The 115,343-nt window shown below is 52.6% G+C and carries 98 protein-coding genes and 1 riboswitch (2 of these 99 cut by a window edge); of the genes, 14 read left to right on the top strand and 84 right to left on the bottom strand.

Annotation, left to right across the window (positions count from 1 at the left end; translation table 11 throughout):
* The 62 genes from Q5741_RS21665 to Q5741_RS08710 all read right to left on the bottom strand — a co-directional run.
* A protein-coding gene (locus Q5741_RS21665; protein ID WP_407074339.1) for a helicase-related protein crosses the window boundary here: on the bottom strand, positions 1-905 show its 5' end (the start). It extends 964 nt beyond the left edge of the window; 905 of the gene's 1,869 nt are visible here — the first part of the coding sequence; its start codon is at positions 903-905; its stop codon lies beyond the left edge, outside the window.
* A 388-nt stretch (positions 906-1,293) separates the two neighbouring features.
* A complete protein-coding gene (locus Q5741_RS09010) occupies positions 1,294-1,692 on the bottom strand; it encodes a hypothetical protein (protein ID WP_305023734.1) in 399 nt (132 codons plus the stop codon).
* A 175-nt stretch (positions 1,693-1,867) separates the two neighbouring features.
* The gene (locus tag Q5741_RS09005) at positions 1,868-2,590 is read right to left on the bottom strand and encodes a response regulator (RefSeq protein ID WP_305023733.1); all 723 of its coding nucleotides are present in this window, start codon (positions 2,588-2,590) and stop codon (positions 1,868-1,870) included.
* Positions 2,591-2,594: 4 nt separating this feature from the next.
* The gene (locus Q5741_RS09000; protein WP_305023732.1) at positions 2,595-3,752 is read right to left on the bottom strand and encodes a sensor histidine kinase; all 1,158 of its coding nucleotides are present in this window, start codon (positions 3,750-3,752) and stop codon (positions 2,595-2,597) included.
* Positions 3,753-3,799: 47 nt separating this feature from the next.
* A complete protein-coding gene (locus Q5741_RS08995; RefSeq protein ID WP_305023731.1) occupies positions 3,800-6,511 on the bottom strand; it encodes a stalk domain-containing protein in 2,712 nt (903 codons plus the stop codon).
* 192 nt (positions 6,512-6,703) lie between these two features.
* Complete coding sequence (locus Q5741_RS08990) at positions 6,704-11,197, bottom strand: Ig-like domain-containing protein (protein WP_305023730.1); 4,494 nt, start codon at positions 11,195-11,197, stop codon at positions 6,704-6,706.
* 267 nt (positions 11,198-11,464) lie between these two features.
* Positions 11,465-12,670, bottom strand: a complete 1,206-nt coding sequence (gene metK, locus Q5741_RS08985; RefSeq protein WP_305023729.1) for a methionine adenosyltransferase — start codon at positions 12,668-12,670, stop codon at positions 11,465-11,467.
* A gap of 165 nt (positions 12,671-12,835) precedes the next feature.
* Entirely contained in the window at positions 12,836-13,102 is a 267-nt protein-coding gene (locus tag Q5741_RS08980) for an alpha/beta-type small acid-soluble spore protein (RefSeq protein ID WP_305023728.1), read from the bottom strand.
* A gap of 93 nt (positions 13,103-13,195) precedes the next feature.
* Positions 13,196-13,669, bottom strand: a complete 474-nt coding sequence (locus Q5741_RS08975) for a hypothetical protein (RefSeq protein WP_305023727.1) — start codon at positions 13,667-13,669, stop codon at positions 13,196-13,198.
* A 102-nt stretch (positions 13,670-13,771) separates the two neighbouring features.
* Positions 13,772-17,029, bottom strand: a complete 3,258-nt coding sequence (locus tag Q5741_RS08970) for an S-layer homology domain-containing protein (RefSeq protein ID WP_305023726.1) — start codon at positions 17,027-17,029, stop codon at positions 13,772-13,774.
* A gap of 502 nt (positions 17,030-17,531) precedes the next feature.
* A complete protein-coding gene (locus tag Q5741_RS08965; RefSeq protein ID WP_305023725.1) occupies positions 17,532-17,873 on the bottom strand; it encodes a hypothetical protein in 342 nt (113 codons plus the stop codon).
* Between the two features lie 144 nt (positions 17,874-18,017).
* Positions 18,018-21,689 (bottom strand): S-layer homology domain-containing protein, encoded by a 3,672-nt coding sequence (locus tag Q5741_RS08960; protein WP_305023724.1) that lies wholly within the window; start codon positions 21,687-21,689, stop codon positions 18,018-18,020.
* Between the two features lie 227 nt (positions 21,690-21,916).
* Entirely contained in the window at positions 21,917-23,044 is a 1,128-nt protein-coding gene (locus tag Q5741_RS08955; protein ID WP_305023723.1) for a glycosyltransferase family 4 protein, read from the bottom strand.
* Positions 23,045-23,234: 190 nt separating this feature from the next.
* Complete coding sequence (locus tag Q5741_RS08950; RefSeq protein ID WP_305023722.1) at positions 23,235-23,993, bottom strand: WecB/TagA/CpsF family glycosyltransferase; 759 nt, start codon at positions 23,991-23,993, stop codon at positions 23,235-23,237.
* A gap of 7 nt (positions 23,994-24,000) precedes the next feature.
* Positions 24,001-25,137 carry a polysaccharide pyruvyl transferase CsaB gene (csaB, locus tag Q5741_RS08945; protein WP_305023832.1) on the bottom strand — a complete coding sequence of 379 codons (1,137 nt, stop codon included), beginning with the start codon at positions 25,135-25,137 and terminating at the stop codon, positions 24,001-24,003.
* Positions 25,113-27,128, bottom strand: coding sequence for a DUF5693 family protein (locus Q5741_RS08940; protein ID WP_305023721.1), 2,016 nt, complete (start codon positions 27,126-27,128; stop codon positions 25,113-25,115). The genes csaB and Q5741_RS08940 overlap by 25 nt, the downstream gene beginning before the upstream one ends.
* A gap of 120 nt (positions 27,129-27,248) precedes the next feature.
* Positions 27,249-28,967, bottom strand: a complete 1,719-nt coding sequence (locus tag Q5741_RS08935) for a phospho-sugar mutase (RefSeq protein ID WP_305023720.1) — start codon at positions 28,965-28,967, stop codon at positions 27,249-27,251.
* A gap of 121 nt (positions 28,968-29,088) precedes the next feature.
* Positions 29,089-29,544, bottom strand: coding sequence for a 3-hydroxyacyl-ACP dehydratase FabZ (fabZ, locus tag Q5741_RS08930; RefSeq protein ID WP_305023719.1), 456 nt, complete (start codon positions 29,542-29,544; stop codon positions 29,089-29,091).
* Positions 29,545-29,878: 334 nt separating this feature from the next.
* On the bottom strand, positions 29,879-30,079 hold the full coding sequence (locus tag Q5741_RS08925; protein ID WP_305023718.1) for a DNA-directed RNA polymerase subunit beta: 201 nt from the start codon (positions 30,077-30,079) through the stop codon (positions 29,879-29,881).
* Positions 30,080-30,092: 13 nt separating this feature from the next.
* Positions 30,093-30,914, bottom strand: coding sequence for a flagellar basal-body rod protein FlgF (gene flgF / locus Q5741_RS08920; RefSeq protein ID WP_305023717.1), 822 nt, complete (start codon positions 30,912-30,914; stop codon positions 30,093-30,095).
* A 13-nt stretch (positions 30,915-30,927) separates the two neighbouring features.
* A complete protein-coding gene (locus tag Q5741_RS08915; protein ID WP_305023716.1) occupies positions 30,928-31,812 on the bottom strand; it encodes a flagellar hook-basal body protein in 885 nt (294 codons plus the stop codon).
* Between the two features lie 78 nt (positions 31,813-31,890).
* A complete protein-coding gene (gene mreB / locus Q5741_RS08910) occupies positions 31,891-32,889 on the bottom strand; it encodes a rod shape-determining protein (protein ID WP_305023715.1) in 999 nt (332 codons plus the stop codon).
* Positions 32,890-33,084: 195 nt separating this feature from the next.
* Complete coding sequence (gene spoIIID / locus Q5741_RS08905; RefSeq protein ID WP_305023714.1) at positions 33,085-33,372, bottom strand: sporulation transcriptional regulator SpoIIID; 288 nt, start codon at positions 33,370-33,372, stop codon at positions 33,085-33,087.
* Between the two features lie 215 nt (positions 33,373-33,587).
* Positions 33,588-34,334, bottom strand: a complete 747-nt coding sequence (locus Q5741_RS08900; RefSeq protein ID WP_305023713.1) for a M23 family metallopeptidase — start codon at positions 34,332-34,334, stop codon at positions 33,588-33,590.
* 122 nt (positions 34,335-34,456) lie between these two features.
* The gene (spoIID, locus tag Q5741_RS08895; protein ID WP_305023712.1) at positions 34,457-35,731 is read right to left on the bottom strand and encodes a stage II sporulation protein D; all 1,275 of its coding nucleotides are present in this window, start codon (positions 35,729-35,731) and stop codon (positions 34,457-34,459) included.
* Positions 35,732-35,981: 250 nt separating this feature from the next.
* Positions 35,982-37,328, bottom strand: coding sequence for a UDP-N-acetylglucosamine 1-carboxyvinyltransferase (murA, locus tag Q5741_RS08890; protein WP_305023711.1), 1,347 nt, complete (start codon positions 37,326-37,328; stop codon positions 35,982-35,984).
* Positions 37,329-37,657: 329 nt separating this feature from the next.
* Complete coding sequence (locus tag Q5741_RS08885) at positions 37,658-37,912, bottom strand: DUF1146 family protein (protein ID WP_305023710.1); 255 nt, start codon at positions 37,910-37,912, stop codon at positions 37,658-37,660.
* 585 nt (positions 37,913-38,497) lie between these two features.
* Positions 38,498-38,905 carry a F0F1 ATP synthase subunit epsilon gene (locus tag Q5741_RS08880; RefSeq protein WP_305023709.1) on the bottom strand — a complete coding sequence of 136 codons (408 nt, stop codon included), beginning with the start codon at positions 38,903-38,905 and terminating at the stop codon, positions 38,498-38,500.
* Positions 38,906-38,974: 69 nt separating this feature from the next.
* Positions 38,975-40,375 carry a F0F1 ATP synthase subunit beta gene (gene atpD, locus Q5741_RS08875; protein WP_305023708.1) on the bottom strand — a complete coding sequence of 467 codons (1,401 nt, stop codon included), beginning with the start codon at positions 40,373-40,375 and terminating at the stop codon, positions 38,975-38,977.
* Positions 40,376-40,471: 96 nt separating this feature from the next.
* A complete protein-coding gene (atpG, locus tag Q5741_RS08870; protein WP_305023707.1) occupies positions 40,472-41,338 on the bottom strand; it encodes an ATP synthase F1 subunit gamma in 867 nt (288 codons plus the stop codon).
* A gap of 207 nt (positions 41,339-41,545) precedes the next feature.
* Positions 41,546-43,063 (bottom strand): F0F1 ATP synthase subunit alpha, encoded by a 1,518-nt coding sequence (gene atpA / locus Q5741_RS08865; protein ID WP_305023706.1) that lies wholly within the window; start codon positions 43,061-43,063, stop codon positions 41,546-41,548.
* Between the two features lie 18 nt (positions 43,064-43,081).
* Positions 43,082-43,627 carry a F0F1 ATP synthase subunit delta gene (locus tag Q5741_RS08860; RefSeq protein WP_305023705.1) on the bottom strand — a complete coding sequence of 182 codons (546 nt, stop codon included), beginning with the start codon at positions 43,625-43,627 and terminating at the stop codon, positions 43,082-43,084.
* On the bottom strand, positions 43,624-44,112 hold the full coding sequence (gene atpF, locus Q5741_RS08855) for a F0F1 ATP synthase subunit B (protein ID WP_305023704.1): 489 nt from the start codon (positions 44,110-44,112) through the stop codon (positions 43,624-43,626). Before atpF ends, Q5741_RS08860 begins: the two co-directional genes overlap by 4 nt.
* Positions 44,113-44,224: 112 nt before the next feature.
* A complete protein-coding gene (gene atpE / locus Q5741_RS08850; RefSeq protein ID WP_305023703.1) occupies positions 44,225-44,449 on the bottom strand; it encodes a F0F1 ATP synthase subunit C in 225 nt (74 codons plus the stop codon).
* Positions 44,450-44,532: 83 nt separating this feature from the next.
* Positions 44,533-45,351: a F0F1 ATP synthase subunit A gene (atpB, locus tag Q5741_RS08845; protein ID WP_305023702.1), complete on the bottom strand. Its 819-nt coding sequence runs from the start codon at positions 45,349-45,351 to the stop codon at positions 44,533-44,535.
* Between the two features lie 34 nt (positions 45,352-45,385).
* Complete coding sequence (locus tag Q5741_RS08840; protein WP_305023701.1) at positions 45,386-45,766, bottom strand: ATP synthase subunit I; 381 nt, start codon at positions 45,764-45,766, stop codon at positions 45,386-45,388.
* On the bottom strand, positions 45,759-46,013 hold the full coding sequence (locus Q5741_RS08835) for an AtpZ/AtpI family protein (protein WP_305023700.1): 255 nt from the start codon (positions 46,011-46,013) through the stop codon (positions 45,759-45,761). The genes Q5741_RS08840 and Q5741_RS08835 overlap by 8 nt, the downstream gene beginning before the upstream one ends.
* A 170-nt stretch (positions 46,014-46,183) precedes the next feature.
* Entirely contained in the window at positions 46,184-47,356 is a 1,173-nt protein-coding gene (gene wecB, locus Q5741_RS08830) for a non-hydrolyzing UDP-N-acetylglucosamine 2-epimerase (RefSeq protein WP_305023699.1), read from the bottom strand.
* Positions 47,357-47,473: 117 nt separating this feature from the next.
* Positions 47,474-48,103 carry a uracil phosphoribosyltransferase gene (gene upp / locus Q5741_RS08825; protein ID WP_305023698.1) on the bottom strand — a complete coding sequence of 210 codons (630 nt, stop codon included), beginning with the start codon at positions 48,101-48,103 and terminating at the stop codon, positions 47,474-47,476.
* Between the two features lie 340 nt (positions 48,104-48,443).
* Positions 48,444-49,709 carry an ABC transporter substrate-binding protein gene (locus Q5741_RS08820; RefSeq protein ID WP_305023697.1) on the bottom strand — a complete coding sequence of 422 codons (1,266 nt, stop codon included), beginning with the start codon at positions 49,707-49,709 and terminating at the stop codon, positions 48,444-48,446.
* 16 nt (positions 49,710-49,725) lie between these two features.
* Entirely contained in the window at positions 49,726-50,562 is an 837-nt protein-coding gene (locus tag Q5741_RS08815; RefSeq protein ID WP_305023696.1) for a carbohydrate ABC transporter permease, read from the bottom strand.
* Positions 50,562-51,443 carry a carbohydrate ABC transporter permease gene (locus Q5741_RS08810; protein WP_305023695.1) on the bottom strand — a complete coding sequence of 294 codons (882 nt, stop codon included), beginning with the start codon at positions 51,441-51,443 and terminating at the stop codon, positions 50,562-50,564. Before Q5741_RS08810 ends, Q5741_RS08815 begins: the two co-directional genes overlap by 1 nt.
* A 246-nt stretch (positions 51,444-51,689) precedes the next feature.
* On the bottom strand, positions 51,690-52,937 hold the full coding sequence (locus Q5741_RS08805) for a serine hydroxymethyltransferase (RefSeq protein ID WP_305023694.1): 1,248 nt from the start codon (positions 52,935-52,937) through the stop codon (positions 51,690-51,692).
* Positions 52,938-53,118: 181 nt separating this feature from the next.
* A complete protein-coding gene (locus Q5741_RS08800; RefSeq protein WP_305023693.1) occupies positions 53,119-53,712 on the bottom strand; it encodes a TIGR01440 family protein in 594 nt (197 codons plus the stop codon).
* Positions 53,713-53,815: 103 nt separating this feature from the next.
* A riboswitch (ZMP/ZTP riboswitch) is annotated at positions 53,816-53,897 on the bottom strand.
* A 59-nt stretch (positions 53,898-53,956) separates the two neighbouring features.
* A complete protein-coding gene (locus tag Q5741_RS08795; protein ID WP_305023692.1) occupies positions 53,957-54,538 on the bottom strand; it encodes a low molecular weight protein arginine phosphatase in 582 nt (193 codons plus the stop codon).
* A gap of 94 nt (positions 54,539-54,632) precedes the next feature.
* On the bottom strand, positions 54,633-55,190 hold the full coding sequence (locus Q5741_RS08790; protein ID WP_305023691.1) for a manganese efflux pump MntP: 558 nt from the start codon (positions 55,188-55,190) through the stop codon (positions 54,633-54,635).
* A gap of 177 nt (positions 55,191-55,367) precedes the next feature.
* Positions 55,368-56,549, bottom strand: coding sequence for an L-threonylcarbamoyladenylate synthase (locus tag Q5741_RS08785; protein WP_407074335.1), 1,182 nt, complete (start codon positions 56,547-56,549; stop codon positions 55,368-55,370).
* Positions 56,550-56,681: 132 nt separating this feature from the next.
* Positions 56,682-57,329: a stage II sporulation protein R gene (gene spoIIR, locus Q5741_RS08780; RefSeq protein ID WP_305023690.1), complete on the bottom strand. Its 648-nt coding sequence runs from the start codon at positions 57,327-57,329 to the stop codon at positions 56,682-56,684.
* Positions 57,330-57,529: 200 nt separating this feature from the next.
* The gene (locus Q5741_RS08775) at positions 57,530-58,744 is read right to left on the bottom strand and encodes an FtsW/RodA/SpoVE family cell cycle protein (RefSeq protein ID WP_305023689.1); all 1,215 of its coding nucleotides are present in this window, start codon (positions 58,742-58,744) and stop codon (positions 57,530-57,532) included.
* A 105-nt stretch (positions 58,745-58,849) separates the two neighbouring features.
* The gene (gene prmC, locus Q5741_RS08770; protein ID WP_305023830.1) at positions 58,850-59,716 is read right to left on the bottom strand and encodes a peptide chain release factor N(5)-glutamine methyltransferase; all 867 of its coding nucleotides are present in this window, start codon (positions 59,714-59,716) and stop codon (positions 58,850-58,852) included.
* A 23-nt stretch (positions 59,717-59,739) separates the two neighbouring features.
* Entirely contained in the window at positions 59,740-60,807 is a 1,068-nt protein-coding gene (prfA, locus tag Q5741_RS08765) for a peptide chain release factor 1 (protein ID WP_305023688.1), read from the bottom strand.
* Positions 60,808-61,087: 280 nt separating this feature from the next.
* Positions 61,088-62,188 (bottom strand): redox-regulated ATPase YchF, encoded by a 1,101-nt coding sequence (ychF, locus tag Q5741_RS08760; protein ID WP_305023687.1) that lies wholly within the window; start codon positions 62,186-62,188, stop codon positions 61,088-61,090.
* 190 nt (positions 62,189-62,378) lie between these two features.
* The gene (locus Q5741_RS08755) at positions 62,379-62,858 is read right to left on the bottom strand and encodes a GNAT family N-acetyltransferase (protein WP_305023686.1); all 480 of its coding nucleotides are present in this window, start codon (positions 62,856-62,858) and stop codon (positions 62,379-62,381) included.
* A gap of 60 nt (positions 62,859-62,918) precedes the next feature.
* Positions 62,919-64,007, bottom strand: a complete 1,089-nt coding sequence (gene fni, locus Q5741_RS08750) for a type 2 isopentenyl-diphosphate Delta-isomerase (protein ID WP_305023685.1) — start codon at positions 64,005-64,007, stop codon at positions 62,919-62,921.
* A 197-nt stretch (positions 64,008-64,204) separates the two neighbouring features.
* Positions 64,205-65,683 carry a phytoene desaturase family protein gene (locus tag Q5741_RS08745; protein ID WP_305023684.1) on the bottom strand — a complete coding sequence of 493 codons (1,479 nt, stop codon included), beginning with the start codon at positions 65,681-65,683 and terminating at the stop codon, positions 64,205-64,207.
* The gene (locus Q5741_RS08740) at positions 65,680-66,876 is read right to left on the bottom strand and encodes a glycosyltransferase (RefSeq protein ID WP_305023683.1); all 1,197 of its coding nucleotides are present in this window, start codon (positions 66,874-66,876) and stop codon (positions 65,680-65,682) included. Before Q5741_RS08740 ends, Q5741_RS08745 begins: the two co-directional genes overlap by 4 nt.
* Entirely contained in the window at positions 66,867-67,613 is a 747-nt protein-coding gene (locus Q5741_RS08735; protein WP_305023682.1) for a lysophospholipid acyltransferase family protein, read from the bottom strand. The genes Q5741_RS08740 and Q5741_RS08735 overlap by 10 nt, the downstream gene beginning before the upstream one ends.
* Positions 67,582-68,343 (bottom strand): carotenoid biosynthesis protein, encoded by a 762-nt coding sequence (locus Q5741_RS08730; protein WP_305023681.1) that lies wholly within the window; start codon positions 68,341-68,343, stop codon positions 67,582-67,584. Before Q5741_RS08730 ends, Q5741_RS08735 begins: the two co-directional genes overlap by 32 nt.
* The gene (locus Q5741_RS08725) at positions 68,343-69,215 is read right to left on the bottom strand and encodes a phytoene/squalene synthase family protein (RefSeq protein WP_305023680.1); all 873 of its coding nucleotides are present in this window, start codon (positions 69,213-69,215) and stop codon (positions 68,343-68,345) included. Before Q5741_RS08725 ends, Q5741_RS08730 begins: the two co-directional genes overlap by 1 nt.
* Positions 69,212-70,663, bottom strand: coding sequence for a phytoene desaturase family protein (locus tag Q5741_RS08720; RefSeq protein WP_305023829.1), 1,452 nt, complete (start codon positions 70,661-70,663; stop codon positions 69,212-69,214). The genes Q5741_RS08725 and Q5741_RS08720 overlap by 4 nt, the downstream gene beginning before the upstream one ends.
* Complete coding sequence (locus Q5741_RS08715; protein WP_305023679.1) at positions 70,660-72,210, bottom strand: phytoene desaturase family protein; 1,551 nt, start codon at positions 72,208-72,210, stop codon at positions 70,660-70,662. The genes Q5741_RS08720 and Q5741_RS08715 overlap by 4 nt, the downstream gene beginning before the upstream one ends.
* 291 nt (positions 72,211-72,501) lie before the next feature.
* A complete protein-coding gene (locus tag Q5741_RS08710) occupies positions 72,502-73,407 on the bottom strand; it encodes a MerR family transcriptional regulator (protein ID WP_305023678.1) in 906 nt (301 codons plus the stop codon).
* Positions 73,408-73,690: 283 nt separating this feature from the next.
* Between Q5741_RS08710 and Q5741_RS08705 the strand changes: the two genes are divergently transcribed.
* Positions 73,691-75,118, top strand: coding sequence for a phospholipase D family protein (locus Q5741_RS08705; protein WP_305023828.1), 1,428 nt, complete (start codon positions 73,691-73,693; stop codon positions 75,116-75,118).
* Between the two features lie 77 nt (positions 75,119-75,195).
* Here Q5741_RS08705 and cls read toward each other — a convergent pair whose 3' ends face one another.
* Complete coding sequence (gene cls, locus Q5741_RS08700) at positions 75,196-76,707, bottom strand: cardiolipin synthase (RefSeq protein WP_305023677.1); 1,512 nt, start codon at positions 76,705-76,707, stop codon at positions 75,196-75,198.
* Between the two features lie 235 nt (positions 76,708-76,942).
* On the opposite strand from cls, the gene Q5741_RS08695 reads away from it, so the two are divergent.
* From Q5741_RS08695 to Q5741_RS08665, 7 genes are all read left to right on the top strand, one after another.
* Positions 76,943-77,530: a TetR/AcrR family transcriptional regulator gene (locus Q5741_RS08695; protein WP_305023827.1), complete on the top strand. Its 588-nt coding sequence runs from the start codon at positions 76,943-76,945 to the stop codon at positions 77,528-77,530.
* On the top strand, positions 77,523-77,879 hold the full coding sequence (locus Q5741_RS08690) for a DMT family transporter (protein WP_305023676.1): 357 nt from the start codon (positions 77,523-77,525) through the stop codon (positions 77,877-77,879). The genes Q5741_RS08695 and Q5741_RS08690 overlap by 8 nt, the downstream gene beginning before the upstream one ends.
* Positions 77,879-78,193, top strand: coding sequence for a DMT family transporter (locus Q5741_RS08685; protein WP_305023675.1), 315 nt, complete (start codon positions 77,879-77,881; stop codon positions 78,191-78,193). Before Q5741_RS08690 ends, Q5741_RS08685 begins: the two co-directional genes overlap by 1 nt.
* Before the next feature lie 205 nt (positions 78,194-78,398).
* Positions 78,399-79,304, top strand: coding sequence for a TetR/AcrR family transcriptional regulator (locus Q5741_RS08680; protein WP_305023674.1), 906 nt, complete (start codon positions 78,399-78,401; stop codon positions 79,302-79,304).
* Between the two features lie 55 nt (positions 79,305-79,359).
* A complete protein-coding gene (locus Q5741_RS08675; RefSeq protein WP_305023673.1) occupies positions 79,360-82,527 on the top strand; it encodes an efflux RND transporter permease subunit in 3,168 nt (1,055 codons plus the stop codon).
* Between the two features lie 429 nt (positions 82,528-82,956).
* Positions 82,957-83,958 carry a GTP 3',8-cyclase MoaA gene (moaA, locus tag Q5741_RS08670; protein WP_305023672.1) on the top strand — a complete coding sequence of 334 codons (1,002 nt, stop codon included), beginning with the start codon at positions 82,957-82,959 and terminating at the stop codon, positions 83,956-83,958.
* Positions 83,959-83,999: 41 nt separating this feature from the next.
* The gene (locus Q5741_RS08665; protein WP_305023671.1) at positions 84,000-84,836 is read left to right on the top strand and encodes a methyl-accepting chemotaxis protein; all 837 of its coding nucleotides are present in this window, start codon (positions 84,000-84,002) and stop codon (positions 84,834-84,836) included.
* 85 nt (positions 84,837-84,921) lie between these two features.
* Here the strand turns inward: Q5741_RS08665 and mobA are convergent, their stop codons facing one another.
* Positions 84,922-85,539: a molybdenum cofactor guanylyltransferase gene (mobA, locus tag Q5741_RS08660; protein ID WP_305023670.1), complete on the bottom strand. Its 618-nt coding sequence runs from the start codon at positions 85,537-85,539 to the stop codon at positions 84,922-84,924.
* A gap of 192 nt (positions 85,540-85,731) precedes the next feature.
* Here mobA and Q5741_RS08655 point away from each other — a divergent pair, with 192 nt between their 5' ends.
* Positions 85,732-86,949, top strand: coding sequence for an MFS transporter (locus tag Q5741_RS08655; RefSeq protein ID WP_305023669.1), 1,218 nt, complete (start codon positions 85,732-85,734; stop codon positions 86,947-86,949).
* A gap of 26 nt (positions 86,950-86,975) precedes the next feature.
* On the opposite strand, the gene Q5741_RS08650 is transcribed toward Q5741_RS08655, so the two are convergent.
* Both Q5741_RS08650 and Q5741_RS08645 read right to left on the bottom strand, forming a co-directional pair.
* A complete protein-coding gene (locus tag Q5741_RS08650) occupies positions 86,976-88,256 on the bottom strand; it encodes an ArsB/NhaD family transporter (protein ID WP_305023668.1) in 1,281 nt (426 codons plus the stop codon).
* A gap of 108 nt (positions 88,257-88,364) precedes the next feature.
* Positions 88,365-90,050, bottom strand: coding sequence for a glutamine--tRNA ligase/YqeY domain fusion protein (locus tag Q5741_RS08645; protein ID WP_305023667.1), 1,686 nt, complete (start codon positions 90,048-90,050; stop codon positions 88,365-88,367).
* 351 nt (positions 90,051-90,401) lie between these two features.
* Between Q5741_RS08645 and Q5741_RS08640 the strand changes: the two genes are divergently transcribed.
* The 4 genes from Q5741_RS08640 (at position 90,402) to Q5741_RS08625 (ending at position 93,234) form a co-directional block, all read left to right on the top strand.
* On the top strand, positions 90,402-91,088 hold the full coding sequence (locus Q5741_RS08640) for a hypothetical protein (protein WP_305023666.1): 687 nt from the start codon (positions 90,402-90,404) through the stop codon (positions 91,086-91,088).
* 113 nt (positions 91,089-91,201) lie between these two features.
* Complete coding sequence (locus Q5741_RS08635) at positions 91,202-91,750, top strand: GNAT family N-acetyltransferase (protein ID WP_305023665.1); 549 nt, start codon at positions 91,202-91,204, stop codon at positions 91,748-91,750.
* A gap of 220 nt (positions 91,751-91,970) precedes the next feature.
* The gene (locus Q5741_RS08630) at positions 91,971-92,588 is read left to right on the top strand and encodes a sigma-70 family RNA polymerase sigma factor (protein WP_305023664.1); all 618 of its coding nucleotides are present in this window, start codon (positions 91,971-91,973) and stop codon (positions 92,586-92,588) included.
* Complete coding sequence (locus Q5741_RS08625) at positions 92,533-93,234, top strand: DUF3600 domain-containing protein (protein ID WP_305023663.1); 702 nt, start codon at positions 92,533-92,535, stop codon at positions 93,232-93,234. The genes Q5741_RS08630 and Q5741_RS08625 overlap by 56 nt, the downstream gene beginning before the upstream one ends.
* A gap of 75 nt (positions 93,235-93,309) precedes the next feature.
* On the opposite strand, the gene Q5741_RS08620 is transcribed toward Q5741_RS08625, so the two are convergent.
* From Q5741_RS08620 to Q5741_RS08535, 18 genes are all read right to left on the bottom strand, one after another.
* Positions 93,310-94,095 (bottom strand): SDR family oxidoreductase, encoded by a 786-nt coding sequence (locus tag Q5741_RS08620; protein WP_305023826.1) that lies wholly within the window; start codon positions 94,093-94,095, stop codon positions 93,310-93,312.
* A gap of 77 nt (positions 94,096-94,172) precedes the next feature.
* Positions 94,173-94,652, bottom strand: coding sequence for a GNAT family N-acetyltransferase (locus Q5741_RS08615; protein WP_305023825.1), 480 nt, complete (start codon positions 94,650-94,652; stop codon positions 94,173-94,175).
* 222 nt (positions 94,653-94,874) lie between these two features.
* Positions 94,875-96,101 carry an MFS transporter gene (locus Q5741_RS08610; protein ID WP_305023662.1) on the bottom strand — a complete coding sequence of 409 codons (1,227 nt, stop codon included), beginning with the start codon at positions 96,099-96,101 and terminating at the stop codon, positions 94,875-94,877.
* A 170-nt stretch (positions 96,102-96,271) separates the two neighbouring features.
* Positions 96,272-98,353, bottom strand: coding sequence for a molybdopterin-containing oxidoreductase family protein (locus Q5741_RS08605; RefSeq protein ID WP_305023824.1), 2,082 nt, complete (start codon positions 98,351-98,353; stop codon positions 96,272-96,274).
* Positions 98,354-98,705: 352 nt separating this feature from the next.
* The gene (locus Q5741_RS08600) at positions 98,706-99,473 is read right to left on the bottom strand and encodes a 3-oxoacyl-ACP reductase (protein ID WP_305023661.1); all 768 of its coding nucleotides are present in this window, start codon (positions 99,471-99,473) and stop codon (positions 98,706-98,708) included.
* Positions 99,474-99,504: 31 nt separating this feature from the next.
* Positions 99,505-100,992 carry an acyl-CoA reductase gene (locus Q5741_RS08595; protein WP_305023660.1) on the bottom strand — a complete coding sequence of 496 codons (1,488 nt, stop codon included), beginning with the start codon at positions 100,990-100,992 and terminating at the stop codon, positions 99,505-99,507.
* 2 nt (positions 100,993-100,994) lie between these two features.
* Positions 100,995-102,101: a LuxE/PaaK family acyltransferase gene (locus Q5741_RS08590; protein ID WP_305023659.1), complete on the bottom strand. Its 1,107-nt coding sequence runs from the start codon at positions 102,099-102,101 to the stop codon at positions 100,995-100,997.
* A 1-nt stretch (position 102,102) separates the two neighbouring features.
* Positions 102,103-103,488: a uracil-xanthine permease family protein gene (locus Q5741_RS08585; protein WP_305023658.1), complete on the bottom strand. Its 1,386-nt coding sequence runs from the start codon at positions 103,486-103,488 to the stop codon at positions 102,103-102,105.
* A complete protein-coding gene (thiE, locus tag Q5741_RS08580) occupies positions 103,478-104,116 on the bottom strand; it encodes a thiamine phosphate synthase (protein ID WP_305023823.1) in 639 nt (212 codons plus the stop codon). Before thiE ends, Q5741_RS08585 begins: the two co-directional genes overlap by 11 nt.
* A 25-nt stretch (positions 104,117-104,141) precedes the next feature.
* The gene (gene thiD, locus Q5741_RS08575) at positions 104,142-104,978 is read right to left on the bottom strand and encodes a bifunctional hydroxymethylpyrimidine kinase/phosphomethylpyrimidine kinase (RefSeq protein WP_305023657.1); all 837 of its coding nucleotides are present in this window, start codon (positions 104,976-104,978) and stop codon (positions 104,142-104,144) included.
* Entirely contained in the window at positions 104,975-105,751 is a 777-nt protein-coding gene (gene thiM / locus Q5741_RS08570) for a hydroxyethylthiazole kinase (RefSeq protein ID WP_407074338.1), read from the bottom strand. The genes thiD and thiM overlap by 4 nt, the downstream gene beginning before the upstream one ends.
* Positions 105,752-106,152: 401 nt before the next feature.
* A complete protein-coding gene (locus tag Q5741_RS08565; RefSeq protein ID WP_305023656.1) occupies positions 106,153-106,983 on the bottom strand; it encodes a formate/nitrite transporter family protein in 831 nt (276 codons plus the stop codon).
* A 182-nt stretch (positions 106,984-107,165) separates the two neighbouring features.
* Positions 107,166-108,530, bottom strand: a complete 1,365-nt coding sequence (locus Q5741_RS08560) for an FAD-dependent oxidoreductase (protein WP_305023655.1) — start codon at positions 108,528-108,530, stop codon at positions 107,166-107,168.
* A gap of 308 nt (positions 108,531-108,838) precedes the next feature.
* Positions 108,839-109,315, bottom strand: a complete 477-nt coding sequence (locus tag Q5741_RS08555) for a glutathione peroxidase (RefSeq protein WP_305023654.1) — start codon at positions 109,313-109,315, stop codon at positions 108,839-108,841.
* Between the two features lie 318 nt (positions 109,316-109,633).
* A complete protein-coding gene (locus tag Q5741_RS08550; protein ID WP_305023653.1) occupies positions 109,634-110,500 on the bottom strand; it encodes an ABC transporter ATP-binding protein in 867 nt (288 codons plus the stop codon).
* A 70-nt stretch (positions 110,501-110,570) separates the two neighbouring features.
* A complete protein-coding gene (locus Q5741_RS08545) occupies positions 110,571-111,617 on the bottom strand; it encodes a FecCD family ABC transporter permease (RefSeq protein ID WP_305023652.1) in 1,047 nt (348 codons plus the stop codon).
* A 2-nt stretch (positions 111,618-111,619) separates the two neighbouring features.
* The gene (locus Q5741_RS08540; protein ID WP_305023651.1) at positions 111,620-112,669 is read right to left on the bottom strand and encodes a FecCD family ABC transporter permease; all 1,050 of its coding nucleotides are present in this window, start codon (positions 112,667-112,669) and stop codon (positions 111,620-111,622) included.
* A 306-nt stretch (positions 112,670-112,975) separates the two neighbouring features.
* Positions 112,976-113,992, bottom strand: coding sequence for an LLM class flavin-dependent oxidoreductase (locus Q5741_RS08535; protein ID WP_305023650.1), 1,017 nt, complete (start codon positions 113,990-113,992; stop codon positions 112,976-112,978).
* 284 nt (positions 113,993-114,276) lie between these two features.
* Here Q5741_RS08535 and Q5741_RS08530 point away from each other — a divergent pair, with 284 nt between their 5' ends.
* Positions 114,277-115,343 carry the 5' portion of an MFS transporter gene (locus tag Q5741_RS08530; protein ID WP_305023649.1) on the top strand. 169 nt of this gene lie beyond the right edge of the window, so only the first 1,067 of its 1,236 coding nucleotides appear in the window; it begins with the start codon at positions 114,277-114,279; its stop codon lies beyond the right edge, outside the window.

The raw sequence follows: 115,343 nt of genomic DNA, 5'->3' as shown, positions 1-115,343 counted from the left end.
ACCGCCCAGAGCAGAAAGCGCGGCGGTGAGGGCGCCAAACGGTGAGACGAAGCCCGGCGCGCGCGCTGCACCAGCGCCTGCACCACCCCCGCCGCGCGAGCAGAGCGCGGCGGCTCGGCACGGCCTGCCCCAGGCGGCCGTGCCACAAAAGCCAGCGCAGCGGCCGCCGCCGCTCGCTGCGCGGGGCTGAGCCCCCACCGGTCCAGGACCTCGGTGGGGGGCGTCCCGGCCGTGCCGTTGTGCACGGCCGGCCCCGGCGCTGCGCTGCTCAGCAGCAGCGCACAAGCGCGGCTGCGCCCGAGCGCGAGGCAGGCCTCGCAGTAGGCGCAAGCCGCCGAGCCGCACGCGGCACATGCCGTGCGGCGGAGCTGCCCGCTGCCGCAGCGCCGGCAGCGCACCAGGCCGCGGCGGCCGGGCGCGGCCCCGCTGAGGCCGGCGGCATACGACAGCCGGCCCTGCACGTGCGCGAGCTGCGCGGCAGAGCGCCAGGCGCCGGCCCAGGGCGGCGCGGTGTCGCTGAGCAGCGCAGCGAGCTCGGGCACGAGCAGCTGGCGCCCGGCCAGCAGAGCGGCCAGCTGATCCGCTGCGGCCTGCAGCCGCTCCCATGCCTGCGTAGAATCCAGCACATCGGGAGCGAGTACGCTCTGGTCCCAGCCAGTACATTCTGGGGAGAGCAGACCATCATCCTGCACCGTTCTATTCAGATCCAGCAGGTTCATGCCGAGCAGCTTTCGCCGCCTGCCGACAGGCTCAGCCTGAAGCTCTGTCTGCAGGACATCCTCTACCCAGGACTGCCACCGTCCCTTCTCCGGCTTATCCACCTGGTCTTGACTCCATCTGTCTTGATCGATTCTCTCTTTACGGGGTCGGGTTTTACCGAACTCCCCCCAGCCATGCTCCGCCAGCTTTACCGCCCATCCCAGCGGCATGCCGCTGCTCAGCAGCAGCATCTCCTGCACCTCCCGGCCGGGGCGGCTTCGCCACCAACGTAGATCAACCTGCAAATCCAGGGAGACCCTAACCTCCCGGCGCTCTCCGGCTTTAACCGCATAAACCGCTGCTTTCATTCATCAACGCCTCCCCCTCGTAAGGCAGGAAGGGTCCTTTGCGGCAAGCACAAAAAAACACACGCCCGGCCCTTCCCAGCCTCAGCGTGTGCTTCACACTTTTACAGATATTTGGTTAAATATTCCGGAATGTCCCGAAACTTTATGCTCCCGGCCGGCGTCTATTGTAACGTCAGCACAGTGAATCTTTACGAATACCGCATCTGGCTCTGAACCGTTCTCTTTCTTAGACAAAAGGAATCTTCCCCGCAGCCTGGGCATGCCGTAAATCGATGATTTCCGCGGTTGCTACGCCGTAACGGTCGTGCATATTCTCAGGCAGCAGAGCATGTCTCTCCACGTCCAGCAGCAGCGGCAAACGTGAAGACATGCGTTCCAGAATCCCCAGCGTATGATCTTCGGATCCCGCATCCAGAACACGAACCTGTATGCTGTCTTTATGGAACATCGCATACAGGGACAATGCCCGCATATACCATTCAATATGCTGCTCCTGATCGCATGTAATCAGAATATAACCTTTGGACGGCTTCTTCCCGGTTTGCGAATGCCTTCTATAGGCTCCGCGTACCGCCACGGCCGCCAGAACAAAAACAATTAATATTCCTATGAAATGGGCAATCATGGAGATGCCACCTCCCTTGATAGCGACAATATATGCCGTTACCAAAAGTCCGGTGACAAAACTACCGCTGATGCCCGCACATTCCTCAGGTGACACGGCGGTCGGCCTTAATGGCCATCACATTGCCATTAACGCCGCAGCCTGCTCTACCCGTTTACAGCAGTTCACTGCCGGACTACAGTGTAACCCAGCCGAATTTGATCGAATTGATGACAGCCTGGGTACGGTCGTCGACTTCCATCTTCTGCAGAATGCTGCTGACATGGTTTTTCACGGTTTTCTCACTAATGAACAAGTATTCCCCGATCATCTTGTTGCTCTTGCCTTCCGCCATCAGACGCAGCACTTCGGCTTCACGCCGGGTCAGCGGATTGTTATCCCCAGCCACAAACTTCACGCCGGCTTCCTTCGTATTGCCCTCTGCCATCGCACCTGCTTCATTCAGGAAGGTCATGCGGCGCAGCTGCTGAATCAGCTTCCCTGTTACCTTAGGGTGAATAAACGCATAACCTTCGTGTACGGATCGGATAGCGTTAATCAGCGACTCTGCCTCCATATCCTTCAGAAGATAGCCGTTGGCTCCCTTGCGAAGCGTCTCAAATACATAGCTCTCATCATCGTGAATCGACAAAATGATCACTTTGACGTCCGGGAACAGCTCGCGGAGCTTCTCGGTAGCCTCCACCCCGTTCTCGACCGGCATATTGATATCCATCAGCACGATGTCTGGTTTGATCTGATTGCAGAACTCCAGCACCTGGATGCCGTCTCCGCACTCACCGATGACCTCAATATCATCCTCCATGTTTAAAATACGCTTCAATCCTTCGCGGAACAGCTGATGATCGTCCGCCAGAAGAACTTTAATCGGTGTGCCGCCAGTCTCTCGGTTATCCATCCTGTTACTCCTTCCCTTTCTCCACGTTCGTTGGAATATGAATCACGATCTTCGTACCTTGATTTTCGGCCGATTCGATCTCCATTCTCCCCTCAAGCAGTTCGACTCTTTCCCTCATGCCGATCAGCCCGAAATGATTATTTTCTTTTCCCTTTTCGAATTGTTCAGGTTTGAAGCCCACCCCGTTATCCTGCACAACAATCTTCACGAGCTGCGCCTGGTATGTAATTTCCACCACGACATGGGTGGGGTGCGCATGCTTGGACGCATTGGTCAGGGCCTCCTGTACCAGACGGTAGATCGCAGCCTCCATGGCGGATGACAGACGATGCTCCTTGCCCCGGGTCTCGAATACAGCGCGTATCTTGGTTCTCTCCTCGAAGTCCTGCACATACTTGCGCAGTGTTGGAATCAGTCCCAGATCATCCAGTGCCATTGGACGCAGATTAAAAATAACCTTCCGCATCTCGGCCAGACTGGAACGCACCTGTCCCTTCAAGTCTACTATTTCGTCCTGTACCAGTCTAAATTCCTGCTTTACGAGCATTCTTTCTACAATTTCCGTCCTGAGCACTAAGTTGGCCAGCAGCTGAGCAGGACCATCATGAATCTCCCGGGAGATTCTCTTCCGCTCCTCTTCCTGGGCCAAAATAATTTTCAGACCGATTAATTGTCGATTTTTGGCATTTTCAATAATGCGTGATACCTGGCCAAGCTCACCTGACAAATATTCCAGCACGACGCCCATCTGCGAACCGACCGTTTCCGCACGCTCCACCGAAGCTTCTACATTGCGGGCCCGTTTCTGCAGATCGTCACGACGTGCCTTCAGATACATTTCCTTCTCGCGGTAAATCAGCAGATCGAGCTGAAGCTGGGTTGCTTTCTCGTAAGCCTGCTTGATATCTTCTTCCGAATAACGGACAAAATCCCGGCTGACTTCTGTCAGCCGGATCCGGGATTGACGGTATTTCAGCTCAAGCTGATCGACCTTCTCAATGGTCTCCGCCGTCTCCTGCAGCACAACCTGGAGCTCCTGATTCAGGGAAATCAGTTCTCCGCGTGCCGTGTCCAATATTTCAAACATCTGATATTTACTGCTCTCCATGACCTGGATCGTATTCTTGATGACTTTGTCTATGGCATCGGCTCGGTTGTCCACGAATTTTTCTACTCCATTCTAGCATTTCCGATATATATCATACCATATCATGATTGTATCGTTACGGTCTTCGTTTTTTGTTCCCATTTTACAGTGAATCCAAGCTGCTCGGATACCAATCTCAACGGGACCAAAGTCCTACCATTTACGATAATAGGGCTGACTTCTGTCGAAATCCGCTTGCCGTTCATAATCAGCTCCTTTTGGCCTACGGTCAGATCCAGCATTTTACTGCCGCGCCATACCGAGACACGCTGGTTCGCCGCATCCCAGGAAGCCTGTCCGCCGAACGCATCGAGTATATACTTGATCGGCACATATGTCGAGTTATTCCGGATGATCGGAGCGACATCGACCGGACTCTTCTGCCCGTTCATGACCATGGACTTCTGGCCAATCGCCATCAGCGCCGTTCCGGTAGGGAGCCCGGCATCACTGGATAGGGACGGCATATTGAAGCTGATATTGTCAAAAGCAACCGTCCCGCTCTTCGCCCGCTCATCCTGGCCCTCCTCCACGTTTACTACATACATGCGCTTCAGCTTGGCCGGATAGGTCAGACCGCTGCCGCTAAGATCGATATTCAATGTCTTCCAGCCGGTCCAGTCGATGACCTTGGCGAGGTCAACATAGACGGTTTTGCCTGCTGCATCGGTAAATTCCGCACGAAGCCAGTTCAGACTCTTGTCCCCCATGACATCCAGGGACATGGCCGCTGCCGGAGCACTCACCGCTTTGCCTGTGGTGCCGTTCAGTTGGGCGTACGCGTACATTTTGCCGCTGCCTGCCGTCATATTATATTGCAGCTCCAATACATTCGAAGCCGCATGGTCGCCGCTGCCCTTCTTCACCACTGCACTGCCGGTCACGCCTGCCGCATTGGTCGTAAAGCTGATCGGATAGCCTACATTCTCGAAATTCTCCCACTGCGTCTGGCCTCCCTTGGAAAGCACAACAACCGTACTGAAGCCGTCATAGCAGCCGATAGCGTAGCCGACTTGGGCCGATGGATTCACCGAATTGATGGTAAGCGTATTTCCCTGCACCGTGCCGCTAAGGCCGATGAACTGCCACTTCAGCGAGTCAGCCGGCAGCGCGATGGTCTGGCCGCTCTTCGTCTTGGCGGTAACCGGGATATTCAGCGAGGCCCCCGCTGTCAGTGCACCTGTGCCGCTGCCTGCCGTCAAGGAACTCAGCTGGCTGGCTCCCAGCACTTCCACCTTGATCGACGAGCGGGCCGAACCACTGGAGGCGGTAAGCGTTGCGGTACCCGGCTTCACGCCCGTGATCTTGCCGTTGCTGACGGCAATGATGCCGCTGTTGCTGGATGTCCAGCTTACATTTGCCCCACTGATATCATACGGGTTGTAGTAAGTGTCATAGCCTTTCAGCGCGTAGCTGCCCTGCTGACCGATCAGCAGTGTTTTGCTGCCGCTGACGGTAAAGCCTTTAAGCGTTCCCTTCGGCGCTTCTGTATAAATGCCCAGTCCGTTCACAATACTGCGCTGCTGGGTGCCATACTCCGTATCAAAGGTCAGCTGTGCCTGCTGTTCACCGAGCGGACGTGTAACCATCGTCGTAGAGCCGCCGCCATCGAGGTTCAGGCCTTTCCATACGCCAATGCTTACCATAAAATTCTGCAGCTCGCCCAGCGACATTCCACTGCTGTCCTCATTTTTCTGTGCCGCTATAACGTACGCATATTTGTTGTCACTGGAGTAACCAAGTGCAGTACGTGCACGGTATCCGCCAATGCTGGACACATCCCGGGAGTACGCCGATTTTTTGCCGTTATCGACCAGGATCGTATGTCCCCCGATCATCATCTGCAGATCTGCCGGATCGACCGCCTGCTGGGTAGACATCACCCGCAGCTGATAATCTGCCTTGATGGTGTCTCCGACTTTGAGATGGGTGTTCACAAAAGTGGCAGCCGTTCCATGCGTACGCAAAATATAACCGTCCTCCGGTATCGCCGAGCTAATCGTGCTGTTCTTGGCAATTTGCTTGACCACACCGTTCTGTACCAGTACTTCGGTTGGCGTAGTTGCGCTGTTTTTGGGACGATCCAGCGATTTCCATGCGGATGTATAGATATACATTTTGTTCACATGGCTGTAATTGCTGTCCCCGCTCTCCGGGGTGTAGGACGCTTTATTCATCCCTTCAATCGGAAAAGTCGCCCCGTCTGCAGCCGTTACATTTCCCTCGAAGGTAAACTGCTCGATCATCGGCTTACCGCTCTTAGTCACAGCAAAAGCATACATCCCCTTGATATCCGACGGGGTTGACATCAGCTCGCCATCCGAAACTTGTCCTCCGATTGGAGCGCCGTCCGCACTCGTATTAAAGTAATCTCCGTTCACACCGGCTACAGCTCCGGTCTCTAATGCCATGCCGCCCGTACTTTGCTTGGTCGTGAACTGCCCGTTCTTGCCTGTCATGACATCCAGCTTCACATACGGGTTCGTCAGATCCACCCGGATGACATCGGCCAGCGCTGTCGCTGTTTTGCCTGAACGTGTTGTTGTATATTTATACTTCATCAGGACAGCGCCCGAAGTCAGCACTTCTTCACCCAGCTTTACGGTCCCCAAGGCTGCCGCTTCGGCTGTCGAAATGCCCAGCGGCGTTCCTTGCCATACCGGACCCACCCCGATGGCCGGCCCTGCCAGCAGGACGCCTGCCAGGGAGACGGCTACCCATGTTTTACTCCGCTTCCATGCACCTGATGTTGTTTTCCCCTCATGTCCATTCATTGCTTCTTGCTCTCTCCCATCTCGTATATCGAACTTAGAATACCAAACTCCCGCCTATGGGAATCAATTCTAGTATACCTTCTCTCTTAAATAGACTAAGTTTATTAAGAAAAGTTACGCTTATGCGCAAAAGTAAAAGCCCTCCATCTCCAGATGAAGATGAAGGGCCTTATGATTTCGCCGGCTATTCCGCTATTGCAGATAACCGATTTTGCGCAGAACCCGCTGCAGCATAATGGCTGCCTGAGCACGAGTTGCCTTGCCTGCAGGCTGGAAGGTATTCACGGTGACACCGGAGATAATTCCGTTCTGCACCGCTTTCGCTACCGTATCCTGGGTCTGGATCGATTTCACATCCTTAAACTTGCCCAGAATGTTCGCAGGCGTGCTGCTCAAGACGGTCTGGTAGCCCGAGTAATTCATCGCACGTACCATCATGATCGCCATCTGCTCGCGGGTAATGTAGTTATCCGGCTTGAAGCTGCCGTCCACATAGCCTGTGATAATGCCCGCTTTGGCCACGGCACCAATATAGGCACTGCCCTGTGAGCTGGCAGAGATATCACTGAAGCGCTGGGCTGCCGTAGCTGTCTGTCCATCCAGGCCAAGGCCTTTGGCGAGATAGATGGCAAAGTCACGACGGGTGATATTCTGGTTCGGTGAGTAGTAGATTGCAGACGTACCGTCTATAATCATTCGGGAAGCCAGGTCACTGATCGCTGTACGAGCCCAGTGGCTGCTAACATCCAGGAAGGATCGGCTGCCTGTCACAATGGCAGCAATCGTGCTTCCCTGCATTTTGCCTTTAAGAATACTGTATCCTCCTGCATTACTGCTGGTTGCCGGAACATAAGTAATTGTATCTGTTGATAAGTCAAACCGCTCGATAGACGCGGCTGTCGTGCTGGACAGTTGACCTGTTCGCAGCATCGCTTCATAAGGTATTGTAAGATCCCCGGAGGATGAGCCATTTTTAGGCTGCACTTTCAGTGAAAGATCAACGGCCTGTGAATGGATTACTAATGCGTTGGCTGCCGTCTGCTGCGTAATTCCGCTATATTCGGAGCTCGCAAGACTTTCAATTTGCATCACCAGGTAGAGATCGGACAGACTGCGCTGCTGTGCTGTGGAGATCTCCGTAAACTTCAAATCTTTTAATGCAATCATCATCAGCGTATTACCGTACACGATACCTATAGACGTTTTGTTATCATGCCCGTAAGCATTCTGCAGCACAGTCATTGGCACCTCAACAGAGGCGGTTGGCTGTGCAGTGGGCACCTTAAAGATTAGCCCATGCTCCATATTATTCTGGGTGATGACGTAATTGTAAGCCGTGTTCAGCTTATCCCCATCAATAGTGTAACGTTGCGTCGTCTTGCCCCGGTGCGACACATCCGAAGACAACGCTGCGGTTTCCAGTTTCATCGTCATCAGCGGGCGGTTGAATTCGGTAACACCCAGAATTTCAAGATAAGATGGCTGTGAGCCAATGGATCCTGAGTTACCCGTGGTACTGCCCTGGTTCTGCAGGAGTACTCCCGAGAAGGTACCCAGATTGCTCCCTGTGCTTTCTTTGATTGGTGTACTTCCCGGTGTATAGGACACTTCGACCTTTGCACTCGCAGCAACAGGCTGAGCCAGCTTTAGCGTGATTACACTGCCGCTTACCGTTCCAGACTGTACGGTCTGTGCTGTACCATCCGCCTTAACTATGAACTGGCCCGTTGTCACTGAAGATTGGGTTTGCAGCGTTTTGTTAAAAGTCAATGAGATTCCGTTGTCTTTTACCGTGCCTGATGTCAGTCCGACAGCCGCACCATTGGAGATGGTGATCGGTACCAGATTCAAATAGCCTGCCATATTGCCGTTCAAGTCGGTAAAGCCTGAACTTCCTGGCACATAAGATACCGTTGCATCGACCGTCGGAGACAGGGAAGACGCCAGCGTTAATTTTATCGTGTTCGACTTAATCTCCATCGCTGTCACATAATCAGGTGTAGACCCGGACAAAACAGAGAATTGGTTCTTTGCAGGAAGTCTGTCTTCTCGCAGCGCTTCATTGTATGTGAGCAGAACCGTGCTGCCGGTGGCCTCTGCTTTTTCAAGTACAGGCGGCTTGGAATCCAGCGTATTCCGGACAAAAAAATCGGTGAATGCCGATACATTTTGCCCTCGGAGATCCTGAAGCGGATAGGAACCCGGCGCATACGAGAGCTTGACGACCTGACCGTCTGTCACACCGCGGGACAGGTTGAGGGTCAGGTAAGAGCCATTCCAGTACAGGCTGTTTACACCGATCCCCGAACCGTCTGCCGTTACCTGAAATTGACTATAAGCCGATGTGGACGGTGTTTTAATCGTATCGTTAAAATAAACAATGAGGCTGTTCGTATATACGGTCGCCTCTCTCGGTTTAGGAAGAGCCGTGTCCATGCCATTGACAACTTCAATCAATCCGAAGGATGCTGCAGAATTCCCTGCATAATCCCGGATGGGCCGTGTGCCTGCCGAGTAACTGAGTCTTACATTTTGTCCAACTGCAACCCCTGTTGACAGAACCACATATACATTGGAACCGGAGATCCAGACACTGCTAACAGCTCGGGTATCCCCATTGACGGTAGCCGAAAAACTTGTAATCAGAGGTACCATCGAACTGTCTATAGCCTCGTTATACTGCAGCCGGATGGTGTCATTGGTATACATTTGCGTGCTCTGCAGCACGGGAGCGGTTGTATCAGCTATAGCTGTACTAAAACTCCACTGCATTGCCGGAGACCACATATCGCTGTTGGATGCATCCAGAAATGCTCCCGTACCAGCCGTCAATGTGTACGTGGAGTTGGCCTCTAATAGGGACGCCGGGTGGATAACGGCTTTTGCTGCATTGATACTAACTGTAATTGCCGTATCTGCTGAGGCCCCTACCTTGCGAAGGCTGATACTTCCTGTCCCACGCTGAATACTGCGGTTATACGTCATCGTCAAATCTGAACTGATTGGAACGGATGAACTTCCCGCAGCTGGTGAAAGAGAAGAGAGTGTTAACGCACTCGTATTGGCCGCCGTTGTAAAACTCCAGGATAAGGTCTGATTGGAGCGCGGGAACAGGTTCCCATCCGTATCTGTCAGCGTTCCATCCGGTATACTAACCAGATAGCGGGTATTATAGGCAAGAGTTGCTGCCGGTTTGATCGAAATAACTGAAGTGCCGCCACCAGTTACTTTGGAGGAAGTCACCGGAATGTCTTCCACTACGGTTCCATCGCTTTTGCTCACCCGGATGGTGCCGCTTTTCAGAGTAACATTGCGGTCAAAGGTTAATTTAAGCGTCGGCGTCAATGTCGAACTGCTGCCGCCGTTAGCAGGCTGCAGTGCTGTCAGCTTAACGGCATCTCCCTGCGTCGAGAACAGCCAGTCATCCCCTTCGATGTACCCTGCAAACAATGAGCCGTCCTCACCGAGGATAGTCCCTTTATCGATCAGTACATAATAGGTCGTATTTGCTGTAAATGCAGGATGCGTAATTGTCAGATCGCTCCCGCTTATTGAAGCTACAGAGGAACCGGAACCTGCACTTGTCCCACTGCCTGTTGTGTTATCTACATTAATTTTAGCAACCTCTGCATTGTTGGACAGCTGCTTAATAGAGATTGTACCCTTTCCGAGGGCAATATTTTTGTTAAAAGACAGCTTCAATTGCTGTCCAACAGGGACGCTTCGTTGGTTCAGAGCGGGAAGCAGCGTCTCAGCCTGGAGAGGGGCCGCTGTTGAGAATGACCATTGAGCGGCTGTCCATGCGTCTGACTCATTTCCCGACAGGTCCAGAAAGGCTCCCTTGTTTACGCCTACCTGGTAGTCCCAACCGTACTTTAGCGTATCCTGCAGGCTGATGTTGACAGTGTAAGTTTTCGTTCCATTCGTATCTACTGCCTCTGTGGCTGTGCCTGTCACCTGGTCTCCAGGAATGTCCAGATTGGCTACATTCGTAAAGGCGGAACCACTGCCGCTGGCACGCCCCATGATTGTAATACTTCCTTTACCTGTCTCTACAGGCTCATTGAACGTAAGCTGAAGTTTGGCATTCTCAGGCAGCACATTGGAGGTCTTATCTACAGGTGCCTGTTTAAGTAACTGCGGCGCTTCCGTGTCGGCCCCGGATCCATTCCCCACCGTCGTGAAATTCCATTGGTCTTTATTCGATAAGCCATCCCATATGTATGCATTTGACGCAGGCTTTAACAGCTCTTTGTCGATCGTTATGTAGTATTTCGTATCTGGCTCCAGGCTATTTATCGGGCCTGCATGACCTTGGCCTCCTTGTCCTTGGGCCTGAGCTATAACCAGCTTCTTCCCATTATTCTGCAGCTCCATGCTGCTGCCCAGAATTCGGGCCTGCTCGGTATTATCACTATATTTACGGATGGAGACTCCATAACTCCCGCTTGTCACTAACTCGACCGGCTGACCCAGTGTTACAGAGATATCCGGTGATATCGGAGTGCTGCTATAGCCGCTCGCGGGGAATAAATTGGATGCTTGTACGGCCGTCTGTACTGCAGCTTCTGCGTACGTCGGACCTGGCAGCAGGGCTGTTCCACCCCATAATTCAGTAGTCAGCATCAGCGACAGCGCAATCGCTATGCTTCTGGTTGTCCTCTTCTTATTCCATTTCATGATCATGTAAGAATCCCTCCTGTGCTTCCCTTTAACCTATATCGTTATTGAATGATTTCACATTATCGATTTCATATTATGGATAGGCATATTTTTCTGACAAACAGAAAATACACCTCTTCTTTATGTCGGCTCTCCAGGTCCAAATCATTAGGAAATTACCGGAAAATGTATTCGAAAGCATGACAAAAAAGCCGATTCTGATGTCAGAAATCGGCTTGAATCAGCATATATATAATTACTTTACTAATGACTTATACAATCGATTAACACTTACAGACCCGCTTGGGATCTCAGCATGTCTGCTTTGTCCACCTGTTCCCAAGGGAGCTCCAGGTCAGTACGGCCAAAGTGACCGTAAGCAGCAGTCTGCTTGTAAATCGGACGGCGTAAATCCAGCATACGGATAATTCCGGCAGGACGAAGGTCGAAGTTATTGCGGACCAGCTCGACCAGCTTCTCTTCTTTTACCTTACCCGTACCATAAGTATCTACGTTAATAGACACCGGTGTAGCTACACCAATCGCATAAGCCAGCTGAATTTCACATTTGTCAGCGAGACCAGCGGCAACGATATTCTTCGCCACATAACGGGCAGCATAGGCTGCGGAACGGTCAACTTTCGTCGGATCCTTACCGGAAAAAGCACCGCCGCCATGACGCGCATAACCGCCATATGTATCGACGATGATCTTTCGTCCAGTCAGACCGGCATCCCCTTGAGGTCCGCCAATAACAAAACGGCCTGTAGGATTGATATAATACTTGGTTTCGCTATCCAGCAACTCTGCAGGGACTACAGGCAAAATAACATGCTCTTTGATATCCTTCTGGATTTGCTCCAGTGTAATATCTTCACCATGCTGAGTAGACACGACGATCGTATCGATGCGAACCGGCTTGCCGTCCTCATCGTATTCTACCGTTACTTGTGTCTTACCATCGGGACGAAGGTATTCCAGTGTTCCGTTCTTGCGTACTTCCGCCAGTCGACGGGCGATACGGTGTGATGTAGCAATCGGCAGCGGCATCAGTTCAGGTGTCTCATTGGTTGCGAAACCAAACATCAGACCCTGATCACCAGCACCAATGTTCTCTGTTTCTCTCGCCATTTCTTCCGGATTCCGGTTCTCCAGGGCAGCATTAACCCCCTGCGCGATATCCGGCGATTGCTCGTTCAGCGACGTGAGCACAGCCATTGTATTAAAATCAAAACCGAATTTCGCACGAGTATAGCCGATATCCTTCACCGTATTGCGTACAATCGCAGGAATATCCACATAATCTGCAGAGCTGCTGATCTCTCCGATCACAAGCACCAGACCAGTCGCTACAGATACTTCGCAGGCTACACGGGCGTTGGGATCTACCGCCAAAAAGGCATCCAGCACCGCATCCGAAATCTGGTCACAAATTTTATCCGGATGTCCTTCTGTAACGGACTCCGACGTAAATAAGTGACGTCCTTTAATAGACATGGAATCAAACCCCCTTAAACAAAAAATGAACCTTTTCCCATTGGAAAAGGTTGCGTACAATCCTCAAAGGTCATCTTATCGCATTTGTCAATCGGTGTCAATTGGTGGAATCTTCACATGAAGATGCAAAATCCCTTGAAGAATCAGGGAATAAGAGCTGTTATCTTAGGACAAAAAGGCTTTCTCCGCCTGAGCAATCAGACGCTTCGTCATCTCGCCGCCAACCGAACCATTCTCTCTCGACGTACGGTAAGCCCCAAGTCCGCTGGAGCCTTGTCCTACCTGACCCAGTTCACCTGCAAATTCGGTATCCGCGCCATATCCACCGCTTGTATAACCAAATTCAGCTGCGATCTCATACTTCATCTGATTCAGCATTTCCCGGCTTTCCGGTACCAGCTTCCGGTTACTCCGACTGTTGTTACGTGCCATCTCCTATGCACCTCCTGTAATTATTGTACAAGAATATTGTGCATCGGCATGGCGGGGGATAATCTGATGAATTGTTGGTTGGCTTGGCACAAATTATTGAATCGTATATCCACCGCGAACCATAACGACCAGCCCATATTTTTGCCCATCCTGTGTGGTTATACCCCGGCCTTCTCTTGGGAATAATAACAGATGGTTAGTGTAAATGGCAGTTCCGTCCGTCAGGTCCTGTCCACCAGTCAGATCGGCAACACCGTTCGCCGCATCACTGATGATGACCGCTTTACCCGCACGTACGATAAACTCCGCTCCAGAAGCGGCCATTAGTTTTTGGCCGGGTTTAACATCTACAATTTTGTAGGATGTATCCGCAGGTGCAGCTGGAGTAGTGCTTGGTGTGGATGGTGTCGTTGTTGATGGCGTAGAAGGTGTTTTACCAGACAGTGCATTTTGGATTTGTTGGTCTACGTAGCTTTTGGTTACGACGGGGTCATCGGCCGTGCCGGGTTGGGATGTTGCGGTGGCAGCGAATGCTGAATTATTACAAAAAAGCAAAAAGGTAAACAAGCAAAATGTCTTAAATTTCAAATTTCTCACTCTTACCTCCATAACTTTTATAAAATCAAAAAGAGAGAGAGGATATCCTCTCTCTCTTCGTAAGATGCTAAATTAGCTAGCTGTTACTGTTACGGTAGCAATTGCGCCCGCAGGTGTTACAACACCAGTTGTTGCATCAGTTTTAGATTTCACACGTACTTGGTATGTGCCAGCAGTTAATCCAGTAATCGGATCACCAGTTACAGCTGTCCAAGTGCCTGTGCTTCCTTTGTACTCCATAGTAGTATCTACTCCAGAGATCTCTTCAACTCCACCAGTTACAGCTGGAGCTGCAGTACCAACAACATCTGCAGAAACTGCGTCAGAATCAGCAATTGTGTTACCAGCTTTATCTGCTACATATTTTGCATTTTTAACGGTTACTTTATAATCAGTAGTTGCAGTTCTTGTAGCAGAATCTTTCAGAGTAATTTCGACTGATTTATTACCAGTACCAAGGGCAACAGTATAATCAGTTGTAGGATCCAATTCTTTCAAATCGGAAGTACGAACTACTTTAAAGTCAGTTGCTGCATATGGAGACAATGTATCCAGGACTTCGGAGAATGGTACAACAATTGTTTCTCCACCTGTTACGGTATAAACACCACTTGCAGGCAATACTGCTTCTGGAGCAACAGAATCAATCAGTTTAGCTACTGTAACAGTATCATTTCCAGTATTAGCCAGGTTGCCAGCTGCTGTTACTAGCTTAGAATACTCAACAGTCAGACTAAGGTTAGCAGCATCAGTACCAAGAGAATTTTTGAAGTGAACAGTTGCAACAGAAGAACTGTCAACATCAACATAGTCTACTTGCTCTACGCCACCAATTTTGTAGGAGAAAGCTCCAGTTTGTGCTTCAAGAATTGGTGCAGAGAATTTAACTTTAACTGTTTTATTGTCCACCAATTCAGCTACTGCAGTAGAGCCTGTTTTGTAAGGAGCAAGGGCAACAGTTGTGTTAGTAGTCAGGCTAACTGTATTTCCAGTCATGGAAGTGAAGTTAGACAAAAGGTTTCCTGCAAGGTCTTTAACACCTAATACAGTTACAGCAGAAACATTAGCATTAACTGCGGAAGCACCAGATGCGAAAACAACGTCTTTGTTGTTGAAAGTTTCTGCAAAAGTAATTGCTACTGCTTTGCCATCTTGAAGAACATCAAAAGTAGCAAGAGCCGGAGTCAATGGAACAGTCGCATTATTAACGGTTGCGTAGTAGTTAGCATAATTCGTAAGAGTTTCAACATTCATTTTCTCGCTGAATGCAATAACTACACGACGATCCGTTGCACTTACAATCTTGGAGTCGAGGGCTGGAGCAGTTGTATCACCAACTGTTACAGTACCGTTGAAGTCCAGCATTGTGTTTTGCAGTTTTGTTGTATCTTTAATGTTACGAACTGCAACATTATTAGAACCAGTAGAGAGATCAGAGTAAAGACTGATCAAGATGGATTTAGAGTCAGACGGATCAACAGCGCCGCCTCTCACAGAAATAGCTTTTCCATCCTTGTTAGTTACTGTGTAGTTACCAGCAGCAGATACGCTAGATGGCAATACTTCTTTGTTGAAAGTTACTTTAACAGTGCGAGCATCAGGAGCACTAATTCTAGTAACTTCCGGACGAGTTTGATCAATTGTAGGATTAACTACAAAAGAAGTATTGGATGCAATTGTGTTACCGGAGTAATCTTTAACGCCAGTAACAAAAATTGTAACTGCTCCTGTTGGCAGAGAGTTAGACCCAGCACCAAATACGAATTTGTACTTGTTATCAGCCAATTTCACTGGAGTACCAGCAGTTGCTGTTTTCTTAGAAGTACCGGACATCCAGTAAACATTTGAACCCGAGATAGTTGCAGGATCTACAACCTCAGAGAAAGTAACTGTAACACTTTCCAAAGTCGCAGAAGATTCAGTAATTGTAGGAGCTGCTGTATCTTCAACTACTGTGAAATCGAATGTTTTGGCAAGAGCCACGAAACCTGCATAATCTTTCACTTGGGAAGCAGTCAATTGGTGTGCGCCAACAGAAAGCGTGCCAGAAGTGTAAGGAGTCAGAATCGCGGAACGGTTATTAGCACCCATATCTACTTTACCGTAGAACGCTTTTCCATCCAGAGTAAAGTTGGATTGTGCCAAACCATTAACTGGCTCGCTGAAAACAACCTTAACAGATTTTGTTCCCAGAGATTGAACAGATTCAACTACTGGCAATGTGTTATCCACTGTAGTGAATTCCACATTGTTAGCACTGATTGTTGCAGAACCGGCTTTAACACCAGCTACGCTAAGTGCATCAGCTTTATTGTTGTTAAGAGTACCTTGAAGCGTCAAAGTAACTGTTTTAGCATCAGCGCTCAATGCAGCACCAGTGATCACTTTACCGGATCTCAGAGTGTAGTTAGAAACCTCTTCTGCAGTATCTTGATCAACTTTACCGTTGAATGCTACTGTGATTTCTTTCAGGTTGTTAGCATACACAGATTGAACAGCTGTAGCATCAGTTACAACATAAGTTACGCTCTCAGTGTAGTCAAAACCTTTATACTTGAATTGAACTTGTTGAGCAACGTTAGCTGGCAGTGCAGTAGTCAGATCTACTTTCACTGTTTGGCCGTCAGCCAGTGTGAAGACAACAGTTTTACCGTTGTTTTGAACTTCATATTTGCTTACAGCTGGTTTTTGGCTAGCTTGGTCGATTGCATAAGCAGCGTTTACTGCCAGCTCACGAGTAGCGTTAGCTTTGAAGTTAGCGTTAGCGGAGATGTAACCAGCGTTGATTGCTGCTTGTACATAACCTTTCGCCCATGTGGATGCACTGTTGTCAGCGTTCGTAGGAACGTCGAGTTTCAATGCGATGGACAGTACTTTCGCCATTTCTTCGATGGTTACTTTACCGTTGAAGTCGAAGATTTTCTTAACGTTGTCTTTACCAGTCATGATACCGGCAGCGTTAACAGCTTCGATGTACGGAGCAGCCCAGTTCTTAGCGTTGTAGTTCTTGTCTTTGAACGTGTAAACGCCAGTAACTTCTTTCAGGCCCAAAGTTTTAACGATGATTTTCGCGAACTCAGCGCGAGTCAGTTCTCTGTCCAGTCCAGCGGATCCATCTTGATAACCAGTCAGGATACCTTTTGCTTTCAGAGCGTCGAATTTAGCTTGTGGTGTAGTCGCAGTATCACCAAATGCTACAGATGCAAACATGGAGAATGCCATTGCTGTAGACAGAGCGACAGTCAAAATTTTCTTCATAACCTTTTTTTCTCCTCCTTGAACGTTCGATACATAAGTATTGTCTGTAGTGTGGTAGCTCTTATCACTCATTAGTAAGTGCACCCCCTTTCCAGAGTATGTTGAGCAAGCTTCCTATAAATGATGTCTGTGACGGGTATCACAGAAACTTTATACCAATCATGTGACGGAAAAATAGAGTAGTTTCCTAATCCTACCTCCCGTATTATACAATGGGTCCCAAGTGGCGTAAAGAGAAATTTTTCTAATAATAAGACAAGTTTCACCATCAGGGCAATCTTGGGTAACTCCATCGCTTCATAACGTACAACATCTTAAACGCAGCAGGTTCCGAAAAGTTGCGATGATTTAGAAAAAAATTCTTTTTCTATTCTCAACCAGGATATGTATTGGTTCCATTACAACATTTTAGTAAACTTGGCTGCCTTCGGAAACAGTATATCATGGCTGGAAACACAGCGTCATTAAGCAACTTTTGCTAATTTCTTAACCAGGATTTACCTGACATAAACATGTGAACAAAAAAAGACACCGGCTCTCCGGTGTCTCTATCCTATGATATTAAAATTGCAATTTAGCGGATCTTCATCGCCAGCTCAATCACTTGAGCACGTACGGCAGGATCATTGTTAATGTTCTCGTACATCGTATCGATCGCATCGCGGTTGTCACGATATGTCTTCTCATGTTTGATTGTGGCGTGGGACCATTCAATGAGTTCATTCTCCGCCAATACCAGGTCGTTATAAGCATCATGGAAGCCAGTCTCCATCACAAGACCTTCCATCACCTCTTGCGAGATCTCTGTCGTCTTGCGTGTATCTTCTATCTTCTTCTCCATTACCTTGGCTCTATTCTCAAAGTTTACTTTTGCTTTGGAATATCTCAGCTGCGCCTTTGAATACATCGGTTTCATTAGATACCCTTCACCCTTTAAATAATGTGTATTTTCCCCATTGTAACGTAAAGCGTTTCAAATTACAAAATTAGTTATTGGAAATAACTCATAAAAGAACGGGAAAGTCCCTTATATGAAGGAACTTTCCCGTTTTTGTGTAACTTACAGCTTCTTCAGTTTAGTCATGATGGCCTTGGAGATCGTTGCTGCCTCTGCACGAGTCAGAGAAGCCTGCGGATCGAAGCGGTATGTCGGCTTCTTCTGGCCTGCGGCCAGTGTGTTCTGCTTACCATTCATGATTTTCGCTTTGGTCACAGCCAGAATGGCCGGAACAGAATAGTTGGAAGCAATTGTTCCTGTATCTGTAAAGCTCTTCTGCAACGAAGGAAGGTCCTTCTCGATCGTGCCCAGCTTCAAATTCATCGCACGGGCAATCATGCTCGCGGCTTCTTCCCGTGTCAGAGACAAGGTCGGTCTGAACAGCTTAGGACCGACACCGCGAATGATCCCTTTGCGTGCTGCAGTCTCAATGTAACGGTAATCCCATGTCGTCGTTATCGTTGTACCCACGTCGTCAAAGAGCAGTTTGTTGGAATCCGTATCATAATCCAGAGGGATATCCAGCATCTTAACCAGCATGGTCGCGAATTCACCACGGCTTACGGAGTCATAGACACCAAACTCGTTCGCATTTTTGCTGCCCATGATCCCTTTGGCCATCATCAGCTCAATATCGTTACGTGCTGTTGGGTGGGCCACGACATCATCATAGCTGTAGCGCAGGCTCATAACGGTATAATAACCGAATCCTTTGAATGGAGCTGTCACGGTCTTCTTGCCTGTGTTAATAACACCACCAAGGTTAACCCAGCCGTTGTTCATTGGATTGTACCACCATACGCCCAGATTGCTGCTGCTTGCATTCACGATGTTGCTGTCGTATTGAACTGCAATCGTACCATTCTGGGTTGGCTCAAGCCATTCTGTCCCCAGACGGTTATAGAATTTGTATCCAGCCTGGTTAGGCAGTTTATTATAGTTACCGGTCGTACCATAAGGATTATCGGCAGGGATCAGGTTGTAATCCTCAATGTTGGACGAGCTCTTGAAATAGCCTGCGTCAATCCAATACAGTTCGGAAGCGAAGCCGTAATGGCTTTGCGGGTTCAAACGGAGTGCCGCATCTGTATCTGTAGCCAGCGGCAGCAGGTTTCCATCCTGATATTCGCTGTCTTCTTTATAACCAATCCGGTTGTAAGCCTTGATTGTTCTGCCATCCAGCTTGTTAGCAATACCGAACAACACATTCTGGCTGTCAAAAATATTTACGGTTTGCGGAACATCGGTTGGATTCTTCTTAGCCGGACGCAGAAGCGTATTCTTAGGCAATGTAAGGCTCACCTTACCGCCAAACACATTTGCTTTACCTGAAGAAGTCAGAAGTGTTTTATACTGTGCCCCTTCACTGGCTTCTGCAGAGTAATTGACGACGAATTGCCCTTGTGTCTTCATTGTACCTTGGGTCACTGTGAACTTAATGGTGTTATTGCCGGCTTTGAGCCCGCCAACCTCCAGACGGAAAATATCGGAGTCCGGATCGGCTTTCACTGCAGGTGTTTTACCGATAATAACCGAGTCTGCCCCTTCTGCCTGGATACTTACGTTTACAAAGTTCTGCTTAATTACACTTTCGTTCGGCAGTTTCGGAGACAGGATGATATACGGAGGAATCTCCCGTGTTACGGTTACCGTCTTGCTGACCACAGTCGTGCCCTGCGTGGCCTGAACGATTACAGTCTGATCACCGGTTTGCGGCAAAGCTATTTTGGAGAACTTGAAGATCCACTCCGTGCCATTACGAGTAATCGCGTAATCGGAGAGCGCCAGATTCTCTTTAAGCTTACCGCCCTCTAAGTTGAACGTATCATTCGCGAAGTTAAAGCTTGCAAACAAATCGCCGTTAGACAGTTTCACCTGAACCGAATTCGGATTCGTTACACCGAACTGAATGGCCATGGTCTTCTCATTCGTTGAATATGCGGTATCCGCAGTTTGCTTGAACACTTTATCCGGGTCAACCAGGTTTGGATAAGTGCTTGTTGGGTAAGGAACGATACTGCTGATAGATGCCGTGTTGCTGGAGAAATACATAACCGTTAATGTGGTGGAGACGGTTCTGCCGCCTGATATACCAGCAACCGTAATGGTATTAGGCCCGGGCAGCAGTTCAGTAATTGCCGAGCTGAACGTACCATCTGCTGCAGCTGTTACTGTTTTCTTCGCACCGTTAAAAGTAATGTCTAATGAAGGCGTATCAACATCAAAGTTATAGACTTTACCCTTAATTTCCGTCAGCCCATTTGCCGCATTAAACACCTGATTATTGCTGACATTCTGAACTTCAATAAAAGGTGCGGACAGGAACGTAATCGGAATAACACGCTGATCTGATCCGTTGCTGACATCAATAATCAGATTTTGAGCACCTGTCGGCAAGCTTGTGATCTTAATTAATTTGGAGGTATCTGACTCAGTAACTGTCTGAGCAACCACGCTTGCATTGGTAGCACTGGACTTCACAGTTACATTTCCCGGATTGTTCGTAACTACTTTCAGCCATAAAGGCAGTTCAAAGAGCGTACCGTCCCCTGTTGGAAATGATGAAGTAGTGTAAGTGCTGCCTGTCCCCGTATAGTTATAAATCTGGTACACACCAGTAATGGTTGGTGATGCAGCATTTCTATAGCGGAAAGTATACGTATTGGTGTCCGGTCCCATTGATTGCAGACCATACGTCGCCTGCAAACGCAGCGTGTACTGGCCATTAGTAGACAAGGTGTACGCATTGGCAGATGTGAAATCAAAGGTTGCCGTACCGTCACCAAGTACTTTATTCGATACCACTGCAGCATCCGTAAAGACCGTAGTTCCTGCAGAATCGACAACGGTCAAGTTAAGAACAGGAAGCTCGGTTGAATCAACGGCTGTTCCGTCTGCATTTGTCGGACTAAATACAAGGTGACCTGTAAATTTGCCACTCGCATCTCCGCTGGCAGGGCTGACTACGACAGAGGAGCCCTCCAGACTGTAGGTACCCAGTTTTACATCGTAAGCTGTACCTACACTTGGATAATAAACGACTTCGCGTGTCTCTACGATTTTACTAGTTCCCGAAGAGATGACGAACACCAGCTCATTCGAACCCGGCGTCAGCTCTATTCCCGAGGAATAGAACATGTTAGAGCCGCCATTGAACATAAGGTTGTTGTTGACGGTTACACTCTCCGTGGCGGAAGTTGCCTGCAAGGTTACAGAGATGGTTTTATTTTTGACAATAAGCGGAGTATCTTTGATAAGCGCGCGACCGTCTGCGACTTTGATATCGTATGAAGCCGGCACTGCCTGATATTTCACGTATGCATATCTTTCTACCTGGTTAGAGCTCGTGGTTGTACCTGAGATGGTGATCCGGTTCAAACCCGGTTGAACTTTAACATTGGTAAAGTGAAAGTTCGTCTCATCATAGTTAGGCTTGATATCATTACCGTCGGTATACTTGTCGTCTTCAATTTTGCCGGAAGAGGCCATTAATGCGCTCTTATAACGAATGGAGCTGGCTACAACGCCATTGTACGTTCCATCGATTTTTTTGATCGTATCTGAAGTAACCACCGTAGGTGAAGCTTGGTCCGTGCTCAAGTTGTCTAAATGAAAATATGAAGCTCCTGTGTCGGTGTCGGCTGCATGGACTGCACCGGCAGGAAGGATCGATGCAATTAACGTCAGTATAAGCATAAAACTTACAATAGACTGAAGTCTAAATTTCTTGTTCACGCGTGAACCTCCTTAAAATAGTTGGAATGGGTACTGGCAAAGAGTGAATCCATTCCGAATGGTGTCGGTCTTGCCTCCTCTCGGCTCAACTTTTCAGCTTTATGAATGTTATCGGCAGGAACTGCGCTTATTTTTAGAACATATGTAAATTGGTAAAAAAGCCCTATCTCTTAATAGAGATAGGGCTTGTCATAGTTAAATATATAATGGCATGTGCAGCACTTGCATTAAGGTTTCGAGTTCCCCTGCTGGTCCGGTTTGATCCGGAAGCGGAGAATCAGGTTGAGCAGCGGACGCTTCGTCTTGCCTACCAGGCCAATGACTTCGGCACCGATCTGCAGGAAGAACATCATCACACAGATGACTACGAAGGTAACCCAGTTCGCTTCATACAGTGCAGCCGAAGATTGAATAACTGCCAGCACACCGAAGAAAGCTGCGATACCGTAGATCATCAATACCGTCTGGCGGTGGCTGAAGCCCAACTCGCGCAGGCAGTGATGCAGGTGACCCTTATCCGGCGCAAAGATCGGTTTCTTCTGCAGCTTGCGGCGGATGATAGCGAAGAAGGTATCCGACAGCGGCACCCCGATAATAATCAGCGGCGTAATAAAGGATACGATCGCAATCTGCTTAAACCCGAGCATAGAGAGCATCGCCAGGGAGAAGCCCAGGAACAGCGAGCCTGTATCACCCATGAAAATCTTAGCCGGGTGAAAGTTGAAGAACAGGAACCCGATAATGCAGCCGAGCAGCACCAGGCTGATCAGTGCAATCGTCAGGTTGCCCATGATCAGGGACATCACGAGGATCGTCCCGATCGCAATACCGGATACACCGGCTGCCAATCCGTCCAGACCATCAATCAGGTTGATGGCATTCGTCACACCTACGATCCAGAAGATCGTCAGCGGGATGGAGATCCATCCTTCCAGGGAAGAGTAAGCGTCCTGGAATGGAACGTTAACGAAGTCTACCCGAATGTCAAAGCCAAACACCACGATGCAGGCAACTGCAATCTGAATCAGGAATTTCAATTTGGCATTCAGGTCAAAGCGGTCATCCAGCGCACCCATAATGACGATAATCGTACCGCCGATCAGGAAGGCCTGGATGAAGCTGCTGTTCCGACCAGAGAACAGATCCGGAGCAAAAGGCAAAATCAGGAGCATGCTCACCACAAAGGCGAGATAAATCCCAAGCCCGCCCAGTCGAGGCATGATCGTCGTATGCACTTTTCGGGCATTCGGCACGTCTACGGCTCCAACTTTAACGGCGAACTTCTTGACAAGCGGCGTCAGTGCCAAAGCCAGTCCTACAGCCAGAATAAATCCTATCACAAAGATAAGCACCATTGAACAATCAACCCCCATTTAGTAACCCGGATCCATCTCATCGATTCGGATATCACAGCCAACTCTATATGTGACACTCTTAATATGCATGAAATTGATCCAACCGGAATGAATTATACTCCCAATCTCATAGGATCGGCAACCACCAATTTAAGCAAATTCATCGTTTTTTCTTGAAAAAAGCTGCTTTTTACCGGACTTTTGTCATGTTTTCTTTCTCGCGAAGCACTTTCACCGCAAATTTGGGCAAAGCCAGCATCCGCTTATACCGTGTCGGTTCACGAAGCAGGCGGTACAGCCATTCAGCACGAAGCTTCTGAAACAGCTTGGGAGCCCGCTTGGTCCGGCCGGAAATAACGTCAAAGCTGCCTCCGACACCCATCATCACAGGCACGCCAAGCTCCTGTTTGTAACGTCCAATCCACGGCTCCTGGGTGTCCGCACCACGTGCGACGAACAACAGATCCGGCTGCGCAGCCTTAATGGCAGCTATAACCTCCTGATCCTGTTCGTGCCCAAAGTATCCGTCACGATAACCTGCAATCAGAACTCCGGGATAAATCTTTTGTAACCGATTTGCCGTTTCCTGAATCACCTCAGGGGTCGAACCAAGCAGATATACTTTCCAGTGATAGTCTTCTCCGACTTTCATCAGTTCATGTAACAGATCATATCCTGCTACCCGTTCAGCAACGGGCGATCCGGCCACTCCTGTCGCCCAGACCAATCCGGCTCCATCCGGCACCACCAGTTCAGCTGATTGGAGCACAGACATATAGTCCGGATCATCAAGGCCGGTCATCACAATGATGGGATTGGCCGTCACGACCTGATGCGGACGGCGTTCCTGCACGGCCTGTGTCAGCAATTGAACTGTATCCTTCATATTCAACCGCGATACCGGAACACCAAAGATGTGCACAACCGGTCGTTCAGTATGTTCCTTCACGTTCCATTCACCCTTTGCGTATCAAATAATCGATGATGTGCCGGGCAGGCGCTTGCGCTTCCTGCTTCAGTGCTGTAATGGCAGCTTCATGTGAAGCATGCCATGATTCCCGCTGCTCGATCAGACGCTGCGTTTCCGCTGCCAGCCGCTCCCCGCTGAGCGCGGCCGTCGAACCGACCGGTTCGGTATGAATCCGTTTCAGGAATTGATCGATCTTCGGATCATAAGAAATCCCCACAGGAGGTACATACTGGGATACGCCGTAGATCAGACTGTGCAGGCGCATTCCGATGATGACGCTGCACCGGCTGACTTCCAGCAGCATCTGCTGCGGATCGACCGCGTCCTCGACGATCGAGACCTGGCTGCCTGTTCCTGTGATATCGCCAATACGGTCCATCACATAACGGGAAGCCTCACTATCATCCGGCTGGTGGAAGGGCAGCAGGCGCAGATGCACCGGCTTTTGTCCAGCCAGCTGCCGCAGCCCGTCCGCAATGGCGTCCAGCTCGCGCTTCTGCGAGTCCCAGTAACGGACGGAGATGCCTACGACTGGAAGTTCACCATCGCTGAAGATTCGGTCCACCGGCGATTGTCTATCTGCTGCCGGAAGAGGCAGTCCCATAACGGGGTCCGGTACAACCTGAATCACAGCTGGGTCCAGCCCCATCTTGGCCAGCAGCTCGGCAGATTGGCTGTCACGGACCGAGATATAGGCGCTCTTCCTGAAAACAGAACGGATCATGGGATTGAACAGCTTCCGGTTTACCGGGCCGATTCCCTGAGAATAGATAAAGGTCGGCTTGCGCAGCCACTGGGCCAGCTTCAGAATCCCCAGATAGTAGGGGATCGTCTTGGCGCCTGTGACGTCCTGCAGCAGGCTTCCTCCTCCGCTGATCAAGCCGTCGCTGTCCTTCAAAGCCTGGCGCACCTCGCCAAGCTTCATCCGGTGCACTGATTTTACCCCGTACATGGAAGTTGTCCATTCCGGATCGATCGACAGGACCACCGGCTCGATATGAACACCGGCAGCCTCTCCCTGCTCTTGCAAAGCAGTCAGGATGGATTTAAGTACAGCCTCATCCCCGCTGTTGCGAAACCCGTAATAACCCGAGATGACTAGCGTTTGAGTCGAGGCATCCATCTTTTCCACAATCCTTCCCCAAGCTGCCATACCAGCACAGCAATAATTCCGAAGATCAGTCCCAGACCGAGGCCAAGTACGCCGCGGATGAAGGACAGGGTCGCCGGCGAGTGAATATGCGCGAACGTATCCACCATGGACAGCTGGCCAATCACGGCGATGATAAACAGGAATACCGCATTACGGTATTTGAAGGCAAGGAACGCGCCCAGAATAAAGATCGGATGTGCCATCAGGAACTCCTTGTTCCTTGGACGGACTCCAAACAGATTCTCCATCGCTGTACGGAAGCTCATCTCCAGCGGCGACACAGTACCGCCATTGCCTGTGCGGCTCAGGTAGTACATGCCCACGATGCCAATGACAGCCACAACAATCACCATCATAACGGTGATCGGCATACGCAGAAGCTTCGGCAGCTCCTTGCGGATGGAAATCCCGCGGTAGAAGAAGACATAGATCGCAATCAATCCGATGGGTGCCACGTGCAGGAGGCTTACCCCGCGGAACTGATTAATAACGAGGCTGTACGTAATATTATTCAGCAGTGAAATCATGAACGGTACCGCAGACAGCGAGATTACAGCGGTGATCACGTACAATACCAAACTGCGCACCAGACGATTGCCCACAGGTACGGCTGCTTCCTTGGCTTGTGAGGCAGTAACCTTACGTACGGCCAGAATAACGGCTACCGTAGGCGCACTAATGGCCACCAGCAGCGCAAGTCCCTGCTCGAACAGGTTGGCATTAAGCTTGTACAGCGCAGCAAACCCGAGCAGACCCAGCACAAACGCCGGGATCGTCAGATACGGAATGAAATAGGAGATCATCAGGGCCACAAATGCCACCGCACCCAGAGTCACCACGATTTTGAGATAACGTTCGTAGGAGGACTCGGCAACCTTGAATGCTTCCGCCTGTCCAAGCTTAAACCCGTTATCCTCAATCATCTGCACGGCATGTCCTTCCGAACCCAGTGCATCCAGCAGGTTGTCCATCTGGTCTGTAATCTCTGCCTTCGCGGAGTTACGGGCCGGAGATACGTTCAGATACAGCATGCGGATCTTACGGTCTTTGGTCGCCAGTGCAAAACGGTCGGCAATCGTATCTACATCCAGAGATGCATCACGGTCGCTGAGCGAATAGAGACGTACTACATTGTAATGCGTCAGGTAAGCCACGGTGCTGAAGCCTTTTTGCGGCTTTTTCAGATTCTCGATCGCGGCCATGCCGATACCGTGACGGTTCAGCAGTTCGGCAAAATCAACCAGACTGTTCTTATCTTCATTGTCGTTAAACCCTTTTACAGCGTCACCTTCGAACAGAATGCGTTTGACGCCGTTCTCTTCGTAATAGCTGAGCAGCTGCTCGACATCTTCACTGTTATAAGGCAGGCTGTCGCCCAGACGCGGCATAATGTTGAAGCCTTGGTCACGCAGCATTTTCAGTGTAATCGGATCCTGCCACAGCGGCTTGATCGTCGCATTCTCCGGCGGTGTCTGGATCACCAGACCCTGCTGGCCATTGTAGCTCCACGGCTGAACATCAATGTCCACACTATGGAAGGTCCGCTCAATCAGCGGGGTCAGCGCGGAAGCATACTCACTGCTCGTGAACACCACATACGTATAGTTCGTGTTCGCCGGGATCAGCTGATTTTTCTTGTTTGCCAAATCCTGCGTGTTGAAAATCATAATGCGGCGAGATTTGCGCAGCTCATCCAGGGAGCTCTCATACAGGGCCATGGTGTTGACACCGGCTGCTTTCAGGCGGGCAAGCTGCTCCTGAATATAATCCTGCGGATGCGCCTGATACACCGAGATATCTACAAGGTCACGATAGTCGAATACCATTTCTACATTGTTGGCTGACGTTTCCGTCTTGATTCGATCACTAATAATCGGGATGGATGCCAAAATTCCTAAAACTACAAGCACTGCGAGCCACTTACGGGAAACTTTATTCCAATACTGCCATTTCTGATGCACCAAGATTTCCTCCTCAATTCAATCCCTGAACTGCCCCAATTCTGCCAAAACCAAAGACCTCCCCGCGGCCCCACGGCCATACGGAGAGGTCACGAAATCTTCAAACCTATTGATTCAGCCTTATGCGTCTACACGTTCCATCACGGCATTGACCAAAGCATCCACACGCTGCTGCGCATCCTGAGCGGATTCCCCGCGCACGGCAAAGTATACTTTGATCTTCGGCTCTGTTCCTGAAGGACGCAAGCAGAACCATGATCCATCCTGCATCAGGAACTTCAGTACATTCTCAGCTGGCAGGCCGTCCAGGCCTTTCGAGTAGTCAAGCACTTCGCGGACAGCTACACCTGCAATATGCAGCGGCGGAGCGGTACGCCAGTCCGACATCAGGCTGTTGATCTTGGCCAGACCATCCTTGCCCTTCATCGTTCTGGATTCCAGCTTCTCCAGGAAGTAGCCGAACTGCTCATACAGCTCCTGCAGGACATCATAAAGTGTTTTGCCTTGTGTCTTGTAGTAAGCAGCCGCCTCGGCAATCAGCATAGCCGCGAGTACAGCGTCCTTATCCCGGGCATAGTTACCTGCCAGGTAGCCGTAGCTCTCCTCGTAGCCGAACAAGTACGTGAATTCACCGCTGGCTTCGAACTGGTTCATTTTCTCACCGATATATTTGAAGCCGGTCAGTGTGTTGAATACCGTTGCGCCAAAATGTTCAGCGATCACAGCACCCATCTCACTCGTTACAATGGTCTTCACTACCGCGCCGTTGCTTGGCAGCTTGCCGGCTGCCTTGAGCTGATCCAGCAGATAGTAGACCATGATGGCTCCGGACTGGTTGCCAGTCAGCACAAAATACTCACCATTCCGATCCTTCACCACGGCTCCCATACGGTCCGCATCCGGATCCGTACCAATCAGCAGCTCGGCTCCGATGCTCTCACCCAGCTTCATCGCCAGCGTGAACGCTTCGCGTTCTTCCGGGTTCGGTGATTTGACGGTCGAGAATTCAGCGTCCGGCTGTTCCTGCTCTTCTACGATATGCACCTGCTCGAAGCCGATGCGCTCCAGTACCTTACGGACTGGCAGGTTGCCTGTACCGTGCAGCGGGGTGTATACGATTTTGAAATCCTTGCCGATTCCGGAGGAGATCAATTCACGGTTCACACTGACACTCGCTACAGTCTCGATGAAAGCTTCGTCCTCTTCCTCACCCAGCCATACGAGCAGGCCTTGGCTCTCTGCTTCTTCGCGGGACAGTCTTTTGACATCGGCAAAGGAAGGTACCTCTTTAATATAGGAAATGACTTTCTCCGCCTGATCCGGAACGAGCTGTCCGCCTTCGCTGTTGTAGACCTTGTATCCGTTATACTCAGGAGGGTTATGACTCGCGGTAACCACGATGCCGCCGGTAGCCTTCAAATGACGGACACTGAAGGACAGCTGCGGTGTAGGACGCAGTGCATTGAACAGCTTGGCTGTAATCCCGTTACCCGCCAGTACCAGTGCTGCTTCCAGAGCGAACTCCGGCGAGAAGTGACGGGAGTCATGAGCGATAACTACCGAGGGCTTGCCTTCCTGGCTCCCATGTGCCTCCTGAATATAGCGCGCCAATCCCTGTGTTGCACGGCCAACGTTGTAACGGTTCATCCGGTTGCTGCCTGCACCGATCACACCGCGAAGTCCGCCTGTACCGAACTCCAGCTCTTTGTAGAAGCGGTCTTCCAGCTCGTTGTTGTTGCCTTCGAGGCTGCGAAGCTCTTGTTTGGTTTCTTCATCAATAGAAGGATCTTGAAGCCAGCGTTCCACACTTTCCAAGGCTTGTTTGCTCAATTGAGTCATGTTTTAACTGCCCCTTCCCTGTATTATTCATGAATTTTACGGAATCTATGTAAGTCAGCATGCTGCATTCGTTTCAAGAGCGCATACTCTCCGGTACCTTCACTTACATGTGCAATACCATTTACTTCGCAGGTGCAGGGTCAGACAGGGCAAACATAATTTCCCCTTCTGCCACGACCTTGTCGTTGACCTTCGCTGTAGCTTGTCCCTTGCCAATGGAACCCTTCAGACGGGTAATCTCCACCTCAAGAATCAGCGTATCTCCTGGGACCACCTGACCGCGGAAGCGGAAGTTATCCAGCCCTGCCAGGAAGCCGATCTTGCCGCGGTTGCCTTCCACGTGCAGAATCGCTGTTGCGCCCACCTGTGCCAGCGCCTCCGTAATCAATACCCCCGGCATAACCGGATACTCGGGAAAATGGCCGATAAAGAACGGCTCGTTGATCGTTACATTCTTCAGACCAACTGCGCGTTTGCCTTCCTCCATCTCCAGAATTCGGTCTACCAGCAAAAAGGGCGGCCGATGGGGAATAATCTCCTGAATCTCCAATGTGTTCAATTGAAGCTTGTCTGTCATTTCGTAATGGCTCCTTTCCTATATACCCTACCATCGCTGTGCCTTGTCGCATGGACATGCCCAGCACATATATAACCCAGAATGCCCTGCATAAAATCAGGCAATCCGGCAAAAACTAATATTATCCTTCACCAACTGCAGAAAGTGAAGGTTCAGATAAGGGCTTTTTCCCGAAGGTTTAACCAGACGGGAGAGGGCCCTTTTGTCAAAATGACCGCTTGGATACAGTCCTTCATCATTATACCGTCTCTACTGGCAAAAAGAAAACACCACCTTAGCAACCTGAGATGGCACAAAAAAAACCCGGGCTGCCCAAAACGGCCCGGGAATTCTTCTAAGGTGCGAACACCAGATCATACACATGCTTCCAGGTTTTCCATTCCAGAACGCCGCCTGCACTCTGATGGCCCAGAACGACGTAACCGGCGATCAGTCCGCCAAACAAGGCCAGTACCAGGAGGAGAGGAATAAGGAAGTGTCTTGCTATTCGCCAGAACGACCTTTGACGCACCGTCTCCTGAGCTTCTTCTGCCATCGTCTTACGCCTCCTAGCCGCGCATGTTATTCGCCAGATTCATCATCGTATCACTGGAAGTCAGCGCACGGGCTGCCAGCTGATAGGTGCGCTGGATCTGCATCATTTGCGTCATTTCCGTCGTCAGGTCAACGTTCGACTGCTCCAGGTAACCGGAACGGATCCGGCTGTCTGCCGGGATCGTCAAGGCAGCATTAGCCCCGAACACATCATTCTCGGTCAGGCCGCCAGAGAGAACGAACAGATTATCATCCTGCTGGGTCAGACCATCCGGACGCTGCGGATCCACAAATTGAATCTGCGCTCCCACCACCGGAGCCGCATTGCCGATACGGACCAGCACATTCCCCTGATCATCAATCGCGACCTTGGAATTCACCGGTGCGGTGACAGGCTGTCCCTGACGGTTCAGAACCGGATATCCTTCCTTCGTTACCAGTACCATCTGTTTCGGATTCGCCGGGTCGGGATTGAAATGAAAGCTTCCGTCACGTGTCCAGGCTTTGGTCCCGTTCGCTTCCACCGCAAACAGACCGCTTCCTTCCATGGCAAGGTCTGTCGGCTGGCCTGTTTCCTTCAGAGGGCCCTGCGACATATCCTTCGTAATGGCTCCCAGCCTTACCCCGTACCCCATATTAAAGCCAAGCGGCGTCGAGCGTCCGTCCTGCTTATAGGTTTCCGGCTGCTGCTGTACCCGTGTCAACGTATCCTCGAATGAAGTCTGTTTACCTTTATATCCAACGGTATCCACATTCGCGATATTATCACTGATGACATCCAGCCGCTGCTGGATGCTGTTCATGGATACCATGGCATTGATCATGGAGTTATTCATGGACTACCCTCCCTTATACCCGGCCCACTTCGTTAACGGCCTTATCCAAGCTCTTATCATAAAATTGAATGACCTTCTGGTTCGCCTCATAGGCCCGCAGCGCTGCCGTCATATCCACCATCGTCTGGGCGGTATCGACGTTAGATCCTTCCAGATATCCCTGGCGAATCTGAACACTGTCTCCAGCCTGCATATAGCGCGCAGCTGCACCGTCCGTCTCATCCAGCATAAAATTGCCTTCCCCCTGGCGGACCAGCTGATTCGGACGGTCAATGACACTAATCCCGAGGTTTACGCCGGTCGGTGTGCCTGTAAGCGCGTTAACGAGCTGCCCCTGTTCATTCACTTTAAGAGCAGAGACGCCGCCTGTCAACGTAATCGGGTTGCCTGTATTATCCACCACCCGGTCACCCAGGGAACTCAGCAGCTGCCCCGCTCCGTCGACACGGAAATGGCCGTCCTTGGTATATCGGATGTTGCCCTCCTCGTCCTGTACGGTGAAGAACGCTTCAGGCTTATAGGTCACTTGCCCGTCGGGACTGACATACTTGCCAGACTCATCAAACGCCATCGGCTGACCGGTAGCCGGATCTGTCACACGCAGGTCAGACACCAGCGCAAAATCCGTATTCTGTCCCGTCTCGTTCACGGTGCCGCCCAGATAGGTTGAAAGACTTTCCTCCGCGAACACCCCCGTGTTCAGCTTACCGATCCGGCGATCCGGACTATCCGGATTACCGCCCATCATGGAGATCAGCGTCTCTGGAAAAGACCGCTGCACACTATTGACCTGTTTGTAACCGGGCGTATTGATATTGGCAACATTCTGGGTATCGGTATCATGCCGGCGCTGCTGGGTAATCATCCCGGCAGCAGCCGTATAAAGTCCTCTCAACATCTAGGCATTGCTCCCCGCATCTATATTTGGAAGCGGAACATCTCCGCTAAACATTCTATAGTTAAAGTTATCGGCAGATCAGAAGCGTTTCTTAACCACTTGATCCAAATTGTTCAGCATAATGCCTGTTCCTTTGACCACACAATGCATAGGATCTTCAGCGACGAGCACGGGAACATGCAGCTCATTGGCGAGCAGCTCGTCCAATCCGTTCAGCAGCGCCCCGCCGCCCGTCAGAATAACACCCCGGTCGATAATGTCCGCAGACAGCTCCGGCGGTGTACGTTCAAGTACCGATTTGGCAGCCTGTACAATTGACAGGATCGAATCGGACAATGCTTCCTGCACTTCTTCAGCACGAATGGTGATGGTCTGCGGCAGACCGCTTACCATATCGCGGCCGCGGATATCCATCTCGGCCTGACGGCCCTGCGGATGAACAGATCCGATCGTCATCTTCACATCTTCGGCAGTCCGTTCTCCCACCAGGAGCTTGTACTTTGCCTTAATATATTTGGAAATAGCAGCATCAAATTTGTCGCCCGCCGTCTTGATCGAAGAGGCCGTAACCACATCCCCCATCGAGAGGACCGCTACATCGGTCGTGCCTCCGCCGATATCTACGACCATATGGCCGCTCGGCTGGAAGATATCCATACCTGCCCCGATGGCCGCAGCCTTGGGCTCCTCTTCCAGAAATACTTCCCTTGCCCCGCTGCGCTCTGCAGCTTCGCGGATCGCTTTCTGCTCCACCGACGTAATATTCGTTGGCGCACAGATCAGAATACGAGGACGGCTGTTCCAGCCGCGGGCCCCTACCCGGCCGATAAAATACTTCAGCATCGCTTCCGTGATGTCAAAGTCGGCAATGACGCCGTCACGCAGCGGACGGATTGCTACAATATTGCCCGGTGTACGTCCGATCATCCGGCGTGCTTCTTCACCTACAGCAAGGACACGTTTGGTGTCACTTTCAATCGTTACGACAGAAGGCTCGTCCAGCACAACCCCCTTGCCTTTAACGTGGATCAGCACGTTCGCCGTGCCGAGATCGATTCCAATATCCTTGCTCAACATATGAAAGAAGCCCCCAAAGTAGTATTTTGTGAAAAATGGTATATGAGCATGCAGCATGCTTATATGACAAGAAGCGCCAAATTGATGTGTATTCTGTAGGATTGACTCTTCATTTTTTCGTTCTTGTACCATCTTTTAACATATCATACTTCAGGGGAGGGATTCAATGGAATTGTCAGGTTATCCTGACCCTTTTCATACCTTGCCGGAAGCCAGCACCTCTCGTTTTTTTCCGCTCGTCTTTTTATATTTTATTTTGGTCGCTTCGCCTCCGCGGAGATGGCGGATTGACTTATGGTACTCGAGGATGTGCTTTACCTGGTCCGCAAGGTCCGGGTTGATCTCCGGCAGCCGTTCAGTCAAATCTTTATGCACTGTGCTCTTGGATACGCCAAATTCTTTGGCGATCGTCCGGACCGTATGCCTGGTCTCAACGATACAGCGCCCGATTTTGATGGTCCGTTCCTTGATGTAGTCGTGCACGCTCCCGCCTCCCTACTGTGGATAGTTTGGTACATTATATGAGGGGCGTGCCTAGATATTCTTTCTTTGCCAGCGTGACAAGCTTCGTTAGGCCTAATTATTTTGGGCTGGACCCCTCCGAATGGACCTGACCCGCCCAAAGTTAGCGCCAAGCACAAAAAAAGACAGGGGAAACTCCCTGCCTTTTCATGCGCGTACTGCTGCAGCTATGCTGCTTATTTCTTCGGATTCAGGAATCCTTCCGGATTGACCGGCTGGCCGTCTTCCAGTACTTCAAAGTGCAGATGTGTCTTCAGGTCCTTCTCCAGCTCATTCGTGCCGGCCGTTCCAATCACATCACCCTGTTTCACTTCGCCGCCTTCTTTGACACTCACTTCACCCAGGCTTTGATACACGGTTACCAGACCATCATTGTGCGTAATTTCCACCATATTGCCAAGCAGCGGGTGCTGCTCCAGGCGGGTTACTTTGCCGCTGAGGGCTGCCTTAACCTCAAAGCTCTGATTATCAGCACGGGACAGATCCACACCGGTATTCGGTGTAAACGTATCGTCATGCTGCACCAGTGCGGCCTGATGTTCTGCTTCTGTACCGTTCTCTTCGTAGAACTTCTTCACGACTTGGGTTTCGGCGTCAGCCGCTACCGGCCAGGCCAGATTCTCCGACTTTGCAACGACTTCTTTACTGTCCTGCGCTTGCGCTTCCTCTTGTGCCGCTGACGACTGGGCTGAAGCCGGTACGGCTTCCTTGGCCGGTGCCGGTGCTACGTTCGCCGTTTTTGGCGATGAACCCTGGTAGACCCACACAACGGTTAAAATGATAGCTGCGACAGCGATGTAGGCTGCGGGGTATACCCAACGTTTGGACATCATTTTCTTCCATGCGCTTGCTTCGCTTGCCGATTCTCCCATTTTGATTTTAGAAGAGTCGTTCGGAAGCTGGTTTTTATTTTGTTCATTCATATTGATCACCTCAGTAACCATTGTTACCGGGCGCAACTCTTTTATACTTGCATGAAATGAAATATTTTCAGAGTATATCCTTGGCCGATTGCCAGGTCCGGTGCGGAGTTCAGCCATGGAGCCTATAGCAAATCTGTCGCTTTACTGAAAGAGATGCCGGTATAGTAGTGCTGCAAAATCTGTGTGGCCGTGTACCCTTCCTGTGCCATCCCGTTGGCTCCCCACTGGCTCATGCCTACTCCGTGCCCGTACCCGAAGGTCGTAATCGTAATCTCCTGCCCTTGTACCGACCATATAAAATTACTGGAGCGCAGCCCCAGCTTCTGCCGGATCTCTGGCCCGGTAAATGTCTTGCCATCGACTTCGATCTCCTTAATCCGGTGACCCTGGGTCATGGACAGCACCTTCATCTCTTCTTCCGAACCGCTTCCGGTGGATGCCGCCCGGGAGGCCGGGGGCAGGCCCAGCTTCTCCCTCATTTCATCCGTATGGAACGTCACCTGCTCTTTGTATCCCGGCGCAATCTTTGCATCCCAGGGACTTGCGACACTGCGCAGATAAGGTACATTGCCCTTCCATACATCCTCCGAGTTCTCCGTGTATCCGTTGCTGGTCGAGAAAAAAGAGGCCGTAATCGGCTTGCCCTGGTAGGTCATAATTATATTCGCGGTCGCTTGTACCGCTGTCCTGATCTTGTCCAGCTGTGCCGACTTCCCGGCCTGCAGCCAGTCCCGTTCGAGCCGGTCCCGGGATAGGTACGCCTGATGCTGGACCGTGTCGGTCACATCCGCCGCCTGTCCGTCGGGGACGCCGCTGGTATCATGCGCAGCCAGACGGCGCATGATAAATGTTCGCGCGGCGACGGCCTGCGCCTTCAGTGCTTCCGGTTCGAATTCCGCAGGCATCTCGGCGGCCACCACGCCGACGATGTACTGCTCCAGCGGAAGCGTCTCGACGGTGCGCGCGGCACTGACGTACACGCGCACCTGCGGCTCCGCCGCTGTGGAAGCCGCTGGCAGGGCCGGTACGGCCTTCGTCGTCTGCGGCTTCACAGGCACGGGCACCGGCAGCACCTGCTGCCCGGGCCAGGCCAGCAGGGCAGGGATCGCGAGCGCCAGCAGCGCACACCCTGCCCATGCGGCTACCGGCTGCCAGCGAAGCCGGCGGCCAAACCGTGTCCGGCCCCAGCCCGTGCGGGGCCGGACCTGTGCGCCCGCGGCAGACGGGCGCTGCGGGCCGGGCGGAGGCGGCGCCTCCCCGGCCGGTGGCCGGGGGGCGGGCCGTGGGCCCGGCTCGGGGGCGGCCGGCACGGGCGCAGCCGGCCGCGGGTGATTCGCCTGTGCCGCAGGGCCAGGCGGGTATAAGGGAATCGTAATGGACGTACGAGGATCCTTCATAGGTTTTTTACCTCCGTTAGACATGCTGTAGGGCACCAAGCGGATGGAGAAGCTCCAAGCCGTTGGAACCTATACTTCATTCATATGAGGCCGGAACAAATGATAGAACCGATTTAAGAGAGCGGATGAGAGAGAAGAGATTCATTTAGGGTGCGCTAAATCGGAGTAGTCCTCGACATAAAAAGGCACGAAGACTGTATACACAGCTTCGTGCCTTTGAATAAAAAATAATGGTAATAGTCATTAATAGTTAGGCCCAGGTAGGTTGAACCTTCAGCAGCGAACTGCCATCCGTCTGGTCTGCCGCTGGTTCAGCCGACTTCTCGAGCTTAGGCTCTTCCGAAGTCAGACGATAAATGTCAGCACCAAGTCCAGTCAGCTTCTCAGCCAGATTCACATAACCCCGATCGATATGGTAGATAGAGCCAACCTCTGTCGTTCCCTCAGCAATCAGGCCGGCCAGGATCAGCGCAGCACCTGCACGCAGGTCTGTTGCGTTCACCTTCGCGCCTGTCAGCTTCGCATTGCCTGTGACAATCGAAGTCCGTCCTTCGACTTTGATCTCCGCATTCATCAGCTGGAATTCATCCACGTGCATGAAACGGTTCTCAAACACCGTCTCGGTAATGACGGAAGTTCCTTCGGCAGCAAGCTGCAGTGCCATCATCTGAGATTGCATGTCAGTAGGGAAGCCGGGATAAGGAAGCGTCTTGATATCAACGGCCTTAAGCGGCTTGTCGGCAATAACACGAATGCCGTTCTCATCCGGTTGAATCGTTACGCCCATCTCTTCCAGCTTGGAAATAACCGGTCCCAGATGATCGGAGATAGCACCTTCTACATAGACGTCACCGCCTGTAATGGCAGCAGCGGCCATGTAAGTACCTGCCTCAATCCGGTCAGGAATAACGGTGTGGCGTACGCCATGCAGCTTCTCCACACCTTCAATCCGGATCACACCGGTACCTGCACCGCGGACCTTGGCACCCATCCCGTTCAGGAAGTTGGCCAGATCGACAATTTCAGGCTCTTTGGCAGCATTCTCAATAACGGTTACACCTTCCGCCATGGACGCAGCCATCATAATATTTTCAGTCGCGCCTACACTGGCAACGTCAAGATAAATCTTGGCGCCGCGCAGACGTCCGTTACTTTTCGCTTCAACATACCCTTGACCCAGGCTGATCTCAGCGCCCAGCGCTTCAAAGCCTTTCAAATGCTGGTCGATTGGACGTGTGCCGATGGCACAGCCGCCGGGAAGAGAAATCCTTGTGTATCCCATACGCGCCAGCAATGGCCCCATGACCAGAAACGACGCCCGCATTTTGCGTACCCACTCGTATGGTGCTTCACAGGATGTAAGCTCCTGCGCATTCACACGAATGATCTCGTCTTGGTATGTAACACCCGCTCCCAGCGATTCCAATACTTTGTTGATCGTCATCACATCGTCTAGAGGAGGAGCATCGAGAATGATACTTTCTCCTTCTTCTCCTAAAAGAGAGGCAGCGATGATCGGAAGCACAGAATTTTTGGCTCCGCTAACTTTAACACTTCCGGTCAATCTGTTGCCACCGCGGACGATAAATTTGCTCATCATGGTTCCCTCCGCGCGTTTTTACCTTTTCCTATCCAGAAAAGTTCGCTTTTGTATGATGTACTTAGTCTATGTTCCTTTCCCGGCGTTAACCGGAAAAGATTGCCTGGCTAAATCACTAACTTCCATCTTAACACTGTTCCCAGATGGCATTCAAGCGTTTTTTGCTTCCAAATCACGCTAGCGTCTGTGAATTCATCGTCAACCCGGGGCTATCATCATGACCGGAATTCTATACTACCCATTGTTAGCAATGATCGGTCATGTTATTCGACAGCACCTGACTTGAACGCGAAGCCTAAGAGACAATTAACCATAATACCTCGATGTTAAAACATTAACTTAAGCATCTGACTCCAAGTAATGTACTCCAACAGAAACTTAGCAACAAAGTGGCCTAAAATAATGGCCAAAAACAAGTGAAGCATTCTTCCCTGTGCACTCTTGGCATGCCGGATCCACAGGTCCAGCTTCAACCCCTGCAGTGCCCACCAGGCCAATGCGATACATATCAATGATACAATCATGGATATAAGCCCATTCGTTCCGATGGTGGAGTACGCCAGTTCATTGCTGTTACCCATACACTATTCCTCCAGCTCTGTGTTCGTCACACCCCAACCTGCATTTCTTGCCGGGACTGGAATGAATCATGCCTCGCTTCCCTATCATCCAAATAAATTGCACATAAGGACTCTTCTATAATACTTGGCAGTCAGGCAACAATCCAGTCTTATTTTCACTTTTTCTCCTACTATTCGACAATTATCCAACATTCCTGCAGATATTCATGCGTTTGTTCCGCATGGGTGTCATTTCCTCGGAAATAATCGCTCCAGCACTTACAGGTTGCGAACCGTCTTGAGAGATGAAATAGAATCCTTGAAAACATTACTTCGCTTTACTGTAAATGTCCAGACCCAAAAACTTCATCCCGATCCAGCCGCATGCGAGCCCTTGTTATTATAACCTTATACCGTTGTTATGTGTAACTATATCCCCATGATTCCCCAATTTATCTTCTCTTCCAATTCAAGAAGATCTCTTATCTATAGAGCCGTTCTTTTAATTCATGACTCAAGACCTATATTGATATACGCTTTTCATCCAAAAAAAGAACCCGGCAGCTAGAAGTCTGCCGGGTTCTATTAAGCCGGTCAGAGAAACCCTTACCGGTTTTGAGTTACATTGAGACGGTTCATTGCTTTTTGCAAAGCAATTTCGGCTCTGCGGTGATCGATATGATCCTGCTTATCCTGGCTTCTCAAACGGGTTTCAGCCCGTTCTCTTGCTGCGCGTGCACGTTCCACATCGATATCCTGAGGGAACTCGGCGCTTTCCGCCAGAATGACGACCTTATCCTTACGGACTTCCACAAAACCGCCGTTGACCGCAACCGGTAAACGCTGGCTGCCCGTTTTCACGAAGACAGGGGCGATTCGCAGAGGCGTCACCATTGGAATGTGACCTGGCAGAATACCCAGATCACCCTCCAGTCCGCGTACAACGATCCCGTTTACCTGTTCGGAGTATACCAAACGCTCCGGGGTTACGATTTCCAACAAAAAGGTGCTCACTTTCCATCCCTCCTGAAAGCTATCCGGGGATAGCTTGCTTCGCTAGGCATTCCGTCAATCTGAAGTCTGTTACAGGGACTTCGCTTTCTCCACTGCTTCTTCAATTGTGCCTACAAAGAGGAAAGCTGCTTCCGGAAGATTGTCGTGTTTGCCTTCCAAAATTTCTTTGAAGCTGCGTACAGTATCTTTAACCGCAACATATTTACCAGGGAAGCCGTTAAATGCTTCGGCTACGTGGAACGGCTGAGACAGGAAGCGCTGGATTTTACGTGCACGTGCTACCAGCAGTTTGTCTTCCTCACTCAACTCGTCCATACCCAGGATTGCGATGATATCCTGCAGTTCGTTGTAACGGGCAAGAATTTGCTTAACACCTTGGGCTACTTGGTAGTGCTCTTCGCCAACTACCTCAGGTGTGAGGATACGGGAGCTTGAAGCGAGCGGATCTACCGCTGGGTAGATACCCATCTCGGAGATTTTACGCTCCAGGTTCGTTGTAGCATCCAAGTGGGCAAATGTTGTTGCCGGAGCCGGGTCTGTGTAGTCATCAGCAGGAACATAGATCGCCTGAATAGAGGTTACAGAACCTTTCTTCGTGGAAGTGATACGCTCCTGCAGCTGACCCATTTCTGTAGCCAGTGTAGGCTGGTAACCTACCGCGGAAGGCATACGTCCGAGCAGGGCGGATACTTCGGAACCTGCTTGTGTAAAGCGGAAGATATTATCGATAAAGAGCAGTACGTCGCGGCCTTCCTGATCACGGAAGTACTCCGCCATGGTCAGACCTGTCAGGGCAACGCGCAGACGCGCGCCTGGAGGCTCGTTCATTTGTCCGAAGACCATCGCCGTTTTGTTAATTACGCCGGAGTCTCTCATCTCGTGGTAGAGGTCATTACCTTCACGGGTACGTTCACCTACACCTGCGAATACAGAGATACCGCCGTGTTCCTGTGCGATGTTGTTGATCAATTCCTGAATGGTTACTGTTTTACCTACACCCGCGCCTCCGAAGAGACCGACTTTACCGCCTTTGGCATAAGGAGCCAGAAGGTCGATAACCTTGATGCCTGTCTCCAGCATTTCTGCTTGGGTAGTCAGTTCATCAAAAGTTGGAGCTGTACGGTGAATCGGGTTTTTCTGTGCAGTGCTTACATCACCCGCGTTATCGATAGGGTTACCCAGTACGTTAAATACGCGTCCCAGTGTCATTTCACCGACAGGTACGGAGATAGGTGCTCCCTGATCGACTGCTTCTACACCACGGACCAATCCGTCTGTGGAAGACATGGCGATACAACGCACACGGTTATCACCCAGATGGCGTGATGCCTCCAGCGTCAGATCGATAGTAGAACCATTCTCGCTTACGGTCTGAATCGTAATGGCATTCAGGATTTCTGGAAGTTGACCACGTTCGAATTCAACGTCAACAACCGGACCCATGATGCTTACAACACGTCCTTTATTCATGTGTATTCCCTCCTACAAGCTTGCATAGCTGCATACAGCTTCGGTTGCCCGCGCCTTGCGCTACCAGAGCCGTCATATTTAAAACCATCGTAATCCTTACACCTGAGCGTTCGCGCCCGCTACGATTTCTGTGATTTCCTGTGTAATCGCGGCCTGACGTGCACGGTTGTAAGTCAATGTAAGATCATTAATCATCTTGGATGCGTTCTTCGTTGCCGCACCCATCGCCGTCATTTTCGCACCAAGCTCGCTGGCCTTGCCGTTCAGAAGGGCTCCATAGATCAGCGTCTCCGCATAACGCGGCAGCAGCACTTCAAGCACGGATTCCGGTGATGGCTCGTACTCGTAGCTTGCCGCCTGTGCAGTGGAAGCTGCTTCAGGTTTAACCATCGGCAGAAGCTGATCAACCTCAGGAATCTGGGTCAAAGCGTTCACGAAACGGTTATAGCATACATAAAGCTCGTCGAACTGGCTGAGTTCGAAGCCTTCGACCGCTTTATGAGCAATACTCTTGATATCTGCGAAAGCCGGCGTATCGGACAATTCCGTTACCGTCTCGGCGATCGGATATCCACGGCGGGTGAAGTAATCGCGGCCTTTGCGTCCGATAATGAAAAGGGTAAACTCATCATTGGATTTATGGCGTTCCGCGATGGTTGCTGTCACCAGACGAAGGATATTGGAGTTATATCCACCGGCCAAACCGCGGTCCGATGTGATTACGAGATACGCCGTTTTCTTAACCGGGCGGCTCTCCAGCATGGGATGCTTGATTCCGCGTGTTCCGGTCGCAATGCTCTCAACAACCTCTTTCAGTTTCTCTGAATAAGGGCGAGCGGCTTCGGCTTTCTCCTGGGCTCTTCTGAGCTTCGCTGCCGCAACCATTTCCATTGCTTTGGTGATCTGACGTGTGTTTTGTACACTTTTGATCTGGCGTTTAATTTCGCGCATACCTTTTGCCATGTTTTCACCACCTCAAAACTTTGGCGAAGCCAAAGTTACTTCGTAAGCATGAACCTAAACTTTGGCGAAGCCAAAGTTACTTCGTAAGCATAGGGCACAAGCCCAATTCACAAGAGCAGGCTGCACTATATGGGTATACACATGCAGCCGCCTCGCTATATATCATGATCAAGCACTTCGCAGGGCGGACGATCCGCCGGAAGCTTCTTATTTAACAGAAGTCGCGAAGCCTTTTTTGAATTTCTCGATTGCAGCCTTCAGTGCAGCATCGTTCTCAGGCACCAAATCTTTGGTGTCGCGGATCGACTGCAGTACTTCAGGATGGTTGCTGTCGATAAAGGACAGGAACTCTTGCTCAAAGCGTCTAACGTCCGCAACCGGAATGTCATCCAGGAAGCCTCTTACAGCTGTGTACAGGCTGACAACCTGATGCTCAACCGACAACGGCTGGTTAACACCTTGTTTCAGAATTTCCATCATACGTGCACCGCGGTCAAGACGGGCTTTGGTCGATCTGTCCAAATCGGAACCGAATTGGGAGAACGCCTGCAACTCACGGTACTGGGCGAGATCCAGACGCAGGGAACCTGCTACTTTCTTCATCGCTTTGATCTGTGCGGAACCGCCGACACGGGATACCGAGATACCCACGTTAATCGCCGGACGCTGGCCTGCATAGAACAGGTCTGCTTCCAGGAAGATCTGACCATCCGTGATGGAGATTACGTTCGTAGGAATGTATGCCGATACGTCGGAAGCTTGTGTCTCGATGAATGGCAGGGCAGTCAAAGAACCGCCGCCGAGCTCATCGTTCAGCTTCGCTGCGCGCTCCAGCAAACGGGAGTGCAGATAGAATACGTCACCCGGATATGCTTCCCGACCTGGTGGACGGCGGAGCAAGAGGGAGAGTTCGCGGTATGCAGCCGCTTGTTTGGTCAAGTCATCATATACGACAAGGACATGCTCGCCTTTGTACATGAAGTACTCACCCATTGCACAGCCCGCATAAGGAGCGATGTACAAGAGCGGAGATGGCTCAGAAGCTGATGCTGTAACGACAATCGTGTACTCCAGCGCACCGTGGCGGCGAAGTGTTTCTACGACTTGGGCTACAGTGGATTGCTTTTGACCGATAGCGACATAGATACACTTCATGCCGCTGCCTTTTTGGTTCAGGATCGCATCAATTGCGATGGATGTTTTACCAGTCTGGCGGTCACCAATGATCAGCTCGCGCTGACCGCGGCCGATAGGTACCATGGCGTCAATCGCTTTAATGCCTGTCTGCATTGGCTCATGTACCGATTTACGGGCCATAACACCTGGTGCCTGGTTCTCTACCGGACGGAATTCCGTGGTAGCGATCGGACCTTTGCCGTCCACCGGCTGACCCAGCGGGTTCACGACGCGGCCAATCAGTGCTTCACCAACCGGAACCTGCATGATTTGGCCGGTACGTTTCACTTGGTCGCCTTCGCGAATTTCGGAATACTCACCGAGGATAACGATACCGACATTGCTTTCTTCAACGTTAAGGGCAAGGCCCATAACACCGTTGGCGAATTCTACGAGCTCGCCGGACATTACTTTCTCCAGACCGTAGACGCGGGCGATACCATCACCGACCTCTACAACCGTTCCGACCTCGACCACTTCGATGTCATTTTTATATTGCTCAATCTGACTCTTAATCAATGTGCTGATTTCTTCAGGTCTGATACTCAAGTGTTTCACCCCTATCTACTATACTCGTCTGTTAAAAGACTTTTCGAGACGATCCAGCTTGCCGGACAAGCTGCCGTCGAACAAGGTATCCCCGATCACGACTTTTAATCCGCCCAGGAGCGTCGGGTCTACAATATTTTCAATGCGAAGTTTACGGTTCACTCTGGCTCCGAATTGTTCAGCGACAGCGGCAGATTCCTGCTCGCTCAGCTTGTAGGTCGAGTATACCTTCGCATCTGCGATGTTCAGCGCATCCTCTTCCATCTTCAGGTAGCCTTCCAGCAGCTGATGGAACAGATCGGCACGGCCGCGTTCAACCAGAAGCTGAATTGTATTCAGGACAGGCGCGGACACACGGCCCCGCAGGCTTTCGATCAGCACCTGGAATTTTGAAGCATCCGAAATGTTAGGGGATGCGATAAATTTCTGAATCATTTCATCGCCTGCAAATGCGGCAACCACCGCTTTGAGCTCCTCTTCCACTTCCATGACCTTCTGTTCCTGTGTAGCTACTTCGAACAATGCCTTCGCATACCGTTTGGCGACTACCGTATCCCGGCTCATGATCGGCCTCCTACCTCTTTGAGGTATTGATCAACAAGCTCTTCCTGGGATTTGTCGTCTTTGATTTCTTTTTGAATCAATTTGGAAGCGATCTGTACAGAAGCTGTTCCCAGCTCGCTGCGCAAGGCGGCAACCGCCTTGTTCTTCTCGCTTTCGATTTCACGCAGGGCTTCGTCTTTGAGGCGCTCTGCCTCGGACTTGGCCTGTGTCAGAATCTGATCAGCCTGCTTGTTGCCGGTCTGTCTGGACTGCTCAATGATGTCATAAGCTTCCTGACGAGCCGTTTGCAATGCCTGCTTCTGTTCCTCCACATAAGCGACAGCCTGTTCGCGGGTTTCAGCCGCTTCAGACAATTGCTTCTGCACCAGCTGGCGGCGCTGCTCCATGACAGAGAAGAGCGGACCGAATGCATAGCGGTTAAGCAGGAAATAAAGAATAAGAAACGCGATTAACGCGAGCACTAGAGATTCCCATGAAAAATGCAATTTGAAGTCACTCCTTTCCGGTGAACGTCCATTCTACCGATGTGTACAAGCTCAAGACTAAAAAGAAGGCGCGGATGGCTGTGCCTTCCCCGCCAAACCTTTATACATTCAATTAAGCTGCGCCGTAGAAAATGAACGCCAATACTACCCCGATGATAGGCAGGGCTTCGACCAGACCTACACCGATAAACATTGTAGTTTGCAGAGTGGATTTTGCTTCTGGCTGACGAGCGATACCTTCGATTGTTTTACTTACGATCAGACCGTTACCAATACCAGCGCCCAATGCGCCCAAACCTACTGCAATTGCAGCTGCAAGAAATGCCCAAACTCCCATTTGTAAAATCCTCCTTAGAGATGTGTAGTAATGGTTATTTATATAAGTTAAGCCGGTTCATAGCCCGTTTCTTAACATTCAACCTAATGCTCTTCGTGCGTATCGATCGCCTGCGAGATGTAGACGAACGTCAGGATCGTAAATACGAAAGCCTGGATCGCACCGACAAAAATACTGAACCCCTGCCAAACAACCAAGCCTACAACCGAAGCTACAGCTCCGAATGCATTCAGCGTGCCCAGCTTAATTAGCTGTGCAATAAGAACTTCCCCCGCGAAGATGTTACCGAATAGACGCATACCATGCGTCAGCAGTTTCGAGAACTGCTCAATCAGGTTAATCGGGAAGAAGAACCAGAACGGCTGGAAGTAGTGTTTGAAATACCCTTTGGTGTTACGAGTCATACCCAGGAAATGCACCATAACGAAGATCAGGCCTGCAAGACCCATTGATACGGATGCATCAGCGGTTGGTGATTTCCACCAGTTCACGCCAACTTCGACATGTTCATTCGGTTTCGTCTCATGAGCCTTGTCGAAAGCTTCAGCTACAGAGGTAATCTGATGACCAAAGACAGTCGCACTTTCCTTATTGTCATACTCCGTAACGACACCAAACGGCAATCCAAGCAGGTTAGCAACGAAGATGAATAAGATCAGCGTCATACCTAACGAGAGGAAAGGTCTTCCTTTCTTCAAGTCCATAGAACTGGAGATCAGGCCTTGAACAAACTCAACCGCCCACTCCATAAAATTCTGCAGCTTACCGGGCTTGTCGACAGACAAGTTACGGGTTGCCAGAAGGGCAAGAACAAATACGATGGTACAGGTCACAACCAGCATCAGAACTACGGACAGGTCAATATGTAGTCCGCCGAGGTCAATGATCGGTGATTCATGCATGTTTTTTCTCACCCCTTTCTCATATGAAAGTTGTTTAACTCTCTCTCATAGCAATTATGGCCCCTATGAATACAAGGAAAAAGTTGGACGATACCAGACTGGCAGCAACAGCAATTTCGCTGAAATAGGCAGGCCATTCCAAAGCGGGAATAAGAGCTAGGATCGATGTCGCCAGGCGAAAGCCCAGACCGAGACCGGCCCGTTTTCCGTCACCTTGACCTGCTGCAGCGTCAGCAATCTTGCGCACCTTGTAAGCCAGATGAAGCACATTCAAACAGCTGACGGCCGAGCCCAGCACCAAGCCATGCGCAACTGCCCGATGATGCGGCAGAAACGCCGAGACCAAAAAACAAAGAGCCATGAAGATCAGTGCCACCATCAGCAGCACCCTTTGAAGTTTGATCATTTCACTCATCGTTGTCTCTCATTACCTTTCTAATGACAGCAGCAATACCCATGCCCCCGACGGCAAGTCCAAGAAAAACGCTTACGGCGATCCATAATCCCTTGCCTCCCAGGACTTTATCCAGCCAGGTGCCAAGGTAGAATCCTCCCAGGGTACAGACAGCCAGATTTACGCCGATTGCGCTTACAAGACCCAACGCCTTCAGAGCGTTTCCACCGCTGCTTTGTGCCTTTTTTGGTTTTTTCGGATCGACCATATTCCACGCCACCCTTACAATCCCAGTCCAATTTTACTGAATGATGAGAGGCCTGTCAATTGAGAGCTTTCAGCCATTTAAAGGGTAAAAGCGGGGTGCAGCACACCCCTGCTGTCCTTTATCACTTCGCAAAAGCGTACAGTACAACTGTATACTGTAACTTATGTCTCTTACAATGCCGTATCCGTTTCCTTTGTGAACATTCTGTGAAATTCTTCAGGGCGCTCACTGTTGATTCCAAAATGGTGAAGAATCGCATTGACAATCCGCTCTGATGCATGCCCGTCACCATACGGGTTGGCAGCCCTGCTCATGGAGTCATACACAGCAGCGTCGGTTAACAATGTTTTGGTCCGGCTGTACACCTTCTCTTCGTCCGTGCCTACCAGCTCAAGCGTTCCAGCTTCAATGCCTTCCGGACGCTCTGTCGTATCCCGCAGCACCAGAACTGGCACGCCGAAGGACGGCGCTTCTTCCTGGAGACCGCCGGAGTCTGTCAGAATCAGATGCGTATGCGGATAGAAATTGTGCAGGTCAACCACGTCCAGCGGCTCAATCAGCTTGATACGCGGATGATCACCTAAAATTTCATGCGCCGGTTCTTTGACAGCCGGGCTTGGATGCACCGGATACACGATGGCAATATCATCGAACTCGTCGGCAATGCGTTTGATAGCACGGAAAATATTACGATGCGGTTCCCCTTGGGATTCGCGACGGTGGGCCGTTACAAGCACGAGGCGTTTGCCCTGTGCCCAATCCAGCACCGGATGCGAATAATCATCCCGTACCGTATATTGAAACACATCAGTTACCGTATTGCCTGTGACATAAATACTAGCCTCGGACTTGTTCTCCTTACGCAGGTTGTCTGCCGACATATCCGTTGGCGAGAAGTGCAGGTCAGACAACACGCCTGTCAGCTGGCGGTTCATCTCTTCAGGATAAGGCGACAGCTTGTTCCATGTACGAAGACCGGCTTCGACATGACCTACCTGGATCTGCTGCATAAAGGCGGCATAGCTGGCCAGGAAAGTCGTCAGCGTGTCACCGTGCACCAAAACAATGTCAGGTTTCGCTTCGCGCAGCACCGGCTCCAGCCCGCCCAATACACGAATGGAAATTTCGTTCAGCGTCTGGCGGTCTTTCATCACATCCAGATCGTAATCCGGATTAATTTTGAACACTTCCAGCACCTGATCCAACATTTGACGGTGCTGTGCTGTTACACATACGACCGATTCGATATGCTCCGGATGACGCTGCAATTCCAGAATGAGCGGCGCCATTTTAATTGCCTCCGGACGCACGCCGAAGATCGTCATTACTTTAATTTTGGACATCTTACCCTGCGTCCCCCTTTGTCATGCTTGGGCTTGATGTAATCCCAGGGATTACCGTACCCCGCGCTTGTGCGACAGCTGTGCCGCACAACCGTTTTTTATCGTTATTGACTGATCTTACTTCGTTCCATACAGACGGTCGCCGGCATCGCCGAGACCTGGAATGATATAGCCGTGATCGTCCAGACGCTCGTCCAGCGCAGCTACATAAATGTCCACGTCCGGATGCGCATCGTGAACGGCTTTTACACCTTCCGGTGCTGCAATCAGATTCATCATCTTGATCTGCGTGCAGCCGCGCTTCTTCAGAACGTCAATGGCTGCAATCGCTGAACCGCCGGTTGCAAGCATCGGATCGATGACGATCAGCTCACGCTCCGTTACATCGGTTGGAAGTTTCGTATAATACTCAACAGGCTGCAGCGTCTCCGGATCGCGGAACAAGCCAACATGACCGACTTTGGCTGCAGGCAGCAGCTTCACGACACCGTCCAGCATACCCAGACCGGCGCGCAGGATTGGAATCAGACCCAGCATACGGCCGGAGATGACTTTCCCCTGTGTTTCTGCCACGGGCGTCTGCACCGTAATGGATTCCAGTTCAATCCCGCGGGTAATTTCATATGCCATCAAAGTGGCCACTTCATCTACCAATTCTCGAAAATCTTTGGTATTCGTCCGCATGTCACGGATAAAAGTTAGCTTGTGCTGAATCAAGGGGTGATCACAAATCACCAGTTTTCTCATGGAATGTCCCTCCGGTAGTTAAAGCTTGCTTTTTTGTTCATCAGCATCCGTTTCTACAACTTATCAGAAACAATGCTGCGAACGGAAAACGTTCTTTCGTTTTGGCAGCAGTCAAAATCCTATTTATTATAGCATTCCGTCTGTGCATTTTACACCTCCATTACAACCTCTTTTCAAATATGGTGCCATCTGTCGTCATCACGACCCTATAATCCACAAATTATTGGGAAATTAGACCTGCTCCTGTAGAAAAAAAGCAGAAAAATCCGTCAATCAGCACGAAAAAAGACAGCTTCCCGGTCCGGTTCCGGACGGAAAGCTGCTTGTACATACCTCCGTATTATCGGTAGCTCAGATTCTCCCACTCTTCCTGAAATTCGGTAAGCATCTCTTCTTTGTTGATCTCGCCGGCGATATAGGCCTGCATACTGCTGCTGATATCATGGTTGTAGCCTTTCGGGAAACGAGGGAAGTTCCAGGTCCAGATCTTGCCTTCCTTGGCATGCTGGGAGACGACCATTCCCAGATCTCCGGTCACCTTCTCATCAGCCTGCATATTCTTGAAGGCCGGGACAAACTTGAACTTTTCAGTTACGTATTTCTTACCGGCATCCGAAGTAGCGAGCCAGTTGAGAAACTCCTTCGCCTCCTCCTTCACCGGTGAATTTTTGTTCACAACCCAGTTAGCGGCGACACCAACAGCAATTTTGTCAGCCGAAGACGGATCATTATCAATCGGTGCCGGGAGGATCCCGAGGTTAAGATCCGGGTTAATCCCATCAATCTGCGGCTGAGTCCAGTTTCCGTGGTGCATCATCGCTGCCTGGCCATTCGCAAACATCGTCACCTGGGAATTATAGTCGGTGGTCAGCGGGTTGGCATTTCCGTATTTCAGCATCAGATCCAGCAGATCCACCCATTTTTCAAATACTGGATTGCCCGGAATTTTCGAGGTTTCATCATTCAGGCCGGCAATGAACTGTGCCGGGTCCTTCTGCTGTGCAAATGGAATGTTAGCCAGATGGTTGCCCAGGATCCAGTATTCCGCAAAACCGTTCGCAAAAGGTGTGATTCCGGCTGCCTTCAGCTTCTTCGCGGTTTCCTCCAGCTCATTAAGTGTACGCGGGAGCTGGGTGATGCCCGCCTTCTGGAACAGATCCTTATTATAGATAATACCAAACCCCTCCAGGTTCATGGGCTGGCCGTAGAGCTTACCGTTCACCGTCATTGGTTCCTTCGCAAATTCATCCAGATTTTTGACCCACGGCTGATCCGACAGGTCCTCCATGTATTCAAACCAGGTGTCACGGTCCGCATATCCTTCATTTGTGAAAATATCCGGCTGGTCACCGGAAGCAAACTTCGCCTTGAGCGCCGACCCGTAGTCCGAACCTCCGCCCACCGACTGGATATCAAGCTTGATGCCCGGGTGGGTTTTCTCATATTCGGCTTTCATTTCATTCAGCGGCTGGAGAATTTCCACCTTGAACTGATAAATATGAATGGTCTTGACGCCGCCGCTGCCATCGGAAGAGCTTCCGCACCCTGCCAGCACAAGAGCCATCACGGTTACAAAGGCAAAGACTCTCAGCAATTTGTTGGTCATCATAATCCCCCCTCTGTCAACCTTTTACCGCTCCGGCTGCAATACCGGATACGATATATTTTTGCATGGCTAGGAAAAAAATAACGACGGGCAGTATACCCAGTACAAGCGCCGGAAGTGCCAAGTCCCACTGCTTGGTATATTGGCCGAACAACGTGTAGGTCGCGATTGGAATCGTACGTTTGGCCGGATCAGTCAGAATCAGGGATGGCAGCAGATAGTCGTTCCAGATCCACAGCGTGTTCAGAATCAGCACCGTGATCAGCATCGGGCGCATCAGCGGCATCACAATCCGGAAAAACACGCCATAGCGGGAGGAGCCGTCCACCCAGGCAGCCTGTTCGACCTCAACCGGCACGGATTTGACGAACCCGTGGAACAGGAATACCGACAGCGGGGCACCAAAACCCAGGTAGCACAATATGAGGCCGGGGATGCTGTTATTCAGGCTAAGCACATTCGAGATCTGCATCAACGGCAGCATGATGGACTGGAACGGAATGACCATCGCCGAGATCAGCAGAGCGAACAGCACGCGGTTAAAGCGCGTATCGTTACGTACCATCTGATAGGCAGCCATGGAACTGATCAGCAGCAGCAGCACGTTGCTAATGATGGTGATCAGCAGGGAGTTACCCAGTGCGGACGGAAAATCAATGGTTTCCCAAGCGTTCTTGTAGTTCGAGAAATGAAAGGCCGACGGCCAGGCGGCGGAGTTGGTCAGAATATCCCCAAACGTCTTCACAGAGTTGACCAGCAGGAAATAGAACGGCACCAGAAATAGCAAACCGATTAAAATCAGCACAATTTCAGTGACCAGCATGCCGACCCGGTAGTTGTTGGTTTTGTGCATTACATCTCAACCTCCCTGTTCTTCGTCGCACGAACCTGAACGCTGGTAATAATGGCAACGATGATGAAGAAAATGATCGCTTTGGCTGTACCCAGCCCGAGGCGGTTATTCGTAAAGGCTTCGTTATAAATGTCCAGGGCTACCGATTCGGTGGATTTGAAAGGTCCGCCCTGGGTCAGCGCCAGATTTAGCTCGAACACCTTAAACGCCCAGGAAATAGCCAGGAAAAGGCATACCGTTACGGCCGGCATAATGAGCGGAACAATCACACTGCGCAGAATCTGCAGGCGGCTGGCCCCGTCGATCTGTGCGGACTCCAGAAGGGACTTCGGCACGTTATTCAGAGAAGATATGTAGATAACCATCAGGTACCCGGCATACTGCCAGACAAATACAATGACCGTGCCCCAGAACGCCGTAGAGGCATTGCCGAGCCAAGGCAGCTGGAAGAAGGACCATCCTGTGGCTTCCCCCACCGCAGCAAAGCCGCGGACAAAGATAAACTGCCAGATAAAGCCGAGAAGCAGACCCCCGATCATATTCGGGATAAAAAACACCGTCCGCAGGGCATTACGGCTCCGAAGCGGCTTCGTCAGGAAATAGGCGAGCGCAAAGCCGAGCAGGTTGGTCATCAGAACCCCGCAGACTGTGAATTTGACCGTAAACCAAAAGGCATTCCGGAAGTCCGGGTCGCTGTTCAGGATATGCAGGTAGTTGCCGAAGCCTACCCAGTTGTTATGGGAGGAGACGCCGTCCCAATTCGTCATGGAATAATAAAGTCCAAGGAAGAACGGCACAACGACAATGAGTGCAAAGAAAAGTGTCATGGGCCCTACAAAAACAAGCTGCTGTATGAGCCGTGCAGATTTACTCTGGTTCAAGGCAATCGCTCCTTTGACTTTGAAATAGGCTAACCTTTCTGCTTCTGTCCGGCCCTATAGGTAACGCTTACATTTCCACCTCTACCAGTTTATTAACCAAAATTTCCGAATTCGACCATCCTCCTGCCGGTCACTAAATCATGCATTCTGTTCCAGTATCAGGATTCCATGCTCATGCTAAAAAGGCCGCCTCCTTGTCTAATGACAAGGAAGCGGCCTGACTGCAGAACAGATCAACGGTGAAAATCAGTATTGAATATCAGGGTAAATCGGGAACTTGGCAGTCAACTCTGCAACATCCGTGCGTGCTTTGGACAGCACAGTGTCGTCCTTCGGATTCTTCAGGACTGCAGCAATAATTTGTCCGATCTTCACCATTGCATCTTCATCCATACCGCGGGAAGTTGCCGCAGGTGTACCGATACGGATACCGCTCGTGATGAACGGGCTGGTCGGATCGAACGGAATCGCATTCTTGTTCACGGTGATCCCGATGGAGTCCAGTACATGCTCGGCATCCTTACCTGTGATATTGACATTTCTTGTATCGACCAGCATCAGGTGGTTGTCTGTACCGCCCGACACAATATTAATACCTTCGCCCATCAGCGTCTCGGACAGAACTTTGGCATTCTTGATCACGTTCTCGGCATAGGTTTTGAAGGAAGGCTGCAGTGCTTCGCCAAAAGCAACAGCCTTGGAAGCAATGACATGCATCAGCGGACCGCCCTGAGTTCCCGGGAATATCGCCTTGTCGATTGCCTGTGCCCAAGCCTTGCGGGTCAGGATCATGCCGCCGCGTGGTCCGCGGAGCGTTTTGTGAGTAGTCGTCGTTACAAAATGGGCATGCGGTACCGGGTTTGGATGCAGACCTGCAGCCACAAGGCCCGCGATATGCGCCATATCAACCATAAACAGCGCGCCTACATCATTGGCAATGGAAGCAAAAGCTTCAAAGTCGATGGTGCGCGGGTAGGCACTTGCACCTGCCACGATCAGACGCGGACGATGTTTGAATGCTGCCTTGCGCACTTCATCATAATCGATGCGGAACGTATCTTCCTGTACACCATAAGCCACAAAGTTATACAGCAAACCGGAAGCGTTCACTGGACTGCCATGGGTCAGGTGACCGCCATGCGCCAGGTTCATCCCGAGAACCGTATCTCCTGTCTTGATCGCTGCCAGGTATACTGCAAGGTTCGCCTGCGCTCCGGAGTGCGGCTGCACGTTGGCATGCTCAGCACCGAACAGTTCCTTGGCACGGTCACGTGCAATATTTTCGACGATATCGACATGCTCGCAGCCGCCGTAGTAACGTTTGCCCGGGTAACCTTCGGCATATTTGTTCGTCAATACAGAGCCCATAGCTTCCATGACCGCTTCACTCACAATATTCTCCGAAGCGATCAGCTCGATGTTGTTGCGTTGGCGTTTCAGTTCAAGACCCATAGCTTCCAATACGGCAGGGTCACTCTTGCGCAGTTGTTCCATTGTACAATTCCTCCCTGATAATAAGGTTATATTCCTCGCAGCTGAGCTGCGGCCAATCCACATTCGTCTGCATCCTGGTATCCAGCATGTTAAGTCGATGCCTTGCACTAGGGCTAAGCAGAACCTTTAATTAAAACTTTTCATCGTAAACGTTCTTAGTAAACGTTCTTAGTAAACGTTCTTAGTCACAGGCGGTGGTGTTGCCCTGCTGCTCCAGTTCAAGCCGGTACACCGCACGTTCACCGCCGATCAGCTTCGGCCGTGTCGTTGCTGCCGTCACGCGGGCTTCACCGATATAACGGCGGCCCAGACGATAAGGAACGGCCACCCGCCGCAGATGCATGCCGATCAGCGTCTCGCCGATATCGATGCCGGCATCAGCTTGCACCGCTTCAGCCAGACATGGCTCCTCCATAGACTGATAAGCGGCCGCGGCCATGGAACCGCCTGCGGTCGGTACAGGCACTGCTGCAACTTCCGTAAGGCCCAGCCGCTCCAGCACACGCCGTTCCATCACTAGGGCGCGGTTCAGGTGCTCACAGCACTGGAAGACGATATCAAATCCGTATTCAGCCCGGACACGTTCGAAGCCGGACAGCAGTTCCCGGGCAACCTCCAGGGCGCCGGCGGTGCCAATACGGCGTCCAGCCACCTCACTTGTACTGACCCCTACGACCAGCACCCGGCCCGGCCGCAGACCGGAGGCCTCGGCCAATTCACGGACCGCTTCTACGGTCTGCTCCCGAATGGTAATCTGTGAATGACTGTCTGTCATCGTTCATACCCCCTTCAGCTTATCCTGTACAAAAATCACGATCTCTGTCCATTATAGCTGAGACAAACAAAAAAGAGCAGACTGCATACGATATGCAGACGTGCTCTTTTGCCCAGGCGACCGGCCGTATATCCGATGCTCCACCGTGGTTTTGCCCACTTTCGTCGCCAGTTACATCGGACTTCATGTTTTCAAGTCCATCTTAAAACATCACCCGCCGAAAATCAACCGCCAAAAACAAGGATTATTGTTGTTCCTCCAGCTTGTCCAGCAAACGCTCCAGCGCTGTGCGAATCTCACCTGCGGTCCGGTCATAATCCTCCCGGAAACCGCCGAATGGATCAGAGATATCGAAGCTTGGGATCCGTTGACGGATCAGGACCATCCGTTCCCGCTCCTCGGAGTCCAGATCCCGGCCAAGAGCCTGCTGAAGGGCTTGCCCTGCCCGCAGGCTGTCCAGCTCTTCAATATCAGCGAGAACCTGCGCATCATCCTCGGCGTATTCCTTCAGCGTATAGATCCGGCCGGCAGTCTGGGGGAACTGGCGCAGCACATGCTGCTTATGGGATTGGGTCAGTGTCAGAATCAGATCCGCCCATTCCACCAGCTCCTGGTTGATCGGCTTGGAGGTCAGCTGCTCCTGAATGTCATGATCTCGCAGCACTGCCTCGGCATGCCTCGAGATCGAACCCCCATGCGCTGCAGCCACGCCGGCGGAACGGACCTGGAGACTGACCTTCCGCTCCCCCGCCAGCTTGCGCAGCAGCGCCTCCGCCATCGGGCTGCGGCAAGTATTGCCTGTACATACGAACAAGATGTTATTCAAGTTGTCCACCTCCGGTTAAGCAATTCGAGCCATCTGTGAAGATTGCAATCTCTATGATACACAATATTGATCTATAAGTTCATCTGACTCTTCTTCAAAAAATAAACAGCAGGCCAAAGGCCAGCAAAATGGCTCCGCCTACCGCCTCTCCGTAATCTCCGAGATTACGGCTGACCCTGCGGCCCAGCAGCAGGCCGAGAATGGACATAAGCCCCCCGCAGAAGCCAAACGACAGGATGGTCAGAACCAGATCACTCTGGAACATCCCCAGCGAAACCCCTACCGAGAAGGAATCCATACTCACGCCGAGGGAAAATAATAAAATACCAACCGGTGACCGATGGTCAAAGGTCTGTTCCCCGCCGCGAAATGAATTATAAATCATATGAAGCCCCAGCAACACCAGCAGCCCGCCGGCTGCATACGTGGCCACTTGTCCCAACAGCGCACTCATATAATGCCCCGTGAACATCCCGAGCAGCGGCATCAGGATATGAAACAGTGCGATTACCGTGCTGATCTTGAGTATATCCCGCAAACGGATGCCTTTCATGCCGACTCCGATTCCCAGCGAGAACGCGTCCATTCCCAATGCGAGCGCCATAACCAGAATGGTCACAAACTGCCCGATATGGGCAGTAGCCTCCTGCATGTTCATTCCCCCATATCCGCAATTAGAATCTCTTTCACCTTATGCGGACAAGATGTGAAACATGACCTGCGGAGACAAGTTAAACCCGCTTCAACCTATGGAGGAGCAGGAAAACGGGCGGCACGGGATTCCAAGTAAAGCATTGTAACGTCAGAATTCAAGATTCAAGCTTCTGCTTCAGGCCTGCACCACTTCATGGCCGGCCGCCTTCAGCAGCCGGTTCATCACAGCTGCGCCGAGCCCCTCCTGGGGACAGGCCTCCGACAGAATGAAGGCAGCCCCGTCCTCATCGCAGGCGCGAAGCACGTCATACAGCCGGTGCGCGGCCTCTTCCAGCCGCGCCAGGCTGCCGAGGGAGTAGACACGCTCTCCCTCGTAGGCGGAGCGGTGCTCGTCGAACGCGAGCACCGCCGTCCGTTCGCCGCGCGCTGCAGCTTCCGCCAGCGCGGCGCGGATATGGTCCGTCACCCGCTGCGGGGACGGACCCTCCACCACGCACAGGCGCCCGCGGGGCGCGTAGTGCGTGTACTTCATGCCCGGCGACCGCGGCGCCGGGCTGTGCTCGTCCGGCCCGCTGCCCGCAAGGGCCGGGTCCGTCTCCACCGCGGCGGCGACGGCCGCGAGCTGCTCGGCGGTGATACCGCCGGGGCGCAGGATGGTGACGACGCCGTCGTCACCGGCCTGGACCACGGTGGATTCCACACCGACGCCGGTGGGACCGCCGTCGAGGATGCCGCCGATCCGGCCGGCCAGATCCTCGCGCACATGCGAGGCACGGGTCGGACTCGGGCGGCCGGAGCGGTTCGCGCTGGGCGCCGCCACCGGGCAGCCGGAGACGGCGAGCAGCCGCAGCGCGACCGGGTGGTCCGGCATACGGATGCCGACCGTATCCAGTCCTGCCGTGACGCGCGGCGACAGAACCCCCGGACGGACCGGCAGGACCAGTGTCAGCGGTCCGGGCCAGAAGGCGTCCATGAGCGCAGCCTCGACCGGTTTGACTCCGGACACCAGCTCGTCCAGCTGCCGGCGGTCTGCGATATGGACAATTAGCGGATTGTCGGCAGGTCTGCCTTTGGCCGTGAAGATCGACTCCACTGCATCACTGCGGCGGGCATCACCGCCAAGACCATAGACCGTCTCGGTGGGGAATGCAACGGTTTTCCCGGACTGCAGCAGCGCTGCCGCCTCCTTGAGGTCCCGCTCCGCCCGTTCATCCGTCGTACCGGACGGCTGGCGAACGAGAGCTGTCACGTCCCACCACGCCGTAAGCTCATTCGGCATAATTTTATTCGATATAGGTTCAGCTGCCGCACCCGTATGCTCCGGCTTGGCTTTTTGGCTGTTCAGATCTTCTGTCATTGATTCATCCCATACTTTCTGGTTACAGTCTCAGGCATGCTCATGCACGATCAGCATGCGATATCCCCAATTATATCATACCGGACAGGAGCCCGGCGGATTCACCTGCTGGATAGGGAGCTTCCCTTGCGATTAAGTGAACAACCCAGTAATCCAGGACCATATGTCGAGCAGGAGATCCCATAGGAAGAAACGAACCACCGGCTCCTGATCCGCCTGCCGGACTGCCGCCTCCCCATCAGCCGGGGCAGCCGCGCCTGCTTGCGCTGCGGCCTCTCCGCTTCCTGCATCTATGAAACACAGGGGAGGAAACAGCACACACCACCAGTTCTGGCCTTCCCCCTGGCCGAGCGTCACCCGCACCGCTTCGTAATTACCGGCCGGATAGACCAGTCCCCCATACAGCTTGGTCGGAAAAGGTACCTTTCCCAGCTCCACCTTGTAGCTATAATCAATTCCGCGCGCGGCAAGTTCCCGGCCCACGGTAGCCTGAATATCGGGCAGCCGGGTACGGATAAGCGCCCGCGCTTGTTCGAGACTCTGCGGGTTGTCCAGCTCCTGTACCCAGCTGTCCATCTGCCGCACAACCGCATCGCGGATTTCTCTTTTGACCAATTGGTCTCCTGGCGCATCCGAATTTGCTAGAATCCGCAAGCGGATGGACTCCTGCGGAATGCTGGACTTGGCCAGGGCAGCATCCGCTTTCTGACCCTCCCAAGACATAATCAATATAAATATACAACCCATAATAAGTGCGGTTTGCCTAGTGAACCAGTTCATCGTCCTCTCTCCCTCCACGTCCTGCTTGTCTATCAGTATGTCCGGGATTAGAAGAGTTAAACCTATCATTCTAGCAAAGTTCAGTCTATCAGCTGCAGCTAAAGCCGGCAAAAGACCAAAAAGCCCCTTCTCTCCGGAGAGAGAAAGGACTTAGGATTGAAGATGCAATACAGATTTCGAAAAGCTTAGGTCCGTTCCGGTCAGCTCGGCTTGGCTGCCCTGCTTCGAAGCCCGGCCTTGGAACGATTCTGTGCAGGCTGCGGAAACTCATCCTCCAGTTCCTGTCCATGAATCTTAATGCTCAGTACCACCCCGATACTCATCATGTTAATCAGCAGCGAAGTACCGCCATAGCTGATAAACGGAAGGGTAATCCCTGTCAGCGGCACCAGGCCGATAAATGCACCGATATTCTCGAAGATCTGATAGAGCAGCATCGCCACCACCCCTACAATGATGTAGGGTCCTGCACGTTCCCGGCATTCCAGTGCAATCAGAATCATTCGGTGGATCAGAATAAAATAGAGCAACAGCAGCACGGAAGCCCCTACAAACCCGAATTCCTCTGCAATGACGGAGAAGATAGAGTCCGCATACGTGTATGGGACCCGTTTACTCTGAACCGAGGTTCCTTTCAGGAATCCTTTGCCGCTCATCCCGCCGGAGGCGATTGCCAGCTTGGCATTCTCCGTCTGGTACTTGGCATCACGGCTTGCTTCCTCCGGCATCAGCCAGGGGTCAAAACGGTTAACCAAGTGGGGCTTTTTCAAAGTATCCACCAGAAAATGCTTCACTTCGTCATGGAAATGAATATAAGAGAAAATACCGCCGATGGCCACGCCCACGATAATGATTACGCCGATCAGGGCATGGACAAACCGGATATTCCCGATCCACAGCATACCGAACATGATAACGATGTACGCCAGTGCGTTGCCCAGGTCATTCTGCGCAATGACAACAACAAAAGGCAGGAACGTAATCATCATGATCGGCACGACATCCCGCCAGAACAAAAGCTGGTCCTTGACCTTATTCTTACGCAGCAGCACGTAGGCGAGGAACAGAACGAGAATAAGCTTGAACAGCTCGGCAGGCTGGATACTCAGTCCACCGATTTTAATCCATCCTGATGCGTTGTTGAGATCCTGTCCGAGAAAGATGGTCAGGATCAGCAGCAGCACGCCTGCGCCATAGATATATAAAGAGTATTTTACGAACAGCCGGTAATCCAGCATACAAATGCCAAGGATCGCGACAAAACCGAGGGCATAATAGACAATCATTTTTAAATAGTCTCCGCCATGTCCTTCCCAGGCTCTGCCGGCACTGTAGGTAGCAGCCACACTGATACCCATCAGCAGGATGAGGATAAAAATGATCGCGCCATCCATTTTTTTAAGTTTCTGAAACATGATGGTCCCCCTGAGACTGTTTCTTTCCATTCACTTTATCCATTGTAAAGGAACCCTGTCCAAAATGGAAATAACGGTTTTGTCACATGCCTGCCAGGCAGTAAGCTAATGGCGGGCAATTCCCACTACATGCCGTTCAATGCCCGCCAGATCCGGGACAATCTCAATTTCGTCATAGAACCCGGTCGCTGCCAGCATATCGGCGACATCCCGGGCCTGCCCCTGGCCCAGCTCGAAGCCGACCAGGCGAGGCGGCGCAGCCAGCAGCTGCAGCTGCGCCATCATGATCCGGTACGGCGCCAGCCCGTCCGGGCCGCCGTCCAGTGCGGTGCGCGGCTCGTGATCGCGCACCTCCGGCTGCAGGCCGGCAATCTCGCCGGCCGGGATGTACGGCGGGTTGGACACCAGGATGTCCACCTCCAGGCCCGCGAGCGGCGACAGCAGATCGCCTTCGCGGAAATCCACGGCCGTGCCGGCCGCAGCGGCATTCTTCGCCGCCACTGCCAGTGCAGCGGAAGAGATATCCACCGCTGTGAGTTGCCAGTTCGGCCGTTCCGCGGCCAGCGTCACGGCAATCACGCCGCTGCCAGTGCCGATATCGGCCGCACGCGGCGCGCCGTCCGGCCAGAGCTGATCCCCTCGGCGCAGAACCGCCTCGACGAGCAGCTCGGTCTCCGGCCGCGGAATGAGCACAGCCGGCGTCACTTGGAACGGCCGGCCATAGAACTCCTGCCATCCCATAATATACTGTGCCGGTTCACCGGCAGCCTTGCGGCGGATGGCATCCTGCCAGCGCACCATCCCCGAAGCCGGGAACGGGTCCGCCATCGCCGCGAAGAACGCGGCGCCTTCCAGCCCGAGCACATGCTCCAACAGCAGACGTGCATTATGCTGGGGCTCCAGTACGCCGAGCCCCGCCAAAAAAGAAGAAGCCTCGGTTAAGGCTTCTCGAATACTCCGGTTGGGTGTCATGACAAACCGTTCTGCTGCCACGATTACACCGTCTTCTCCATCATATCGGCTTGTTCCGCAATGGTCAGTGCCGATACGATTTCTTCAATTTCACCGTTCATAACATGATCCAGCTTATGCAGGGTCAGACCGATCCGGTGGTCCGTTACACGGCTTTGCGGGAAATTGTACGTGCGGATCCGTTCACTGCGGTCGCCTGTGCCCACTTTACTCTTCCGCTCACCGGCATACTTGGCCTCTTCTTCCTGGCGCATCATATCATAGATCCGTGCGCGCAGTACCTGCAGGGCTTTATCCTTGTTCGAGTTCTGGGATTTGCCATCCTGGCAGGTAGCCACAATACCGGTAGGAACATGTGTCACACGTACCGCAGATTTGGTCGTATTGACAGACTGTCCGCCTGCACCACTGGAACAGAACGTATCCACACGGATATCCTTGTCGTGAATTTCAATGTCCAGCTCCTCGGCTTCCGGCATCACCGATACCGTCGAGGTGGAGGTATGAATGCGTCCGCCGGATTCCGTTGCCGGAATACGCTGAACACGATGGGCACCGCTCTCAAACTTCAGCTTGCTGTAAGCACCGCGTCCGTTCACCATGAAGATAACCTCTTTAAACCCGCCAAGGTCATTGATATTCGCGTCCATCAACTCAACCTTCCAGCCTTGGGTATCTGCATAGCGGGTATACATGCGGTACAGGTCGGCTGCGAACAGTGCTGCTTCATCCCCGCCGGCTGCGCCGCGAATTTCCACGATCACATTCTTGTCATCGTTCGGGTCCTTCGGCAGCATCAGAATGCGGATGCGTTCCTCCAGCTCCTGCTGGCGCGCGCTGAGCTCGTCGATTTCCATTTTAACCATCTCGCGCATTTCATCATCGAGCTTCTCGCCCTGCATGATCTTAGCCGCTTCCAGTTCCTCCATTACCTGCTTGTATTCCGTATATGCCTCATAAGTTGGCTGCAGGTCCGACTGTTCCTTCGAGTAGTCACGCAGCTTCTTACTGTCGCTAGCCACATCCGGATCACACAACAGTTCGCTCAATTTGTCATAACGGTCTGCAAGAGACTGTAAACGATCCAACAAGGGAATCCACCTCACTTCATATTGGTTGCATTTCATACAAATGTATTTGAATGTTTCTTACTCGTTTTTAGATAGAAAACGTACATCCTGGCAGCTCTCATAGCTAAAGGATATACGACTCTATATTATATCAACTTGCCACGGTTTTGAACAGTCTTTTTCCGGCGGATCTGAATATTTCTGCTGCTGTTTCTTCATCCGGATCTACATACAAAAAAAGAGCCGCTTGCGCGGCCCTTCCCTGGCAGTGTTGGCTCTTCGCCATCTGCGGGTTATCTGCTTATACGTTGAAGCGGAAATGCATGACGTCGCCGTCCTGCACAACATATTCTTTGCCTTCCAGACGGAGCTGGCCGCGTTCCTTGGCGCCGTTCATGGAGCCGGCAGCCATCAGGTCATCATAGGATACCACTTCGGCACGGATGAACCCGCGTTCGAAGTCGGAGTGAATGACGCCGGCAGCACCCGGAGCCTTCGTACCCTTGCGGATCGTCCAGGCACGAACCTCCTGCACACCAGCCGTAAAGTAGGTGTACAGTCCAAGCAGCCGGTAAGCTGCCTTGATCAGACGGTTCAGGCCGGACTCTTCCAAACCCAGCTCTTCGAGGAACATCGCTTTGTCTTCGCCTTCCAGTTCGGCAATTTCAGCTTCAACCTTCGCACTGATCGGAACCACTTCCGCATTCTCAGCGGCGGCAAATTCTTTAACCTTCATAACAAAAGGATTCGTATCGGCGTCAGTTACGCCGTCTTCACTTACGTTGGCTGCATAGAGCACCGGCTTGATCGTCAGGAGATGCAGATCACGGATCAGCTGCTTCTCATCCTCCGTCAGCTCCATGCTGCGGGCAGGCATATCATTGTACAGCGTTTCTTTGATACGTTCCAGCAATTCAACTTCCTGTGCACCAGTTTTGTTGCCGCCCTTCATGTTCTTGCGAGCACGGTCGATACGCTTGTCCACACTCTCGATATCGGCCAGAATCAGCTCCAGATTGATCGTCTGGATATCGCTGATCGGATCGATTTTGCCGTCCACGTGGGTAATATTCTCATCCTCGAAGCAGCGAACCACATGCACGATGGCATCGACTTCACGGATATGAGCCAGGAACTTGTTACCCAGCCCTTCCCCTTTGCTCGCGCCGCGAACGAGACCGGCAATGTCTACAAATTCAAATGCTGTCGGTACGGTCTTCTGCGGTGTAACAAGTTCAGTCAGCTTATCCAGACGTTCGTCCGGTACTTCCACGATGCCGACGTTAGGGTCAATCGTACAGAAAGGATAGTTGGCGGATTCTGCTCCGGCCTGTGTAATCGCGTTAAATAGAGTGGATTTACCAACGTTCGGCAGACCCACGATGCCTGCTTTCAAAGCCATTTATATGACAACTCCCATTTATGCTATTTAAGCATCGGCCTCATCGGCATACCGGGAATCCCGGTAGATATAGGCCATATGCAAATTGAATACGTTCTTGACGTCAAGGTACCTGAATTTCCACAATCATTATATATGAGAACCCCCGGTGCGGCAACCGGGTTCATTCTGAACAAAGGGCAGCTGTGTGTTACAGCTCCTTGCTCATCGTAATATCCGTAGGGATATAGCCCATTTTGGTGTACACATGGTAAGCCCGCTCGTTGTGCCCGAAGACGTGCAGACCGATGCGGACAGCACCCAATTTCCGCACTTCTTCTTCCAGCGCCATCATTGTCCGGCTGCCCAGTCCCTGGTTCTGATAATGGTCATCGATCAGGATGTCCAGCAGAAAGGCCTCCTTGCCATGATGCTTCTCCGAGAGGTTGAACCACAAATGACCTACAACCGGTCTCTCTGATTCCTTCTCCTCCAACCGGATGACATACAAATAGGCATCCGGCGTAGCCAGCCCCTGGGGAAGATGTCGCTCCACCGACTCCTCAGCAAGCCCAGGCGCCTCCTGTTCACTCCACGTACCGGCTGCAACTTTGTCTTTTGCATATTCCTGAATTGTAGTCTTCCGGAAGACAGCAAACTGCTCTTCATTCATAGGCTGCAGATAAACCATAGCCCTCCCCCTTCATCAATCCTTATCCCGTCCAAGTGATATGGCTTAGCTCTGTGATGATTAGCGCTCGATCATACGGGGTGTTCCCTGCAGTTCACCCGGATGAGCCGCCCCAATACCGAACATAACCGTCCGCAGTTCAAGCTCCACCTGTGCCAGACAGGCATCGAGTGCATCATCGGAAGAGACAGCCGCACCCAGAAGCGAGCGTCCGAAGCCGGCCAGGTCCGCTCCCAGTGCAAGTGCCTTGGCCGCATCTACGCCGTTGCGAAGTCCTCCGCTCGCAATCACAGCGCCGTCAGAACGGACCGCGCGGACCTCACGGATGCAATCGGCCGTCGGATTTCCCCAGTCGGCGAAAGCTTCCGCTGCTCTGCGGCGCACTTCATCCTGGCTGCGGAATTTCTCCACCTGGCTCCAGCTTGTACCGCCCGCGCCGGCCACATCGATGAATGCCGCGCCTGCCTCGTACAGCCGCCGGGCCGTCTCGCCATCAATGCCCCAACCCACTTCCTTGAAGCCGACCGGCACTTCCAGTGACCGGCAGATCTCTTCAATCTTCGGCAGCAAATCCCGGAAGTTGGTGTTGCCTTCCGGCTGGAAGATCTCCTGCAGGCTGTTCAAATGCAGAACCAGCATATCCGCACCGGCAATGTCCACGGCGCGCCTGCACGCATCCGGCCCAAAGCCATAATTCAGCTGCACCGCGCCCAGATTCGCAATGACCGGCACGGTAGGGGCATGCCTGCGCACCGCAAAGGTCGGCGCCAACTCTTCCCGCTCGACAGCAGCCCTTACGGAGCCTACGCCGATGGCCCACCCTCGTGCTTCTGCAGCCGCCGCGAGCCGTTCATTAATGGCCCCCGTGGCAGAGCTTCCGCCCGTCATGGAGCTGATGAGCAGCGGCGTCCGCAGGCTCCTTCCGAGAAAGCCGGTGGCCAGCGACACCTCGCTGAAATCCAGCTCCGGCAGGGCGTTATGCCGGAAGGCATACCGCTCCAGGCCGCTGGTCACGCCATGCCCGTTCACATCCTCTTCCAGGCAGAGGCGGACATGTTCGATTTTACGCTCACCGGTAGGCACTTCCGGCAGCAGGGAGGAAGGCTTGCCTTCACCCGCATGAGCGCCCTGCTTGCTGTAAACGTTCATCTTGTTCCTCCCTAAACTAGTTCTCGTTTCTTTTCACATAATTACAGTATACTCCATTCGATAACAAAAAACGGAATGCATGATTCTTAGCGGTCTGCAGGTTTAATGGAATGCTGAAAAATGCACTCGCACTCTATAACGGAAGGCCGCCCAAGGGGGCGGCCCAGATTCTGATTCTATACGTATTAAACTGATCCTCACCAGCTGCTTCCTGCGATGTATTCAGCAACCAGTTGGCCCGACAGCGTTACGAGCGGTGTCCCACCGCCCGGATGTGTTGTACCTCCCACGTACCACAGCCCCCGGACATCCTTACTGCGATTGCCCGGCCGGAAGAAGGTCTGCTTCGCACTGTTCGAAGAAATTCCATAGATCGATCCCCGATGAGCGAGCGTATCACGGGCAATATCCTGCGGTGTGTAATTCATCAGGACCTCAGCGTGGCGCAGTCCGGTAATACCGCGCTTTTCCAGGTTTGTAAGGATGGTATTTCTGTAGGAATCCTGCTTCTGCGTCCAGTCCCATTCATCCGACAGATAAGGAGCGTTGGCTAGGATGAAGAGGTTACTCGCTCCCTCCGGAGCCATCCCCTTTTCTGTTGCGCCTGACCAGCAAATGTAGATCGTCGGATCTGCCGGCGCGGTTTTGCGGTCAAAGATATCCTTGAATTCAGGTTCATATTGTTCAGGAAAAAACACGGTATGGTGCAGAAGCTGATCGTACTGTCTGCGCACGCCGGCCAAGGTTACAAAACCGGACAGCGATGGTTCATACGCATCGATGACCTGATCGCTCATTGAGGGGCGCAAGGCCGGTGACAGCAGATTTCGGTTTACCGTAAGGACATCCCCGTTGGCGATCACAAGCTCTGCACCAAAGAATCCGTGATTGCTATCCACACCTTCCACCCTGCCTGACTGAACCACGATCTGATGCACGTCTGTATTGAGCTGTATGCGGACTCCGCGTTCTTCCGCAAGCTGCCGCAGGCCGTCCGCCAGACGGTAGGTCCCCCCTCTCACCCCGTAAATCCCCATATTGGCTTCAACATGGCCAAGCATGGCGAAGATCGATGGTGATTGATAAGGAGAGGATCCGACATAGGTCGCATATCTTCCAAACATAGCGAGCGTATGCGGATGCTTGAAATACCGCTGCAGCAGAGTCTGCAGCTTCACCAGCGGACGAACCCGCAGCAGCCCCCGCAGCATCGGCAGACTCAGCCTGTCCCGCGGCGTAACCAGAAGCTTGTGCATAAACTGTTCATCCGCCTGACGGTACAGCGCAGCAGATTCAGTCATAAAGGCATCATACTGCATGGCGTCATGACTGCTGTAAGCGGCTATCTGCTCTTTCATGCGGCCAGTGTCCCTGCTGAGGTCCACAACCGATCCGTCAGCGAATATATTCCGGGTCCGAGGCTCCAGCTCATAAAGCTCACAGTAGTCCTCCATCCGTGCACCGGCTGCAGTGAATACCGAACGGAAGGCTTCCGGCATCGTAATCGTGCTGGGCCCCCGGTCGAAGGAATAACCTTCTGCCGTTATCCGCTGCAGCTTGCCGCCGATGGTCGGCTGACGCTCCAGAACCGTCACATCGAATCCTCTGGAAGCCAGGCCGATGGCACAGGACAGCCCGCCGAAGCCGGCCCCGATCACAACTACCTTCTTTGTCATGAGTAACGCCTTCCTTTCCATTCATACCCCTGACCGGATGCGCTTGCATACCAGGAGCTGATGCCAATACCAGTAATGTATAGGATGCTGAGCGGCTGCAGCAGTGCCATCCATGCGGGCTGCCCGCCCGCTGCATCAGCAGCACGCTTCACGCCCATACCCGCCAGCGTTGCTGCAAGCGCTACCAGCGCAGCTTCATGATGGCCTGTGAACCAGGCCGTCAGCGCCAACAGCGGCGGAATGACGTACATCACCATATACAGCAGCAGAACGAAAAGCAGCAGCAGGACATGACGTCCCACCCCTTCAAACATGTTCTTGCGGTAACCGTTCCAGACTTCCTCCGCGTTGCTGTACATGCGCATGAAGACATCTTTATGCAGATCAACCAGGGCGAAGGGGTGTCCCGCCGCCTTCACTGCCCGACTCAGCTCCATATCATCCACAATCGACTGCCGGATGGCCTCATGTCCTCCGGCTGCCTTGTACGTGTCACGATGAATCATCATAAAAGCGCCCATCGCCGCTGCGAACATTGGACTCTTCGTACGGCGGATAAGGGCAATTGGAAGATGACTGATAATCGTAAAGAACATCATGGGAACAGCCAGACGTTCCGCCCACGTCGAAACGATCTGCCGGGGAAAGCCGGAGATCAGCCCGTTCTGCTGGCTTGCAGCTGTCCGAACCGCGGCTTCCAGCGCACCGCCGCCCAGCCGCACATCGGCATCCAGGAACAGCCACCACGTACCACGGGCTTGGCCTGCCAGCTGATGACAGGCGAAGGATTTACCCAGCCAGCCATCGGGCGGATTCTGACCGCGCAGAAGACGGACACGGGGATCATGTGCAGCTATCCGCTTGACGATATCCGCCGTATCATCTTCCGAGCGGTCATCGAGAACGAGGATTTCCAGCTCCCACCCCTCATGGCGGCAGGCCAGCACATGCTCCAGACATTTTTCAATATGTACTGATTCATTGCGGGCAGGTATTAATACAGATAATAACAGGGCTTGACTGTTACGCTTAGAAGATACCCGTCCACCTCTCACCCGGTTAGGCTGTCTGAAGCCGAGCAGGCGCACAGGCTTCAGCGGTTCACCCATCCTTGGCAGCATGTGCTTATTCCAACAGGCAAATAGCAGCTGAACTGTCACGAGCGCCAGCAGAATATAAGCCGTTATCTCCATCGGGCCGACCCGCCCCTCAATGCATCAAAGGCTTCACTCGTGGAGCGTCCTGTACGTAGAATCTGTGTAAACCCTTCGGGAATCCCCTGATGAGCAGACAATACAGTTTCCCTGTGCTGATCGAGCTGCTGCTCCAGCATCTGTTGAAGCTCCTGGGTCAGGACCCGGCTGTCGCGTGACTTCCACCGTTCAGGGAGCAGCGGCTCGCCGAACCAGATCGTCGCTTCGGGCCGATCATACTGCACCATACCGTGATAGAGTGTCACGGGAACCACTGCTGCCTCCGGCAGCTGGCCCAGCATAAAGCCGATGCCCCGCTTGAAGATCAGCGGCCTTGTCTCCAAATGCTGAATTTCCCCTTGGGGATAAATCCACACCCGCCCGCCCTGCTTCAACAGCGATGACGCGTACAGCAGGGAACGGCGAATATCCGGGGCGCTGCCCGCATTCATGGAAAAGGCCCCGATTTTACGGAAAAACGGATATTGCAGCAGCTGACGCTCCTCCATCATCATGAAGTGATCATGATTGGAGCATTTCTTCAGCACGTGATAAGCAAGCAGGCCGTCCCACCAGGAGCTGTGATTCATGATGTAAATCAGCGGTCGTCCTTCAGCCTGCAGCGGATCAATCGCCCCCTTCATACCGATCGAGCGGAAACGGCGCCGGAGCAGATAAAACTCATTATATCGCCGGAATACGGCCTCAAACGGTCTGGACTTGACGGCGGTTAGCATACTGCCAGCCCCCTTCCGCTATAACGATTCCAGCCAAGGCTATCAGGGCCGCTCCATACAGCCCCGCCTTCAGGTCGAGCAGACCGAACAGCAGCAGGATGAGCTGGTACAACCTCACTCCTTGTGCTTGCACGGAACGGTCCCGCGGAACATGAGGCAGCAGCAGGGAGAGCAGTGCTCCGACAACAAACCAGGCGATAAAATTGCTCCATGGCACACCGTAGAATCCGCCCGTCCCTCCCCAATGCCAAAAACCTCTGGCATGGGCTGCAGGATCGAGCACCAGATCAAGCAGGACTGCCCCTGCGCCCGCGCAGATGGCCCGGATCCACGAGCTGCCGAAGCGGCCGCTGATCAGAACTGCATTGCCTACAACAGCAATCCAGGCAAACCCCAGTGTTACCGGGACCCCAAACAGCCGGATACCAAGTATCGAAGAGTAGCCGTATTGGCCAAACGGCCAGCCGGTATGGACCCCAATCCATTCCACTCCCATACCTGCGAGCCAGATGATCGCCGCAGCAGGCCACAGAGAGCGTCCCACCGCACTTCTGACTGACCAGTCGGACAGTTTGAAGCCGGCTTCACCCCGATAGAGCAATGATAGCGTGTAAACGGCATAGAAGATTAAAAACAATCCATTCGAAAAAGCAAGCATATCCGGCACCCCTACGGTCAATAGCAGAACCGCACCGATGGCATACCAGATCCAGAATAACCAGCCGATCATCAGGAAACCGCCGTGTAGGAAGACATATCGCCCAGCATCGGATAACGGTGCAGTACGTTGCCTAGCATGTGCAGCTTATCCTCGTCGGTAACAAACGCCCGCTTCGAGTAGACGTCATATCCGTTCCGCTCTACCGATTGAAGAATGGCCGCATAGAAGGAAGAAGCTAGCTCAACCGCAAACCCGCTAGCAGGCGGATACGTATCCATCTCCTCCAGGCCCTGTCTGAACCAGTTCATCGCCTGCGCCCGCAATTCATTCAGCATAGCAATGAACGCATCATTGACTAATCCGTTCTCCCAATCCTGTTCACTGTAATTAAAGCGCTCCATCAGTTCCCTCGGCAAATATCGACGCTGACGGCCGCGATCTTCGCCGACATCACGGATAATATTGACGATCTGCATCCCCTTGCCAAGCGCTATACCTGACGCGACAATCCGGTCAGTGCTGTTCTCATGCAGCACAGGCAGCAGCATTTCACCTACAGTTCCAGCTACCAGATAACAATATTCCTCCAGCTGCTCCATCGTTTCGTAATGGGTAAGCGACAGATCCTTCAGCTGGCCATCCATCTGGCGGAGGAAAGGTCCCTGATCCAGGTGGGGAAAATGATCAAATAACCAGCGCAGTGCCGGCCATACGAAATGTCCTTCTGCCTGCTCCAGATTTAAAAACAGGGAGCGCAGCTCATCAATTGTATACGGGGAGCGTTCCGGCTCATCCACACTATCGTCGATGATCCGGCAAAAGGCATAAATCACATATACAGCCTCCCTGCGGGGACTCGGCAAGCCGCGGAAAGCATGGTAAAAGGAAGAAGAGCCCTGCTTAATCATATCCTCGCACCTTTTAAATATCGCTTCGTTCATGTTTCCAACTCCTTTATCAGCTGATTCACAGCAAGTTTGGCACCCTGCATGACGATAGGAACACCGCCCCCAGGGTGAATGGAGGCTCCGGCGGCAGCCAGTCTGCCGATCGGAAAGGGCTTCGGCTGCGGCCGGTAGACACCGGATTGACTCAGAATCGGCGCAATCCCGAAGCTGCCGCCCCCGTACAGGCCGTCCCGCTCTGCTTCCAGCGGGGTACGGACACGGGACCAGGTAATATGGCGGCGCAGGTCGGTCAGTCCGCGTTCCTCGGCAGCAGCAAGCACACGCTCTACCAATGCAGGTGTCTCCTGTTCCCATGATAACCCATTATTGAAAGGAACGGGGATCAGAAAGTACAGCACGCTCTCCCCCGGCGGTGCCGCCGCCGGATCCAGGGCTGCCGGATTAAACACATAGAACGATGGATCATCCGGAATCCGGCCTGCATACACCTGCTTCAGGCTGGCTGTCAGATTGTCCGGCAGGAAGAACTGGTGGGTCAAAGCTTCAGGGAAAGTCTTGGATACCCCCAAATATACCAGTACACATCCGGTAGAAGGCCGGTAACGCCGCTTCGCAGGCACCTGCTCGCTTAACAGGCCTGAGATGTTGGGGAAGTCTCCGTTATACAGCACGGCGTCATATCGTTCTTCTCCCAGCTCTGTCACAACTCCCCGGCACTGCTTCTGTTCAACAATCAATGACCGAACCTCTGTATTCAGCCTAAATGTAACCCCGCGACCGGCAAGCTCCTCATGGATCAGCTTTGGCAAAGTGCCGTACCCGCCCTTCAGCATCCATATCCCGTATTCATATTCCGCGTAGGGGAGCAGTGAGTATATCCCCGGTGTCGCAAAAGGCGTCCCTCCGATATACAGGCTCTGCAGCGAAAAGGCATCCCTCAGCTCTTCACTCCGGAAGTAGGAGCCGGCTGCTTTTTTCACGCTCTGGTAAGCCCGCAGTCTGCGCATCAGCTTCACATTACCGAGAGTGAAGAAATCCCGTCGCCGGGGGAAATCACGCTCGATAAAATTCTGCTGTCCGGTCACATACACCCCGTCCATATCTTTCATAAAACGCTGGAATCCGCGGCCTTCGCCCGGATACAGTCGGTCAATCTCAGCAGTCTGTGCCTCACGGTCCGCCACCTTGGTCAGCACCCGCCCGCTCCGGTAATGAATGCGGTACAACGGGTCGCAGCGCAGCAGCTCCAGCCGTTCCGGTGCAATACCGCCCTCAGCAAGAATCCCCTTCAGCATATCGGGAAGCAGCACAATGGTAGGACCCTGATCAATCCGGTAGGGACCTTCTTCCTCAAAGGCCACCCGTCCTCCAACCTTGCCTGAACGCTCGTAGACTGTCACATCATACCCCTGGCGCTCCAGCAGAAGGGCAGCGGTGAGACCTCCAATCCCTGAACCTACAACAGCAATCCGTCTGCTCATGGCCTGCCCGCCCCAGCTGTCTGCGGAACCGGTATCCGGCGGTTGGTTAACCGCTGATCCTCCTCCTGCAGCAGCTGCACACTGATTCGGGCCGATTCGAAAATCGTTGGAAGACCGCTGCCGGGATGCGTGCCGCCGCCGACCAGCCATACCCCCTTCATTTCTTCAAACTGATTGTGGGGACGCAGGTACATCATCTGTCCCAAATTGTGCGCTAGATTAAAGGTCGCTCCTTTGTGCACATTCAAATCACGTTCCCAATCAAGCGGCGAATAGAACATCGACTGCTCAATCCGACTTCGCAGATCGTGCAAGGCAGGCAGCTGTTCCAGCCTGCTCAGCAGCTTCTCTTTTACGGCTTCGCCTTCACGTTCCCAGTCAATATCCGCATCCAGGTTCGGCGTTGGCATCAGCACGTATAACGCAGACTTGCCCGGAGGAGCTAACGTCGGGTCAATCACGGAAGGATTATGGATGTAGATAGACGGATCGTCGGACAGCCGTTTGTATTTGGTGATCTCATCTACATTCAGCCTGTAATCGGCAGGGAAGTGGATGGAATGATGGGGCAGATCGATGCTTCCGTCCACACCCAGGTACAGCATCGTGGTAGAGCAGGAATATTTCTTCTTCTGCATCGCCTCTGGCGTATATTTCCGCAGTGTACCCGGCTTAAACAAGGAAGTGACCGCCGAGGTGAAATCGGCATTAATGACGACATGGTCAGCGTATACCTTCTCCCCGTTTGCCAGCTCCAGCCCTTCTGCACGTCCATTACGGGTCAGCACCTGCCGTACCGGAGAACCGGTATGAATCTGGCCCCCGTATTCACGAACGACGTCCGCCATCGCCTCAAATACCCGGTTAATGCCGCCGACTGGATGCAGCAGGCCATAGCGGTGTTCGATGTAGGACAGAATGGTAAAGGTTCCCGGGCATTCCCATGCCGACATCCCTAAATATTTGGCTTGAAACGTAAAGGCCCATCTCAGCCGCTCATCCGTAAAGTACTTCGATAATCTCCCGTACACGGTATCATTCGCATGAAGCTTCGGCAGCGCGCGGAATACATCCCTGCGCATATAATCGCCCAGCTTGCCGAAGGGACGCCGCAGCAGCGGCATCACCCGCTCAAACTTGACCTTCTCGTCCCGCAGAAAACGGCGGTACCCTTCGCCGTTGCCGGGAAACAGTTCCTCGATCATCTCTGCCGTACGCTCATGATCCTTCGACGAAGGAGAGAATACCTTGTCACCAAAATGGAGCGAATAGAGCGGGTCCAGCTCCTTCATTTGCACATAATCGTGCACCGAGCGTCCCACCTGCTCGAACAGCTCTTCCAGAAGTTCCGGCATCATCAGGAAGGTTGCACCTCGGTCAAAGCGGTAATCCCCCAATTCAACACGTGAAGATCTTCCGCCGATGAACGGCTGCTTCTCGTACACCTGCACTTCATATCCTTGTCCCGCGAGCAGCATGGCTGCCGCCAGGCCGCCGGGCCCTGCACCAACTACAACTGCCTTGCGGCGTCCCTGATCCTCCGTCATAACCCTCACTCACCTCTCCTTACTGCAAGCCAGCGCGTTGCACGCCAACCCTTTCAGCTTCTACAAATTGTATAGCCAGATCCGATACGTCGTTACTTATATTTAATATATAAACGTAAAAGCACACCTTCACGCTGAAACAAGAGCCTAACTCTTCAAACCTTATACAAATATAATACAAATTGTATACGTTTTTGTCTACAGACAGCCTTTAGTTCCCGGAAAATCTCGGATCGCACAGCAAAAAGCCCGGCTTTTCAGCCGGGTCTTCTGCACTCGTCTTCATCATGTTCACTGCACCAGATACTCACGCTCGAACCAGGACTGCCATTCCTCCGCCGGCATCTTCATCATCCATTTCCGGTGACGGGTTGTGCTGTCATCCTCGTACGCTTTGCCGCCAAGGACAAACCTTATCTTCGGAAAACGACTGCTGATCTCATCCACTAAATGATCATTCTTTTCAACCAGGGCCTTGTTTGTCACGGAAGTGCACACCATGTTAATCCCCTGGTCGCGAATCAGTTCCAGCACACCATCCAGCGGAGTATTAGCTCCCAAATACAGAACCTCCAGCCCGTTCTTTCGCAGAAACAGCGCAAACAATAGCAGCCCGACCTGGTGATGTTCACCCTCTGGGCACAGCGCAAGTACTTTAGGCAGCTGCGGATAGATCGGGAACAGGTGGAAAAACTGATAAAACCTTTGCGAAATCAGCTGGGTCATAAAATGCTCCTGGGCTACGGAAGCCCGTCCATTCTCCCAGGCATCCCCTACCCGGATCAGCACAGGAACCAGCACATGATAAAACATCGCGTCATAACCGAACATCGTAAAACCGAAATCAATCAGCGTATTCGCCCGTTCAGCCTGAAAATGAAATAAGGTCTGGTAAAGCTGATCCGTCATCTTGGCATAACCTTCCGCAGAGGCGACGCCGGTCTCACCCATGATGCTGGTCAGGCTTGAGGCTTCTTCTTCTCTTTGCTGTCTAAGCTGGCGTACGGCATGAGAAATGCTCATACCCGACTCAACCTGGCTTTTCAGCCAGCGGAGATCCTCCACATCCTGATCACTGTAGGAACGGTATCCCGACGAACTTCTATTCGGAACAACAGCCTGATAGCGGTTCTCCCAGGCGCGCAGGGTAACCGTAGGAATATCCAGCATGGCTGATACTTGTTTGATGGAATACACGATTAGCCTCACTCTCTTTCTCAAATCCCTCCGCCGTTCGCGGCAGCAACCTTATACAAAATGAGTACACTAATTATACATAACCTGTATCAGACTGTCGATGAAGTTCCTCGTTCTGTATCAAATATTCGCTTAAACTGAAGCGGCTGCGTCACAGATCCGCATCGGGTGTTAATAGTGGATAGCCCTAAAGGAGGAGAGCCCGGTGCCTATTTTCCAGTCAACTAACCGACGTAATCGAACTAGCCCATCCAAGCGCAAGCCCGGGAAAACCCACCGCGTTCTGTCCCCGCTTCGCATCTGTCTCGGACTGCTCGTGCTCTGGCTGATCGCTGTTATGATCTATCAGACCCATAAGCCTCTTCCCGAAGGTGTGTCGTATGAGAGCCCGGTGTACCGGACCAGTCAGGTCACCTTCCTGCAGGATCTGACCTATCCCAATGGAGCCGGGGGCACGGCCCAGAAGCAGCAAATCTATAACCGCATCCTTCACATCGTTGATGAAGCTGAATCTTTTATCGTGATCGATCTGTTTTTGTTCAATGATTACATACATGAGGGCCAGACGTTTCCTCAGGTGAGCGCCGGACTGGCCAATCGCCTGACCGAGAAGAAAAAAACACACCCGGATATGGATATCGTATTTATTACCGATGAGATCAATACGAACTACAATTCGGCCCCTAACCCGCTGCTGGAGCGGATGAAAAAGGCCGGTATACGGGTTGTCATCACAGATGTTGATCCGCTCCGTGATTCCACACCGGCTTATTCTGCGGTATGGCGGACCTTCTTCCAGTGGTTCGGCCAATCGGGAAACGGCTGGATCCCGAATCTGATGTCCAGCCAGGGTCCTGATATTACGATGCGATCCTATCTGAAGCTGATGAATGTGAAAGCCAATCACAGAAAAGTGGTTGCCAGTGAAAAGTCCGCGCTGATCTCCTCAGGGAATGTCCATGACGCCAGCGCCTTTCATTCCAATATTGCCTTCGAAGTGCACGGGGAAGTGATTGGCGACATCCTCAAGGCAGAACAGGCCGTGCTGGACTTCTCGGGGGGCGGTCAGCTTCCCGCGTATTCATCCGAGCCAGCAGCCGCAACCGCCTCAGGCGCCTATCAAATCCGCTATGTGACGGAAGGCAAAGTCTATGACCGGGTACTGGAGGCGATCCATGGAGCCGGCTCCGGCGACCAGATTGATATGGGCATGTTCTATCTGGCCGATCGTAAGGTCATCGAAGGCTTACTCGAGGCTTCCGAGCGCGGGGCAGCTATCCGGGTGCTGCTGGATCCGAATGAGAACGCGTTCGGCCAGGATAAGATCGGTATCCCGAACCGGCCTGTAGCTTCCGAGCTGCACAGCAAGTCGAACGGCCGAATTGCCGTCAAATGGTATAACACAACGGAAGAACAGTATCATACAAAGCTGCTGTACGTTCGCCATCACGGAGGGGACTCCATCATGATGGGCGGGTCCACAAACTTCACCCCGCGCAATCTCAATAACTACAATCTGGAGAACGACCTTTGGGTGCAGGCTCCGTCAGGAAGTGAGCTGGATCAGAATCTGGAGCACTATTTTGACCGCTTATGGAACAACAAAGGCGCCGAATTCAGTCTGGAGCTGCCGGCTTACCAGGAGAAGACCAACTTCCTCAAGGATTGGGCATACCGCTTGCAGACGATCCTCGGCTTCACTACCTTCTAGACACCGGTACTACCCAATTCAGGATAACCCAAAAAAGAGCGCCGCCCTCAATGGCTGCGCTCTTCGTCATACCGATGTTACAGCAGCGGCGACATCAGCCTTGCGGCAGACTCCAGCACACGCTTCATCACCTTTTTCTCCTTCATTGCATCAGCGGAAATAAGATTGGCCGACAGCAGATCCCGTTCAAAGTTGGCTGCAATGACCTTCACACTGTCTGTCTGAACCATTAATGCATTGACCTCAAAGTTGAGATGGAAGCTTCGCATATCCATGTTCGCTGTTCCGATGGTAGCGACCTCGCCGTCAATAATGAGCAGCTTGGAATGCAGGAACCCCTTCTCATACTCATAAATTTTGACTCCCACTTCAAGAAGGGAAGGAAAATACGAGTGGGAGGCCAGAAACGGCAGCCACTTGTCCGGTTTGGCCGGGAATAGAATTCGCACATCCAGGCCGGATAGAGCAGCCATACGGAGCGCTGTCAAAATATCCTCATCCGGAATGAAATACGGTGTCGCTACCCACACCGACTTGCGTGCAGATGTAATCATCGAGAAGAAAATATTTTTGAGCGCCCGGCGTTCATTATCGGGACCGCTCGCAATAATCTGTACGGCACCATCGCTGTGCTGCTCCTGTTCAGGAGACAAATATTCCTGCTCCAGCACCGTTTCCCCGGTCATATACAGCCAGTCCTGCAGAAAAATAATCTGCAGTGTACGCACGGCCTCTCCACGTACGATCATGTGCGTATCCCGCCAAAAGCCGTAGGTCTTGCTCTTGCTCAGGTATTCATCGCCGACATTCAGTCCGCCTATGAAGCCGACATCTCCATCAACAACGACGATCTTGCGGTGGTTCCGGTAATTGACACGACGGGAGAAGAACAGGATTCGGGCACCGCCATAGGCAACAACTTCAATACCAGCTGAACGCATTTCATTAAGGAACGAGCGAGACAGCTGCATGCTGCCGACAGCATCATACATAAAACGTACCTTGACACCGGCCCGGGCTTTCTCAATCAGAATTTTCTGAATACTGGTTCCAATCTCATCAGCCCGGTAGATGTAATACTCCATATGGATGTGATGCTTCGCCTTGCGGAGTTCCTCCAGCAGTGTGGAAAAGGTAGCCTCCCCGTTATTGAGCACCTCTGATGTCGAGGCAAAGGAGATTGGTGTGCGCGCCAGCCTCCGCGAGAGGCGAAGCAGCTGCTGCTGGGCTGTGCTGAACCGGCTCAGGTCATGACGCGTATGCAGGGCATCGTTCTCAATCCGTTCATACGCCTGCTGGTCCATCTGGGCTTTTTTGTCATACTTGCGGCGCTTGAAGTAGTTCTGGCCGAACAGAAAATACAGCGGCAGTCCGACAACCGGCAGCAGGGCCAGCAGCAGAATCCAGGCCAGCGTGGTAGAGGGATTGCGGTTCTCCATGAAGATAATCAGGCTGATGGAGATAACAGACAGGGTCGAGAAAATACTGACAATCGTCCCTTCATTCCGTCCGAGGAAGCTGAACAGCCCGAAATAGTAAAAAATGAAGATGATGCTCGCTATAATTAAAACCTGAAGGATCCGTCTCATGTATGACCTACTTTCCGAACAACTTATAGCCGGACCACCAGCCAAAGCTGATGCTGGCATCATGTATATATTACATGAATATGGCGAATCTTCCCATACTTTAATATTGTTCGCTAACAAGGAGGGTCTTATCCGAAACTGTATATTTATGCCCTGGCACACAGGCAGAGTGATTTGACATCATCAAAGGAGTGTGACACAATCCTCCCTAACGAACGTTAGGTAGGTGATCATCATGGGTGCGGATCAGATTCGCGATGCGGCATTGATGTATTTTGCCTCTCATGGCTATGAGGGAACCTCCCTCCGGGAAATTGCCGAAGAGGCCGGCATCAAGAAACCATCCATATATGCGCATTATAAAGGTAAAGAGGACCTGTTCATCCAGGTTGTACGTTACGCTTTCGAGCAGGAGCAGCGCAACCTTCTCGAACTTTTCCGCAAGCAGGGAGAGGCCCCTCTGCAGGAGAGGATGAAGGCGCTGCTCATCTGGCTCAATGAGGAGTACAGCAGCAATCCGGCAGCCAAGTTCATGCTGCGGGTTGCTTATTTCCCCCCTGCTTCGCTGCAGGGAGAGATCATGGACATTGTCTATCCTTTCCTTGATAGACTCGAACGCGGAATCACCAGACTCATACAGCGTGAGATCGCCGAGGGTAAGCTCGGGCAGCTTGACCCCCAGCAGGCAGCCATCGCCTTAATGACCCTGCTCGACGGAGTTATCGTTGAGCTGCTCTATGCGGGATCGAAGCCATACTTCCGCAGACTGGAAGCGGCATGGCCGATCTTCTGGAAAGGATTGGAGGCGGCCGGGAATGAATAGAAACTGGTGGTATGTCGTTATCGGCGGACTGGTAGAGATCGTCTGGGTGTCGGGTCTGAAACATTCGGCAACCGTTTGGGAGTGGGTCGGGACTTTTGCCGCTATTCTCCTGAGCTTCCTGCTTATCATTCTGGCGTCCAAGCGGCTGCCTGTCGGAACGGTATATGCCGTGTTCACAGGCCTTGGTACAGCCGGGACGGTAGTCGCGGAAATGGTCTTCTTCGGCGAGCCCTTCCGCTGGTCCAAAACGATGCTTATCCTTATTCTGCTGTGCGGCGTGATCGGGCTGAAACTGGTTTCCGGTGATGAAACCGGAGACCGCAGCGAAGGCAAGGGAGGGATGGCATAATGGCCTGGCTTGCATTGGTTATTGCAGGAAGCAGTGAAATTTTTGGCGTGATCGGCATTAAGGGATTGACCATGGGTAAGGGGTGGAAGGCGCTCCTGCTGTGTGCTGTTTCTTTTGGCTTCAGCTTTACCCTGCTCTCTTATGCGATGCAGACACTGCCGATTGGTACAGCCTATGCAGTGTGGACGGGCATTGGTACGGTTGGAAGCACACTGACCGGAATGTTCTTGTACGGGGAGCCCCGGGAATGGAAGCGGCTCTTGTTTATCGCCATGATTTTGGGCGCTGCGGTTGGACTAAAGCTGGTTTCCTAGCCAGCCGGTGCGGAGATCAAGCAAGATGCTCTTCGCATATACATCAGATTGTTTGCTCGCAAAGGCGGCTGAGGCCGCCTTTTTTGTGCTGCCTGCCGCTCGGCTTTGCTGCTTATTTGAACTGACATGCCCATTGTAATATAATGGTTTTGACTACCAAGTCATTATGAGAACCGATAAGTTCAGATAGGAGGTCCCCGCACGATTGGTACACCCGTTAACCGATAAACAGAAGCAGATTATTCAAACAGCCATACAGCTGTTCTCGTCCAAGGGCTCCAGCGGCACATCCATGCAGGAAATTGCGGAATACTGCGGGATTTCGAAAGGCAGCCTGTACCTGCAGTTTAAATCCAAGGAAGAGCTGGAGAAGAACATACTCATCTATTGTGCACAGACTTTGGTGGATGACATCATGAAAGTAGAACGGGAATCCTCACTGCCTCCGCGGGAAATGCTGCAGAAGCAGACGGAGCTCATTCTCTCCCACGTGCTGGAGCTGCGCGAATATTTAATGATGCTGCTGAAAGAAATGGCGGGCAAAGGACATGACGGCTTACATAAGGAACTGATGCTGCGTTTTCAGCTCAATACCCTGCGCTGGTTCCGCAGCAAGGTTATCGCCTTATATGGCGAAGAGATCAGCCCCTATACGCTGGATCTGTCACTTGTGATGGATGGATTACTGAGCGCCTACATCCGGCTGATGATGGGAGATATGCTGAAGCCTGGGATTCCGGAAATGGCAGCACATCTTGTGCAGCTGCTCGATGACGCAGCCGAATCGGTACTGCGGCGCCGACCCTCCCCCCTCCTGCCGGAGTCACAGTGGCTGGATCTGCTGAATAAGAACGCTGATCCGCATGATACACGCCGTCACCCTCTTGTCATCATGAAGGAGATGAAGCAGCAGATTCGCTCCATACCCGATCTGCCTCCGCCGAAAACAGAAAATGCCCTGGATGCTATCCGCATGCTGGAGGAAGAGCTGCTTCATTCCCCGCCCCGCAAGGTCGTTCTGCTGGGCATGATGAATCTGCTGGAGGAATTGGAGAGCATGCAGCCGGCCTGCGCGGAGCTGCGAGAACTGTTTGGTCTGTATTTAAACTAACCAAGCCTGATTGTCTACGAAGAAAGGTATTACAGAGAGGAGAAGAAACCTACTGATGAAGAGCATTATTAATTTTTCATTGAATAACAAGTTTGCGATCTGGATTCTTACGATCATCATCGCTTTCGCCGGGTTGTACAGCGGCTTCGCCATGAAGCAGGAGACTATCCCGAACATTGATGTGCCGTTTCTAAGCGTCTCCGCGGTATATCCCGGTGCAGCGCCGGAAGGTGTAGTCAAGGACGTAACCGAACCGCTCGAGAAGAAGCTTGGCAACATCGATGGTGTCAAGCAGGTTCAATCTACCTCCATGGAGAACGCCTCGAATATCACCCTGGAATTTGACTACGGGACCAACCTCGATAACGCCACAGCCACTGTGCGGGAAGCGCTGAATGATGTTACCCTCCCGGATGGCGTGCAGAAGCCGCAGATTACGCGGTTCAGTCTCAGCTCTTTTCCCGTCATCTCGCTCAGTCTATCGGATAACAAGAATCAGAACCTGGAGAATCTGACCCGAATCACAGAGAACGATATCCAGCCGGCACTGGAAGACATCACAGGTGTTGCCTCCGTGCAGGTATCCGGACAGTATATGAAGGAAGTACAGCTCACCTTTGACCAGGCCAAAATGAAAGAGCTGGGCCTTACCGAAGATACCGTCAAGGGCGTCGTTCAAGGCTCCGCTGTACGTGCGCCTCTGGGCCTGTTCGAGCTCGATAAATCCCAGAAGGCCGTTGTAGTCGACGGGAATATCGTCAGCCTGGATGATCTGAAGAATCTCACTATTCCGGTTGTACCGGGAGCCGGTGCAGGCCAGAACAGCACGGGAGCAGCCCCTTCAGGCACAGCCGGAGCTAATACCGGCGCCGTACCAGGCAGCACCGGAACTGCAGCTCAGGGCAGTGCTGCTGGGGGCGCAGGAATACCGACCGTTAAACTCAGCGACATTGCCACAATTGAAGTGATTGGCCAAGCCGAGTCTATTTCACGCACTAACGGCAAGGAATCCATCGGGGTTCAGATCGTCAAAGCTAACGATGCCAACACCGTTGATGTAGTCAATGCGGTCAAGGATAAAAGCGAAGAGCTGCAGAAGCAGTTCCCGAACATCAGCATGGATGTCCTCCTCGATCAGGGACAGCCGATTGAGGACTCTGTCCATACGATGCTGTTTAAGGCATTGTTCGGCGCCATATTCGCTGTATTGATTATTCTCCTGTTCCTGCGCAACATTCGTTCCACCATCATCTCGATCATCTCGATTCCATTATCGCTGCTGATTGCCCTGGTGGTGCTGCACCTGATGGATGTCACATTGAATATTATGACCCTTGGCGCGATGACTGTAGCTATTGGGCGCGTTGTGGATGACTCCATCGTCGTAATTGAGAATATCTACCGCCGAATGACTCTGTCGAATGAGAAGCTGAAAGGCCGTGAACTGATCCGTGAGGCTACTCGCGAGATGTTCGTGCCAATCATGTCTTCCACGATTGTGACCATCGCCGTCTTCCTGCCGCTCAGTCTGGTCAGCGGTATGGTCGGGCAGCTGTTCATGCCATTCGCCCTGACAATGGTGTTTGCCCTTCTGGCCTCCTTGTTGGTGGCCATTACGGTTGTTCCTATGCTGGCGCATTCCCTGTTCCGCGGCGGACTTAAGAACAAGAAGAACCATGAAGAGAAGCCGGGTAAAATGGCAGGCGGCTATCAGAAGATCCTCCGCTGGTCGCTGTCCCATAAGCTGATAACACTGGCCATCGCCGTTATCCTGCTCGTAGGAAGCTTGTTCCTTTATCCTTTCGTTGGCGCCAGCTTCCTGCCGGATGAAGAACAGAAAAATGCGACAATTACGTACAATCCGGAACCGGGAGCCCGTCTCCAGGATGTGAAGGATCGTGCTCTAACCGTTGAGAAATATATTCTGGACCAGCCGGGTGTGGAGAAAATGCAGTACTCGGTCGGCGGCAGCAATCCACTGAATCCCGGTGCATCGAAATCCGCCCTGTTTTATATTGAGTACAAGGACGGCACCAAGGATTTCGATGCCGTGAAAGAAAAACTGATCGAGGGCCTGAAACAGAAAGTCAATACAGGCACTTGGAGCGAAATGAACTTCTCGGGCGGCGGCCTGGGCGGCAGCAGTCTGAATGTAAGTGTCTTCGGCGACAATTTGAAGCAGATCAAACCGGCAGCCGATCAGATTTTGAAGCTCGTGAAGGAAGATACCCAGTCCTTCGAGAAAGCCGAAACCAGCCTGTCCACCTCTTATGACCAATATACGCTGGTGGCAGACCAGCAGAAGCTGAGCTCCTACGGGCTTACCGCGGGTCAGCTGGCCATGGTCCTTAGCCCCGTACGTGAACGTCCTGTCCTGACAGATGTTGAGGTTGACGGTAAGGAATACAAGGTGTATATCCAGACGGATAACAAAGCCTATACCTCTATCACGGATATTGAGAATCAGACCGTAACCAGTCCGCTGGGACTGCAGATTCCAATTAAGGAAGTGGCGAAGGTAGAGAAAGGGACATCTCCTGACTCCATCCAGCGTACAGACGGCAAAATGGTTGTACAGGTCAAAGCGGATATTACTGCATCTGATGTGCAGAAGGCATCGGCCAATCTGCAGAGTAAGGTCGATAAGCTGGATCTGCCTGAAGGCGTAACCGTAACCTTCGGCGGAGTAACCGAACAGATCAACGAGACGTTCACACAGCTTGGCCTTGCCATGCTGGCAGCCATTGCGATTGTTTACTTCGTGCTCGTTGTGACATTCGGCGGCGGCCTCGCGCCATTCGCCATCCTGTTCTCCCTGCCGTTCATCGTCATCGGTGCCATGGTGGGTCTGGCCATTGCCGGCGAGACGCTGAATGTATCCGCGTTGATGGGCGCGCTCATGCTGATTGGTATCGTCGTTACGAATGCCATCGTATTGATCGACCGTGTTATTCATAAGGAGAAGGAAGGACTCAGCACAAGAGAGGCCCTCCTGGAGGCAGGAGCGACCCGCCTGCGTCCAATCCTGATGACCGCGCTGGCAACCATCGGTGCTCTTCTGCCGCTTGTGCTCGGATTTGAACAGAGCGCAGGTATTATTTCCAAGGGACTCGGTATTACCGTTATCGGCGGTCTCGTCAGCTCTACCCTGCTGACCCTGGTCATTGTACCTGTCGTTTATGAATTCCTGTCCAAGTTCCGCCGCAAGCGGATTGAGGACTAAACTGAATAATAATGATGAAGAAGCTCCCGGGATTTCTCCCGGGAGCTTCTTCTCTTCTATGGAACCTATGTATCTGTCTGTGCGGAGCCGGCCGAAGATGAGCTTTGAACCAGCACCGCAAAAAGGACTGCTCCTCACCGCTTCGAAGCGAGGAACAGTCAATGGCTCCGGACCTGTTCTTAGGGGGAAACGGGAACCGGTACGATGATTATACCTTATTTTGCAAGCGCTTTCTATCTTTTATTTATCGAAATTCATCATTTTTTTCTGCCTGCGACCCAGCACAATTTAATATTTTTCGCAATAAAATACCTCACATTACGCGCCATCTGAATCAATTTCCATTATACTGTCTAATAACCGTTAAGATCATCAGCCGCAGGCTTATAGAATAGATTCAGACAAATCTTTGACAGGGGGCGTTTCAGGATGGAACTGCTACAGGATTCGTTCGGACGGATACACGATTATATTCGGATCTCCGTCACCGACCGCTGCAACCTCCGCTGTATCTACTGTATGCCGGCAGAAGGCATGGAGTTTGAACCACACGACAAGATCATGAGTTATGAAGAAATCACCGCTGTTCTGCGAGAGCTGGCTCCGATGGGCATCCGCAAGGTCAGACTAACCGGCGGTGAACCGTTGGTCCGCAAAGATATTGAGAAGCTCGTCGGGATGATCTCAGCCATTGAGGGCATTGAGGATATTTCGCTCACAACCAACGCATTACTGCTGGCTAAGAAGGCACAACGGCTTAAGGATGCCGGACTGAATCGCATCAACATTAGCCTCGATTCCCTGCACGCCGACCGTTTTGCGATGATTACGCGCGGCGGAGATGTCCAGCAGGTTCTTCAAGGTATAGAGGCTGCCCGTAAAGCAGGGCTTGGCCCGATTAAGCTGAATGTGGTGCTGATGAAAGGCATTAATGACGATGAAATCCGTGATTTTATCGCACTCACGCTCGATCAGCCGCTGCATGTCCGGTTCATTGAATATATGCCTATCGGCAGTGCAAGCGACGCCTGGCGCCAGTCCTATCTGCCGCTGGACACCGTTCTGGACGTCTGCCGTACAGAGGGCTGGGATGTTGAAGAGACCTCCGGCCCTTCCGGCAATGGACCCTCCCAGAATAGCAGAGTGGTAGGGGCTGCGGGCACGTTCGGGCTTATTCACCCGGTCAGTGAGCATTTTTGCGACAATTGCAACCGGCTTCGCTTGACCGCTGACGGACATATTAAATCCTGCCTCTATTGGTCCGATGAATATAATGTAAGACGTGTCGTTCATGACCCGGCTGCGATCCGTGCCTTGTTCCTGCAGGCGCTGGGTACGAAACCCCAAAACCACGAAATGGCACTCGCTCTGGAGAAGAAGACACAAAGCCACACGCCCACGGTTCGCCGAATGTCTCAAATCGGGGGCTAATCTTGACCAATTTGTAAACATCATTAGGAGATGACACACCCATGGATACCCTTCAGGCCCTTATTCTTGCTTCACCTTACTTTCGCACCATTTCCAAAGAAGACATTATGATCGGCGTCACGGACCTGAAAGAGTTCCGCTACTATGCACCCTCCAGCGACCTGGACCTTGGTGTCAGGGAAGGAGATCCGATCCCGCCGGATGACCGCTCCCTGAACAATGCACTTCGTGGACAAACTACCGCTAACCGGATACCCGCTGATATTTACGGATACCCTGTGGATTCCATTGCCATGCCGATCCAGGATGCGGAAGGTCAGGTCATTGGCACACTGGCTGTAGCCTACACATTGAAGAATGAAGAGAAGCTCGAGCAGCTGACGTCCAGCATTGAGACTATCAGCAGCCAGCTGCTGGATATGGTACAGAGTGTGGCCGCCCAATCCCGGCAGCTGACAGCCGCCTCAACCCAGGTTTTGGACAACAGCCGCCAGGCCGTAGCCAATTCACAGGATGTGAACAAAGTTACTTCCTTTATCAAGGAAATCTCCGAACAGACGAATCTGCTGGGACTGAATGCAGCCATTGAAGCTGCACGTGTCGGCGAGGCCGGGGCGGGATTTGGCGTCGTGGCCAGCGAGGTGCGCAAGCTGTCTGTACATACGAAGGAAGCGACCCAGAATATTGAGCATTCCCTCGGGAACGTACAGCTGTCGATCCGGCAGATGGAACGCGATATTACCAGCATTACAAACTCAAGCAGCAGTCAGGTCGAGCTGATGACCGATTTCAGTGACACGATTGAACGGTTGAACGAAGTCAGCAGCGAGCTCAAGGCTTTCATTGAATCCCTGGTATCTCTGCAGACGAAAAACTAGATTCTTGTTTCTAATTTTAAAACATCTATGCTTCATAACAAGACCCACCTGTCCGACCCTTACGGGCAGACGGTGGGTCTTGCTGTCATTCCTGCAGCTCTCGAAGCACATACGCATAGCCCGCAGGTGTATTCATATTAAAAAATAATCGCTCGGGATGATGCACCCCATAAGAACGCAGAGTCTCATCATCGACATACAGCACCTGAAGCTCTCCCAGCCAGTCCATCAACTTCAGTCGGCCTTCCTGAATAGGACGGTTCAGCGTTAGAGCAGCAGATGGATGGTATATACCCGGCAGCGGCTGTATGCGTCCTTGTATGACCGGAATAACCGCGTTCATCCCCTGCCGCCCGGCTTCTTCTGCACAGGCAGCCAGCGCCCTGTACAGCCCTGTGTCAGCCAGAGGCATGTCACATGCAGTCACCAAGCACCAGCAGTCGTCCGCTGCGGCACAATGCTGCAGGATAGCCTGTATTCCTGATAGCGGCCCCAGGCCTGGCGTGTTATCGGTAATCAGAGGCATTCCTGTAAAAGCGTACGCCTGCGGCTCATTCGTCGATATCAGCCGTTCCTTGACGGCCGGTTCCATTTGCTGCAGCAAATGGTCAATCACCGTGCCGCCTTCCAGCGGCAGAAGCCCCTTGTCCTTTCCCATTCGCGAGGACTTTCCCCCAGCCAGTATGGCACCCGTTATTTTCATTGAAGGTCCCCCCTTTTGTTACCGTTCTAATCATCAGAGCCCTACCTTTTTTCCCATATAATTGGAATTAAGTCCTGTTAATGGTTTGTATCCCCTTCCAACACATGATACATTGAAATGGAGCGCTGAATTCAGGAGGCCATGTCTCCCTCAGCCAGCATCACCATTCGGTCTGGAAAGGAATGCTGTCATTTGCAACAACTTCCCGAGCGGCAGGCTTCATGGATTCCCCTGAAGCTGCACGTTTTCTTTATATACGGGGCATTGTCCGTTTTCATCGGCTTTTTCCCATTATATCTGCAGGAAATTGGCATGAACAAGTTCGATATCGGCAGCCTGCTTGCCCTGGGTTCCATCGTATCTCTGGCGGCCCATCCATTCTGGCGGATTGCAGGCATGCGCTCCCAGCATCTGTCACGTCTTATGATTCTTATGATCGTGCTCACCATTTTGTTTGCCCAGCTGATGTTCGGCAGCTCATCGTATGAGGCGATGACCTGGTCGGCCGTTCTGCTCTATTTTGTCCTTACCCCTCTCCTCACACAAAGCGGCAGTCTCGTGATGGGGTACACCTCGCAGCATGGCCAGTCTTACAGTACTTACCGTCTGTGGGCTTCCGCCGGGGGCGGTGTAACAGCTGCAGCAGCAGGTGTGCTGATGGACAAGCTGGGTATGGTGGAGATGCCAACCATCCTGACCTTTCTGCTCCTGGGCTCCATCGCCGCCACTTCCATGCTGCCGCGATTAACCGGCCGGGATCAGGAAGCTGTCATCACCCTGCGTGGGATCCGCAGCTCGGTCACGAACCGCTATTTTATCGCCTTCCTTCTGCTTGGAATGACGATGACCGTTACATTAACTATCAATACTGCCTTTCTGCCGCTCTATATGATCGAATTGGGTGGTACCAAAACCATGGTTGGGATCGCCATTCTCATCCCTTCTCTGCTTGAGGTCGCGGCCTTTCAGCTTTACAGACGGTATCTGAAGCATAAAATCACGGTTCTTTTCGCCGCGCTGGCGTGCTTCTGCCTGATGTCGGCCCTGCGCTGGGAGCTGATGGCCGAAGCAGTCACACCGCTGCAAACCTTATGGGTACAGCTGCTTCAGTCATTGACGCTCGGCGGCTTCTATTATGCAGGCAGCCAGCTTGCGCTGCTCCTGATTCCCCGCCCGTTCCGCGCCTCAGCGCAGGCTATCTTCGTCCTCGTATGGAGCGGCTTCTCTGGCGTGCTAGGTACTTTGATCGGAGGCTGGCTGTTCCAGAGTTTCGGTGCCCAAATAATGTACAAAATGTGCATGATCTTCGCCTTGTGTGCAGCCGGCGGTTTTGCCGTCATCTGGTATCTGCTTCGGGTCCATATCTATCAGCCTCCACTGCCGGGAAGCAAAGAAGCAGGCACGGAATAAATTCCATGCCTGCTTGTGTTCTTTATTTACATCAAATACCGCAAATAAATGTATCCGCTGGCCAGCACAACAGACAAAAGCATGAAAGGCAGGCCGTATTTCAGATATTTCATAAAGGTAATCGGGTACCCTTCCTTGGCGGACAGACCCGCTGTAATCAGGTTGGCACTCGCGCCAATCAGTGTACCGTTACCGCCCAGACATGCGCCCAGTGCCAGACTCCACCACAGCGGCTCCAGATTCTCCACACCCATGTTCCCCATATCCTGGATCATTGGAATCATCGTTGCCACGAACGGGATATTATCGAGGAAAGCAGAAGCAATCGCACTCAGCCAGAGAATCAGCATGGAGGTTGCGACCAGCTCCCCGCCGGTCAGATCAACCGCCTTCTCGGCCAGCTGCTCAATGACCCCTGTCTCCACCAGCCCGGATACCAGTACGAACAAACCTACGAAGAAGAAAATCGTTGTCCATTCCACCCGTGTCAGTGCTTCCTCCATCACATGTTCCCCGGTGAGAAGCAGCAGCAGGAATGCTCCGGCCAGTGCAACAGTTGCTGATTCAAGATGGAGCAGCTGGTGCAGGAAGAAACCAATAATCGTGAGCAGCAGAATACTCAGGCTCTTGATCAGCAGCGGCCGGTTCTTGATCAGGGTCTTTTCATCCATATCCATAATGCCCTGCTTCAGCTCGTCACTCGTCTTGATCTGCTTGCGGAACAGCAGAATGAAGAGCGGAATATTCACGGCTATGATCAGGATGGCGATTGGCGCCAGATTACTGATGAATGCCATAAACGTCAATTCTTTCACGGCACTGCCAATCATGATGTTCGGCGGATCGCCGATCATCGTCGCGGTCCCCCCGATATTCGAGGCCAGAATCTGTGTGATCAGGAACGGGATTGGATTCACTTTGAGCTGTCTTGTAATACTAAAGGTCACCGGCACGATCAGCAGCACCGTCGTAACATTGTCCAGAAAAGCCGAGCCCACGGCTGTAATGATGGCGAGGACCACCATGATATGTATGGGCTCCCCCTTCACCTTCTTGGCCGCCCAGACCGCCACATAACGGAACAGTCCGGTCTCCGCAGTAACGCTTACGATGATCATCATTCCGATCAGCAGCCCAAGCGTATTAAAATCAATATGCTCGATCGCCTTCTCCTGAGTGACGATTCCGAGCACAACCATCAGAATAGCTCCCAGCATGGCAAGGATCGTACGGTGAATTTTCTCCGAAATAATAAGTGCGTAAATAACTAAAAATACGATAATTGCGATAATCGCCTGCTGTCCCATACGTCCTCCTTATGTCTTAATATTCATATTATGACCTAAAAAAAGCAAAAAGAAGCCTGCTGGTGGCAGACTCCTCCTGGTAAAACCTATACAGTTATCTACTATCTTTTACCCTTGTTTGGGAAGCTGAAACGAGCTCTTCAGTGAGACAACACGGTTAAACACCGGATGTCCGGGTTTCGAGAACTTCGTGTCGACATTAAAGTAGCCGTGACGGAAGAATTGGAACTTGTCCTGCGGCTTCGCTTCCATCATGTTCTTCTCCACAAAGCCATGCACAATTTCCAAGGAGTTCGGATTCAGCTCATCCAGGAATGTTTTGGCCGGTGCATCGGCATCTTCTCCGGCATCTGCTGCTTCTTCGTTCACAAGCGGCTCATAGAGACGGAATTCAGCAGGCACCGCCTGGGTCGCTTCAACCCAGTGAATGGTGCCCTTCACTTTACGGCCGGTAAAGCCAGTGCCGCTCTTGGTTTCAGGATCATATGTGCAGTGGATCTCCACCACTTCCCCGTTCTCATCCTTAATCACTTCGTTGCATTTGATGAAATAGGCGTGCTTCAGGCGCACTTCGTTGCCAGGGAACAGACGGAAGTACTTCGCCGGCGGATTCTCCATGAAATCCTCACGTTCGATATAGATCTCGCGGGAGAATGGAATCTGGCGGTTACCCATTTCAGGATTCTCCACATTGTTCTCCGCCTCAAGCCATTCGACTTCGCCCTCCGGATAGTTGGTAATAACCACCTTCAACGGGTCCAATACAGCCATCGTACGCGGTGCCTTCAGCTTCAGATCTTCCCGGATGAAATGCTCCAGCACCTGCAGGTCTACTTCGCCGTAGGCTTTGGAAATTCCAGTCTCATAGACAAAATTGCGCAGCGCTTCCGGTGTATAGCCGCGGCGGCGCAGTCCGGAAATGGTTGGCATCCGCGGATCATCCCATCCATCGACATGGCCTTCATCCACCAGAAGCTTCAGCTTCCGCTTGCTCGTTACCGTCTGAGCGAGGTTCAGGCGGCCAAATTCGTATTGATGCGGCTGGCTTTCCATCTCACACTCGGCAATAACCCAATCATAGAACGGGCGCTGATCTTCGAACTCCAGAGAGCAGAGGGAATGGGTAACCCCTTCAATGGCATCCTCAATCGGATGGGCAAAGGCATACATCGGATAGATGCACCACTTATCGCCGGTATTATGATGATGCGCATGGGAGATCCGATAGATCGCAGGGTCACGGAGGTTAATATTGGGTGACGCCATATCGATCTTCGCGCGCAGCACTTTTGCTCCGTTCGGATGCTTGCCTGCACGCATCTCTTCGAACAGCTGCAGGTTCTCCTCTACGCTGCGGTCCCGGTAGGGGCTGTTAGTGCCCGGCTCCGTCAATGTACCACGCATTTCGCGCATCTCTTCCGCACTTTGATCATCGACATAGGCTTTGCCTTTCTTGATGAGCATGACCGCGCGGTTGTACATTTCTTCAAAATAATCCGAGGCATAGCGCATTTCATTCCATTCATAACCCAGCCACTTGACGTCTTCCTTGATGGAATCTACATATTCCTGATCTTCCTTGACAGGGTTGGTGTCATCAAAGCGCAGATTCGTTCTGCCGCCAAATTCAGAGGCTGTTGCAAAGTTGATCCAGATCGCCTTCGCATGTCCAATATGCAGGTAACCGTTCGGTTCCGGCGGGAAACGGGTTACGACTTCCTTAACCTTACCGTTACGGAGATCTTCTTCGATTATACTTTTGATAAAATTAGGGGGGGTACTGAATTTCGTCACGGATCTCAACCTTTCCTTTAGGTGGAATCTTCCGTCCTTTCTCAAGACACTGCAGCAGCTTGTGGATGCCAGGTCTTAGAGCACGGTCCTATTCTCTGTATAAACGCGTTTCTCTCTAATATACTCTTTAGCACCATATTGTTCAATAAAAGAAGGCAGTTCTTACAATCTGCTCTTTCTAGGCCTTTATTTCGATGGAAAACACCCTGACTTTTAGACTACTTTCATTAAATTAGGTTTTTTTGCGAAATGTCTAGTTAAAAAGTTCGACGCATTTCCCGATGATTTACTATATAGTTAAGTTAATGAGCAGTGAATGCTGAAAATCATGAAGAAAGGAGCTCTATTTACATGATTAATATGCTTGTCGCCTTCCTGGTGTCCTTGTTCCTGCCCTATTCTGGAACAGCTGTGCTGAATCCGCAGCATGTCATTGCCGAGGCTCCGGAAGACCAGAATGTCAAACTATATTACAGCGGCGAAGAACAAAATGGACAGTATTCGAAAGTGGTTCTGGCGGCGAACGGCAAGCATGCAGCATTTGACTGGAATGTACCGAGTGATCCTGCTCTGGCACCCCAGCTCTATTACAGTGATCTGAACGGGGACGGACAGCCGGAGGCTGCTGTAATTGTTACGCTCGGTTCGGGCACAGGGATCAACAAGCAGGAGCTCCATCTGATCAATCCGAACACGATGAAGGAATATCCTGTTGAGCAGCCTGCGGATGCACTCCGCAAGAGCCAGCTAAGCAGTACAGTCAACATCTCGGATTCAAGTGTCCTGATCACCGTGAGCTTTCATGGAAGTCAGCAGAAGCAGCAAAAGCCCCTTAGTGATTTCTATGACGATCCGGCTCAATTTGCACATGAAGTCGATTTCAGTTCCTACACCGTCTTCAGCATCGATGAGCAGGGACAGATTCAGGCCGTATTGTCCGGCTCCATTACCCCCTCCGAATTTGTCGGCGATCTTGTCTTGACCTATAAGTACAGCCAGGACGGATTTACCATGGATCACATGGAATACAAGCCTTAAGTAAGGTCAATCGGCGTCTGTCACGGGTTTTGACGGTTTTTCCAATATGAGGTAGCATATAGCAAGATGACATAAATGAAGCATCCTTAATTATGGAAAGAGAGGAATCATTGATGTTTACATACGCTCTGGATGAACGTATTGTTCTCCGTCCGCTCTCCCACGAGCATGCACAGCCTCTGTTTGAATTAACGGAACTTTCCCGTGACCGGCTGCGCCAATGGCTGCCATGGGTAGATTCCACCACCGAGATGTCCCATACAGCGGAATATATCCGAGGTGTGATGAACCAGTATGCCAGCAATGGGGCAGTTACGGCCGGGATCTGGGTCGATGATGAGCTGGCTGGAGTGATCGGTCTGCATGCCATCGACTGGAACCACCGCTCTGTGAGTATCGGCTATTGGCTCGGCCGGGGTTATGAGGGCCAAGGGCTGATGACAAGTGCCTGCCGCGCTTTTATTGATTATGCGCTGCTTGATCTGGATCTGCACCGGGTAGAGATCCGCTGTGCGACAGGCAACCGCCGCAGCCGAGGTATCCCGGAACGGCTCGGCTTTGTTCTGGAAGGCGTCATCCGCGAAGCGGAGAAGCTGCCTCAGGGTTATGTCAACCATGCCGTATACGGGATGCTTCAGCATGAGTGGAAACGCATCCGCTGACGGCTTCTTTTGACCAGGCTTTGCTCAAGAGCGGAGGACTGGAAAGGTGCGTGCAGCCATGAATAGCAATTCCATCTAAGGTCCAGCCATACCGGCTGCGGCCTTTTTTATTTTCATCTGAAATTGAAATTCCTAAGCCATTTATCGAACCTTTCTGGCAAAACTTTGCAATATACAGTGTATTGAATGACACTGACGCAGAAAGGAGGACCACTCAACCATGAATAATGACGATATCATCGGCCTTCTCAATCGTATGCGAGACGGCGAGGATGCTGCCTTTGAAGAATTATACCAGGCGACAAAACAGGATTTGTACCGGACTGTATGTATGCTGATGGGCAGCCGGCAGCACGCCGTTGAAGTTACGAACGAAATTTATGTCCAGGTCTGGAAAAGCTTTCGCACGTACCGGCCCGGGACCCCCTTCCGCAACTGGCTGCATGGTGTAGCCTTGCGGCAGATCAGCAGCTTCCGGCAGATGCAGTTTCTCCGCTGGCGGATCTTCAGCAGTTCGAAGCATACGGCCGATCCGGTGATCAACGCTTCAGAGCAGCCCGTGCTCCAGCAGGAAGCCCGCGATGAAATGATGCGCCAAATCTCCCGATTATCCGAGAAATTGCGTGTTGTGCTGGTGCTTCGCTATTACCAGGAGTACAGCTTTAAAGAAATTGCCCAGCTGCTCGAAATCTCGCTGGGAACGGTGAAATCCCGTCACCATGCCGCTCTGCAAAAGCTCAAAAAACAACTCGGGCAGCGTCCCGGGCAGGAGGAATCTTACCATGTCTATCGAACCTCTCATTCGCCAATCCCTGCACAGCTGCAGCAGCCGGATTAATCCTCCGGAAGAGCTGGATGTCCGTATCCGCCAGAGCCTGTCAACGCGCCGAAAAACACTCCACAGAAATAAAAGGGTTCGGCAAATGGCAGTAGTCGCCATTATCGGTAGTACTGCCGCGCTGACCCTTGCATTCTCCAACCAGCATTTTGCGGACCGGATCTACGGCTCCTATCAGAATTTACAGAAAGCAGTAGTTAACGTGACGATGCAGGAGTATGTTACTGCCGGAATGAAATTTATGGGAGCGTCGCGTGAACTGGGCGATGATTACCCGGCTTTTCAAAAGCTGGCCCGGCAGCTAACCTCTGCTAAGCTGCAATACGGCGATGCCCACCAGCAGATCAACTTCTCTCAGCTGTCGCCCGCAGTACGGGCGGAGGTCAAGCAGAAATACGCTGATATTCAGCCTTACTTCGATCGCCTCAACCATGAAATTGTCATCAAGGATAAGCTCTCGGCGGCCGAGTATGATGCCTATATCGAGGCCATGATCCGGCAGGAGAGCACTCTGGCGCAGGCCCATATCAATCCGAGTGCAGGACCTGTTGATGAACAGAGAATGCCGGAGCCTTACCGTGCGCAGTATCAGAACAGTCAGCGTATCCTGGATGAATTGAAGAGTAAGGCTATGAATATCCACTAAAATTTACTTACACAGAATATAGATCAATCCATGCTAAAAAGGCCGCAACGCGGCCTCCTTCCTATGCTTATAACGTCACAGTGATTTTACCAGACCGCCATCGACCACCAGGGTTGTACCTGTGATATACGTATTGGCCCCTGACAGCAGGAACACTACGGACTTCGCAAACTCTTCGGGTGTGCCGAACCGCCCGAGCGGAATCTCGTTCTGGCTCTGTTCTGCATACGCTTCGACACTGATGCCCTGCCGCTCAGCCTGCTTGGCGTTCAGCTGGGCGATCCGGTCTGTGCCAATCCGTCCCGGTGCTACAGTGTTCACCAGAATACTGTAAGGCGCGAGTTCTTCCGATAGCGTCTTCGTGAGGCCGGCCACCCCCAGCCTGAACGTATTGGAGAGCACAAGTCCTGGAATCGGCTGCTTGATGGACGTGGACGTCAGATTGATGATATGACCGCCCAATCCCTTCATGTGGGGCAGCGCTGCCCGTATAATGCGGACGGTGCTCATCAAATTCAGCTGGAACGCCTGCTCCCAATCCTCATCCAGCAGTTCCTCAAACTTGGCCGACTTGGGCCCCCCGGCGTTACATACCAGAATATCGATCCGCCCGAACAGCTCACTCGTCCGCTTCACCAGCGTATCCACATCCTCCCTGTTCGTTACATCCGCTGCGCAGTACTCCACCTGGCCGTCCCCGAGCGCCGACAATTCTTCCTTTGCCTGCTTCAGCTTCTCCACACTCCGACTGGCAAGCATAACATCCGCACCTTCCTGCACCAGCTGAGCTGCAATCGCCTTGCCTAGCCCCTGACTGGAGGCCAGCACCAGCGCTTTTCTTCCATTCAGATTCAAGTCCATGTTCGGTTCCCCTTTCGGCAGATTCACTCACGTACTCCCTCTTGTTTACCCGCTGGGTCTGATCAGAAACGTGCAGTTCACCGGATGTGAACAGCCATCAGAACATCATCCACGTACTGTTCCTCCAGATAAAATTCGCCGACGAGGCGCCCCTCCTCCACAAACCCGCAGCGCTTATAGAAAGAGATGGCTGCCGTATTGCTGGACAACACGCGCAGACGCAGCTTGCGAATTCCCTTCTCCCTCGCCACTCCTTTGATGCTGTTCATCAGTGCATGTCCGATGCCCTGGCGCTGATAAGACGGATGAACCGCAACAGCGATCTCCCAGACATGCCGATTGCTCTCCGCTCCCATGGGATGGCGGAAACCCAAGTACCCGCACAGCCGTTCATCCTCATCGACTGCAACAATCTGAGAACCTGGGGGTGAACTCCGCAGAAATAGTTCCTTCGTTCTCCATATGACCGGGGCCGGCGCAGTATGCACATCCCAGATCAGCGCATCCAGGTCCATCAGCTGGCCCGCATCTTTCAGCTGGGAGAGACGCAGCAGCATTTGCTTGGTTTTTAGGGTAGCCACAGTATCGACACCTTTCGAGTTTTACTTACACCCATTATAACAGCCTGTTCCTTCACGAACAGAAGAGGCTCTACCGCAGTCTTGGTATCCCCGGACATCCCTTTTTTTAGCATTCTTTTGCCTCTTACGCTGTCAGGCGCTATAACAAATGCCCCGCCAGAGGCGGGGCATTCCAGCTTTTATTCTTAATAGTCTGACTTATGCGCTGTATTCCAGTTCTGCCTCATGGACGCGGCTTCGGTTCAGCACGAGATGAAGCACATAGAAAGCAACACAGCCGATAGCGGCAGATACGGCCAGCCAGGCAACCGGGCTCAGTCCGTTCCCGTCGTACAGCACACCCATCGCATAAGGGCCAACAACTCGTCCAGCCGATCCAATACCGCCGACAAGACCGATATAGAACGGCGCACCCTTGCCGGAGTGATCCGCGATAAACGCCGGAATGGCCGGAGACATGAGCATCTCCCCCAATGTAGCGAGGATCATCGCAAGCACCATCCCTCCGTAATTCTGGATGCCCAGGATCACCACGTAAGCCGCCAGATAGAAAATACCGCTCGCAATCAGCTGCGCGCTGGAACTTTTGGCACACAGACGCTTGATCAGCGTCGTCAGCGGCTGCGCTACGAAGATCATGATTCCATTCAGCGTCCACAACAGACTGTACATGCTTTTCTCCATACCACTCTCTATAATGAACGGGGAAACGCCGCTATTCCAGATCGAGTTGCCAAACCAGAGGAACATCGTACCCATGCCAATATACAGATAAATTCGGGTATCACGCAGAAGTGCTGCGGCCGGAGGCGTATCCGGTGAACGTTTGCGTTTGGACAGATGCACCTCACCCTCCTCCCGGTCCACCCGGCTGAGGTAGCGGAAGAAATAAACAGCGAAAACGGCTGAAGTAGCGCCGTTCAAGATAAAGCTGAGATGATAGGAAATCTCGGCCAGCACACCACTGAGCGCCGTTCCGAGAGCTACACCGATATTATTCGCCACATACACAACATTAAACAGCTCCGAGCGGCGTGCCGCAAAGCGGAACCCGATGAATGCCTGTATTGCAGGCATGGATACCGCATTACAGAACCCGATGAAGCCCATCATCGCCATGAACACATACCAGTAACCGCTGATAAATGGCAGCGTCGCCAGCCCAGCGGCATTAAGAGCAAGGGAACCGACAATCAGCCTTTTCACCCCTACCCTGTGATACAGCGCGCCGCCCACCAGCTGTCCAAAGATTCCGCCAAGGGACTGCACCAGCACAACCAGTCCGGCATCCGACATCGTCCGTCCAAGCTCTTCGAAGATATACATCGTAATCAGCGGCCACATTAACGCACTGCCTGCCGCATTAATCAGGCTTGCACCTAGAAAAACCTTCACTTCCTTGGGATAATCATCCAACCATCTCATACAAATCTCCTTCAGGTCTGAGTTCAACTATTGGCTATGATAAATATGACATTTCAACTCATCCCCATCTTATCATGCCGCCCAGCCGCAAAAAAGGCCCCTGACGGGGCCTGTTTACGACATATCCAGCATTCAGTATCCATCAAACCTGCCGGCAGCGGCAAGCACACTCATTGACGCTTTACATCGACAGTGGCAGAGAAAAAGGTCGCACCCTTGCCCATATCGGACAGCCGGTCCGGGGTCAGCACATTGACCCGCTGCGGCCGATCTTGATTGCCCCACCACAGACCCTGGCTGATTACTGTGCCTGGCAGCATCAGGTCACTTACCTTGGCTGGCATTTCAATCTTCCCCCGGTCATTCCATACCGTCACCATATCTCCGTCCTCAATGCCGCGTTCCCGGGCATCTGCCGGATGCATTTGCAGCTGGGGCCCGCGCTCCAGCTTCTGATGCTTGTCTACATTAGCGAAGGTCGAGTTCAGGAAATGATGATTCGGCGATGAGATGAACATCAGCGGATAACGCTCCAGGGGGCCAGGTCTGCGCTCTCCGTCATATCCCTCCACCAGCGGTATATAGGCGGGCAGGGGCGGCAGTCCGCTGCGTTCCAGCGCTGCCGAGTACAGCTCGATCCGGCCGGATGGTGTCCCCAACTCGTCGAGATACCTGGTATAAGACGTCATATCCAGCTTCACAAACCGCTGTTCCTTCAACCCATCCCAGGTCACACCCTGCAAATAAGGGTTAGACGGGTAATCGAGCGCCCGGCGGATCATCTCTTCTTCAGTCTCACTGAAAATCCGCTCATCGAAGCCCATGGCCCGGCCCAGCATAGCGAACAGCTCCACGTTCGTCTTGCTCTCTCCGATCCGTTCAATGACAGGTTCCTGCAGCTGAACATATTGATGCCAGTAAGAGGTATAGATGTCCGTTCCTTCAAAAGAGGACGCGGCAGGCAAAACAATATCCGCATAGCGGGCCGTATCCGTCATGAACAGGTCATGCACGACCGTGAACAGATCTTCACGGGCAAACCCGCGCTCGACCTGCTCCGTATCCGGTGCAACGACGAGCGGGTTGCTGCAGTAGACAAAAAGAGAACGAATCGGCGGATCGGCTTCCATCAGGGCAGCCCCGATCCGGTTCATGTTGATGGAGCGTACACCATCATCCGGGCGCAGATCCGGGCGTTCCAGGGCAGCGCTGTTCAGCTTTGCATAACCGCTGTTGGAGCGTGCTGCTCCTCCGCCCCGCCGCTTCCATTGTCCGGTAACGGCCGGAAGACAGGTGATCGCCCGCACGTTCATGCCTCCGTTGTCATGGTGCTGCAGGCCGTTTCCGATGTGAATGTAAGCCGATCCCGACTGGCCGTACATTTCGGCAAGCCGGATAATATCTTCGGCAGGCACCCCGGTAATGGCAGACACCTTGTCCGGTGTGTATGCTTTGACATGCTCCCGCAGTTGTTCATGCCCTGTCGTATACTGAGCCATGAAAGCCTCATCTGTCAGCCCCCGCTCGAACAGGACATGCATCATTCCCAGAGCCAGTGCCGCGTCCGTTCCCGGAAAGAGCGGGATGAACCAATCCCCCCATTGGGCGGTGCGGTTGCGGTGAACATCAATTACGATAATACGGGCTCCCCGCTTGCGGGCCTTTTCGGCCATGACGACCTGGTGCATCGCCGTACTGACAATGTTGCCGCCCCATACGATGAACAGCTCGGCATGCTCGGTCTCTTCCGGAACCGTTCCGCCGTTGAAGCCCATCGTCGCCACCCAGCCGGCATTCCCCGCCGCATTGCAGATCGTCTGCTCCAGCCGGCTTGCCCCCAAGGCGTTGAAGAAGCGCCGGTCCATGCCGTCGACACTAAGAATCCCCATATTCCCATAGAAGCTGTAGGGGAGAATCGATTCCGGTCCGTTTTGCCGGATCAAATCCTTATAGCGGTCTGTTATCTCGCGGATGGCCTCATCCCAGCTGATCCGTTCAAACTTGCCCTCTCCCTTGGGGCCGGTCCGACGCATCGGATACAACAGCCGCTCCGGATGATAGACCCGTTCAGCCATATGCCGTACCTTGTTGCAGATGGCGCCGCGTGTGATCGGATGATCCGGGTTCCCGGTTACCTTCACAATCCGTCCCTTCTCCTTGTGCAGCAGCAGCCCGCACGTATCGGGACAATCCAGGGGGCACACGGCAGGCACAACCCCGTCCGCTACATGAATATAATCATTTTCCTGCATCAGCTGCTCCAGCCTCTGATCCTGATGGCTCTGCATCCCGTTTCCTCCTCCAGCACGAACATAAATTCTTGGTGATAAAAAATTAATTCTAGCTGTTTCGCCCCTCCTAAGCCGGGGTATTAATAAGCAAGGCATTTTAAAAGGTATGAAGTGCATAAACTTCCTCCTCAATGCCATATCATGGACTACTCCCAGAATTCGCCATGTACAGGTTTCGTTCCCCCGAACCTAGACATGGCGAATTTGTTTTTTTCTGACACTGTCAAACCTGATTGTAACAAGCAAAGAGGGTACCCCGCCAGCCATTTTTCCGGCTGAAGGAGGCGCCCTCTTCACAAACGAATCCCTTAATTTATGACATCACCAGACCGCCGTCCACACGCAGGCATTGTCCTGTCAGAAACTTGCCCCAGTCTGAAGCCAGGAACAGCACAGCCCCTGCTATATCACTGGGATCCGCAAGGCGGCCCAACGGGGTCAGTGCCCGGATCTGTTCCCTGACAGACTCCGGCGTATCTCTGCTGGAATCCGTCGAAGCCGTTAAACCCGGTGCCACTGCATTCACAGTAATACCGAACCCTCCCAGCTCCTTGGCAAGCCCGCGGGTATAACCCAGCAGCGCGGCCTTGGCCGTCGTGTAGTCATGGTAAGGAATGACTGGAAAATCAATCAGGTTGGTGACCATATTAATCACTCTCCCAGAAGCCTGGGACTGCATATGCGGCATGACAGCAGATATCGTATGAAAAGCCCCCTGCAGGCTTCCCTCCAGCTGAGTGCTGTAATGAGACCAGTCCAGCTCCCATGCCGGGCGTCGTACTCTCGGGTTAAACGTATAGTGAGACAGCGCATTGTTCACCAGCACGTCAATCCGGCCAAAGGATTCAACAATAGCCTCAGCCATCTCCCGCACCTGATCTTCCCGGGTTACATCGCAGGGATAAGGAATTGCCGTTCCTCCTTTCCGGCGGATCTGCTCGACCACCTGTTCCGCGGCCTCGGCACGACTTTTGTAATTTACAATGACAGCTGCACCCTCAGCGGCACAGGCGCGGGCAATTTCGGCACCAATGCCCCGGCTCGCGCCGGTAACCAGCACAATTTGACCATTCAGCTTCATATGAATTCCGTCTCCCCTATTCTTAACCGGCCTACTCGACATCGGGATCATAAAACTCGGCGTCCTGTTCGGCGCCCGCTTCAATATCAACGAAACGAAGCAGATCCAGCAGATTAAAGCGCCCGTCATGATGCCAGCCGGGCGCCGCCCGGGTCATATCCCCGATTGCGCTGATTCGGGTTACGCCTGCGGCCCCCAAAAGTGAGGCCAGCGGCTGCAGCCGGCTTGGAGCCACCGCTGTACCGCAGGATTGCAGATAAGGGCGCAGCGGCGCAAGGAGCGGGGGTGTATCCTCCAGACGGTCGATATTATAGATATGGATCGTCCGATTGAGGGGCGACCCCTGCAGGCCCGGCATATCGTGGATGATCACCGTCCAGGCGGTACTTCCTTCGCTGGCCAGCACCTGCAGACCCGCCTCATCCGAAGCCAGGGCTCTCAGCTCGTACTGCTCCCGGATTTTACGGATGGAGGCCGCTTCTTCCGGGTCAAGCTCGGCCCGCGGCCAGCGACGCTCCAGCCGTTCCAGCTCTGCCGCGAGCAGCCGTCCCAGACTGCGGGCATCGACCGAACCGCCGCTCTCGACGAAGACCGCCTGCGGCGACATGCAGCTCTGCTGGTCGTAGAGCGCGATATCCTCGGCCAGACGACGGACCGTCCGTACATAGAGGTCCGGCCTCAAGGCCTCGGCCCCGATAACGGCCAGGCTGATTCTATGCCCGTATCGTAGCAGACGGGCATGCGGAGGCAGGAGAGCCTCTATGGAGCGGACCGTATGGTCCGAGCCATAGACGACGACGGCCTCGGCGGCTCCTGCGGCAGCACGCTCCAGCTCCTCGCTGCCGCCTTTCCAGGGCAACACAGCCAGCAGCCGTGCCCATGCCGGATTTACTTCGGCCAGCGTCCGGCTGAAGAGCACCGGCAGCAGCGGCTCGGCTGCAGACGTCTTGCCGAAGTTGGCTGATTTGACGAGAATACCCATCACGAGGCTCCACAGCTGGACACCTGGCACATTGCCGGCGAAGACGTGAAAGATCAGCTCAGGGCCGTACGCCCGGCTCATGCCGCCGCTTCTGCGCGGGTGGAAGCCATCCAGCATAGCTGGCGGATCAAGCTCCTCTTCGAGAAACCGCCACAGCTCCTTCCGGCGGAAATTCCGCATATAACGCTTCAGCTCCAGTCGGATCATCTCCGCATGGTAACCCGTAACCACCGGGAGCAGCCGCTCGGCCAGCTGCCGGAGCGGATAAGCCGGGTCCAGCCAGCGGCAGACCGCCTGATCGATCCAGTCAACAAGCCGCTCAACTGTCATTTCATGAATATGCTCGTTCCGGGCCGCAGTTATAGCAAGCTGAATTCCCCTCACCTGATCGGCATCAAGCACAGGAGATCTCAGCAGATAATGTTCTCCTTCAGCTGCCAGGACCTGCTCTCTCCACTGCCCAATGTTAATTCCATCAGGGAGCCAGCATAAATCGACGACAATAGACGGGATCCCGTCTACCCCATGCGTACTCATATTCATCCCTTTTGAGCCTGCAGCAGCTGATCCACAGCGATGGAGCATCCTTTGGCCTCAGCACCCTCCATGCGGCCCAGCAGTTCAAAGCCTTCATCGGTCTTACGCCCAAGGTCCTCGGTCAGAATTGCCAGACAGGAGTTCCAGTTGGCCAGGTCATAATGAGCCAGCACACCGGTTTGGCCTGTGCGGACAGGCTGCAGGGTTTCCGGGTCAAGGACAAGTGTCCGTATCCATCGGCCGCCCTTCTTCACTGCCGTCCCACCTCCGGCGGACAGCGTCAGATCGTAGAATTGAGAGCTCAGCTCGGTCATTCCGTACATGTTGACACATTGCGACCGGCCAATACCCAAGGTCTTCTGGAGGTCGGCATAGAGCTGCTCCATCTCCACCTCCCGCGACTGCCCCTTGAAGCCGCCGGTATCCAGGATCCGGCTGCCTTCTGCCAGCTGATAACACAGTCCCCGCTCCAGCAGGTCATCGAGCAGATGGACATATGCAAATGTAGCGCCCAAGATCATAACCGGCTCTCCCCGCTCTGCCATATCGCCGAGAAATGCCTTCAATCCCTCCCTGTCCAGGCCCTCATTCCCGAAGAACAAGCGGCTCTTCCCGGTGCCAAAGGCTTGAACCGCCATGGATAGATAGCGGGACAGCGAAGAGTTCCGGTTCATGTCCTCGGCGGGTGAGATGACTGCCATAGACATGTCCGGGCGGTTCGGCAGGACATAGGAACGAAACGCCGTCTTCATGGAGGTATCCCACACCTTCAGGGTTGGATGATAATGTCTGCCTTTTCGTTCCGGGTCTGTCGTGCCGCTGGTCATGAATACTGCTTCTGCTTCTCCGGCAGGTTCACAGGAGAGGACCAGATCTTTGAAGCCGCGGATCGGCATAGGCGGAATCTCGCTCCAGTGCCGAACCGTAAGCGGAGTACGGCGCCGGGACTGCATATACTTGCGGAGTACAGGCTGATGCCGGAATTGATAAGCGAATAGTTCAAGCGTGAGGCGGTTAAACCGCTCCTCTTCTACTGCAGGAGCTTCTTCCATAGGGTTCAGAATATAAGCCTGGATGCGTTCAGTCAGCAATACGGCTTCTTCTCTCATATCAGCTCTCCCCCTTCTGAATAACACGAGGCAAATCGATGAGAATAAGGTGCAGGATAATGGCGGATGCCGCGCCCACGATCACACTGTTAGACAGAAGCGTTCCCGCCATTCCCGGAAAGCCGCCGCCATAAGCCGGCAGAGAGATCGCGAGCAGGATGGACAAACCGGCGATCATGAAATTAGCATCCGTACGCTCCATGCGCATCAGACCAGACAAGCCGGTGAATATCAGAGATGCCGCCGCAGGCAGAAAAATACCGCCGATCACCGGACTTGGCGTCAGTGCAAGTACCGCCCCCGCTTTGGGTATAAAACCAAGCACCAGAAACAGCGCACCTGCAACCATAACGGGATAACGGGAGCCGATCCGTGTCAGACGCAGCAGACCGACATTTTGCCCATAGGCTGTCGTCGGGAATCCGCCAAACAGTGTGGATACGGCCGAACCGGCAGCTTCCCCTGCGAATCCGCGGCGGATTTGGCCTGGATTCAGGTCCGCATCCGTAATCTGCGCCGCTGCCTGATACACGCCCATCGCTTCGATAACCGCTGCGATATAAGCGATGAAGAACGTCAGAAACACCGGCCAGTTCAGCTCCAGCGGACCGTAAGGCAGCAGCTGCGGAAGACCGAACCACGCCTTGTCCGCAATGGAACCCCATTCAATCCGCCCCAACAGCAGCGCAATGAAGTCTCCGGCGATCAATGCGATCAGGAAGGCGAATGACCTGAGCATGCCGCGGCCAAACAAAGACAATATAATAACGATCAGGGCAGTCGGGAGTGACATCATCAGTGTCTGCGTTGATGCAAAACCAGGCGTACCTGGTGAACCGCCGAGAAACTCGGACAGCGTAAATCCCGATAAGGCAATACCAACGATAAAAATAACGGTTCCCGACACAACCGGACGGAACAGGACAGAAGCCCTGCCGAGCAGGCCGGTGACCGCGGCTAGGAACACCACCAGCGCACTGATGAGAATGGCTCCCCCGGCCGCAGCCAGGCTGCCGGCCTTGCCGGCCGAGATCATCAGCGCGTCAAAGGCTGCCGACGGACCCTGAATGATCGGCAGACGGGCGAGCCTCGCAGCCTGCAGCAGGGTCACCAGCCCAGCTCCAATGAAGATGGCATTGACCAGATTGCTGGCGAGCGCAAGCGGCAGTCCTGCCGCAGCAGCAATAAACAGCGGGTCAAGCCATACATTGGAGACGAATACATGCTGGACGCCGTACAGCAGCGTCCGGGAGGGCGAGAGCTTCTCCTCGACCCGGATTCTGTTCTCCTGCTGCTGCGGGGAGCCATTCGGCTCCAGATACGCTGCGGCAGCAGCTCCGCCCAGCGGAGGATGAAGCGCCGGGTTCTGCACAGGTTCATTCCCCATTCCGGTTCACCGCCTTCCAGAGCTCCGCAGACGCGGCCTGCGGGGAGGCCGCTGCGGTAATGGCCGAGATGACGGCGATACCATCAGCGCCTGCGGACATCACGGTACCCGCATTGGCAGCTGTAAGGCCGCCAATGCCCACCAGCGGTGCGTCTATGCCGCTCTCGCGGAGACGCCGGATCAGCCCCGGACCCTGTACAGCGCGGGCATCCGGCTTGGACTCCGTCGGGTACACCGGACCGATGCCAAGATAATCAGCGCCATCACTTATCGCAAGCCTGGCCTCTTCAACAGAGTGAGCGGATACGCCCAGAATTTTGCTGCCGATCCTTGTCCGTACGTCATGCGCTGCGAGGTCCTCCTGGCCGACATGGACACCATCCGCGTCCACGGTCAGCGCCAGCTCCACGTCGTCGTTCACAATGAAGGGAACGCCTTGACTGCGGCATACCTTTTGAAGGCGCTGTGCCAGTTCAATAAGGGGCATGCCAGTTAACGCTCCGGGCCCTTTCTCCCGGAATTGAAAGAGGGTCACACCGCCCCGGATGGCCTCCTGCAGGATAAGATCAGGATGGATCAGACAGTTGGGGCTGCCTGCAACCAGATACAGGCGAAGATAACGGCGCATAGCCTGCGCAGTTATTCTTGTATTGCTATTCACGGCTAATCCCTCCGTTTCCAACCGATTTGTCCGTACGCAGCCGATAAGCCCATTGATTGGTCGGGCCATGACCGCCGCCGATCGCCAGGCTGTCCTGGATTGCCGCCTGGATGAACTCCTTGGCTAGACCCGCTGCCTCCATCACACTCAACCCTTTAGCCAGGCCGGCTGCGATCGCCGCCGAGAACGTACAGCCGGTTCCATGCGTATGGCTGGTCCGGATACGTGTACCCGGCAGCTCTGTGAAGCCGCTGCCATCATAGACGAGGTCATTGGCGGTGTCCGGATCACCATCATGGCCGCCCTTGATGATCACATAACGGGCACCGTAATCTTGTAAGCGGCGGGCCGCCTCGAGCTTGCTGTGCAGGGCAGTGATCTTCACGCCTGTCAGAGCCTCCGCTTCCGGAATATTCGGAGTCACGACCAAGGATACCGGCAGCAGGCTCTCTATGACTGCTGATACGGCCTCTTGCTGCAGCAGCGTGGATCCGCCCTTCGCGATCATGACTGGATCCACAACAACCTTCGCCCAGCCCAGGGCCGCAATCTCTCCAGCAGCGGCACGGACGATTTCTGCACTGTACAGCATTCCAGTCTTTACCGCATCGGGCGGCAGATCACTGCCTACCGAACGGAGCTGCTGCACAACCGCATCCTCCTCCAACGGATACACCCCCTGAACGCCCAGTGTATTCTGTGCTGTCACTGCCGTAAGTGCCGACATCCCGTAAACCCCCAGCTCCTGAAATGTTTTCAGGTCAGCCTGAATGCCGGCGCCACCGCCGCTGTCTGAACCGGCAATCGTCAGCGCTTTCGCTATTTTCACTGCGGCTCACCTCCAGTCTGCTGAACAGCCTTTAAAGGCCGCACCCGCCCGTACTGAAGCACATCATCCGGAGATACCGCCATAAGCATATTCAGCAGCTCCATCTGAAAGCTGCCCGGACCTTCATGTCCCTTGCGTTCGGCCGCCAACTCGGCAGCTGTTCCGTAGACAACCAGCGCTGCAGCTCCCGCGGCCAGCCGGTCGGCTTCCACAGCGGCAAAAGCCCCCAATACGGATGTCAGCAGGCAGCCTGCTCCGGTCACCCGGGTGAGCAGCGGATGTCCGTTCCCGACCATCCATCCGTTCAGGCCATCTGTAATCACATCCTCCCTGCCGGTGATGACTACTGCTGTGTGCAGCTCCCTTGCTGCGCGTACCGCCAGCTCTTCCACGTCCAGATTTCCTGAGGCTCCGGCATCCACGCCCTTGATCGCAGCCTCCTGACCCAGTACTTGAGCAATCTCGGCGGCATTACCGCGCAGCAGGTCCACCTTCACCTCAGCCATTATGCGGCGTGCGGAGGCTGTACGATATGGCGTCGCACCCGCTCCTACCGGATCAAAAAGAACCGGAACACCATGCTCATTGGCCGAACGTCCGGCGAGAATCATATTCTCAACGAGCTCCTCATCTAACGTTCCCATGTTCAGCACAACTGCACCCGCGATACGGGCTATGTCGGCCGCTTCCTCCCTTGCATAAGCCATGACCGGCGAAGCCCCGAGGGCCAGCAGACCATTCGCTGTAAAATTAGTCACCACCACATTGGTCATGTTATGCACCAGCGGGTTGATCTCCCTCACACGTTCCAGCAGCCCGGCAATTTGATTCAACACGAATAACCCAACCTTCTTTCATCAGGAGCATGTGAAAGACTGTTGGGTGGATGGACAGGCTGGGATATGCACAGAAAGGGTACACGTGCAGAAGGTCCGACACTCGTCGGCCTTCCTAAGACGCACCACATTCCGGTTATAGAAAAATAAAGAACACATTGCGAAAGCAACGTGTTCTTCGTACACGGCTATCCCTACGCTGGCATTATCCAACAGGTTCACACGGTCTACGACGGATTAGTCGTACTCTCAGCTTGCTTCCACAGGCTCCCGTTCATTTTTTTCTAATGTTAATCCTTTACCTTACAAAAATCAATAACCAACTCTGCATGCAGCAGCTAGGTATGCCGCTCCTCTACCCGCACCGGTTCATTATAATGACCTGCCGCTGCTTGGCTGCCCGGTTTACGCAGATAGGCCGTCCAGTACGCCCCGGCCACAAACACGGCGCCGCCGGTCAGATTGCCAAGCCATACCGGAATGAAATTCATTGCATATTCTCCCCAGGAGAAGTGACCGGCAAAGATCGCAGCCGGAATCAGAAACATATTCGCCACCACGTGCTGGAAGCCAATGGCCACAAAGGCCATCGTCGGGAACCAGATGCCGATAATTTTGCCCGAGAGGGTATCTGCCCCGTAACTCAGCCACACGGCCAATGCGACCAGCCAGTTGCAGCCGATTCCTGAAATGAAAGCCTGCAGGAAGCTGTCATCCAGCTTGTGCTGGGCCATGTCCACCAGCTTGGTCAGGTATGCACCATGTTCTGTCAGACCAAGCACATGCCCGAAAAAATAGGCCACGAATAATGCCCCGATAAAGTTGGTAAGCGTAATAACCAGTATATTTTTAATCATAGCCAGCGTGCTGATCTTTCCAGCCATCCGCGACAGCGGCACGGCCATCATATTCCCCGTGAGCAGCTCGCCTCCGCCGATCAGCACCAGTATTAATCCAACCGGGAACACCGCGGCGCCGATGAAGGTTGCAATGCTTCCCCATTCCGCAGGTGCACTGGCGATAACCCGGATATCGAGCATAAATCCGATCGCAATAAAAGCCCCGCCCAGAAATCCCAATATCATCGCTACGATCAACGGGTTATGCGCCTTATGCTCTCCCGTCTCCACCGTCATTTCCGCAATTTGCTGCGGTTTGTAAGCAGCCATATCTCTCTCCCTTTCCGTATCAGACCTTCGTTATGGCTACATTATAAAAAATTGAACATTTTATTGTTGTGAAAAAAATCACTAATTAAATAGACTCTGCTATGTCGGATATACAAAAAGGCTGCCGGGAGAAATCCCGGCAGCCTGCTATCGAATTATTACTGTACTTCATCTATCATCCTTTATGCCATCACCGGCTCCTGCTGCTTTGCTGCAGCAGGCAGTGCCTGCAAACCTACACTGTTCAGGAAGTTCCAAGGCTTGTTGTAGTGCGGCTGGAAGAAGAAGTCTACAAAGGCCAGCTGGTCCACCGTCATGCGGTTCTGGATACACACCGAAATCGTATTGATCGACTGGGTCAGATCCACAGCCGACATGAGCTGAGCTCCAACGATACGACGGCTTTCCTTTTCATAAATCACTTTCAAAAGCACTTTCTCCGCCGTTGGCATAAATTCCGGACGGTAACTGTCCTCGATCATTACAGCTTCCACATTCAAGCCTTCATCCGCTGCAGACGTTTCGGTAAGACCCGTGCCTGCAATGTTGTCCTCATAAATTTTGATACCGGAAGTCCCCTGTGTGCCCATGTAAGGAATCGTCGGCTTCACCAGGTTGCGGGCAACCAGTGTACCCATACGTACAGCGTTCGTAGCAAGCGGGATATAGGCGCTTTTGCCAGTCGGATTATAATGAATAGCACAGCTGTCTCCTGCTGCAAACACATCCGGGCAGCTGGTTTCCATATAATCATTGACGATCAGCGCTCCGTTCGGCAGCATATCGGCCTGACCCTTCAGCAGCTCCGTATTCGGCCGGAAGCCAATGCAGAGGATCACCAAATCCGACTCATATTCACCTTTTGTCGTGATCACTTTGTTTACTCTGCCTTCCGCCCCTTCAAAACGTTCTACCGTCTCGCCAAGCGCCAGCTTAATGCCGTGCTTCTGCAGGGAATCCTCAATCCGGTCCGTAAATTCGGTATCCAGATACTTGTTTAGAATACGGTCCGCACTGTCGATCAGCGTAACTTCCTTGCCGTTCATCTGGAAGGCTTCTACCAGTTCTACACCGATATAACCTGCACCAACCACGGTGATCTTTTGGGCATGTTTGGCTTTCTCAATGATCGTATTGGAATGATTGTAGTTCTTGGACAGCAGAATGTTATCCAGCTTGATTCCTTCCAGCTTCGGAATAATCGGCCAGGAGCCGGTCGTTACAATCAGCTTGTCATAGGTATAAGTGCCCGTCTCTTCGGTAATCAGATTGCAGTATTTTAAGGTTTTGCTGTTCGTATCCACCTCTGTTACTTCATGACGCATACGGGTATCGACCCCAAGCTCAGCCAGCTGCTCAGGCGAAGAATAGAACAATCCAGCCGGGTCCTTGACCACCCCACCGACATACAAGGCAATACCGCACGACAGAAATGAAATATTATCATTACGCTCGAACACGGTAATCTCAGCCTCAGGATACAACTTGGCTGTATTCACAATTGCTGCTGTTCCTGCATGTGTACATCCGATAACTGCTACTTTCATATTCGATTCCTCCTCTGGGATTTAACACCTTTAACTAAACCTGCCAAGCTTGAAGATCAATCGCTACCAACTTAGTGATTTTTTTCACTATATAAAAGATAACTTTGTGACATATTTCACTTCATGCCTTTATTATAATGTGATCATTTTCACAATGCAAGCCTTTTGTAAAACATTTTGATTTTCCCTCATCGTCAGCCGCTTTCGCATCCTCTTCATATCCATTGTTCCCGCTGTGCGGAAAAGCTATGAAGGTAATAAATGAAAGAGCCTCCGGCACGCCGGAGGCTCTTCATGATCTATTATGTTTAGAGGAGCTGTTCGATCGCCTGACGCATCGTATCCGGAGCGGTACGCGGCTCAAAGCGGGCGACAACCTCACCCTGACGGTTAATGAGAAATTTCGTAAAGTTCCATTGTATCTCGTCACTCTCCCCTTCGCCCGGCTGTTCCTGACGAAGATATTGGAAAAGAGGATCGGCATCCGGTCCATTCACATCTATTTTGGCATACACGGGAAAGCTAACACCATAGTTCAACTGGCAGAACTCTGCGGCTTCTTCACTGCTTCCCGGCTCTTGTCCGCCAAATTGATTGCATGGAAAACCCAGCACAACCAGGCCACGTTCCCGGTATTCATCATATAACTTCTGCAGATCACCATATTGAGGTGTCAATCCACATTTGCTGGCCGTGTTGGCGACAATCAGAACTTTGCCGGTATACGTATCCAGTGGTACTTGCTCATTCGCAGGTGTAGCAGCAGTAAACGAATATATGGACATCATCGTTCCTCCCTGTTCCATTTCGTTATGGACTGCGCCCGGATCACTCGGTTCAATACAGTATAGCCATATAGTCCCCGGGAATATTAAAGGGCAGTCGCATTCAGCTTTATTTTACCGGAAAGAAACAACGATTTACAAATCTACCCTGGCCTTCATCATCGGATTTCCCGCACAAAAGTGCCTCTCCGCAAAGCTCCGCACATGCTCATCTCCAACTTCCGATACCCTGCGGGTTTACCTTCAGCTGAAATAAAAATCCGAATAACTTACCCTTAATCGGATAAGTTATTCGGATCTCTAAATGGATATGACAGCCTAACTGCCCGCAGCCGCCTGCTGAACGACCTTCTGAAGCACGGCTTCACGCAGGCGCTCTTCTCCAGCCGGAGCAGCCTCGTTCCCGGCCAGGGCATAAGGAAGACACAACGGCACCCCGGTACGCGGATCTTGAATAATATCTGCTTCGATACTGAAAACTTCACGGAGAACATCTGTCGTCATGACTTCTTCCGGAGAGCCGCATGCCACAGCCTGCCCCTGCTTGATCGCAATCATGTGATGCGCATAACGGGAAGCGTGATTCAGATCATGCACAACCATCACAATCGTACGTTTCGCCTTCGCATTCAACTCTTCCAGGAGCTGAAGAATCTCAAGCTGGTGAGCCATATCCAGGAACGTTGTAGGCTCATCAAGGAAAAGAATGTCCGTATCCTGCGCAAGCGCCATGGCAATCCATGCACGCTGACGCTGACCGCCTGACAATTGTTCAATCGGTCTGTCATGGAAAGTCGTCATCCCTGTCGCTTCAATTGCCCACTCCACCATGCGGCGGTCTTCCGCCTTGAGGGAACCAAAGCCTTTCTGGTAAGGAAAACGCCCATAGGATACGAGTTCCGCGACCGTCAGTCCTTCCGGTGCTGTCGGATTCTGCGGGAGAATGGCCAGCTGCTTCGCAACTTCACGGGTTGACTGTTTATGAATGGATTTGCCGTCGAGCAGCACACTCCCTGCCTTCGGCTGCATGAGCCGGGCCATCGTTTTCAATATCGTCGACTTGCCGGAGCCATTGGCTCCGACGAGCGCCGTAATCTGGCCCTCAGGAATTGATATATTCAGGTTCTGTACGATCAGACGGTCTTCATAAGCAATGTCCAGCTGAGAAGTGTTCAGGCGAAACATACGATCATTCCTTTCGGCGGGAGACACCCGCTTTATCGTTAATGGATAGTCAGCTTCAGATAACACAAGACTACTTTCTGGCTTTATATAAAAGAAACAAGAAATAGGGAGCCCCGATCACCGCTACTACGATGCCTGTAGGTATTTCAGAGGGCTGCATGACCCAGCGGCCGATACAGTCACTGACCAACAGCAGGAGTGCTCCAATCAATGCCGATACCGGAACGAGATGCTCATGCCGGGGGCCGACCAGCCTGCGGGCAAGGTGCGGTCCCACCAGTCCCAGGAAGTTAATGGCCCCGCTGATAGAAACACAGGCCGCACTTAACGCTACCGCTGCCGCCAGCAGTCCGAGTCGCTGGCGATGAATCGAGCTGCCAAGACCGGCAGCCAGCTGATCACCCAGCTGCAGCACATTCAGCTCCTTGGATTTCCACAGGATGAATGGCAGGAGCACCAGGATCCAGGGTAGGAGGGCCAGAACAAAAGCCCAATTTGTCCCCCATATACTTCCAGCGAGCCAATTGGCTACGAACGTATAATTCTGCGGATCAAGCCGGATTGACAGAATCATCGTCAATGATTGCAGGCCTGCCGCGACAGCAATTCCGGCAAGCAGCAGACGGGTCGCCGATAGCCCCTTGTGCCTGCGGTAAGCAAAAGCGTAAATAACGGCTGCCGCTCCCATTGCACCTATCAGAGCCATCAAAGGCATAACGAGAGGCGATGCATCTGCACGAAGGGAGTTCAAGGTGATAAACAGGACGACGCCAAGTCCGGCACCAGCATTAATGCCCAGAATCCCCGGGTCAGCCAGCCCGTTGCGGGTTACTCCCTGCAGAACGGCCCCGGCCGCGGATAACCCGGCGCCTGCCAGCATCGTAATCAAGATGCGCGGAAGCCTGAACTCCATAATAATGAGCTCATCTTTAGGCTCCCCAATGCCGAATAAGGTACGAATCACATCACCCAGCGGTATGGGCGTCTGGCCTGTATTGATGCTGATCAGAAGGCCGACAAGCAGCAGAAGTACAAGTACAGCGATTACCAGGATGGTACGCTGAGTGCGTTGAATACGATTAGGCTGATAATACCCGTATTTTGATCGTTTATTCATGTTCAGTCCCTCGTCTCTCTGCGGATCAGATACAGGAAGTAAGGGACACCCAGCATGGAGACTACGGCTCCAAGCGGTGTTTCAAAGTCTGGCCTGATCAACCGCGCCCCAATATCACTCAGGACGAGCAGAACCGCACCCAGCACAGCGCTGCAGGGAATGATCCAGCGATAGTCGACACCGACAAGATATCGGGCAACATGCGGAACGATCAGACCCACAAAGCCGATCGGCCCCACAGCTGCCACCGAGGAACCCGCCAGTACCAGCACAATCATAAATCCACCTAATTTGACCATTCCGCTTCGTTGTCCCAGGCCGGAGGCCACATCCTCGCCCAGACTCAAGACCGTAACCGAACGGGAAATCAAAAGCGAGGAGATAAGTCCGAGTCCAACCCAGACGGCCAGCGTATCCACCTGGCTCCATTTGACCCCCGCCAGGCTGCCCGCCACCCAGAAAGACAGGCTCTGGGATACGTTGTTGTACAAAGAGATACCTTGACTAAGAGCCAGCAGCAAGGCACTGATGGCCGTACCGGCCAGCGTCATTCTGACAGGGTCCATCCCTCGGCGCGGCGCAGAACCGATACCAAACACGAGCAGGGCGGCACACGCAGCCCCTGCAAAAGCAATCAGGACAATCCGGCCAAACACCATTGCCGGGAAAAAGGCGAGACAGACGGCCAAAGCGAGCGATGCCCCGGCATTAATACCGAGGACGCCGGTGTCCGCAATCGGGTTGCGGGTCATCCCCTGCATAATGGCACCCGCTGCTGCGAATGCAGCACCAGCCAGTGCCCCAGCCGCTGCTCTTGGCAGCCGCAGCTCCCGGATGATCTGATGCTGGGATGAAGCCGGATCAAACCGGAATAAGGCCTGCCATACGGCGTCCAGCGAAATATCCTTGGCTCCAACGCAGATCGATACGGCGATGGACAGCAGGAGGACGGCAAGGCCTCCTGCCAAAATCAAGGCTGCCGCATAGGGACGCGACCATATGTTAGCACGGAGCCTCTTCCGGGCTTGGTCCTGTGATGTTGAGCTTTCCATGAAGCAAGCCTCTTTCTAAAGTCTCTCAAGAACAGAGTGTTCGAATTTGAATAATAATTACTGTTACTACCATACTGATAATCATTATCAATTGTCAATACATTTCAAGGATGTTATCTGTTGTTTTCCCAAAGAGTTGAACTAATAAAAATCCCCTGCCGGTCCATAAACCTGGCAGAGGATGCATAAAATGCTTGTTCAGCAGTAAATGGAGCAGCTGCAGATCGAGTGATGCCGCACTTTGGTATCCGATCCTAGTTATGTCCATATCAGCACAAATTCAACGCTGAGCGCTAAATTAATAATTTAATTGCCGCCCAGCCCGAAAGCTCTGGCAATCAGTTCAATGGAACGCCGCTTGGCCTCGTAATCATGGATGATACTTGCGATCATAACCTCGCCACAATTATATTCAGCAGCCAACTGCTCGATCTGCTCTTTGACCTGCTCGGGTGAGCCGACTACCATTCGTTTGCGATTCTCACGGATGCGGTGCAGATCATACGGCGTATATGGATAGTTGAGTGCCTGATCCACAGAAGGTGTACCTGCCGTTCTCATTCCTTTCTCCAGCAGCACCAGGGATAAATCCATGCTGGAAGCCAGCCGGTTCGCCTCTTCCTCGGTTTCCGCACAGATCGCGAATACTGCTACCAGAGCGCGGGGCTTGTCACTGTGAGCAGAAGGCTGGAAATGATTCTGATACCAGCGCATGGCCTGGGTTCCACCATCCCCGTTAATGAACTGGGCGAATGCAAAACCAACTCCCTTCTCCGCTGCAAGCACAGCACTGTCACTGCTTGAGCCGAGCAGCCACATGTCAGGTACCGTTTCTATAGCGGGCGATGCTTCCAAACCAATGAAGCGGTGTCCTTCTTTTAGATCATCATGGATATAACCCAGCAGATCTTCGATTTGCTCCGGGTATAAGTCAATTCCTCCCCGGACCTTGCCCTCCTGCAGCGCTCGTGTGGCGAGCGGCATGCCTCCGGGTGCACGGCCAAGACCAAGATCAATCCGGCCTGGATATAACCCCTCCAGCACACGGAAATTTTCAGCTACCTTGTAGGAGCTGTAGTGCGGCAGCATAACGCCGCCGGACCCGACGCGGATGGAAGCGGTTTTGGCTGCAATATGTGAGATCAGCACTTCCGGACTGGATCCTGCCAGATTAGAGGCGGCATGGTGTTCCGACACCCAGAAGCGGCTGTACCCCAGCTTCTCGGCATCCACGGCCAGCTGTGCCGTACGGGCCAGCGCCTGGGCGTGTGTGCTCCCTTCGGATACCGGCGATTGGTCCAGAATGCTAAGCTTTATCGTCATCATCATTCTCCTTTAATCAGACTTCTGAATTCTATTTAATTATAGCACTGCGCGCCACAGTTAACACCCCTTTACCTTCCTATCCCCTTCTGAGCGCCGGCATCCTCATCCTTTTTATTAACTATGCCCTCCCCCGGAATGAGGATATCAAAGGAGTTCCGCTAATTAGCCCCTACGCAACAGCCGTCAAGACTGTTATAGTAATGTTACTAAACCGTTTTCGATTTAATGTTATAGAGCTACGCATGTCCTATGCGCTCTCGGGAAGGAAAGAAAGGGAAAACATGAAACGCTTGGTGTGGATGGGTAGTTTATTTTATTTGCTGATGGGCTTTATCAAGGTCACCGTCGCCTCGGTTATTACGGAGCTGCTGCCGCTCTACGGCAAACAGTACAGCGATGCGGGCTCTCTTGTGCTGATTGAATTCTCGGCAGCGCTCGCCGGGATGCTGCTCCAGCCGGTGCTGGCAGCCCGGCTGCCCAAAAAAATGATGCTTCACAGCTGTATGTGGCTGCTGACAGCTTCGTATATTTTTATTGGCCTTCTGCCGTCCTGGGCCTGGCTTCTCGTCATCATTACCCTGATTGGTTTCCTTGGGGGCATTGTGGAGTCCCTGATTGCTGCCTTGATTATCGGGGGCGTCAAGCAGAATACAGCGATTGCCATGAGCCGGCTCGAAGTCAGCTTCGGTATCGGTTCTCTTCTGTTCCCGCTTGCGGTCGGTGCACTGATCGCAGCAGATCAATGGAATCTGGTTCTTTTCGGAGTCGCGGTATACTGTGCGATCCTGTCGGTTGTCCTGCGCTCCCTGAAGTTCGAAGAAGCTGAACCGCTGTTCCGGCCTCGCCCGGCCGAAGTTTCTGCAGCACCCACTGTGCAGGCTCCCGTCTATGGGGGAACACGCAAGGTTCTGCCTGCCTTTATCCTGATCTTCTTCCTTTACGGAGGGGTGGATACCGGTCTCGTTCATTTTCTGCCCTCCATGATGGTGGAGAGCGGCATGATGGACGAGCCCATGGCCCCCCTCAGCGTAACCCTGTTCTGGACTACAATGATTATAGGCCGTCTGTACGCCGGTCATCTGGCGGAGCAAATCACGTACCGCAAATACCTGCTGCTGCACTGGACGGCAGCCATGGTGTTCCTTGCCTGGTTCGCGGTGAATCCGATTCCCTGGATCAGCTATATGCTGATTCTGCTGATTGGACTAGCCATTTCCGGCATCTATTCCAACTCGCTGGTCTTCGCCAAACATATGATGCCGGAACGAGTCGGTCGCATGACCAGCCTGATCATGGCTGCCTGTGCCATCGGGGGCGGCCTCGTATCCCTCACGGCAGGCTGGATGAT

Source organism: Paenibacillus lacisoli (assembly GCF_030580655.1).
Taxonomy (GTDB): domain Bacteria; phylum Bacillota; class Bacilli; order Paenibacillales; family Paenibacillaceae; genus Paenibacillus; species Paenibacillus lacisoli.
Note: the sequence above shows the minus strand (reverse complement) of the source record. Positions and strands in the feature narration are given on the sequence as shown.

Coding starts and splice junctions, on each gene's coding strand:
- atpG (WP_305023707.1), bottom strand. CDS start 41,338: ATGGCAAAAGGTATGCGCGAAATTAAACGCCAGATCAAAAGTGTACAA.
- fabZ (WP_305023719.1), bottom strand. CDS start 29,544: ATGACAGACAAGCTTCAATTGAACACATTGGAGATTCAGGAGATTATT.
- Q5741_RS08980 (WP_305023728.1), bottom strand. CDS start 13,102: ATGGCACGTAACAACAGTCGGAGTAACCGGAAGCTGGTACCGGAAAGC.
- Q5741_RS08785 (WP_407074335.1), bottom strand. CDS start 56,549: ATGACAGAAGATCTGAACAGCCAAAAAGCCAAGCCGGAGCATACGGGT.
- mreB (WP_305023715.1), bottom strand. CDS start 32,889: ATGTTGAGCAAGGATATTGGAATCGATCTCGGCACGGCGAACGTGCTG.
- ychF (WP_305023687.1), bottom strand. CDS start 62,188: ATGGCTTTGAAAGCAGGCATCGTGGGTCTGCCGAACGTTGGTAAATCC.
- Q5741_RS09010 (WP_305023734.1), bottom strand. CDS start 1,692: ATGATTGCCCATTTCATAGGAATATTAATTGTTTTTGTTCTGGCGGCC.
- Q5741_RS08775 (WP_305023689.1), bottom strand. CDS start 58,744: ATGTTTCAGAAACTTAAAAAAATGGATGGCGCGATCATTTTTATCCTC.
- Q5741_RS08995 (WP_305023731.1), bottom strand. CDS start 6,511: ATGAATGGACATGAGGGGAAAACAACATCAGGTGCATGGAAGCGGAGT.
- Q5741_RS08605 (WP_305023824.1), bottom strand. CDS start 98,353: ATGCAGGAAAATGATTATATTCATGTAGCGGACGGGGTTGTGCCTGCC.
- Q5741_RS08735 (WP_305023682.1), bottom strand. CDS start 67,613: ATGCTAACCGCCGTCAAGTCCAGACCGTTTGAGGCCGTATTCCGGCGA.
- Q5741_RS08805 (WP_305023694.1), bottom strand. CDS start 52,937: ATGGAACAACTGCGCAAGAGTGACCCTGCCGTATTGGAAGCTATGGGT.
- Q5741_RS08740 (WP_305023683.1), bottom strand. CDS start 66,876: ATGGAGATAACGGCTTATATTCTGCTGGCGCTCGTGACAGTTCAGCTG.
- Q5741_RS08620 (WP_305023826.1), bottom strand. CDS start 94,095: ATGGACTTGAATCTGAATGGAAGAAAAGCGCTGGTGCTGGCCTCCAGT.
- metK (WP_305023729.1), bottom strand. CDS start 12,670: ATGTCTATTAAAGGACGTCACTTATTTACGTCGGAGTCCGTTACAGAA.
- moaA (WP_305023672.1), top strand. CDS start 82,957: ATGGAACTGCTACAGGATTCGTTCGGACGGATACACGATTATATTCGG.
- Q5741_RS08885 (WP_305023710.1), bottom strand. CDS start 37,912: ATGGGTAACAGCAATGAACTGGCGTACTCCACCATCGGAACGAATGGG.
- Q5741_RS08535 (WP_305023650.1), bottom strand. CDS start 113,992: ATGACGATAAAGCTTAGCATTCTGGACCAATCGCCGGTATCCGAAGGG.
- Q5741_RS08615 (WP_305023825.1), bottom strand. CDS start 94,652: ATGCTGCTGCGTCTCTCCCAGCTGAAAGATGCGGGCCAGCTGATGGAC.
- Q5741_RS08965 (WP_305023725.1), bottom strand. CDS start 17,873: ATGAAACCGATGTATTCAAAGGCGCAGCTGAGATATTCCAAAGCAAAA.
- Q5741_RS08915 (WP_305023716.1), bottom strand. CDS start 31,812: ATGTTGAGAGGACTTTATACGGCTGCTGCCGGGATGATTACCCAGCAG.
- csaB (WP_305023832.1), bottom strand. CDS start 25,137: ATGGATGCCTCGACTCAAACGCTAGTCATCTCGGGTTATTACGGGTTT.
- Q5741_RS08745 (WP_305023684.1), bottom strand. CDS start 65,683: ATGACAAAGAAGGTAGTTGTGATCGGGGCCGGCTTCGGCGGGCTGTCC.
- atpE (WP_305023703.1), bottom strand. CDS start 44,449: ATGGGAGTTTGGGCATTTCTTGCAGCTGCAATTGCAGTAGGTTTGGGC.
- Q5741_RS08675 (WP_305023673.1), top strand. CDS start 79,360: ATGAAGAGCATTATTAATTTTTCATTGAATAACAAGTTTGCGATCTGG.
- spoIID (WP_305023712.1), bottom strand. CDS start 35,731: ATGAAGGATCCTCGTACGTCCATTACGATTCCCTTATACCCGCCTGGC.
- Q5741_RS08990 (WP_305023730.1), bottom strand. CDS start 11,197: ATGATCATGAAATGGAATAAGAAGAGGACAACCAGAAGCATAGCGATT.
- Q5741_RS08625 (WP_305023663.1), top strand. CDS start 92,533: ATGTCTATCGAACCTCTCATTCGCCAATCCCTGCACAGCTGCAGCAGC.
- Q5741_RS08790 (WP_305023691.1), bottom strand. CDS start 55,190: ATGCAGGAGGCTACTGCCCATATCGGGCAGTTTGTGACCATTCTGGTT.
- Q5741_RS09005 (WP_305023733.1), bottom strand. CDS start 2,590: ATGGATAACCGAGAGACTGGCGGCACACCGATTAAAGTTCTTCTGGCG.
- Q5741_RS08650 (WP_305023668.1), bottom strand. CDS start 88,256: ATGGGACAGCAGGCGATTATCGCAATTATCGTATTTTTAGTTATTTAC.
- cls (WP_305023677.1), bottom strand. CDS start 76,707: ATGAGACGGATCCTTCAGGTTTTAATTATAGCGAGCATCATCTTCATT.
- prmC (WP_305023830.1), bottom strand. CDS start 59,716: ATGACACCCAACCGGAGTATTCGAGAAGCCTTAACCGAGGCTTCTTCT.
- thiE (WP_305023823.1), bottom strand. CDS start 104,116: ATGCGCCGTTATCTTCGCCTGTATCTGGTTGCAGGCAGCCCCAACTGT.
- mobA (WP_305023670.1), bottom strand. CDS start 85,539: ATGAAAATAACGGGTGCCATACTGGCTGGGGGAAAGTCCTCGCGAATG.
- Q5741_RS08720 (WP_305023829.1), bottom strand. CDS start 70,663: ATGAGCAGACGGATTGCTGTTGTAGGTTCAGGGATTGGAGGTCTCACC.
- Q5741_RS08835 (WP_305023700.1), bottom strand. CDS start 46,013: ATGGTCGATCCGAAAAAACCAAAAAAGGCACAAAGCAGCGGTGGAAAC.
- Q5741_RS08595 (WP_305023660.1), bottom strand. CDS start 100,992: ATGAGTACGCATGGGGTAGACGGGATCCCGTCTATTGTCGTCGATTTA.
- Q5741_RS08725 (WP_305023680.1), bottom strand. CDS start 69,215: ATGAACGAAGCGATATTTAAAAGGTGCGAGGATATGATTAAGCAGGGC.
- Q5741_RS08820 (WP_305023697.1), bottom strand. CDS start 49,709: ATGACCAACAAATTGCTGAGAGTCTTTGCCTTTGTAACCGTGATGGCT.
- Q5741_RS08690 (WP_305023676.1), top strand. CDS start 77,523: ATGAATAGAAACTGGTGGTATGTCGTTATCGGCGGACTGGTAGAGATC.
- Q5741_RS08555 (WP_305023654.1), bottom strand. CDS start 109,315: ATGTCCATATATTCGTTTACTGCTGCTACACCTGCGAATGAGCAAGTA.
- Q5741_RS08630 (WP_305023664.1), top strand. CDS start 91,971: ATGAATAATGACGATATCATCGGCCTTCTCAATCGTATGCGAGACGGC.
- Q5741_RS08840 (WP_305023701.1), bottom strand. CDS start 45,766: ATGAGTGAAATGATCAAACTTCAAAGGGTGCTGCTGATGGTGGCACTG.
- Q5741_RS08585 (WP_305023658.1), bottom strand. CDS start 103,488: ATGGGGAATGAACCTGTGCAGAACCCGGCGCTTCATCCTCCGCTGGGC.
- Q5741_RS08730 (WP_305023681.1), bottom strand. CDS start 68,343: ATGATCGGCTGGTTATTCTGGATCTGGTATGCCATCGGTGCGGTTCTG.
- Q5741_RS08565 (WP_305023656.1), bottom strand. CDS start 106,983: ATGGCTGCTTACAAACCGCAGCAAATTGCGGAAATGACGGTGGAGACG.
- Q5741_RS08695 (WP_305023827.1), top strand. CDS start 76,943: ATGGGTGCGGATCAGATTCGCGATGCGGCATTGATGTATTTTGCCTCT.
- Q5741_RS08550 (WP_305023653.1), bottom strand. CDS start 110,500: ATGTTTCGCCTGAACACTTCTCAGCTGGACATTGCTTATGAAGACCGT.
- atpD (WP_305023708.1), bottom strand. CDS start 40,375: ATGAATAAAGGACGTGTTGTAAGCATCATGGGTCCGGTTGTTGACGTT.
- Q5741_RS08955 (WP_305023723.1), bottom strand. CDS start 23,044: ATGGTGCTTATCTTTGTGATAGGATTTATTCTGGCTGTAGGACTGGCT.
- Q5741_RS08925 (WP_305023718.1), bottom strand. CDS start 30,079: ATGGCAGAAGAAGCTCAGGAGACGGTGCGTCAAAGGTCGTTCTGGCGA.
- Q5741_RS08665 (WP_305023671.1), top strand. CDS start 84,000: ATGGATACCCTTCAGGCCCTTATTCTTGCTTCACCTTACTTTCGCACC.
- Q5741_RS08610 (WP_305023662.1), bottom strand. CDS start 96,101: ATGAGATGGTTGGATGATTATCCCAAGGAAGTGAAGGTTTTTCTAGGT.
- Q5741_RS08815 (WP_305023696.1), bottom strand. CDS start 50,562: ATGCACAAAACCAACAACTACCGGGTCGGCATGCTGGTCACTGAAATT.
- Q5741_RS08640 (WP_305023666.1), top strand. CDS start 90,402: ATGATTAATATGCTTGTCGCCTTCCTGGTGTCCTTGTTCCTGCCCTAT.
- Q5741_RS08715 (WP_305023679.1), bottom strand. CDS start 72,210: ATGACGGAGGATCAGGGACGCCGCAAGGCAGTTGTAGTTGGTGCAGGG.
- Q5741_RS08600 (WP_305023661.1), bottom strand. CDS start 99,473: ATGAAGCTGAATGGTCAAATTGTGCTGGTTACCGGCGCGAGCCGGGGC.
- Q5741_RS08635 (WP_305023665.1), top strand. CDS start 91,202: ATGTTTACATACGCTCTGGATGAACGTATTGTTCTCCGTCCGCTCTCC.
- Q5741_RS08755 (WP_305023686.1), bottom strand. CDS start 62,858: ATGGTTTATCTGCAGCCTATGAATGAAGAGCAGTTTGCTGTCTTCCGG.
- Q5741_RS08540 (WP_305023651.1), bottom strand. CDS start 112,669: ATGGAAAGCTCAACATCACAGGACCAAGCCCGGAAGAGGCTCCGTGCT.
- atpB (WP_305023702.1), bottom strand. CDS start 45,351: ATGCATGAATCACCGATCATTGACCTCGGCGGACTACATATTGACCTG.
- Q5741_RS08900 (WP_305023713.1), bottom strand. CDS start 34,334: ATGAATGAACAAAATAAAAACCAGCTTCCGAACGACTCTTCTAAAATC.
- Q5741_RS08935 (WP_305023720.1), bottom strand. CDS start 28,967: ATGACTCAATTGAGCAAACAAGCCTTGGAAAGTGTGGAACGCTGGCTT.
- thiM (WP_407074338.1), bottom strand. CDS start 105,751: ATGACCAATGTGGTGGTGACTAATTTTACAGCGAATGGTCTGCTGGCC.
- fni (WP_305023685.1), bottom strand. CDS start 64,007: ATGAACGTTTACAGCAAGCAGGGCGCTCATGCGGGTGAAGGCAAGCCT.
- Q5741_RS08545 (WP_305023652.1), bottom strand. CDS start 111,617: ATGAATAAACGATCAAAATACGGGTATTATCAGCCTAATCGTATTCAA.
- murA (WP_305023711.1), bottom strand. CDS start 37,328: ATGAGCAAATTTATCGTCCGCGGTGGCAACAGATTGACCGGAAGTGTT.
- Q5741_RS08685 (WP_305023675.1), top strand. CDS start 77,879: ATGGCCTGGCTTGCATTGGTTATTGCAGGAAGCAGTGAAATTTTTGGC.
- Q5741_RS08860 (WP_305023705.1), bottom strand. CDS start 43,627: ATGAGCCGGGATACGGTAGTCGCCAAACGGTATGCGAAGGCATTGTTC.
- flgF (WP_305023717.1), bottom strand. CDS start 30,914: ATGAATAACTCCATGATCAATGCCATGGTATCCATGAACAGCATCCAG.
- Q5741_RS08560 (WP_305023655.1), bottom strand. CDS start 108,530: ATGAAAGTAGCAGTTATCGGATGTACACATGCAGGAACAGCAGCAATT.
- Q5741_RS08800 (WP_305023693.1), bottom strand. CDS start 53,712: ATGACAGACAGTCATTCACAGATTACCATTCGGGAGCAGACCGTAGAA.
- upp (WP_305023698.1), bottom strand. CDS start 48,103: ATGAGAAAACTGGTGATTTGTGATCACCCCTTGATTCAGCACAAGCTA.
- wecB (WP_305023699.1), bottom strand. CDS start 47,356: ATGTCCAAAATTAAAGTAATGACGATCTTCGGCGTGCGTCCGGAGGCA.
- Q5741_RS08590 (WP_305023659.1), bottom strand. CDS start 102,101: ATGAGAGAAGAAGCCGTATTGCTGACTGAACGCATCCAGGCTTATATT.
- spoIIR (WP_305023690.1), bottom strand. CDS start 57,329: ATGAACTGGTTCACTAGGCAAACCGCACTTATTATGGGTTGTATATTT.
- Q5741_RS08970 (WP_305023726.1), bottom strand. CDS start 17,029: ATGAGTGATAAGAGCTACCACACTACAGACAATACTTATGTATCGAAC.